General features: G+C 67.5%; 104 protein-coding genes, 1 tRNA gene and 1 other RNA gene (2 of these 106 cut by a window edge). 60 read left to right on the forward strand and 46 right to left on the reverse strand.

Going from position 1 to position 113,060, the window contains the following annotated elements:
* Positions 1–507 carry the final stretch of a phosphoribosylformylglycinamidine cyclo-ligase gene (gene purM / locus KM176_RS07130; protein WP_160892836.1) on the forward strand. The gene continues 534 nt to the left of window position 1, outside the view, so the window shows 507 of its 1,041 coding nt (coding positions 535–1,041); its start codon lies beyond the left edge, outside the window; it ends in the stop codon at positions 505–507.
* A gap of 9 nt (positions 508–516) precedes the next feature.
* On the forward strand, positions 517–1,095 hold the full coding sequence (gene purN, locus KM176_RS07135; RefSeq protein WP_160892838.1) for a phosphoribosylglycinamide formyltransferase: 579 nt from the start codon (positions 517–519) through the stop codon (positions 1,093–1,095).
* A gap of 78 nt (positions 1,096–1,173) precedes the next feature.
* Here the strand turns inward: purN and KM176_RS07140 are convergent, their stop codons facing one another.
* Complete coding sequence (locus KM176_RS07140) at positions 1,174–1,350, reverse strand: hypothetical protein (protein ID WP_160892840.1); 177 nt, start codon at positions 1,348–1,350, stop codon at positions 1,174–1,176.
* Positions 1,351–1,583: 233 nt separating this feature from the next.
* On the opposite strand from KM176_RS07140, the gene rnd reads away from it, so the two are divergent.
* Positions 1,584–2,750, forward strand: coding sequence for a ribonuclease D (rnd, locus tag KM176_RS07145; protein WP_160892842.1), 1,167 nt, complete (start codon positions 1,584–1,586; stop codon positions 2,748–2,750).
* Positions 2,751–2,794: 44 nt separating this feature from the next.
* Here rnd and KM176_RS07150 read toward each other — a convergent pair whose 3' ends face one another.
* A complete protein-coding gene (locus KM176_RS07150) occupies positions 2,795–3,265 on the reverse strand; it encodes a hypothetical protein (RefSeq protein ID WP_160892844.1) in 471 nt (156 codons plus the stop codon).
* A gap of 157 nt (positions 3,266–3,422) precedes the next feature.
* Between KM176_RS07150 and KM176_RS07155 the strand changes: the two genes are divergently transcribed.
* Positions 3,423–3,827 carry a SufE family protein gene (locus KM176_RS07155; RefSeq protein WP_160892846.1) on the forward strand — a complete coding sequence of 135 codons (405 nt, stop codon included), beginning with the start codon at positions 3,423–3,425 and terminating at the stop codon, positions 3,825–3,827.
* Between the two features lie 70 nt (positions 3,828–3,897).
* Here the strand turns inward: KM176_RS07155 and KM176_RS07160 are convergent, their stop codons facing one another.
* The 4 genes from KM176_RS07160 to KM176_RS07175 all read right to left on the reverse strand — a co-directional run bounded on the left by KM176_RS07160 (position 3,898) and on the right by KM176_RS07175 (position 5,995).
* Positions 3,898–4,401, reverse strand: coding sequence for a hypothetical protein (locus KM176_RS07160; RefSeq protein WP_160892848.1), 504 nt, complete (start codon positions 4,399–4,401; stop codon positions 3,898–3,900).
* A complete protein-coding gene (locus KM176_RS07165; RefSeq protein ID WP_202397753.1) occupies positions 4,398–5,039 on the reverse strand; it encodes a DUF1638 domain-containing protein in 642 nt (213 codons plus the stop codon). The genes KM176_RS07160 and KM176_RS07165 overlap by 4 nt, the downstream gene beginning before the upstream one ends.
* Positions 5,036–5,197 carry a hypothetical protein gene (locus KM176_RS07170; protein ID WP_160892850.1) on the reverse strand — a complete coding sequence of 54 codons (162 nt, stop codon included), beginning with the start codon at positions 5,195–5,197 and terminating at the stop codon, positions 5,036–5,038. Before KM176_RS07170 ends, KM176_RS07165 begins: the two co-directional genes overlap by 4 nt.
* A gap of 102 nt (positions 5,198–5,299) precedes the next feature.
* Entirely contained in the window at positions 5,300–5,995 is a 696-nt protein-coding gene (locus tag KM176_RS07175) for a corrinoid protein (RefSeq protein WP_160892852.1), read from the reverse strand.
* Positions 5,996–6,172: 177 nt separating this feature from the next.
* Between KM176_RS07175 and KM176_RS07180 the strand changes: the two genes are divergently transcribed.
* Complete coding sequence (locus tag KM176_RS07180) at positions 6,173–7,273, forward strand: PA0069 family radical SAM protein (protein WP_236045211.1); 1,101 nt, start codon at positions 6,173–6,175, stop codon at positions 7,271–7,273.
* 154 nt (positions 7,274–7,427) lie between these two features.
* On the opposite strand, the gene bmt is transcribed toward KM176_RS07180, so the two are convergent.
* The 3 genes from bmt to KM176_RS07195 all read right to left on the reverse strand — a co-directional run bounded on the left by bmt (position 7,428) and on the right by KM176_RS07195 (position 10,845).
* Entirely contained in the window at positions 7,428–8,444 is a 1,017-nt protein-coding gene (gene bmt, locus KM176_RS07185) for a betaine--homocysteine S-methyltransferase (RefSeq protein ID WP_160892854.1), read from the reverse strand.
* Positions 8,445–8,507: 63 nt separating this feature from the next.
* Positions 8,508–10,361, reverse strand: coding sequence for a phosphatidylglycerol lysyltransferase domain-containing protein (locus KM176_RS07190; protein WP_160892856.1), 1,854 nt, complete (start codon positions 10,359–10,361; stop codon positions 8,508–8,510).
* 157 nt (positions 10,362–10,518) lie between these two features.
* Entirely contained in the window at positions 10,519–10,845 is a 327-nt protein-coding gene (locus KM176_RS07195; protein ID WP_160892858.1) for an ATPase inhibitor subunit zeta, read from the reverse strand.
* A 274-nt stretch (positions 10,846–11,119) separates the two neighbouring features.
* Here KM176_RS07195 and purC point away from each other — a divergent pair, with 274 nt between their 5' ends.
* The 5 genes from purC (at position 11,120) to KM176_RS07220 (ending at position 16,316) form a co-directional block, all read left to right on the forward strand.
* Positions 11,120–11,878 carry a phosphoribosylaminoimidazolesuccinocarboxamide synthase gene (gene purC / locus KM176_RS07200; protein ID WP_160892860.1) on the forward strand — a complete coding sequence of 253 codons (759 nt, stop codon included), beginning with the start codon at positions 11,120–11,122 and terminating at the stop codon, positions 11,876–11,878.
* Between the two features lie 13 nt (positions 11,879–11,891).
* The gene (gene purS / locus KM176_RS07205) at positions 11,892–12,122 is read left to right on the forward strand and encodes a phosphoribosylformylglycinamidine synthase subunit PurS (protein ID WP_160892862.1); all 231 of its coding nucleotides are present in this window, start codon (positions 11,892–11,894) and stop codon (positions 12,120–12,122) included.
* A gap of 314 nt (positions 12,123–12,436) precedes the next feature.
* A complete protein-coding gene (purQ, locus tag KM176_RS07210) occupies positions 12,437–13,105 on the forward strand; it encodes a phosphoribosylformylglycinamidine synthase subunit PurQ (protein WP_160892864.1) in 669 nt (222 codons plus the stop codon).
* Positions 13,106–13,205: 100 nt separating this feature from the next.
* Positions 13,206–14,960, forward strand: a complete 1,755-nt coding sequence (locus tag KM176_RS07215) for a sensor histidine kinase (protein ID WP_160892866.1) — start codon at positions 13,206–13,208, stop codon at positions 14,958–14,960.
* Between the two features lie 18 nt (positions 14,961–14,978).
* The gene (locus KM176_RS07220) at positions 14,979–16,316 is read left to right on the forward strand and encodes a sigma-54-dependent transcriptional regulator (protein ID WP_160892868.1); all 1,338 of its coding nucleotides are present in this window, start codon (positions 14,979–14,981) and stop codon (positions 16,314–16,316) included.
* A 61-nt stretch (positions 16,317–16,377) separates the two neighbouring features.
* Here KM176_RS07220 and KM176_RS07225 read toward each other — a convergent pair whose 3' ends face one another.
* Positions 16,378–17,466: an esterase-like activity of phytase family protein gene (locus KM176_RS07225; RefSeq protein ID WP_160892870.1), complete on the reverse strand. Its 1,089-nt coding sequence runs from the start codon at positions 17,464–17,466 to the stop codon at positions 16,378–16,380.
* 609 nt (positions 17,467–18,075) lie between these two features.
* On the opposite strand from KM176_RS07225, the gene KM176_RS07230 reads away from it, so the two are divergent.
* The gene (locus KM176_RS07230; RefSeq protein ID WP_160892872.1) at positions 18,076–20,682 is read left to right on the forward strand and encodes an Rne/Rng family ribonuclease; all 2,607 of its coding nucleotides are present in this window, start codon (positions 18,076–18,078) and stop codon (positions 20,680–20,682) included.
* A gap of 50 nt (positions 20,683–20,732) precedes the next feature.
* Here KM176_RS07230 and KM176_RS07235 read toward each other — a convergent pair whose 3' ends face one another.
* Positions 20,733–20,951, reverse strand: a complete 219-nt coding sequence (locus tag KM176_RS07235) for a sulfurtransferase TusA family protein (RefSeq protein ID WP_160892874.1) — start codon at positions 20,949–20,951, stop codon at positions 20,733–20,735.
* A 289-nt stretch (positions 20,952–21,240) separates the two neighbouring features.
* Here KM176_RS07235 and KM176_RS07240 point away from each other — a divergent pair, with 289 nt between their 5' ends.
* The 5 genes from KM176_RS07240 to KM176_RS07260 are packed head-to-tail and all read left to right on the forward strand — an operon-like array spanning position 21,241 to position 26,302.
* On the forward strand, positions 21,241–21,990 hold the full coding sequence (locus KM176_RS07240) for a cytochrome c biogenesis CcdA family protein (RefSeq protein ID WP_160892876.1): 750 nt from the start codon (positions 21,241–21,243) through the stop codon (positions 21,988–21,990).
* A 50-nt stretch (positions 21,991–22,040) separates the two neighbouring features.
* Positions 22,041–23,327, forward strand: a complete 1,287-nt coding sequence (locus KM176_RS07245) for a hypothetical protein (RefSeq protein ID WP_236045212.1) — start codon at positions 22,041–22,043, stop codon at positions 23,325–23,327.
* Positions 23,324–24,742 (forward strand): cytochrome P450, encoded by a 1,419-nt coding sequence (locus KM176_RS07250; protein WP_311136140.1) that lies wholly within the window; start codon positions 23,324–23,326, stop codon positions 24,740–24,742. The genes KM176_RS07245 and KM176_RS07250 overlap by 4 nt, the downstream gene beginning before the upstream one ends.
* Before the next feature lie 25 nt (positions 24,743–24,767).
* Positions 24,768–25,043 carry a hypothetical protein gene (locus KM176_RS07255; RefSeq protein ID WP_160892878.1) on the forward strand — a complete coding sequence of 92 codons (276 nt, stop codon included), beginning with the start codon at positions 24,768–24,770 and terminating at the stop codon, positions 25,041–25,043.
* A 50-nt stretch (positions 25,044–25,093) separates the two neighbouring features.
* Positions 25,094–26,302: a DUF2254 domain-containing protein gene (locus KM176_RS07260; RefSeq protein ID WP_160892880.1), complete on the forward strand. Its 1,209-nt coding sequence runs from the start codon at positions 25,094–25,096 to the stop codon at positions 26,300–26,302.
* A 142-nt stretch (positions 26,303–26,444) separates the two neighbouring features.
* On the opposite strand, the gene KM176_RS07265 is transcribed toward KM176_RS07260, so the two are convergent.
* The 4 genes from KM176_RS07265 to KM176_RS07280 form a co-directional block, all read right to left on the reverse strand.
* A complete protein-coding gene (locus KM176_RS07265; RefSeq protein ID WP_160892882.1) occupies positions 26,445–27,773 on the reverse strand; it encodes an HlyC/CorC family transporter in 1,329 nt (442 codons plus the stop codon).
* Positions 27,774–27,900: 127 nt separating this feature from the next.
* Positions 27,901–28,878 (reverse strand): site-specific tyrosine recombinase XerD, encoded by a 978-nt coding sequence (locus KM176_RS07270; RefSeq protein ID WP_160892884.1) that lies wholly within the window; start codon positions 28,876–28,878, stop codon positions 27,901–27,903.
* Positions 28,879–28,881: 3 nt separating this feature from the next.
* Positions 28,882–30,465, reverse strand: coding sequence for a hypothetical protein (locus KM176_RS07275; protein ID WP_160892886.1), 1,584 nt, complete (start codon positions 30,463–30,465; stop codon positions 28,882–28,884).
* 31 nt (positions 30,466–30,496) lie between these two features.
* On the reverse strand, positions 30,497–30,646 hold the full coding sequence (locus KM176_RS07280) for a hypothetical protein (protein WP_202397754.1): 150 nt from the start codon (positions 30,644–30,646) through the stop codon (positions 30,497–30,499).
* 121 nt (positions 30,647–30,767) lie between these two features.
* Here KM176_RS07280 and KM176_RS07285 point away from each other — a divergent pair, with 121 nt between their 5' ends.
* The 12 genes from KM176_RS07285 to KM176_RS07340 all read left to right on the forward strand — a co-directional run bounded on the left by KM176_RS07285 (position 30,768) and on the right by KM176_RS07340 (position 44,452).
* Positions 30,768–31,316, forward strand: coding sequence for a shikimate kinase (locus KM176_RS07285; RefSeq protein ID WP_160892888.1), 549 nt, complete (start codon positions 30,768–30,770; stop codon positions 31,314–31,316).
* The gene (aroB, locus tag KM176_RS07290; protein WP_202397755.1) at positions 31,313–32,428 is read left to right on the forward strand and encodes a 3-dehydroquinate synthase; all 1,116 of its coding nucleotides are present in this window, start codon (positions 31,313–31,315) and stop codon (positions 32,426–32,428) included. Before KM176_RS07285 ends, aroB begins: the two co-directional genes overlap by 4 nt.
* A gap of 82 nt (positions 32,429–32,510) precedes the next feature.
* A complete protein-coding gene (locus KM176_RS07295) occupies positions 32,511–33,023 on the forward strand; it encodes a DinB family protein (RefSeq protein ID WP_160892890.1) in 513 nt (170 codons plus the stop codon).
* Between the two features lie 143 nt (positions 33,024–33,166).
* Positions 33,167–33,586 carry a universal stress protein gene (locus KM176_RS07300; RefSeq protein WP_160892892.1) on the forward strand — a complete coding sequence of 140 codons (420 nt, stop codon included), beginning with the start codon at positions 33,167–33,169 and terminating at the stop codon, positions 33,584–33,586.
* A gap of 73 nt (positions 33,587–33,659) precedes the next feature.
* Entirely contained in the window at positions 33,660–35,297 is a 1,638-nt protein-coding gene (locus KM176_RS07305; protein ID WP_160892894.1) for a BCCT family transporter, read from the forward strand.
* 126 nt (positions 35,298–35,423) lie between these two features.
* The gene (locus tag KM176_RS07310) at positions 35,424–36,860 is read left to right on the forward strand and encodes a cryptochrome/photolyase family protein (protein WP_160892896.1); all 1,437 of its coding nucleotides are present in this window, start codon (positions 35,424–35,426) and stop codon (positions 36,858–36,860) included.
* Positions 36,861–37,036: 176 nt separating this feature from the next.
* The gene (locus KM176_RS07315; protein WP_160892898.1) at positions 37,037–38,161 is read left to right on the forward strand and encodes an NUDIX domain-containing protein; all 1,125 of its coding nucleotides are present in this window, start codon (positions 37,037–37,039) and stop codon (positions 38,159–38,161) included.
* Between the two features lie 56 nt (positions 38,162–38,217).
* Complete coding sequence (locus tag KM176_RS07320; RefSeq protein WP_160892900.1) at positions 38,218–39,249, forward strand: cysteine synthase A; 1,032 nt, start codon at positions 38,218–38,220, stop codon at positions 39,247–39,249.
* A 2-nt stretch (positions 39,250–39,251) separates the two neighbouring features.
* Complete coding sequence (locus KM176_RS07325; protein ID WP_160892902.1) at positions 39,252–41,894, forward strand: DUF3772 domain-containing protein; 2,643 nt, start codon at positions 39,252–39,254, stop codon at positions 41,892–41,894.
* A 112-nt stretch (positions 41,895–42,006) separates the two neighbouring features.
* A tRNA-Ser gene (locus tag KM176_RS07330) sits at positions 42,007–42,096 on the forward strand.
* Positions 42,097–42,230: 134 nt separating this feature from the next.
* A complete protein-coding gene (pdxR, locus tag KM176_RS07335; protein WP_160892904.1) occupies positions 42,231–43,709 on the forward strand; it encodes a MocR-like pyridoxine biosynthesis transcription factor PdxR in 1,479 nt (492 codons plus the stop codon).
* Positions 43,706–44,452 (forward strand): alpha/beta fold hydrolase, encoded by a 747-nt coding sequence (locus KM176_RS07340; RefSeq protein ID WP_160892906.1) that lies wholly within the window; start codon positions 43,706–43,708, stop codon positions 44,450–44,452. The genes pdxR and KM176_RS07340 overlap by 4 nt, the downstream gene beginning before the upstream one ends.
* Here the strand turns inward: KM176_RS07340 and KM176_RS07345 are convergent.
* Entirely contained in the window at positions 44,449–45,684 is a 1,236-nt protein-coding gene (locus KM176_RS07345) for an NAD(P)/FAD-dependent oxidoreductase (RefSeq protein ID WP_160892908.1), read from the reverse strand. The genes KM176_RS07340 and KM176_RS07345 overlap by 4 nt on opposite strands.
* Positions 45,685–45,984: 300 nt before the next feature.
* Between KM176_RS07345 and KM176_RS07350 the strand changes: the two genes are divergently transcribed.
* Positions 45,985–48,396: a plasma-membrane proton-efflux P-type ATPase gene (locus KM176_RS07350; RefSeq protein ID WP_160892910.1), complete on the forward strand. Its 2,412-nt coding sequence runs from the start codon at positions 45,985–45,987 to the stop codon at positions 48,394–48,396.
* A gap of 18 nt (positions 48,397–48,414) precedes the next feature.
* Here the strand turns inward: KM176_RS07350 and KM176_RS07355 are convergent, their stop codons facing one another.
* Positions 48,415–48,702, reverse strand: coding sequence for a DUF1330 domain-containing protein (locus tag KM176_RS07355; protein ID WP_160892912.1), 288 nt, complete (start codon positions 48,700–48,702; stop codon positions 48,415–48,417).
* Positions 48,699–49,391 (reverse strand): GntR family transcriptional regulator, encoded by a 693-nt coding sequence (locus KM176_RS07360; RefSeq protein ID WP_160892914.1) that lies wholly within the window; start codon positions 49,389–49,391, stop codon positions 48,699–48,701. The genes KM176_RS07355 and KM176_RS07360 overlap by 4 nt, the downstream gene beginning before the upstream one ends.
* Before the next feature lie 101 nt (positions 49,392–49,492).
* On the opposite strand from KM176_RS07360, the gene KM176_RS07365 reads away from it, so the two are divergent.
* From KM176_RS07365 to KM176_RS07405, 9 genes are all read left to right on the forward strand, one after another.
* Positions 49,493–50,095, forward strand: a complete 603-nt coding sequence (locus KM176_RS07365; protein WP_160892916.1) for an amino acid synthesis family protein — start codon at positions 49,493–49,495, stop codon at positions 50,093–50,095.
* Complete coding sequence (locus tag KM176_RS07370; RefSeq protein WP_160892918.1) at positions 50,067–50,867, forward strand: alpha/beta fold hydrolase; 801 nt, start codon at positions 50,067–50,069, stop codon at positions 50,865–50,867. Before KM176_RS07365 ends, KM176_RS07370 begins: the two co-directional genes overlap by 29 nt.
* Positions 50,868–50,918: 51 nt before the next feature.
* A complete protein-coding gene (locus tag KM176_RS07375; protein ID WP_160892920.1) occupies positions 50,919–51,956 on the forward strand; it encodes an LLM class flavin-dependent oxidoreductase in 1,038 nt (345 codons plus the stop codon).
* Positions 51,957–51,965: 9 nt separating this feature from the next.
* On the forward strand, positions 51,966–53,432 hold the full coding sequence (locus KM176_RS07380) for an aldehyde dehydrogenase (protein WP_160892922.1): 1,467 nt from the start codon (positions 51,966–51,968) through the stop codon (positions 53,430–53,432).
* A 187-nt stretch (positions 53,433–53,619) separates the two neighbouring features.
* The gene (locus KM176_RS07385) at positions 53,620–54,255 is read left to right on the forward strand and encodes a nucleoside/nucleotide kinase family protein (protein ID WP_160892924.1); all 636 of its coding nucleotides are present in this window, start codon (positions 53,620–53,622) and stop codon (positions 54,253–54,255) included.
* Positions 54,256–54,349: 94 nt separating this feature from the next.
* Positions 54,350–54,655 (forward strand): ATP-dependent Clp protease adapter ClpS, encoded by a 306-nt coding sequence (gene clpS, locus KM176_RS07390; RefSeq protein ID WP_160892926.1) that lies wholly within the window; start codon positions 54,350–54,352, stop codon positions 54,653–54,655.
* A 48-nt stretch (positions 54,656–54,703) separates the two neighbouring features.
* Positions 54,704–55,744, forward strand: coding sequence for a pyridoxal-phosphate dependent enzyme (locus tag KM176_RS07395; RefSeq protein ID WP_160892928.1), 1,041 nt, complete (start codon positions 54,704–54,706; stop codon positions 55,742–55,744).
* Positions 55,741–56,901 carry a M24 family metallopeptidase gene (locus KM176_RS07400; protein ID WP_160892930.1) on the forward strand — a complete coding sequence of 387 codons (1,161 nt, stop codon included), beginning with the start codon at positions 55,741–55,743 and terminating at the stop codon, positions 56,899–56,901. Before KM176_RS07395 ends, KM176_RS07400 begins: the two co-directional genes overlap by 4 nt.
* On the forward strand, positions 56,898–57,644 hold the full coding sequence (locus tag KM176_RS07405) for a maleate cis-trans isomerase family protein (protein ID WP_160892932.1): 747 nt from the start codon (positions 56,898–56,900) through the stop codon (positions 57,642–57,644). Before KM176_RS07400 ends, KM176_RS07405 begins: the two co-directional genes overlap by 4 nt.
* Here the strand turns inward: KM176_RS07405 and KM176_RS07410 are convergent.
* Both KM176_RS07410 and KM176_RS07415 read right to left on the reverse strand, forming a co-directional pair.
* Positions 57,641–59,860, reverse strand: a complete 2,220-nt coding sequence (locus KM176_RS07410; RefSeq protein WP_215558766.1) for a hybrid sensor histidine kinase/response regulator — start codon at positions 59,858–59,860, stop codon at positions 57,641–57,643. The genes KM176_RS07405 and KM176_RS07410 overlap by 4 nt on opposite strands.
* A gap of 73 nt (positions 59,861–59,933) precedes the next feature.
* The gene (locus KM176_RS07415; RefSeq protein ID WP_160892936.1) at positions 59,934–60,446 is read right to left on the reverse strand and encodes a molybdopterin-dependent oxidoreductase; all 513 of its coding nucleotides are present in this window, start codon (positions 60,444–60,446) and stop codon (positions 59,934–59,936) included.
* A 260-nt stretch (positions 60,447–60,706) separates the two neighbouring features.
* Here KM176_RS07415 and KM176_RS07420 point away from each other — a divergent pair, with 260 nt between their 5' ends.
* The 5 genes from KM176_RS07420 to KM176_RS07440 all read left to right on the forward strand — a co-directional run bounded on the left by KM176_RS07420 (position 60,707) and on the right by KM176_RS07440 (position 69,644).
* Positions 60,707–63,754: a methyl-accepting chemotaxis protein gene (locus tag KM176_RS07420; protein WP_160892938.1), complete on the forward strand. Its 3,048-nt coding sequence runs from the start codon at positions 60,707–60,709 to the stop codon at positions 63,752–63,754.
* Positions 63,755–63,801: 47 nt separating this feature from the next.
* A complete protein-coding gene (gene cheB / locus KM176_RS07425) occupies positions 63,802–64,830 on the forward strand; it encodes a chemotaxis-specific protein-glutamate methyltransferase CheB (protein ID WP_311136141.1) in 1,029 nt (342 codons plus the stop codon).
* A 14-nt stretch (positions 64,831–64,844) separates the two neighbouring features.
* On the forward strand, positions 64,845–65,375 hold the full coding sequence (locus KM176_RS25280) for a chemotaxis protein CheD (RefSeq protein ID WP_160892942.1): 531 nt from the start codon (positions 64,845–64,847) through the stop codon (positions 65,373–65,375).
* Positions 65,376–65,711: 336 nt separating this feature from the next.
* Entirely contained in the window at positions 65,712–67,076 is a 1,365-nt protein-coding gene (locus tag KM176_RS07435; protein WP_236045214.1) for a TrkH family potassium uptake protein, read from the forward strand.
* Positions 67,077–67,670: 594 nt separating this feature from the next.
* A complete protein-coding gene (locus KM176_RS07440; protein ID WP_160892946.1) occupies positions 67,671–69,644 on the forward strand; it encodes a Hint domain-containing protein in 1,974 nt (657 codons plus the stop codon).
* A 53-nt stretch (positions 69,645–69,697) separates the two neighbouring features.
* Here KM176_RS07440 and KM176_RS07445 read toward each other — a convergent pair whose 3' ends face one another.
* The 9 genes from KM176_RS07445 to tyrS form a co-directional block, all read right to left on the reverse strand.
* Positions 69,698–70,303 (reverse strand): nucleotidyltransferase family protein, encoded by a 606-nt coding sequence (locus KM176_RS07445; RefSeq protein ID WP_160892948.1) that lies wholly within the window; start codon positions 70,301–70,303, stop codon positions 69,698–69,700.
* On the reverse strand, positions 70,300–70,527 hold the full coding sequence (locus tag KM176_RS07450) for a ribbon-helix-helix domain-containing protein (protein ID WP_160892950.1): 228 nt from the start codon (positions 70,525–70,527) through the stop codon (positions 70,300–70,302). The genes KM176_RS07445 and KM176_RS07450 overlap by 4 nt, the downstream gene beginning before the upstream one ends.
* Positions 70,524–70,712, reverse strand: a complete 189-nt coding sequence (locus KM176_RS07455; RefSeq protein WP_160892952.1) for a DUF4169 family protein — start codon at positions 70,710–70,712, stop codon at positions 70,524–70,526. The genes KM176_RS07450 and KM176_RS07455 overlap by 4 nt, the downstream gene beginning before the upstream one ends.
* 136 nt (positions 70,713–70,848) lie before the next feature.
* Entirely contained in the window at positions 70,849–72,243 is a 1,395-nt protein-coding gene (gene fumC, locus KM176_RS07460; protein ID WP_160892954.1) for a class II fumarate hydratase, read from the reverse strand.
* Positions 72,244–73,108: 865 nt separating this feature from the next.
* Positions 73,109–73,612, reverse strand: coding sequence for an SspB family protein (locus KM176_RS07465; protein ID WP_160892991.1), 504 nt, complete (start codon positions 73,610–73,612; stop codon positions 73,109–73,111).
* Positions 73,613–73,709: 97 nt separating this feature from the next.
* Positions 73,710–74,819 (reverse strand): THUMP domain-containing class I SAM-dependent RNA methyltransferase, encoded by a 1,110-nt coding sequence (locus KM176_RS07470; protein ID WP_160892993.1) that lies wholly within the window; start codon positions 74,817–74,819, stop codon positions 73,710–73,712.
* A 172-nt stretch (positions 74,820–74,991) separates the two neighbouring features.
* Positions 74,992–75,341, reverse strand: a transfer-messenger RNA (tmRNA) gene (gene ssrA, locus KM176_RS07475).
* A 118-nt stretch (positions 75,342–75,459) separates the two neighbouring features.
* Entirely contained in the window at positions 75,460–75,828 is a 369-nt protein-coding gene (locus KM176_RS07480) for a SpoIIAA family protein (protein WP_160892995.1), read from the reverse strand.
* Between the two features lie 97 nt (positions 75,829–75,925).
* Complete coding sequence (gene tyrS / locus KM176_RS07485) at positions 75,926–77,179, reverse strand: tyrosine--tRNA ligase (protein ID WP_215558768.1); 1,254 nt, start codon at positions 77,177–77,179, stop codon at positions 75,926–75,928.
* Between the two features lie 65 nt (positions 77,180–77,244).
* On the opposite strand from tyrS, the gene KM176_RS07490 reads away from it, so the two are divergent.
* The 4 genes from KM176_RS07490 to pgi all read left to right on the forward strand — a co-directional run bounded on the left by KM176_RS07490 (position 77,245) and on the right by pgi (position 82,301).
* On the forward strand, positions 77,245–78,369 hold the full coding sequence (locus tag KM176_RS07490; RefSeq protein WP_202397768.1) for an anhydro-N-acetylmuramic acid kinase: 1,125 nt from the start codon (positions 77,245–77,247) through the stop codon (positions 78,367–78,369).
* A gap of 135 nt (positions 78,370–78,504) precedes the next feature.
* Positions 78,505–79,962, forward strand: a complete 1,458-nt coding sequence (gene zwf / locus KM176_RS07495; protein ID WP_160892999.1) for a glucose-6-phosphate dehydrogenase — start codon at positions 78,505–78,507, stop codon at positions 79,960–79,962.
* The gene (gene pgl / locus KM176_RS07500; protein ID WP_160893001.1) at positions 79,959–80,630 is read left to right on the forward strand and encodes a 6-phosphogluconolactonase; all 672 of its coding nucleotides are present in this window, start codon (positions 79,959–79,961) and stop codon (positions 80,628–80,630) included. The genes zwf and pgl overlap by 4 nt, the downstream gene beginning before the upstream one ends.
* A gap of 69 nt (positions 80,631–80,699) precedes the next feature.
* On the forward strand, positions 80,700–82,301 hold the full coding sequence (gene pgi / locus KM176_RS07505) for a glucose-6-phosphate isomerase (protein ID WP_160893003.1): 1,602 nt from the start codon (positions 80,700–80,702) through the stop codon (positions 82,299–82,301).
* 51 nt (positions 82,302–82,352) lie between these two features.
* Here the strand turns inward: pgi and KM176_RS07510 are convergent, their stop codons facing one another.
* On the reverse strand, positions 82,353–82,772 hold the full coding sequence (locus tag KM176_RS07510) for a cupin domain-containing protein (protein ID WP_160893005.1): 420 nt from the start codon (positions 82,770–82,772) through the stop codon (positions 82,353–82,355).
* Positions 82,773–83,062: 290 nt separating this feature from the next.
* Between KM176_RS07510 and KM176_RS07515 the strand changes: the two genes are divergently transcribed.
* Positions 83,063–83,341, forward strand: coding sequence for a DUF2798 domain-containing protein (locus tag KM176_RS07515; RefSeq protein ID WP_160893007.1), 279 nt, complete (start codon positions 83,063–83,065; stop codon positions 83,339–83,341).
* 116 nt (positions 83,342–83,457) lie between these two features.
* Here the strand turns inward: KM176_RS07515 and eno are convergent, their stop codons facing one another.
* Both eno and KM176_RS07525 read right to left on the reverse strand, forming a co-directional pair.
* Positions 83,458–84,732 (reverse strand): phosphopyruvate hydratase, encoded by a 1,275-nt coding sequence (gene eno, locus KM176_RS07520; protein WP_160893009.1) that lies wholly within the window; start codon positions 84,730–84,732, stop codon positions 83,458–83,460.
* Positions 84,733–84,992: 260 nt separating this feature from the next.
* Positions 84,993–85,934 (reverse strand): AEC family transporter, encoded by a 942-nt coding sequence (locus KM176_RS07525; protein ID WP_160893011.1) that lies wholly within the window; start codon positions 85,932–85,934, stop codon positions 84,993–84,995.
* Positions 85,935–86,033: 99 nt separating this feature from the next.
* Here KM176_RS07525 and KM176_RS07530 point away from each other — a divergent pair, with 99 nt between their 5' ends.
* Entirely contained in the window at positions 86,034–86,924 is an 891-nt protein-coding gene (locus KM176_RS07530; protein ID WP_160893013.1) for a LysR family transcriptional regulator, read from the forward strand.
* A gap of 86 nt (positions 86,925–87,010) precedes the next feature.
* Here KM176_RS07530 and KM176_RS07535 read toward each other — a convergent pair whose 3' ends face one another.
* A complete protein-coding gene (locus tag KM176_RS07535) occupies positions 87,011–87,712 on the reverse strand; it encodes a putative quinol monooxygenase (protein WP_160893015.1) in 702 nt (233 codons plus the stop codon).
* Positions 87,713–87,896: 184 nt separating this feature from the next.
* On the opposite strand from KM176_RS07535, the gene KM176_RS07540 reads away from it, so the two are divergent.
* Positions 87,897–88,835 (forward strand): LysR family transcriptional regulator, encoded by a 939-nt coding sequence (locus tag KM176_RS07540; protein ID WP_160893017.1) that lies wholly within the window; start codon positions 87,897–87,899, stop codon positions 88,833–88,835.
* Here the strand turns inward: KM176_RS07540 and feoB are convergent.
* The 5 genes from feoB to KM176_RS07565 all read right to left on the reverse strand — a co-directional run bounded on the left by feoB (position 88,808) and on the right by KM176_RS07565 (position 96,860).
* Entirely contained in the window at positions 88,808–90,688 is a 1,881-nt protein-coding gene (feoB, locus tag KM176_RS07545; protein WP_236045215.1) for a ferrous iron transporter B, read from the reverse strand. The genes KM176_RS07540 and feoB overlap by 28 nt on opposite strands.
* Before the next feature lie 4 nt (positions 90,689–90,692).
* Positions 90,693–90,974, reverse strand: a complete 282-nt coding sequence (locus tag KM176_RS07550; RefSeq protein ID WP_160893019.1) for a FeoA family protein — start codon at positions 90,972–90,974, stop codon at positions 90,693–90,695.
* 219 nt (positions 90,975–91,193) lie between these two features.
* Positions 91,194–93,491: an arginine/lysine/ornithine decarboxylase gene (locus KM176_RS07555; RefSeq protein WP_160893020.1), complete on the reverse strand. Its 2,298-nt coding sequence runs from the start codon at positions 93,489–93,491 to the stop codon at positions 91,194–91,196.
* Positions 93,492–93,661: 170 nt separating this feature from the next.
* Entirely contained in the window at positions 93,662–96,253 is a 2,592-nt protein-coding gene (gene mprF, locus KM176_RS07560; RefSeq protein ID WP_236045216.1) for a bifunctional lysylphosphatidylglycerol flippase/synthetase MprF, read from the reverse strand.
* Positions 96,254–96,365: 112 nt separating this feature from the next.
* Positions 96,366–96,860, reverse strand: coding sequence for a cytochrome b (locus tag KM176_RS07565; RefSeq protein WP_160893024.1), 495 nt, complete (start codon positions 96,858–96,860; stop codon positions 96,366–96,368).
* Positions 96,861–97,092: 232 nt separating this feature from the next.
* Here KM176_RS07565 and KM176_RS07570 point away from each other — a divergent pair, with 232 nt between their 5' ends.
* On the forward strand, positions 97,093–97,305 hold the full coding sequence (locus KM176_RS07570; RefSeq protein ID WP_160893026.1) for a DUF1127 domain-containing protein: 213 nt from the start codon (positions 97,093–97,095) through the stop codon (positions 97,303–97,305).
* 225 nt (positions 97,306–97,530) lie between these two features.
* Here the strand turns inward: KM176_RS07570 and rpoH are convergent, their stop codons facing one another.
* Together rpoH and KM176_RS07580 are read right to left on the reverse strand one after the other, a co-directional pair.
* On the reverse strand, positions 97,531–98,427 hold the full coding sequence (gene rpoH, locus KM176_RS07575; protein ID WP_160893028.1) for an RNA polymerase sigma factor RpoH: 897 nt from the start codon (positions 98,425–98,427) through the stop codon (positions 97,531–97,533).
* A 272-nt stretch (positions 98,428–98,699) separates the two neighbouring features.
* Positions 98,700–99,740 (reverse strand): RluA family pseudouridine synthase, encoded by a 1,041-nt coding sequence (locus tag KM176_RS07580; protein ID WP_160893030.1) that lies wholly within the window; start codon positions 99,738–99,740, stop codon positions 98,700–98,702.
* Between KM176_RS07580 and KM176_RS07585 the strand changes: the two genes are divergently transcribed.
* A complete protein-coding gene (locus tag KM176_RS07585) occupies positions 99,739–100,059 on the forward strand; it encodes a DUF6476 family protein (protein ID WP_160893032.1) in 321 nt (106 codons plus the stop codon). The two genes, KM176_RS07580 and KM176_RS07585, sit on opposite strands and share 2 nt — an antisense overlap.
* Before the next feature lie 57 nt (positions 100,060–100,116).
* Positions 100,117–100,911, forward strand: coding sequence for a pyrroline-5-carboxylate reductase family protein (locus KM176_RS07590; RefSeq protein WP_160893034.1), 795 nt, complete (start codon positions 100,117–100,119; stop codon positions 100,909–100,911).
* A gap of 33 nt (positions 100,912–100,944) precedes the next feature.
* Here the strand turns inward: KM176_RS07590 and KM176_RS07595 are convergent, their stop codons facing one another.
* Entirely contained in the window at positions 100,945–101,169 is a 225-nt protein-coding gene (locus tag KM176_RS07595; protein WP_160893036.1) for a hypothetical protein, read from the reverse strand.
* Positions 101,170–103,020, reverse strand: coding sequence for a M3 family oligoendopeptidase (locus tag KM176_RS07600; RefSeq protein WP_160893038.1), 1,851 nt, complete (start codon positions 103,018–103,020; stop codon positions 101,170–101,172).
* A gap of 149 nt (positions 103,021–103,169) precedes the next feature.
* Between KM176_RS07600 and KM176_RS07605 the strand changes: the two genes are divergently transcribed.
* Complete coding sequence (locus KM176_RS07605; RefSeq protein ID WP_160893039.1) at positions 103,170–103,997, forward strand: fumarylacetoacetate hydrolase family protein; 828 nt, start codon at positions 103,170–103,172, stop codon at positions 103,995–103,997.
* On the opposite strand, the gene KM176_RS07610 is transcribed toward KM176_RS07605, so the two are convergent.
* Both KM176_RS07610 and KM176_RS07615 read right to left on the reverse strand, forming a co-directional pair.
* Positions 103,988–104,950, reverse strand: a complete 963-nt coding sequence (locus KM176_RS07610) for an alpha/beta hydrolase (protein WP_160893040.1) — start codon at positions 104,948–104,950, stop codon at positions 103,988–103,990. The genes KM176_RS07605 and KM176_RS07610 overlap by 10 nt on opposite strands.
* 8 nt (positions 104,951–104,958) lie before the next feature.
* Complete coding sequence (locus KM176_RS07615) at positions 104,959–105,258, reverse strand: SCP2 sterol-binding domain-containing protein (protein ID WP_160893041.1); 300 nt, start codon at positions 105,256–105,258, stop codon at positions 104,959–104,961.
* A gap of 67 nt (positions 105,259–105,325) precedes the next feature.
* Between KM176_RS07615 and KM176_RS07620 the strand changes: the two genes are divergently transcribed.
* From KM176_RS07620 to KM176_RS07640, 5 genes are all read left to right on the forward strand, one after another.
* Positions 105,326–105,886 (forward strand): tetratricopeptide repeat protein, encoded by a 561-nt coding sequence (locus KM176_RS07620; protein WP_375372119.1) that lies wholly within the window; start codon positions 105,326–105,328, stop codon positions 105,884–105,886.
* Between the two features lie 30 nt (positions 105,887–105,916).
* A complete protein-coding gene (locus KM176_RS07625) occupies positions 105,917–108,775 on the forward strand; it encodes a helicase-related protein (protein ID WP_160893043.1) in 2,859 nt (952 codons plus the stop codon).
* Between the two features lie 26 nt (positions 108,776–108,801).
* Complete coding sequence (locus KM176_RS07630; protein WP_160893301.1) at positions 108,802–109,164, forward strand: RNA-binding S4 domain-containing protein; 363 nt, start codon at positions 108,802–108,804, stop codon at positions 109,162–109,164.
* Between the two features lie 49 nt (positions 109,165–109,213).
* Entirely contained in the window at positions 109,214–109,552 is a 339-nt protein-coding gene (fdxA, locus tag KM176_RS07635) for a ferredoxin FdxA (protein WP_160893045.1), read from the forward strand.
* Positions 109,553–109,834: 282 nt separating this feature from the next.
* Positions 109,835–110,344, forward strand: coding sequence for a CarD family transcriptional regulator (locus KM176_RS07640; RefSeq protein ID WP_160893047.1), 510 nt, complete (start codon positions 109,835–109,837; stop codon positions 110,342–110,344).
* A gap of 79 nt (positions 110,345–110,423) precedes the next feature.
* On the opposite strand, the gene cobS is transcribed toward KM176_RS07640, so the two are convergent.
* Positions 110,424–111,161 carry an adenosylcobinamide-GDP ribazoletransferase gene (gene cobS / locus KM176_RS07645; RefSeq protein ID WP_311136143.1) on the reverse strand — a complete coding sequence of 246 codons (738 nt, stop codon included), beginning with the start codon at positions 111,159–111,161 and terminating at the stop codon, positions 110,424–110,426.
* A 76-nt stretch (positions 111,162–111,237) separates the two neighbouring features.
* On the opposite strand from cobS, the gene cobT reads away from it, so the two are divergent.
* A complete protein-coding gene (cobT, locus tag KM176_RS07650; protein ID WP_160893051.1) occupies positions 111,238–112,248 on the forward strand; it encodes a nicotinate-nucleotide--dimethylbenzimidazole phosphoribosyltransferase in 1,011 nt (336 codons plus the stop codon).
* 99 nt (positions 112,249–112,347) lie between these two features.
* On the opposite strand, the gene KM176_RS07655 is transcribed toward cobT, so the two are convergent.
* Positions 112,348–113,060, reverse strand: partial view of a monovalent cation:proton antiporter-2 (CPA2) family protein gene (locus KM176_RS07655; RefSeq protein ID WP_160893053.1) — the end only. Its footprint extends 1,153 nt past the window's final position; only the last 713 of its 1,866 coding nucleotides appear in the window; its start codon lies beyond the right edge, outside the window; its stop codon occupies positions 112,348–112,350.

Raw genomic sequence — 113,060 nt, forward strand, 5'->3', positions numbered from 1 at the left:
GGCGACGTGCTGCTGGGCCTGGCCTCTGACGGGGTGCATTCCAACGGCTACTCGCTGGTGCGCAAGATCGTCGAGCTTTCGGGCCTCGGCTGGGATGCGGCCTGCCCCTGGGGTGAAGGCTCGCTGGGCGAGCTGCTGCTGACCCCGACCCGTCTTTACGTGAAGAACAGCCTCGCAGCGGTGCGGGCCGGCGGCGTCCATGCCCTGGCCCATATCACCGGCGGCGGCCTGACCGAGAACCTGCCCCGCGTGCTTGATGGCCTGGGCGCAGAGATCGACTTTGCCTCCTGGGAAAAGCCCGGCGTCTTCAAGTGGCTGCAATCCGTTGGCGGCATCGCCGAGCGCGAGATGCTGAAGACCTTCAACTACGGCATCGGCATGGTGCTGGTGGTCGATCCCGCCCGCGCCGAAGCGCTGGAAGCGCTGCTCTCGGAGGCCGGCGAGACCGTCTGCCGTCTGGGCACGGTGACCGAGGCTGCCGGCATCACCTACACCAACCTCGACTGAGGCGGTCCGGTGAACACGCAGAAAAAAGTCGCCATCCTGCTGTCGGGTGGCGGATCCAACATGGTCAAGCTGGTCGAGTCCATGGGGCCCGATCATCCGGCGCGGCCCGTGCTGGTGATGTCGAACGACCCGCAGGCGGGCGGTCTGCAGAAGGCCGCCGCCCTGGGGGTGGCCACCGATGCCGTCGATCACCGTCCCTTCGGCAAGGATCGCGCCGCCTTCGAGGCGGCGCTGATCGAAAAGCTGGATGCGGTGCAGCCCGACATCATCTGCCTGGCCGGTTTCATGCGCATCCTGACCGAGGGCTTCATCCGCCATTACGAGGGCCGGATGCTGAACATCCACCCATCGCTGCTGCCCAAGTACAAGGGCCTGCACACCCATGCCCGCGCCCTTGAGGCCGGTGACACGGAAGCGGGCTGCTCGGTGCACGAGGTGACGGCGGAGCTGGATGACGGTCCGATCCTGGGCCAGGCCCGGGTCGCGATCCTGCCCGGCGACACGCCCGAGACCCTTGCCGCCCGGGTTCTGGTGGAAGAGCACAAGCTTTACCCCGCAATGCTGCGGGAATTCGCCACCCGGGGCTGACCCCAGCCGGGGCACGGAATGGAAAAGGGCCCGCCGGGAGAGAACCGGCGGGCCCTTTTGCCTTTCGGCGCGGGTGGTTCAGCGCAGGGCTTCGATATTGCCCGCATTGCCGCGCCAGCCGATTTGCGGCGTGGTGCTGTCCTGCGGGAACAGGGCAGAGCCCAGCAGCAGGACGGCGAGGGCGGCGGCGGCCACGACGGCGCCAAGCGGCAGACGATGCGGCACGCTGTAGGTCAGGGCGATCTGAGTCGACATTGGCAGTCCTTTCAGGGTGGGCCCCCGAAAGCGTCGGGGGGGGGCTGGGATTGCCCAAGCAGATAACGCGACTTCGCTTCTAACGGAAATGAATGATTGATCGGTTTTGCATCACGAATTCTGATGGCGTGTGATCTCGGCGCCGGTGCCGGCCTTGGGAGGAGCAGGGCGGCTTTTCAATCCCCCTCCGATGCAATATGCCTGACCAATAACCCGAGGCGGCAGACCGACGAATGATCACGATCACGACTACCGAAGAACTTGCGGCATTCTGCGAGACGGCGAAGACGAAGCCCTACGTCACCGTCGACACCGAGTTTTTGCGCGAACGCACCTATTATTCGCAGCTCTGCCTCGTGCAGCTTGCGCTTCCCGGCATCAGCGAGGACGAGGGCGGCGCCGTTCTGGTCGATCCGCTGGCCGAGGGGCTGTCGCTGGAACCCCTCTACGCGCTGTTCCGCGATACCAACGTGGTGAAGGTCTTCCATGCTGCGCGCCAGGATCTTGAGATCTTCTACGTCGATGCCGGGCTGATCCCGACGCCGCTGTTTGACACCCAGGTCGCGGCCATGGTCTGCGGTTTCGGCGAACAGGTCGGCTACGAGACGCTGGTGCGCAAGATCGCGCGCGAGAACCTCGACAAGTCCTCGCGCTTCACCGATTGGTCGCGCCGTCCGCTGACCGAGGCCCAGAAGCGCTATGCGCTGGCCGACGTGACGCATCTGCGCAAGATTTACGAATTCCTCTCGGCCGAACTGAAGAAGGCCGGGCGCGAGGCCTGGGTGGCCGAGGAAATGGGCATCCTCACCAACCCCGAAACCTATATTTCCCGCCCCGAGGACGCCTGGGAGCGCGTGCGCACCCGCACCAACTCGGGCCGGTTCCTTGGCATCCTGCGCGAGCTGGCGCAGTTCCGCGAGGCCTATGCCCAGGACAAGAACGTGCCGCGCAACCGGATCTGCAAGGATGACGCCCTGGTCGAGCTGGCCTCGACCAAGCCGACCTCGATCGCCGATCTGGGCCGGTCGCGGCTGCTGCTGCGCGAAGCCCGCAAGGGCGAGATCGCCGATGGTCTGCTGGCGGCGATCAAGGCGGGGATGGACTGCCCCGATGCCCAGCTCCCGAAGCCCGACAAGGCAAAGGAAAAGCTGCAGGTCAACCCGGCCCTGGCGGATCTGCTGCGGGTGCTGCTGAAGGCGAAATCCGATGGGGCGGGCGTTGCGCCCAAGCTGATCGCGGCCACCTCCGAGCTGGACGCCCTGGCGGCGGGCGAACGCGACGTGCCGGCGCTGCATGGCTGGCGCCGCGATGTCTTCGGCGAAGACGCGCTGCGGCTCTGCGATGGCCGGATCGGCCTGGCGACCAAGGGCCAGCGCGTCATCACCTTCGAACTGGACTGATCGAAACGGGCGCCGACCGGGAAACCGACGGCGCCCCTTCGCCGTTACGGGCGGATCGACACGCTGTTGTCAGAGCCGCGCACCTCGACGCTGCTCAGTGTCGCCAGATCCTCGTCATTTATCCGCACGGCGGCAACGATCTTGCGCGATGCCGCGCTGCCCACCGGGTAGCTGCCCTTGCGCGGCGGCTGCGGCAGGTAGCCCACCAGGGCGAAATGCCGGGTGGGACCGGTCGGGTCCATTCCATCGAGCGATTTCAGCGAAACGTCGAAGACACCCTGGATCGGCGCCGTGGCGGTCACTTCGATCACCGTGCCGCCGGGCAGGCGGCGCGAGACCACCGAATCGATATGGGCCACCGTGGGCCGGTCATCCGGCGCCGCCAGGGTCGCGCCCTCGGGCATCAGGGACTTGCTTCCCACCGCCGAGGGGTCCACCGGCTCGGCGGGGCCGCGGTGACCGCAGGCCGACAGGGCCGTGGTGGCAATCAGGAGCAGGGCGAGCGTCTTGCGCATGGGGAAGCCTTTCCGGAAAATCGCATTTTGCCTACCGCATCCGCCCCGCGAAGAAAAGCCGCACCGATGCGCACCGGAGGCGCTCCGCCGGTCGGGCAGGGCTGGACCTTCCGGGCGCGGGGGCATACCTCTCGGCCAGAGGCAAGAGAGGCATATCATGGCGCAGGACGCATTCGAGGACATCGTCGCGGATTTCGATTTCCTGGAGGACTGGGAAGACCGCTATCGCTACGTGATCGACCTGGGCAAGGCGATGGATCCGCTGCCCGAGGCGCTGAAGGTGCCCGCCACCAAGGTCGATGGCTGCGCCAGCCAGGTCTGGCTGCATCCGCGCCCCGAGAAGGGCACCTTCTATTTCGACGGTGAAAGCGATGCGATGATCGTGCGCGGCCTGATCGCGGTGCTGCGCGCGCTCTACAACGGCACGCCGATGGCGGATCTGCCCAAGGTCGATGCCAAGGCCGAGCTCTCGCGCCTCAGCCTGGAAGACAACCTGTCCTCGCAACGCTCGAACGGGCTGCGCGCGATGATCGAGCGGATCCGCGAACAGGCCCCCGCCTGACGCCCCCGCCTTCATCTTTCCTTAAATATGCCCGCCGGAGGCAGCCGCCCCAAGGGGGCGGCTTTCCTCCTCAGCCGCGCTGCGGCACGTAGCGGCGCAGCGAGCGCACGAAGGCGTCGATTGCCGCCTCGGCCCGGCTTTCCGGGAAGGCGCTGACGATCTCCGCCTCCAGCGGCGCCGAGAGCTTTCCCAGATGCGCCACCCGGATCGCCTCGTCGCTCTCGGAGAGCGGCAGGGCGCCGGCGGCCTGCAACAGCTCGATCCGGGCATGGATCGCGCGCATGCCGGCGAAGGCCATGATCATCGGGCGCGCCAGTTTCGGCGTCTCCTGCCAGCTGCCGCCCCGGAACACCTCCTGGGTGACGCGCTGTCCCGCGCCCAGGCAATCATAGTCGACGCAGCCCTGGAAACCCTTCTCCCCCAGCTCCTTGTGGATCGAGCAGCCGTGCCCCTCCAGCATCGGACAGGGCAGGCCCGCGGGCTTGTCGATGGCGAAGCGCTCGCCCTTGTCCAGAGCCAGCGCCATGCAGCACAGCGCCGCGCATTGGCTGCAATCGGCCTTGAGATCGATCATCGGCCCGCCTCCCGTTCCATTTCCACCGCCAGGTCGCCATAGCCGGTGACCCGTCGTTCAAAGCGCAGCCCCAGCCGTGCCGCCGCCGCGCGCGCCTTCGCGGTCAGGGCCTCATCCTCGGTCTGGGCCAGGTAGACCAGCCGGTCGTAATGGCCGAAATACATCTCCAGCAGCTGCGGATGCCGGTCCAGGCCCAGGGGTTCCCAGACGAAGGCATCGAACTGCCGGGCCAGGAAATCGGTCAGGTAGAAGGCGGTCAGCTCTTCGCGGGCGGCAAAGGCCTCAACCCCTTCGAAGAAGGCGTAGCAATGCGGCCCCTTCAGCAGGGTGACGCCCAGCCGGTCGCATTCGGCCTGCAGCAGGCCGCCGGTTCCACAGTCCGCGTAAAGCACGAAGATCCGGTCGTAATACCCTTGATTTTCCGTGATTTTCGCAGTGACCTCTGGGGTGATCTTCTGCGGAGTGTTGTGCAGGATCGCCGGCAGGCAGACCAGGTCCATGTGGTCCCAGCCGTGAAGCCTTTGCAGCGCCAGCACCTCTCGGGCCAGGGCGCCGCAGGCGATCAGCAGCAGCCTTTGCGGCGCCGCCTGCCGCAGGTCGGCGCCCTCCCTTGTCAGGGTGGCGTCGCTGGGGATCATAGGCGCGGGCCGGCCTTGAAGCGCGCGACCAGCGCCAGCGCGATGAAGACGGCCGGAACCCAGAGCCCCTTGTTGCCAAGCGCGGTCAGCGCCCAGATCGTCAGGCCACCTGCGATGCCTGCGGACAGCAGCACGACGAAGAAGACACGAAATGGCATGGATACCCTCCTGAAGCTGATCGCCAGATAGGACGGACCGGCCAAAAGCGCAACGGGCGCCTGGGCGCCCCCTGCCGCAGATCCCTGCGGATCGGACCCGGATCAGGCCTGATTGTGCTTGCGCGCCACGAAGCTTTTTGCGGTTTCCACCGCCACGGCGGCATCCCGGCAATAGGCATCGGCGCCGATGGCGCGACCGAATTCCTCGTTCAGGGGGGCGCCGCCGACCAGCACGATGTAGTCGTCCCGGATGCCCTGTTCCTTCAGCGTGTCGATCACGACTTTCATGTAGGGCATCGTCGTGGTCAGCAGGGCGGACATGCCGAGGATGTCGGCATTCTGTTCCTTGAGCGCGGCGATGTACTCCTCTGCAGGGTTGTTGATGCCAAGATCGACGATTTCGAAACCGGCGCCCTCCATCATCATCGCGACCAGGTTCTTGCCGATGTCGTGGATGTCGCCCTTCACCGTGCCGATCACCATGCGACCGATGGTCGGCGCACCGGTCTCGGCCAGCAGGGGTTTCAGGATCGCCATGCCGGCCTTCATTGCGCCGGCGGCCAGAAGCACTTCGGGGACGAACAGGATGCCGTCGCGGAAATCGTTGCCGACGATGGTCATGCCGCCGACCAGCGGCTTGGTCAGAACGTCGTAGGGGGCCCATCCGCGCGACAGCAGGATGTTGACGCCTTCCTCGATCTCTTCCTTCATGCCGTCATAGAGGTCGTCGATCATCTGGTCGACCAGCTCGTCGTCGTCGAGTTCGGAAAGGATGATTTCGTCTTCGTCGTCGGACATGGGTCTTCCCGTCTCTGTCTGCGCGCAGCCTGGCTTTCAGGATGGGCCGCCGCCACGGGCGGGACTGTCCGGAAAGCGACACCTCTTGCGGTAGTTTCGACCTGTAGAAGGGCGCCGCCAAGGGGGTAGGGAAAAAGAGTCATAGAGATCATGGGACAAGTCGCCTATGTTCGCCCTATGTTCCAGATCGAGTCGCCCGCCATGTCCCATCCCGTCGAGAAAGAGCGCCGCAAGGGCCGTGCTGCCGCCAGCAATGAGACCGGCCGCTTCGAACTTCACGCCCGCGAGCCGGTGGATGATGGCTGGGATCTGGCCGAGGAGCTGCAGGTGCTGCGCACCGAGCTGCGCGAGGAACAGGCCCGCAGCCTGATCACCTACAACCGTTCGCCGGATCTGCCCTTCGACCGCTCGATCAACCCCTACCGCGGCTGCGAGCACGGCTGCATCTACTGTTTCGCCCGGCCCTCCCATGCCTATCTGGGCATGTCGCCGGGCCTGGATTTCGAGACCCGGATCATCTCGCGCCCCAATGCCGCCGAGGTCCTTGCGCAGGAGCTGGGCCGACGCGGCTATGCGGTGGCGCCGCTGGCCATCGGCACCAATACCGACCCCTACCAGCCGGTCGAGGGACGCTGCGGGATCATGCGCGACTGTCTCGAGGTGCTGTGGGAACATCGCCATCCCGTCGCCATCGTCACCAAGGGCACCGGCATCCTGCGCGATATCGATCTGTTGCGGCAGATGGCCAAGCTGGGGCTGGTGCGGGTCGGGGTTTCGGTCACCTCGCTGGATCCGGAGGTGTCGCGCAGGATGGAGCCGCGGGTGCCCGCGCCGGCGAAGCGCCTGCAGGTGATCGCGGCGCTGGCCCGGGAGGGGATCCCGGTGCGCGTCATGGTGTCGCCGGTGGTGCCGGGGCTGACCGATGCGGAAGTGGAGGCGATCTTGGCGGCGGCACGGGAGGCCGGCGCGACCTCGGCCAGCTGGATCATGCTGCGCCTTCCGCGCGAGGTTTCACCGCTGTTCCAGGACTGGCTGGCCGAACATTACCCGGACCGCGCCGCGCGGGTGATGACCCGACTGCGAGAGATGCATGGCGGCAAGGAATACGACGCCAACTGGCACCGGCGGATGCGCGGCGAGGGGCCCTATGCGGCGATGATCGCGCAGCGTTTCCGCACCGCGGCGCGGCGGCTGGGACTGGACCTGCCGCAACCGGCGCTGCGCTGCGACCTGTTCAAGGTGCCGGTGCGCCCGGGCGAGCAACTGTCGCTGTTCTGAGGGCCGCCTGCGCCGGATCGCCCGGCGGGCGGCGCTGCCGCATGGGCCTTGCTTGGGGACGCCCGTATTTGGGGAAAGATGAAACCGGGAGCTGTCATGGCAAACGCCCTGCCGGTGGACAGGGCGTTTGCATATTTTTGGAAAGATGAAGGGCTTAGCCGCGGCGGCGGCGGTTGCGCCGGGCCGGGCCGCTCTCTGCCGCGTCGCCGGTGCCGTCGGAGGCCGAGGAGAAACCGCCGAGCTTCTCGGCGATCTGCTCGAGGGTGGGGCGCGGGCCACGGGGCCGGGTCGAGAGCGCTTCGTGCATCTTTTCCAGGTGCTCGGGCATGGTCCCGCAGCAGCCACCGATGATGGTGGCGCCGCAGTCGCGGGCCATGACGGCATAGTTGGCCATCAGCTCGGGCGTGCCGTTGTAGTGGATGTGGCCATCCTCGTATTTCGGGATGCCGGCATTGCCCTTGGCGATGACCGGACGCTCGACGCCCATGGCGGAAAAGCCCAGGACCGTGCGCAGCAGGTCGGAGGCGCCGACGCCGCAGTTGGCGCCATAGGCGATCGGCGGATTTTCCAGCTTTTCGACCATCTTGACCATCGCTTCGGAGGTCAGCCCCATCATGGTGCGACCGGCGGTGTCGAAGGACATGGTGCCGCACCAGGGCATGTCGGCCAGTCGGAAGGCCTCGGCGGCGGCGCGGTATTCCTCGGCGGCGGAGATGGTTTCCAGCCAGAGCACATCGGCACCACCCGCCTTCAGCCCCTCGGCCTGCTGGTGGAAAATTTCGACGGCGGTGGCATGGGAAAGCGGGCCCATCGGTTCCATGATTTCCCCGGTGGGGCCGACGGAGCCGGCGACGATCACCGGGCGCCCGGCCTTGTCGGCCACTTCACGGCCAAGCTCGGCGGAGATGCGCGACAGGTCCCCGGCGCGATGCGCCGCGTCGTGCAGTTTCAGCCGCGAGGCATTGCCGCCGAAGGAGTTGGTCAGGAAGATGTCGGAGCCGGCATCGACGGCGGACTGGTAGAGCCGGAGGATCCGGTCGGGATGCTGCTCGTTCCAGAATTCCGGCGCGTCCCCCGAGCTCAGGCCCATGTTGAAGAGATTGGTGCCGGTGGCCCCGTCGGCCATCAGCCAGTCACGGGACTCCAGAAGGCGGGTGAGCGCGTTGGTCATCGGGGGCTCCTTGCAATCAGCAGTGCGGTCCGGGTGCCACCGGGCGGCAGTCCTGCTCCCGTCTTACGATGCCTCGTCGCCGGTTGAAAGGGGATCTCCGGCGCCGGCGGGCCGGCGCATGGCCAGGGCCAGATCGACGGCAGCCAGGACCAGTGCCGCCGGGCTGGGGGCGGCCATGTAGAGCGGCTGGCGGCGCGGGGCGAAGGAATCCTTGAAGCGGCAAAGGCCATCGCCGCCGGAGCTGCGGGCGATGCGGGCACGCAGCCGCGCAAGACGGGGGTGTTCGCGGACTTCGCGGGCCGGCATGGCGGCCAGCGACAGCGGCACCCCTTCCGCAGCGGCGTCGTGGATGGCGGCCACCACCAGCGCGTGCATGGTGCCGTCGGGAAGATCCGGCCCGTGCCGCATCAGGTCGAGGCAATATTCCCGGGTGTTGGCGTGGAAGGTGACAAAGGCCACGAGCTGGCTGTCCTGCTCGGCGCAATAGACCCGTTGGCGGGCAACGTAGGAGGGGGCGAAACGCCCGGTGGAGAGGCCGCGCGCCAGGCCGTGGCTGTCCTTCCAGGCACTGTCGAGCCGGGCCATGTCGGCCAGCGGCAGGTCGAGCGGGCGGCGGATGCGGATGCCGGCCTTTTCGGCGTGGCGCAGCTTGCGGCGCAGCTGGCGGTGGCGAGGAGTGTCGATCTGGAAGCCGGCGGCGTCGATCACGGCCTCGTCGGCGACGCGGGCCAGTTTCCAGCCGGCGCGGCGGGCCAGGATCGCCTGACGGGGACTGCACTTGTAGACCACGGCCAGGCGGTTGCTGGCACGGGCCGCCCGGTGCAGCCGGGGCAGCAGCGTGTCGAGCGGCCCGGTCAGCGGATCGAAGAGCAGGGTCAGGGTCTGTGGCGTGTCGATGCAGAGCGCGCCATTGCGGGTCTCGCCCAGCAGGCGGGCGCCGTTCTGCCGGGCAACCCCGCTTTCCGAGCGCGGCGCGTGCAGCAGCAGCAGTTCGGGGACCCGGCGGGGGACATGGGCCCGGGCATCGGTGGCGCGTTCGCGCGGGCGCAGAAGCTGCGGGGCGGCGGCCAGGGCGGGCAGGGCATAGTAGACCAGGCGAAAGGCCAGGACGGCGGCTAGAAGCTCGGGCTCGGGCAGGGCGGGCAGCAGTGCCAGCAGCGTCAGCTCGAACGGGCCGACGCCGCCGGGGGTGCCGCCGAAAAGGCCGGCGCCAAGGGCCAGCAGGAAGACCGGCAGGAAGGTGGGGAAGGGCGGCGGGGCGGGCAGCAGCGCATACATCGCCGCACCGGCGGCGGCGGTGTCGAGGGCGGCGAAGAGGCTGATCGCCGCCATGGCATGGAGCGAGGGCAGGCGGAAACGCCAGCGTGCCAGCCGCAGCTCCGGCAGGAAGAGGGCCAGGGCCGGCAGCAGGAAGACCCCGGCCAGCGCCGACAGCAGCATCCAGCCCGGCAGCAGGTGCGGCGCCAGAACCAGGCAGGCCAGCGCCGTGATCAGCGCCCAGGAGATCAGGAAGGAGACCGAGACCGCAGCCGTGACCTGGGCCGCGCGCAGCGGTCCCAGCACCGGCAGAAGCCGCCAGCGCACCAGGGCGCCGGTCAGCACGCCAAGGCCCAGAAGCTGCGCCAGCGCGATGGCCGAGGCGCCCGACACCTGGGCCTCCAGCGGGCCGATGCCGGTGCGCAGGTGGCGGTGGATCACCGCGTCGTAGCGCCCGAGCGCCCAGAAGCTGATCGCGGTGGCGGCGATCGCCGCCAGCCACTGGCCCGGTCGGACCGCGCGGAACGCCTCCCAGATCAGGGCGGGGTCGAGACCCGACAGCCGCCCCGTCAGCAGCCACAGGCAAAGCCCCCCGATCCCCAGCGGCAGGGCATAGCGCAGCCAGGCCTTTGCCGGCCCCTTGCGTCCAGCGATGGCCATCGTCATCCCGGCTCCCTTCCCCTTCAGGTGTGACGCTTCAGGGGTAGGCGGGCTTCCTTGCCGGTTGCTTAAGCCCGGGGCGGGAAAGTTCCTCGGTTTGAAGACACTTCCCGCTTGTCCGGCGCGGCGGATGGGCCGGCGCCGGGATCAGGGGGGATCAGTGGGCGTGCGGCGGGGCCTCCGGCGCCCCCTCGGCGGCATGGGCGAGGTCGAGAAGGTGCTGGTAATGGCTCTCGATCTCGGTCCGGGTGACGTGGCCGGCCAGCAGCCGCACCACCGCCTCGGGCACCGGAAGATGTCCCTCCAGGTCGGCCTGCAGCAGCCGCTGGGCGGTGATCTCGGCGGCGCCGTCCTGCTGGCCCAGCGACTGTGCGGCCCAGACCGCCAGGGCGCGCTTGGCCCGGGACAGGACGCGGAACTCGGTCTCAGCGGCGCCGGCCCAGCGGGCCTCTGCGGCGCGCTCGCGGTCATCGAACGTGGTCATGGATCAGTCCTCCTCTCTGGACCGGCCTCCTCCGCCGGCCCCCGGAGCGCGATGCTCCGGAACATATTCAGTATAGCGCATTTCCGGTGGCTGCGGGTAGTGCCCCGTTGCGGGCCTTCGCGGCGTCGCCAGGACCCGGAAAAACGGGCCGTCGCCTTGTTTTCAAGGCCTGTGCCCCGGGCGGGCCGCAGCGCCGCTTGCGGCAGGACACGGCTTGGACTAAGAGGGCGCAACCAGAAGACTCTCCCCCAAAGTCAACAGAGGCCCCAAGCCAATGGCGCGACGCAAGAAAATCTATGAAGGCAAGGCCAAGATCCTGTACGAAGGCCCGGAGCCCGGCACCATCGTCCAGTATTTCAAGGACGACGCCACCGCGTTCAACGCGCAGAAGAAGGCCACCATCGAAGGCAAGGGCGTGCTGAACAACCGCCTGAGCGAGTTCTTCATGACCGGCCTCAACAACATCGGCGTGCCGACGCACTTCATCCGTAGGCTGAACATGCGCGAGCAGCTCTGCCGCTCCTGCGAGATCATTCCGCTGGAGATCATCGTACGCAACTTCGCCGCAGGCTCGCTGTCCAAGCGCCTGGGCGTCGAGGAAGGCGCGCAGCTGCCCCGTCCGATCGTCGAATACTGCTACAAGGACGATGCGCTCGGTGATCCGCTGGTGTCGGAAGAGCACATCGCCGCCTTCGGCTGGGCCAGCCAGCAGGACATGGACGACATCGTCCACCTGGCGCTGCGGGTGAACGACTTCCTGTCCGGCGTCATGATGGCCGTCGGCATCAAGCTGGTGGACTTCAAGATCGAGATCGGCCGCGTCTACGAGGGCGACTTCCAGCGCCTTGTCGTTGCCGACGAGATCAGCCCCGACAGCTGCCGCCTCTGGGACATCGAGACCGGCGCGCACCTGGACAAGGACGTGTTCCGCCGCGACCTGGGCAGCCTGACCGATGCCTATACCGAAGTGGCCCGCCGCCTTGGCGTGATCCCCCAGACCACCGGCGTCTCCAAGCCTACCCTGATCAATTGAGGAGAGACCTGAAATGAAAGCCCGCGTCCATGTCATGCTGAAGAACGGTGTGCTCGACCCGCAGGGAGAGGCGGTGCGCCACGCGCTCGGAAGTCTCGGTTTCGCAGGCGTCGAGGGCGTCCGCCAGGGCAAGGTGATCGAGCTGGACCTGGCCGAGGGCACCTCGGAGGACACCGTGAAGGAGATGTGCGAGAAGCTGCTCGCCAACACGGTGATCGAAAGCTACTCGGTCGAGATGGTCTGAGGCGTTTCGCCCGGGGCCTGCCGGTTCCGGACCACGAGATCAGAACCCCCGCGGGCCCCGGCCTGCGGGGGTTTTTCTTTGGGAAACCGGCGCGGGCGCGCCGGTGCCTCCGGCGGCCGTATTTTGCGGAAAGATGAAGGCGGGCGCGGGCGGCAGGACGCCTCCGGCGGGCATATTTGGGGAAAGATGAAAGGGGCGGGGCCAGGAATTGCGACGGCAGGGTGCAATTCGTGCGGGCGGTGCTTGATCCGGGGGGCGCGCGCGCGTATCAGCAGGGCGAAATTCCCCGCCACGCCAGATGCCGGAGCCCCGCCATGAAAGCCGCCGTCCTCGTCTTCCCCGGGTCCAACTGCGACCGTGACCTCAAGACCGCCTTCGAGAAGGCCGGCGCCGAGGTCACCATGGTCTGGCACAAGGATCATGAGCTGCCCCAGGGCATCGACATCGTCGGCGTGCCCGGCGGCTTTTCCTATGGTGACTATCTGCGCTGCGGCGCGATTGCCGCCAACTCGCCGATCTGCGCCTCGCTGAAGGCCCATGTGGAGCGCGGCGGCTATGCCCTGGGTGTCTGCAACGGTTTCCAGATCCTGACCGAGACGCGCATCCTGCCGGGCGCGCTGCTGCGCAATGCGGGTCTGAAATACATCTGCAAGCATGTGCCGCTGAAGGTCGAGACTTCGGACAGCATCTTCACCCGCGCCTACAATGCCGGCTCCAGCCTGTCGATCCCGATCGCGCACCATGACGGCAACTACCAGGCCGATGCGGAGCTGCTGGCGGAACTGCGCGGCGAGGACCGCATCGCCTTCACCTACGAAGAGAACCCCAACGGTTCGGCCGGGGATATCGCCGGCGTGCTGAGCGCCAACCGCCGCGTGCTGGGCATGATGCCGCACCCGGAGCGCGCCGCCGATGCCGGCCATGGCGGCACCGATGGCACCGCGATGTTCACCGGGCTGATGGACGCGCTGGTCAGCGCCTGAGCGAGCCGGGGCGGCGCTTCTTCGCCCATGGCGTGCCGCCTGCTGTCCGCCCGGTCAGCACGCGCTTGAGCAGGCATCGCGCCCGGCGTAATCTGGCGCAATGTTTGCGAGGCGATCTTCGAGGCCCCTGAGGGGGCGCACTGTCAGCTGGCGGGCGCGGATCGCGCTCGCCTTCTTCGTTGCCATGGTCATTGTCGTGGTCACGGTGACCAACGGCCTGCTGATGGATCGCTTCACCGCGAATACCCGCACCCGGGCCGAGCTGCGGCTGGCGCTGTTTGGTGCCAACCTGGTGAGCGAGCTGCGCCGCAATTCCATCGTGCCGCAGCTGCTGGCCCGCGATCCGGAGCTGATCGGGGCGCTGAATTCAGCCGATTACAGCCGTTCGACCCAGCGTCTGATGTCCTTCGTGGACGAGATCGGCGCGGCCAGCCTGATGCTGCTGGACAAGGACGGGCGCGCGGTTGCCAGCACCGACCGCAACCGGCTGGGCGAGAACCACCGCCAGGACAGTTTCTTTGTCGATGCGCAGCGTTCCAACGACACGGTGTTTTCGCTGCTGAAGGGCGACAGCCCCGGTTTCACCTTCACCTATTCGCGCCGGATCGAGGACCACGGGGTTCTGCTGGGGGTGATCGTCGTCACCGTCGACCTGCAGAAGTTCGAACGCTCCTGGTCGGGGATCTCGGATGCGCTGCTGGTGATGGACAGCGAGGGCCGTATCATCCTGTCGACCGAGCCGATCTGGCGCGGCCTTCAGGAGGACGAGGCGGTCAGCCGCGAACCGCCCAGCTCCGCGATCCAGCGGGCGCTGCTGGCGACTGCCGACTGGGCGCCTTCGGTCGATGGCTATCTGGGCGGTGAGGCCGTCATGCGGGTCTCCAGCCGGATCCCGTTCCGGGGCTGGCAGGTCGCCAGTTACACCAGTTACGCCAGTGTTCGCGAAAAAGTGAATGGCGTGCTGGCGCTGGAGATCATGGGCTTTGCCATCCTGCTGGCGCTGGCCTTCTACGCGCTCAGCCGCAAGACCATGCTGCGGCTGGCCTTCACCCAGGAGGAGTCCGCGGACCTGCGGGCGCTGAACGAAAGGCTGCAACGCGAGATCGCCGAGCGCGAGCGGATGAAACGCTCGCTTCACGTGGTGGAGCAGAGCCTGGCCCAGAGCCAGAAGCTGGCCGCCCTGGGCGAGATGTCGGCGGCTGTCAGCCATGAGCTGAACCAGCCGCTCGCCGCCATGAAGACCTACCTGGCTGGCGCCCAGCTGCTGCTGCGCCGCAACCGCCCCGAAGAGGCGCTGGCCAGCTTCCAGAGGATCGACGACCTGATCGGGCGGATGGGCAAGATTACCCGTCAGCTCAAGAGCTTCGCCAGCAAGGGCGGGGATCAGCTGACCCCGGTGAACATGGGCGACGCGCTGGCCTCGGCGCTGGCAATGATGGAGCCGCAGCTGCGTCAGCGCCGCGTCCGCATCACCCGGGCGCTGCCCGAAAAGGCGGTGATGGTGATGGCCGACCAGGTGCGGCTGGAGCAGGTGATGATCAACCTGCTGCGCAATGCGCTGGATGCCACGGCGGCAGTGGAGAATGCGCAGGTCGACATTATATTGTCTGCCGGAGAGACCGCGACATTGACGGTGCGCGACAACGGCACCGGCATTCAGGACCTCGATGAACTGTTTGAGCCCTTCTACACAACCAAGCCGCCGGGCGATGGCACGGGGCTGGGGCTGGCGATCTCCTCGGGGATCGTGGGTGACCTTGGGGGACGACTGACCGCACGGAACGCGGAAGGGGGTGGGGCTGTTTTCGAAGTACAGCTTCCTATCTTGTCCGAAGACATAGAAGCCGCAGAATAATCAGAAGCGGAGACGCAGATGCAAAAAGCCATGAAGATCGCGATCGTCGATGACGAGCAGGACATGCGCCAATCGATCAGCCAGTGGCTGGCCCTGTCGGGTTACGACACCGAGACCTTCCCGAGCGCCGAAGAGGCGCTGAAGAAGCTCGGGCCCGATTATCCGGGCATCGTGATCTCGGACATCAAGATGCCGGGCATGGATGGCATGGCCTTCCTGAAGAAACTGATGGGGACCGACAGCGCCCTTCCGGTGATCATGATCACCGGCCACGGCGACGTGCCGATGGCGGTGGAAGCGATGCGCCTTGGTGCCTTCGACTTCCTTGAAAAGCCGTTCAACCCCGACAAGATGACCCAGCTTGCCAAGAAGGCCGCCAATGCGCGCCGTCTGGTGATGGACAATCGTCAGCTGCGCAAGGAACTGTCGGACGGCGGCCAGATCATGAAGAAGTTGATCGGCACCTCTCCGGCGATGGAACGCCTGCGCGAGGACATTCTGGACCTGGGCCAGGCCGACGGCCATGTGCTGATCGACGGCGAAACCGGTACCGGCAAGACGCTGGTGGCCCATGCGCTGCACGCGGTGGGCGCGCGCGCCGGCAAGCGCTTCGTTCTGATCTCCTGCGCGGCCTTCGAGGAAGACGCGCTGTCCAAGCGCCTGTTCGGCCCGATGATGCCCGAGGATTCGCGCCTGCCCGCGATCGAGGAAGCCCGCGGCGGCACCCTGGTTCTGGAAGACGTCGAGGCGCTCTCGGATCAGCTTCAGGCCCGCCTGCTGAGCGCGATCAACGAGCAGGGCACGCCCGGGGAAACCCGGATCGTGGCGATCTCAAACCTGCAGGAGCAGAACCGCACCTGCGAGGACGTGCTGCGCCCGGACCTGTTCTACCGTCTGGCCGCGCTGCGCATCACCGTGCCGCCGCTGCGCCAGCGCGGCGAGGACATCCTGACCCTCTTCACCCGCTTCAGCGAGCAGTTCAGCGATGAATACGGCTGCGACAGCCCGCAGGTTTCGGCGCAGGAGGCCGCCCAGCTGCTGCAGGCGCCCTGGCCGGGCAACGTGCGTCAGCTGATCAACGTCGCCGAACGCGCCGTGCTGCAATCGCGTCGCGGCTCGGGCACCATCGCCTCCCTGCTGATGAGCGAGAACGAGGAGATGCAGCCGGTGATGACCACCGAGGGCAAGCCGCTGAAGGAATACGTGGAAGCCTTCGAGCGGATGCTGATCGACAATACGATGCGTCGCCACAAGGGCTCCATCGCCAGCGTCATGGAAGAGCTGTGCCTGCCGCGCCGGACCCTGAACGAGAAGATGGCGAAATACGGCCTGCAACGGGCCGATTACCTGGTCTGAGCGCAGGGCCTTGCGAAAAAGCAAACGGGGATGGTCCAGCCATCCCCGTTTTTCTTTGGCCTCAGCTGTGGGGCAGGTCCACGGCGAACCAGGCGAACTGGTTCACCTCATGCGAAGAGAAGTTGTTGTCGGCTTCCAGGATCAGGCTCTGCTTGCCGTCGATGACGGGGCCGAACTCGATGGCTTCCAGATTGTCGACGGGCACCTTGAAGGGATTGTGATCCTTGTCGAGCTGGAACCACAGGGTCTTCTGGACGGGGGTGTCCTTGGCCAGGTCCAGCTTGTCCTGACCCGAGACATCGGTGGCCCCATCAAGGCTGACCAGATAGGCACGGATGTTGTCGCCGACACCCTTGGTCCAGCTGCGCTCCAGCACCACGTAGCGGCCGTCGGGCAGGGCGGCCATGGCGCTGATGCCGTTGTCGGCCCAGTCTCCGGCTTTCGGCGGCGCGGCGGGGATCTTGTCGACCTCGTAGAGGTACTGGGCGCCGGGTTTCAGCGTCTCAAGGTCGAAGGTCAGCAGGCGGGCGGGGCTGCCGGCCTCCAGCGTTGCCTTCGGGCCGTCCTGCTGCAGCGCGTTCTCGGTCGCGGCGACCAGCATCTTGCCGTCGCCGCTCAGGGTCAGCCCCTCGTGGCCGAGGTTCTCGTAGACGCCGTGGTGCCCCGAGGCATCGGGCAGGAAGGCGGCGGGCAGGTCCAGCTTGTGGCTGTCGGTGCCGTCCATCTTGGCGACGTAGATCGCCGGGGCGTTCTCCTCGTCGCGCTCCGAGCTCCAGAACATGCGGTCATGGGCGGGATCCAGCGCGATGCCCTCGGGGTCGGCGCCCTTCTGGTCGAAATGCGCGCCGCCCGGCGCCATCAGCTCGTGCATGGACTTGATGTCCAGGCCCTTGAACTTGCCGTCCGCCAGCGTCAGCCCCAGCGTATAGAAGCGCACCGGGCCGAATTCCCCCTTGTCGTCCGAGATCGCGACGAAAGTGCCCGTTTTGGCATCATAGGACAGATCCGAAAGCCCGCCGAGGCCGACGCCGCCGATGGACAGCCCCGAGGTCAGCTCGAAATCATCCATGAACTGCGGCGCGGGCAGATCCTGGGCCATCAGGGCAGAGGGGGCTGCGGCCAGCAGCAGAAGGGGAAGAAGGTGTTTCATCGGCAATCCTTGTGATGAAAAGATGTGTTTCGCCGCCTTCGCGCGGCGATGTCACGATCGAATGACAGCGCCGTGACGTTCGCAAGACGTAGTTGTTTACCCGCCCGAAGTGCCTCTGCCGGGGTTGCGCGCGGCGGCCCCCGGCGGCGAGGCAGACAGAAATATCGCCGTTCCTCCTGCGGTTGTGACATTTTCCGCATTGTCATAAGGGCATGATGCACCTTATGTTCATGAAACGACTTTAGGGCTCTCACCCTGAACGAGAGAGTTTCCTGGCTCCGGGCGCACGGGTCTCCCGACCCCGGCTCCAGATAATGTGAACCCGACCGGGTTTAGAACTTGCCGCATGGCCCGAGGGCCGGACCGGCAGACAGTTGGCGCGGCGCCAGGTGCCGGTGGGCGGACCCGAGGACGGGACGCCCCGGTGATCTGGTCCGTGTCGGAGAAGAAACGCGATGTGGTGTGCGTGGACAGAGGCAAACGGAACGGGCGGCGAAAGCCGGACCCGCCGTATTGCCGCACCCGCCGGCCAGATCGCCCCTGACAGACGCCTTGCGACCGGGCCGCTCCTGATGGAGGCGGCCCTGTCGTCATGCGCAATTGGATCCAATGGCAAAGAAAATGCTTATCGATGCCACCCACGCGGAAGAAACCCGCGTCGTGGTGGTGGACGGCAACAAGGTCGAAGAGTTCGACTTTGAATCCGAAAACAAGCGCCAGCTTGCTGGCAACATCTACCTGGCAAAGGTAACGCGGGTCGAACCCTCGCTGCAGGCCGCCTTCGTGGATTACGGCGGGAACCGTCACGGTTTCCTGGCCTTCTCGGAGATTCATCCCGATTACTACCAGATCCCCGTCGCCGACCGTGAGGCGCTGATGGAGGAAGAGCGCGCCTATGCCGAGGCAATGAAGGCGCGCGACGAGGAAGAAGAGAAGAAGCCCCGCCGGTCGCGTTCGCGTCCCGCCCAGGCCTCTTCCACCGACAGCAGCGATGCCACCGCCAGCCGCGAAATCAGCGGGATGGAGACCATCGACCTCGAAGAGGAACCTACCGACGAGACCGCCGAAGAGGGCCGCTCGCCGATGGAAACCGTGCGCGACACGCCGGTCGAGGAACCTTCCGAGGACGAGGCAAGCGCCGAGGCAGAGGACAGCGCGGACGAGGATGAGGGTGAGGAAGACGGCGCTCGCCGGTCCTCGCGCCGTCGCCGCACGCGTTCGCGCCGTGGCAAGCAGGACGCCGAAGAGGCCGACAGCGATCCCGCCGACGAGATCGAGAGCGTCGCCGATGACGACGACCACGAGGATATCCGCCCGCCGCGCAAGCCGCGGCCCAAGCGCTACAAGATCCAGGAAGTCATCAAGGTCCGCCAGATCCTTCTGGTCCAGGTCGTCAAGGAAGAGCGCGGCAACAAGGGCGCGGCGCTGACCACCTACCTGTCGCTGGCCGGCCGCTACTGCGTGCTGATGCCGAACACCGCCCGTGGCGGCGGCATCTCCCGCAAGATCACCAACGCGGTGGATCGCAAGAAACTCAAGGAGATCGCGACCGAACTTGATGTGCCGTCCGGGGCCGGGCTGATCGTCCGCACCGCCGGTGCCAAGCGCACCAAGTCGGAGATCAAGCGCGATTACGAATATCTCCAGCGGCTCTGGGAACAGATCCGCGAGCTGACCCTGCGCTCGGTTGCGCCGGCGAAGATCTACGAGGAAGGCGATCTCATCAAGCGCTCGATCCGCGATCTCTACTCGCGCGAGATCGACGAGGTTCTGGTGGAAGGCGAACGCGGCTACCGCAACGCCAAGGACTTCATGAAGATGATCATGCCGTCCCACGCCAAGAACGTGAAGCACTACGCCGAGCAGATGCCGCTGTTCGCCCGCTATCAGGTCGAAAGCTACCTGGGCGGCATGTTCAACCCGGTGGTGCAGCTGAAATCCGGTGGCTACATCGTGATCGGCGTGACCGAGGCGCTGGTGGCGATCGACGTGAACTCCGGCCGGGCCACCAAGGAAGGCTCGATCGAGGAAACCGCGACCAAGACCAACCTGGAGGCCGCCGAGGAGGTGGCCCGCCAGCTGCGTCTGCGCGACCTTGCCGGCCTGATCGTCATCGACTTCATCGACATGGACGAGCGCAAGAACAACGCTGCCGTCGAGAAGAAGCTGAAGGACAAGCTGAAGACCGACCGCGCCCGCATCCAGGTCGGCCGCATCTCGGGCTTCGGCCTGCTGGAGATGTCGCGCCAGCGCCTGCGCCCCGGCATGATCGAGGCGACGACCCAGCCCTGTGCCCATTGCCACGGCACCGGCCTGATCCGCTCGGACGACAACATGGCGCTGAACGTGCTGCGCCAGATCGAGGAAGAGGGCACCCGCCGCCGCTCTCGCGAGGTTCTGGTGAAATGCCCGGTGGGCATCGCCAACTACCTGATGAACCAGAAGCGCGAACACGTGGCCCAGATCGAGGCGCGCTACGGCATGGCCGTCCGCATTGAGGGGCATCCGTCGCTGATCTCTCCGGATTTCGAGATGGAGAAGTTCAAGACGGCGACCCGCACCGTGGTCGAACAGGCCCCGGTGGTCTCGGTCGATGCCTCGCTGATGGATTCGATCGACGAGGCTGCCGAGGCCGCCGAAGCCGCAGAGGCGGAGGCGCTGGAAGCCGAACAGCTGGCCGAGGAAGCTGCCGAGGCGCAGGCCCAGGCCCAGGCCGAGGCGGAAGCCCAGGCGCAGGAGAGCGTGACCGAGGCCGAACCCGCCGCAGGCGAGGAACAGCCCAAGAAGAAGCGCCGTCGGCGTCGGCGTCGCCGGAAGGGCGGCAAGAACGATGGCGCCTCGGGCGATGACAGCCTGTCGGGCTCGGGCGATGACGTGATCCCCGCCGAGGAGAGCCAGGCGCCGGTCGCCCAGACCGCGCCGGAGCCTGTCGAGGCCGCCGCCGAGGCAGAGGCACCGGTGGCCGAGCCGACCCCGGAACCGGTCCTTGCAGAGGCCCCGGAAGAGGCGCCCGTCGCCGAGGAAGCCGAAGCGGTGGAGGTCCAGCCGGAGCCCGAAGCCGAGACCCGGCAGCCGGAACCGGCCCCCGAACCCGCGCCGCAGGCTGAACCGGCCCCGGCGCCCGCACCGCAGCCGGAAGCGCCCGCGGCGGAACCGGCCCTGGTGACGCCCGAGGAAGAGGCGAAGCCGAAGAAGACCGGCTGGTGGTCGGTCTGATCGGAAGCTGAATGCGGCAGGGGGCGTCCTTCGGGGCGCCCCCTTGCCGTTCAGCCGCGCCGGATCACGAAGCGCAGGGCCCCGTCGCGGGGCTGCTGCTCCAGCAGGTCATGGCCCGCCTCGGCGCAGAAATGCGGCATGTCGATGGCTGCCATCGGATCATCTGCCAGCACCACCAGCGCCTCGCCGGTCTGCATCCCCAGAAGCCGCTTGCGCGCCTTCAGCACGGGCAGGGGGCACAGCAGCCCGCGCGCATCCAGTTCCTGCATTCCGACCCTTTCATTTTCTTGTTCCAAATACCTCGGGGGAGTCGCCGCAGGCGACGGGGGCAGAGCCCCCTTCCGACCGGCCATCGCCCCCCGGACCGCCATAGCGCAGATCCCCCCGCGTCGCATCCTTTTGACGCCCGGACCGCCATGACCGGACCGCCACACCCGGGTTGTCATGCCCACGCCCACGCGACACCCGCACGCCCCACGCCGACACGCCCCGATACTGACACGCCCATGTGAGACGGTTCCAGGTGACGCGCCGCCGCCGCCGCGCTATGGCAGGATCATGTTCGGAATCGAAATCATGGACGCGGCCCTTCTGCCCGCGATGATCGTGGCGGCCCTGGCCGGAGTGATCTCCTTCCTCAGCCCCTGCGTGCTGCCCATCGTGCCGCCTTATCTGGCCTACATGTCGGGCGTGTCGCTGCAGGACATGGGGCAGCGCGGCGCCCGGGGCCGGGCGCTGCTGCCGGCGCTGTTCTTCGTGCTGGGCCTGTCGACGGTCTTCCTGTTCCTGGGCTTCGCGGCCTCGGCGGTGGGCTCGGTCTTCCTGCAGCACCAGGGCCTCTTCAACAGCATCGCGGGCATCGTCGTAATGATCTTCGGGGCGCATTTCGTCGGCATCTACCGCATCGCCTTCCTGGACCGCGAGGCCCGCCTGGATGCCGGCGATCGCGGCGGCAGCGCCTTCGGGGCCTATGTGCTGGGGCTGGCCTTCGCCTTCGGCTGGACGCCCTGCATCGGGCCGCAGCTGGGCGCCATCCTGTCGCTGGCCGCGCAGGAGGCCTCGCTGCCGCGCGGCACGCTGCTGCTGGCAACCTATGCGGCGGGCCTGGGCATTCCCTTCCTGCTGGTGGCGGCCTTCCTGCCGCGCCTGACCGGGCTGATGGGCTGGATGAAACGCCACATGGCGCAGATCGAACGCACCATGGGCCTGCTGCTCTGGACCATCGGCCTGCTGATGCTGACCGGCGGCTTCTCGCGCTTCTCCTACTGGCTGCTTGAAACCATGCCGGGCCTCGCCAAACTGGGGTAAGGCCTTACTTCGGACCGATTTCCGGATTACACTACCCCGGGGAGAGGAGCATGAGCAGTACACACTCTGAGCAGGGGTCCGGCGCGGAGCCCTCCGCAGACGTGGCCGGGACCGGGAGGGTCCGCCGGCGCCACGTTTTTTACCTGCCGGGTTACGACCCGGTGCATCCGCGCCGCTACCGCGAACTCTACCGCCGCGAATCCGCGATTCAGGGCGCGGTCTCGGGCTACGAGATCGCCCTGAGGGCCCGGACCGGGCAGGGCCCCTACGGCTGGCATGTCACCGCCAACTTCGGCGAGGCCACCGTCGAGACCGAGATGGAGGTCCTGCCCTGGACCGATATCGTGCGCGACTCCATGGGGCGCAGCATCGCCTCGACCTACCTGCAGCTGGCCCGCACCGCGTTCAGCTATGTCGGCACCGGTGCGCTTGGCCGGCTGGTGCGGCTGCGCCGGGGGCCGGTGCTGGCGGCGCTCTATCCGGTGGGCTTCCTGCTGCTGCAACTCGCCCTCGCGGTGCTGGCGGCGGTGCTGCTGGGCCGGCTCTTCAACTGGGCGGCCGAGGGGGCGCGGCTGCCGCTGGTCGATCCCTGGATCGGCCTTCTGGTGGGGCTGGCGGTGATCCCGCTCGTGCTGGACTGGTTCCGCCGCCACGACGCCCGCTTCTATGCCTATTACCTGATGCATGACTATGCCTATGCGGCGCGCAATGCGGGCGCCGTCCCGCCCGAGCTGGCCGGGCGCATCACCCGTTTCCGCAGCCGCATCGCCGAAGTTCTGCGCGCCGGCGAGGTGGACGAGGTGCTGGTGGTCGGCCATTCCTCGGGGGCGCATCTGGCTGTCCAGATCCTGGCCGAGCTGCTGCGCGAGGAAGCGCTGCCAAGGACCCGTCCGGCGCTGGCGCTGCTGACCCTGGGCCAGGTGGTCCCCATGGTTTCCTTCCTGCCGGGGGCCTGGCGGCTGCGCGCCGACCTTGCCGATCTCTCGGCCCGGCCCGAACTGTTCTGGCTCGATGTCTCGGCGCCCGGCGATGGCTGCTGCTTCGCGCTTTGCGATCCGGTGGCGGTCAGCGGCGTCGCGCCGCCTGGACAGCTCTGGCCGCGGGTGATCTCGGCCGCGTTCAGCCGGACGTTGTCGCCCGACCGCCGCCAGGAGCTGCGCTGGCGCTTCTTCCGCCTGCATTTCCAGTATCTCTGCGCCTTCGACCGGCCCGGCGATTACGACTATTTTCGCATCACCGCCGGGCCCCGCACGCTGGAGGAGGCCTATCGCGACCGCCCGCCATCGCCGGGGCGGATCAGCACCCCTGTCAACCGCCACCGGAGCCTCGTACCGTGAGCGCGCCTTCCGGTCTGCCGCCGAAACCTCCGTCTCGGCCCGACCGGATCTCGCTATGGGCGCGCGCGCGGCTGTTTCGCGAAAATGTCCTCGCCGCCCAGCCCGAGCGCCTCTACGGCGCCTGGATGGCCGAGTTTCGCACGCCCTTCTTCCGCTCCTTCCTGATCAACCAACCCGAGCTGCTGACCCTTGTGCTGAAGGCGCGACCGGAGGATTTTCCCAAGGCCGACCGCCTGTCGGAGGGGCTGGCGCCGCTGCTGGGGCAATCGGTCTTCCAGACCAACGGGGCGCTCTGGGCGCGTCAGCGGCGGATCATCGACCCGGCCTTCGCCGGTGGGCGGCTGAAGGATACCGTGCCGGCAATGCAGGCCGCCGCCCGCGCCTCGGTCGCGCGGCTGGCGGCGCAGCAGGGCCCCGTGGACATCGAGGCCGAAACCAGCCATTTCGCCGCCGACGTGATCTTCCGCACGCTGTTCTCCCTGCCGATCGAGGATGGGACGGCGCAGCGCACCTTCCAGCTGTTCCGGGCCTACCAGCGTGCCCAGCCGATCCTGACCGCCGGAGCCCTGATCCCGCGACCGCGCTGGCTGCGCCGCCGCCCGCCCGCCGAGGCCCGTCACCTGGCCGCCGAGATCCGCGCCCTGATCCGCCAGCTGACCGAGACCCGGATGGCCGAGATCCGCGCCGGCACCGCCCCCGACGATCTGGCCACCAAGATCATGACGACGGTCGATCCGCAGACCGGTCAGGGCTTCGGGATCGAGGAAATGGTCGACCAGGTGGCGATCTTCTTCCTTGCGGGTCACGAGACCTCGGCCTCGGCGCTGTCCTGGGCGCTCTACCTGCTGGCCGTTCACCCGGACTGGCAGGCCCGTGCCGCCGCCGAGGCGCGCGCCGGTGTGCCGGGCCTGGCCGGGCTGGGCCACCGCCGGCTGATCCGCGACATCTTCCGCGAGACGCTGCGCCTCTATCCGCCGCTGCCCATGGTGCTGCGGGAGGCGCGCTGCCCGGTGCATCTGCGCGGCCGCCGGGTGCCGCGCGGCGCCCAGGTGGTGATCAGCCCCTGGCACCTGCACCGCCACAGGCTGCTCTGGGACAATCCCGACGGCTTCGATCCCGCCCGCTGGCAGAGCGCCAACGGACAGCGGGGCCTGCGCGACGCCTTCCTGCCGTTCCTCGCCGGGCCAAGGGTGTGCCTCGGGGCCGGATTCGCGATGATCGAGGGGCAGCTCTTCCTCTGCGAGGTGCTCTCGGCGCTGGAACTCGCGCCGGTGCCGGGCCGGGTGCCGGTGCCGGTGTCGCATCTGACGCTGCGCAGCGGGCAGGGGATCTGGCTGCAATTGCGCCCGCGCGGGCTCGACGACGATGTCGCGGCCCCGGGTGATTGCCACCCCCCGGGTTCCAGCGTTAACTGATCTTAACGCTGCCCCCGGAGACTGCATGATCCGAGCCCCGAGACAGGCCCTGTCCCATATCCTTCTGATCGCCATCCTCGCGCTGTCGGCCGCCGCCGTACAGGCCGGCCCCCTGTTGCCGCAGAGCCGGGCTCCGGGGGATCCGGTGGCCCTGCGCCAGCTGCTCGTCGAGGCCGGGCGGCAGGGGGCTGTCTCCGCCGCCTGCTGCCGGGTCTGTCATACCGGCCAGGCCTGCGGTAACGCCTGCATTTCGCGCAGCAAGAGCTGTCACAAGGGGCAGGGCTGCGCCTGCGACGGCTAGGCCGGGCCCGGTCCTGTGCGGGTCTGGTTTTGTTAACGATCGGAAATTTCATGTTGCCCTCCCTTTTCAGAAAGCTTCACGACGTCTCGCGCCGGCTGGTGGTGCGGGTCCTGCTGATCGCCGGCCTGGCGATCCTGGCGGTGATCCTGGCGCGGCTTGGCGGCCGGCTGATCCCGCCGGGCCTGACCGGCCTCGTCGGCCCGGAGGCGGTGGACAAGATCCTCTCGATCATCGCCAACTCCATGCTGACGGTCACCACCTTCTCGCTGACGATCATGGCGGCGGTGCACCGCTACGTCTCGGGGCAATGGACCCCGCGCGCCCATCAGGCGCTGCTGCAGGACACGGTGACCCAGACCGTGCTGGCGACCTTCGTGGGCGCCTATCTCTATGCGCTCCTGGCGATCATCCTGCGCGAGACCGGCGGCTTCGACGGCCCCTCTCTGCTGGTGCTCTACTGCACGACGCTGGTGGTCGTGGCGATGATCGTGATCGCGATCATCCGCTGGATCTCCCACATGGAGCAGCTGGGCTCGCTCATCGAAACCTCTTCCCGGATCGAGGAACGCACCACCAAGGCCTTCCAGCTGCGCGCCGCCTGGCCCTCCCTGGGGGCGCGACCGCTCATCTTCCGCGAGATCCCGAAGGCGACGCATCAGGTCGCGGCCTGCCGCAGCGGCTATGTCTGCCAGATCTACCAGGATCGCCTCCAGCAGGCGGCGCAGGACGTCGGCGCCCATGTCTGGCTGCTGCATCCCGTGGGCGCCTTCGTGCATCGCGGCCAGGCCCTGGCCCGCACCGAGAGCGAGGATCCGGAGCTGCTGCGCGCCCTGGCCGCCGCCATCCAGATCGGCCCGTTGCGCAATTACGACCAGGATCCGGAGTTCGGCTTCATCTGCCTGCGCGAGATCGCGGTGCGGGCGCTCTCGCCGGGCATCAACGATCCGGGCACGGCGGAAAACATCCTGCGCCGCATCGCCCGGGTTCTGATGGGCATCGATTCCCCCGCCGATGGCGAGGGGCAGCGGGTGCTGCACGACCGGCTCTACATTCCCGCCCTCGACACCCGCCGCCTGACCGAGGACATCCTGGTGCCGATCCTCAAGGACGGCGCCGCGCGCCCCGAGCTGGCGGCCCCTTTCGAGGAAACGCTGCTGGCGCTCTCGGCCCATGTCGATCCCGGCATCTCGCAATCGGCCCGCGACCTGCGCGTCCGCCTGCACCGCTCCCTGGCGGAAGATGCCCGCCACGGGCTGTAACCGCAAGGCGTCTGCGCCCCATTCCGCAGCCGGGCCTCCCCGTCATCTGGCCAGAAATATCCCGGGGGAGGCTTCCGCAGGAAGCCGGGGGCAGCGCCCCCTCCTTCCCAGACCCCAGACCCCAGACCAAACGTCCCGCCGCTCAGGCGGCCAGGGGCCGGATCTTCAGCCGGGTGATGCGGTTGTCCTTGCGCGCCGCGACCTCGAAGCGGAAGCCGTGGAACGAGAAGACCTGGCCGGCGGTCGGGATCATCTGCGCCTCGTGGATGACGAGGCCGGCGATGGTATTGGCCTCCTCGTCGGGCAGCGACCATTCCATCGCGCGGTTCAGGTCGCGGATCGTCATCGCGCCGTCGACCAGGTACTGGCCGTCCTCGGTGCGCCGCACGATCTGTTCGGCCGCGGCCGGGTCGAACTCGTCGGCGATCTCGCCGACGATCTCCTCCAGGATGTCCTCCAGCGTGATCAGCCCCTGGAGCGAGCCGTATTCGTCCACCACCAGCGCGAAATGGGTGCGCAGGCGCAGGAACTGGCGCATCTGTTCGTCCAGCGCCGTCGTTTCGGGGATGAAGTAGGGCTTCATCATCACGTCGGCGATCTGGAAATCCTTCAGCACCTCCTCGTCGGTGCCGCCGGCAGCGGCGCCTTCGGTGGCCAGCCGGTAGGTGGCGCGGAACAGGTCCTTGGCATGGAGGATGCCGATGATGTTCTCGGGCTCGTCCTGGTAGACCGGCAGCCGCGTGTGGTTCGACCGCAGGCACTGGCCCAGGATTTCCTGCGCCGGATCGGCGATGTTGATCGTCTCGATCCGCGAGCGGTGCAGCATGATCTCTTCCACCGTGCGATCGCTCAGGTCCAGCGCGCCCAGGATCCGGTCGCGGTCTTCCTTCTCGACCACGCCCTCGGAATGGCCCAGCTGCAGCGCACCGGCGATTTCCTCGCGCACCGCAAGGACCTGGCTGTCGGCATCGGTCTTCACCCCGAAGAGGCGCAGCACCAGGCGCACGATCAACCGCACCAGGGCCACGAAGGGCGTGGCGATGCGGATGATGAAGGCGATCGGGGCCGAGACCCGCGCCGCCGCCGCTTCCGCGTTGGAGATCGCGTAGGTCTTCGGCAGCACCTCCGAGAAGACCAGCACAAGGATGGTCATCACCAGCGTCGCCAGCGCCACGCCGCCGTCCCCCAGGACCCGCGTGAACAGCGAGGTCGTCAGCGACGTTGCCAGGATATTGACCAGGTTGTTGCCCAGCAGCACCGAGCCGATCAGCCGTTCGCTGTCTTCGGTGATTTCCAGCGCACGCTCTGCGCCGCGATTGCCCTTGTCGGCCTGGCTGCGCAGTTTCCCGCGCGAGGCTGCCGTCAGCGCCGTTTCAGAGCCCGAGAAGAAGGCCGAGAAGACCAGCAGCAGGACGATGGCGCCGGCCGTGATCCAGAAAGCTCCGTCCAGTGCGCCTGTGGTTCCGTCCATCTTGTCCCTCGCAGATCTGCATTCCTGCAAGGGGTTATGGGGCCGCCCGCGCGGCGGTTCAAGGGGCGGAAGGCGTCGTCCCGCCAGGGTCGCGCCGATTGCGCCGGCGCCTCCGCAAACGCCCGCATCAGTCGCGGGCGCTGTCTTCCTCGGCGGGCGCGGGCAGGGCGGCCCGGCTCAGCGGATGGTGCTCCTCGACCAGGGATTGCAGCCGGGCCTCCAGGACGTGGGTGTAGATCTCGGTGGTGGCCAGGTCGGCATGGCCCAGCAGGGTCTGGATGGCGCGCAGATCGGCGCCGTTCTCCAGCAGGTGGGTCGCGAAGGCATGGCGCAGCCGGTGCGGCGTGACCTTTTCCGGAGAGATCCCGGCGGTCACGGCGATCTCCTTGATCAGCGTGTAGAAGCGGATCCGGGTCAGGTGGCCTTCGCGCCCGCGCGAGGGGAACAGGAAACGCGATGGCGTGCCGCCGGAAAGGCGCACCTCTTCCTCGTGGGCATCGCGCAGTTCCAGCCACAGATCCAGCGCCGTGCGCGCGGGTCCCGACAGCGGCACCAGCCGTTCCTTGCCGCTCTTGCCGCGAATGAGCAGCATCTCGGGGTGGCCGCGCGCGGCGGCGGCGGGCAGGGAGACCAGTTCGCTCACCCGCATTCCGGTGGCGTAGAGCAGCTCCAGCAGGCAGGTGTTGCGGCAGCGGTCCTCCTCGCGGCGGCCATGCTGGCGGGCGGCCTCCAGAAGGGCGTCGACCTCTGCCGGGGTCAGGATCTTCGGCAGGGAGCGCGCCTTGCCCGGGCTGCGGATCTGGATCGCCGGATTGTCGCTGCGCCAGCCTTCGTCGAAGGCGAAACGGTACAGCTGCTTGACCGCCGAGAGGCGCCGCGCCCGGGTGGCGCGTTTCAGCCCTTCGGCATCGCAATGCACAAGGTAGGCCTCGATATCGTCACGGCTGGCGGCGGGCCAGTCCAGGCCCCGGGCGGCCAGCCAGCCCCGCAGGTCCTTCAGGTCGCGGCCATAGGCCAGCAGGGTGTTGCGCGCGGCGCCGCTTTCGGCGGCCAGCGCGTCCAGGAAGGCGGGTAGCCAGCGGTCTGGGTTGGGCTGCTCGGTCATGGCTCAGACATGGTCATCAAGAAGGATCAGTTGCAGCGCGGCCTGGCGGGCGGTGTCCTCCAGGCCGACGGCGCGGAAGGTGGCCAGCGCCGGCACGACGGAAGGCAGGTCCCCGGCGCGGGCCGAAAGGTACAGCTCCATCGCGCCCAGGATCGCCTCGCCCAGGCGGCCCTGGCGGATCTGGTCCATCAGCGCCTCGGGGGGGCGGGTGTCCTCGGCGAAGCCTTCGGTGATCAGGCGGGCGGCCTCGCTGGGCGGGGCCACCGTGTCGGGCTTGCCCTGGGCCAGCGCCAGCAGGAAGCGATCGGTGTCGTCATGGGCGGTCAGCCCGGCGGCGGCCTGTTCAAAGCCCGGTGCCAGCAGGGCGGCGCGCGTGGCGATGCGCCCGGCCGGCCCGGCATCGTGAGAATAGGCGGCCAGCTGGGCGCCGTAGATCCGGGCGAAGGGCACCCGCAGCTGCGCGTCGCCCATCGCGTCCCAGGCGCCGGGCAGGGTGTTCAGCACCTTGGCGTCGGTGCCGCCCCCGGGGGCCTTGCCAAGCGCGGTGTCGAAGGCCTGAAGCGCCGCGACCCGGTCCCAGATCCCGCCCGAGGCCGAAGGCTGCCCGCTGGTATAGATCCCGAGCAGGGCGTTTTCCGGCAGCGCGCCGGTGCGGGCCAGCCGTTCGGCGGCGTCAAGTTCGGCCTTCCAGCCGGAGATGCCGCGCAGATCCGAGACCGCGTAGGCCCGGGGCAGGCCGGCAGTGGCCATGGGTTCGCCGATCGCCTCGGACAGGCGGAACATCAGCGGAGAAATCCGCGCCGGGGGCGGCAGGGCCACGGCGGTATCGTCCGAATCGACATCCAGGAACCGGCTCAGCAGATGCGCCTCGGCGGGCGGCAGGTTGCCAAGGGCTGTGGCCGAGTCGAGCAGCAGCGCGGCGGTGTCCCAGTCATTGTCCCGCGCCAGGCAGAAGATCCGCGATCCCTGGTCGGGCGCGAGCCCGGGATCGGTGGCGATGCTCTGGCAGGGCGTGGCCTCGGTGCCGTTCAGCAGCGACAGCTCGAACCAGCGCTGGAACAGCGCCGGATCGGTCTTGGGGCCGGCACGTTCGATCAGCGCCAGCGCCGGCTCCACCGCGCCCAGGTCGCGCAGCTTGTCGATCCGGGCGCGCAGCAGCGGGTCGCCGCCTTCGCTCGGGGTCTCACCGGGCGGATCGACCTCGGCCAGAAGCAGGGTATAGAGCAGCGACTGCATCGCCGGGCTGCTGGTCACATCAAGCCGGGCCAGACGCTGGGCGATGTCGCGCGCGGTCGAACCCTGCCAGAGCGAAGCCGGCAGCCCGGTGACGGAGGTCGGCAGCAGGCCCACCGCATCGGCCTCGACGCCGCCCAGCGGCGCGCTCGAGACCGGCGGCGTCAGCGCGCTCTGGCTGACGGGGGGCTCATTGTGCTGCAGCCCGCTGTCGGGCACGACGATGCCGGCCGCGCTGAGCGCGCTCAGCCAGTCGATGGCGGTGATCGGATTGCCGGCGCCCTGATCGCGCCCGACGGCCTGCGGCGCCTGGGCCGAAGCCCCCTGCGCCGCGGCCAGTCCAAGGCCGATCATCACTGCGAGCTGATGCGGTTTCAGGGCCCTGTCACTCCGCCTTCAAGGTCACGGGCGTGTGCACTTCCTGTGCGGGCGGTGCAAAGTTCACCCCAAGCCACGGCCCCACATAGGCATAGGCCACAAGGGCGATTCCTGCCAGAATTGCCAGATAAAGGAGCCATTTCAGCACACGCAACATGTAGTTCCCGCCTCGTTCGCTAGTGTTTTGACCACTTTATAACTGGCATTTTCGGTGAGATCACGTCATTCAGACCCAAATTCACGGAAATGGCAAAGCGGCGCGTCATGCCGCGGGGGCAATGGGCTGGGTGCTTAAGAAGACGATCGTAATGGTTGGGATGATGGGAGCGGGCAAAACCTCGGTGGGGAAGGCCGTGGCTGCCCAGCTGGGGGTGGCGTTCCGGGATTCCGATGCCGAAATCGAAGCTGCAGCGAACATGTCGGTGGCGGATATCTTCGCCCGGGACGGCGAGCCGTTCTTCCGCGAACGGGAGACCCGGGTGATCCGCCGGCTGCTGGAAGAAGAGCCCTGCGTGCTCTCGACCGGGGGCGGGGCCTTCCTGTCGGCAAGAAACCGCCAGATGATCACCGACAAGGGGGTCTCGGTCTGGCTGAACGCGGATCTTGAGGTGCTCTGGAACCGGGTGCGTCACCGCGACACCCGCCCGCTGCTGCGCACCGCCAATCCCTTCGCCACGCTGTCCGGGCTTTTTGAGGCCCGGGTGCCGATCTATGCGCAGGCCGACCTCTCGGTGATCTCCGAGGCGGGCTGCTCGGTGAACGACATGGGCGCGCGGGTGGTCCGCGCGCTTGAGACGCGCCCCGACGTGCTGGAGGTCGTGGCATGATCCGCGAAACCCTTCGGGTCGAACTTGGCGCGCGTGGCTACGACATCGTGATCGGCCCGGGACTGCTGGCCGAGGCGGGGCGCCACATCGCGCCGCTGCTGCGCCGCAAGCGCGTCGCCGTGCTGACCGATGAAACGGTCGCCGCCCTGCATCTTGAGGCCCTGCGCGAAGGCCTTGCCGCCGAGGGGATCGAGATGGTCTCGCTCGCGCTGCCGGCGGGCGAAAGCACCAAGGGCTGGCCGCAGTTCACCCGTGCCGTGGAATGGTTGCTGGACCAGAAGGTCGAACGGTCCGACGTGGTGGTGGCGCTTGGCGGCGGGGTGATCGGCGATCTGGCGGGCTTTGCCGCCTCGGTGCTGCGCCGGGGCGTGCGTTTCGTGCAGATCCCGACCTCGCTTCTGGCGCAGGTCGACAGTTCGGTCGGCGGCAAGACCGGCATCAATACGCGCCATGGCAAGAACCTGGTCGGCGCTTTCCACCAGCCGGCGCTGGTGCTGGCGGATACATCGGTTCTGGGATCCCTCGCGCCGCGCGATTTCCTGGCCGGTTACGGCGAGGTGGTGAAATACGGCCTTCTCGGCGATGCCGCCTTCTTCGACTGGCTGGAGGCCAACGGGCCGAAGCTGGCCTCGGGCGACATGGCGGTGCGCGTCGCGGCGGTGAAACGCTCCTGCGAGATGAAGGCCGAGATCGTCGCCCGCGACGAGACCGAGCAGGGCGACCGTGCGCTGCTGAACCTTGGCCATACCTTCGGCCATGCGCTCGAGGCCGCAACGGGCTATTCCGCGCGGCTGCTGCATGGCGAGGGGGTGGCGATCGGCTGTGCCCTCGCGTTCGAGCTGTCGGCGAAGCTGGGGCTGTGCGCCCAGGAGGATCCCAGCCGGGTGCGGGCGCATCTGCGCGACATGGGCATGAAGGTCGATCTGAAGGACATCGAGGGCGATCTGCCCGATGCCGACGGGCTGCTGGCGCTGATGGCGCAGGACAAGAAGGTCCAGGACGGCAAGCTGCGCTTCATCCTGGCGCGCGGCATCGGCCAGGCCTTCGTGACTGCGGATGTGCCGCACGCGCTGGTGCACAACGTGCTGGCAGAGGCGCTTCGCGAACGCTGAATAACTTAGCGTGCCGCTTGCGTTTCCGGGCGCAAGCGTCTGCACTTGCATTCTCTTTTGACCAAGGATGATGCGGGGAACGATGATCACGCCGGCCTATTGCCTGACCATGGCGCGCTACAATGCCTGGCAGAACGGATGCCTGCGACGGGCGCTCTCGGGTCTTTCGCCTGCGGCGCTGACCGAAGACCGGGGGGCCTTCTTCGGCTCCCTTCTGGCCACCGCCAATCACCTGATCTGGGCCGATGCGCTCTGGCTGTCGCGCCTGACCGGCACGCCCGTGCCCGAGGGCGGCGGGCCGCGTGGCCTGACCCTTTGCCCGACCTTCGCCACCTGGTCCGCGGAACGCTTCCGGCTGGACGGGCAGCTGCTGCTCTGGGCCGAGAAGGTGCCCGCCCTGGCGCTTACCGGTTCGCTGGAGTGGACCGCGTCCACCGGAGAGCGCCATGTGCGGCCGCTGGGACAGGTGCTGATGCATCTCTTCAACCACCAGATCCATCACCGGGGCCAGATCCATGCCATGCTGACCGCCGCCGGTATCCCGACCGAGGATACCGATCTGCTGTTTCTGCCCGAGCAGGGGCCATGGCTGTGAAATCGTGAAAAGCGACATGGAAATGTCGCTTTCGTAGTGATTTTCTTCGCAAATCGCCTTGGAATTGAACTCGTCTGACTTACCCTTCCTGAAAGGCCGGTCAACGGCCCTGCCAGCCGGTCGGCAACAGGAAGGAGACAGCGATGTTCAGCAAGATCATGGTTCCGGTCGATCTGACCCATGCCGCGCGCCTGACCCGGGCGCTGGACTGTGCCAGCCAGCTGGGGCAGAGCTTTGGTGCGGAGCTGGTCTATGTCGGCGTCACGACGGCGCTGCCGGGCCCGATTGCCCATAACCCGGCCGAATATGCCGAGAAGCTGAAGGCCTTCGCCGCGGAACAGGGCGCGGCCAGCGGCCTGAAGACCAGCGCCCATGCGGTCTTCGATCATGACACGGCCATCGACATCGACCACGCCCTGCTGCGCGCCGTGGAGGAGACCGGCTGCGACCTGGTCGTGATGGCCAGCCACATCCCCAACCTGACCGATTACATCTGGCCCTCGAACGGTGGCCGGGTGGCAAGCCATGCCAAGGTGTCGGTTCTGGTGGTCCGGGGCATGTGACGGGAGGAGTTCGTTCATCACATGAGAAAAGTGATGTAAATAATTGAAATAGTACAGAAAGGTAAAACGTCAGATGAGTTCAACCGAGGAACAGGGCATCCCCGCTCCGGAGGGTGCCGCCGAGGTGATCGAGACCGATTACGAGATCGGCCAGGATAATATCGACGGCCAGCTCGGTCCTTTCGGTTTCGACATCCACAATCCCGTTTTCCTGGTGTCGGGCCTGGCCATCGTGGCCTTCGTCTTCTACACCCTCGCGCTGCCCGACCAGTCGGGCGCGCTGTTCAAGTGGCTGTTTGACAGCGTGACCAAGGGCTTCGACTGGTTCTTCCTGGGCGCGGCCAACATCTTCGTCATCTTCTGCCTTGTGCTGATCGTGACGCCGCTGGGCAAGGTGCGCCTGGGCGGCGCCGAGGCGACGCCGGATTACGGCTACGTGGGCTGGTTCGCCATGCTCTTCGCCGCCGGCATGGGCATTGGACTGATGTTCTACGGCGTCTCCGAACCGATGAGCCATTTCTCCTCCTCGCTGGGCGGGGTGCAGATGGGCGACAATGGCCAGCGCACCGACTGGGCGCCGCTGGGCGGCGCGGGCGGCGATGAACAGGCCGCGATCCGCCTCGGGATGGCGGCGACGATCTTCCACTGGGCGCTGCACCCCTGGGCGATCTATGCCGTGGTGGCCCTGGCGCTGGCGCTGTTCAGCTACAACAAGGGTCTGCCGCTGACCGTGCGCTCGGCCTTCTACCCGATCCTGGGCGAACGCGTCTGGGGCTGGCCGGGTCACGTGATCGACATCCTGGCGGTCTTCGCGACGCTCTTCGGCCTCGCGACCTCGCTCGGTTTCGGCGCCACCCAGGCCAATGCCGGCCTCGGAGAACTGTTCGGCGTGCCGGTGAACGACACGGTCGAAGTGCTGCTGATCACCTTCATCACCGCGATCGCGCTGTTCTCGGTGCTGCGCGGCCTTGATGGCGGGGTCAAGCTGCTGTCCGAGATCAACATGGGCCTGGCCTTCGTGCTGCTGGTCTTCACCCTTCTGGCCGGTCACACCCTGGCGATCCTGACGGGCTTCTGGGACTATCTGCTGGCCTATCTGCAGTATCTGCCGCAGCTCTCGAACCCGGTCGGGCGCACGGACACCAACTTCGTCCAGGGCTGGACCAGCTTCTACTGGGCCTGGTGGATCTCCTGGTCGCCCTTCGTCGGCATGTTCATCGCGCGGGTCTCGCGCGGGCGCACGGTGCGCGAATTCGTCACCTGCGTTCTGCTGATCCCCTCGCTGGTCTGCGTGCTGTGGATGTCGGTCTTCGGCGGCGTGGCGATCCAGCAGGTCGTGCAGGATGGCTACACGGCGGCCAAGGATGCAGATCTGCCGATCCAGCTGTTCAAGATGCTCGACCATCTGCCGCTGGCCTCCATTACCTCGCTGGTGGGGATCGTGCTGGTGATCGTGTTCTTCGTCACTTCGTCGGACTCGGGCTCTCTGGTGATCGACACGATCACCGCGGGCGGCAAGGTCGATGCGCCGGTGCCGCAGCGTGTCTTCTGGTGCGTCTTCGAAGGGGCGGTGGCCATCGTTCTGCTGCTCTCGGCGGGCGGGCTCTCCAGCCTGCAATCCATGGTGATCTCCACCGGGTTGCCCTTCACCGTCGTGCTGCTGGTGATGTGCTGGTCGATCTTCAAGGGCCTGCTGAGCGAGCACAGGTAGACCCGGCCAGGGCCGGATCCCGGGCCCCGTCCGCAGCTGCGGGCGGGGCCTTTTCCTTTCGCGGGACCGCGTTATGTGATCCGCGGCACCGTGGCCCGCGTAGCCCCGGAAAGAAGGAAGACGACGATGACGACACCGACGCTGCTGTGGCTGCGCCGAGACCTGCGGCTGAGCGACCATGCCGCGCTGGAAGCCGCGGTGGCCCGTGGCGGGCCGGTGATCCCGGTCTACATCCGCGACCACCTGACCGACGCGCTCGGGGCGGCCCCGAAGCAGCGCCTCGACATGGCGCTGGAGGTCTTCGCCGAAACCCTGGAGGCCAAGGGCAGCCGGCTGATCCTGCGCGCCGGTCCCGCCCGCGAGGTGCTGGAGGATCTGGTGCGCGAAACCGGCGCCGGGGCGGTCTACTGGCAGCGCCTGCATGATCCGCAAGCGGTGGAGCGCGACACCCGGGTGAAATCGGCGCTGAAGGACGCCGGCCTCGAGGTCCGCAGCTTCCCCGGTCAGCTTCTCTTCGAACCCTGGGGCGTGGCGACCGGGCAGGGTGGCTACTACCGGGTCTTCACGCCCTACTGGCGGGCGGTGAAGGATCGCGCCGTCCCCGAACCTCTGGCCGCGCCCGCCGACCTGCCGGCCCCCGCGCGCTGGCCCGGCAGCGACCGGCGCGCCGACTGGGCGCTCTCGGCGCCGATGCGGCGCGGTGCTGCGGTTCTGCGCGCCCATGTCGCCGCCGGAGAGGCGGCGGCGCTGACCCGCCTCGCCACCTTCGCCCGCGACCGCATCGCCCGCTACGCCGAGGACCGCGACCTCCCGGCCGAGGATGCCACCTCCGACATGTCGCAGTATCTCACCACCGGAGAGATCTCGCCCCGCCGCTGCTGGCATGCCGGCCTGCGGGCCCGCGCGGCAGGCAAGCCCGGCGCCGAAACCTTTCTGAAGGAACTCGCCTGGCGCGAATTCGCCGCCCATCTGGCCTGGCATTCGCCCGAACTGCTCAGCGACAACTGGCGCCCCGAATGGCGCGATTTCCCCTGGGATGCGAACCCCGAGCGCCCCGAGGTGCTGGCCTGGAAACAGGGCCGCACCGGCATCCCCTTCGTCGATGCCGCCATGCGGGAGCTTTACGTGACCGGCCGGATGCACAACCGTGCCCGGATGATCGTCGCCTCCTACCTGACGAAGAACCTGCTGGCCCACTGGAAGATCGGCTGCGACTGGTTCGCCGATACGCTGGTCGACTGGGATCCCGCCTCCAATGCCATGGGCTGGCAATGGGTCGCGGGCTCCGGCCCCGATGCCGCGCCCTATTTCCGTGTCTTCAACCCCGAGACCCAGGCCGAAAAGTTCGACCCCGACAGGATCTACCGCCGCCGCTGGCTGGCAGAAGGGCAGGCACAGCCCCCCGACACCGCGCTGGCCTTCTACCAGGCCATTCCGCGCTCCTGGCAGCTTGCCCCCTCCGATCCCCCCCCGACACCGCGCGAAGATCCCAAACGCGGCCGCCAGCGCGCGCTCGATGCCTACCAGACGTTCCGTGCCGCCCGGGAAGAGGCCGCCGACTGAGCCCGGCGCTTGCAGCCCCGCGCGGCCCCGGCCTAGACAGGAGCCACATTCTTCCCGCGGCGCCGCGCATCCCCCAGGGCGCGGCTCCTTCATCTGGCCAGAAATATCCCGGGGGAGGCGGCCGCAGGCCGGCGGGGGCAGCGCCCCCAACCCCTCCCGGGCCAAGGACCACATTCATGTCGCAGAACATTTTCATCTACGGAACCCTGCTCCACGTCCCGCTGCTCGGCATTGTCGCGGGCTATGCCCCCCCCTCCGAAAACGCGCTTCTCGAAGGCTACCGCGTGGCGCCCTCGGGGCGGCCCAACTGGCCGGTGCTGGTCCAGGATCCGGGGCGCGCCACCCGCGGCCTGCTGTTGCGCGATCTTTCGGAGGATGTCGTCGACCGCATGGTGCATTACCTCGGCGCCTACGGCTACAGGCTGGTGCCCTGCACGGTGCAGGCCAGGGGCCTGCCGGTCGCCGCCCGCCGCTTCACCCCCGAGGCCGCCTCCCGCGTCGATCCCGGCGAATGGGACCTGACCGGCTGGATCGGCGGCCCGGCCCGCGCCGATATCCATGCCGCGCGCGAGGTCATGGCGCTCTGGGGCCGGTTCTCGGGCGAGGATCTGAAGTTCCGCCTCGGCCAGATCGAGGCCCGCGCCCATGCCCGCGTCCGGGCCGAGGATCACCCCGCGCCCCATCGCATCGCCACCGGCCCCGCCGCGCCGCAGGTCTCGGTGCTGTCGCGGCGCGATGATCATGCCGGCTATTTCTTCACCCGCAGCTACGAGCTGACCCACGCGACCTTCGCCGGCGGCCCCTCCGAGGTGATCCGCCGAGAGACCTTCCTGGCCCCCGATGCCGGCATCGTGCTGCTTTACGATCCCACCCGCGACCGGGTGCTTCTGGTCGAGCAGTTCCGCATGGGCCCCTTTGCGCGCGGCGAGGCGCTGCCCTGGATGCTGGAACCCGTCGCCGGCCGCGTCGATCCCGGCGAAACCCCGGAGGACTGCGTGCGCCGCGAGGCCCGAGAGGAGGCGGGCGTCGAGGTCCGCGCGCTGTTCCACATCGGCTCGTGCTATCCGACGCCGGGCTGCTCAAGCGAATATTACCACGTCTATCTGGGCACCTGCGATCTGCCCGATGCCGGTCAGGGGCAGGGCGGCCTGGACGAGGAGGCCGAGGATATCCGGACGCATGTCCTCTCCTACGAGGCTGCGATGGAACTGCTGACCAGCGGAGAGGCCCAGGCCGCACCGCTCTTCCTGACCTTGATGTGGCTACAGGCCAAGCGTTCCGAGTTGCGGGGCGCGGCTTGATGCCGGGCGTTGCGCCGGATACATCAGAGCCATCCGATTTCACGAAGGAAACCACCATGTTCGTTGCCAAGGACCTGGCCGAGGCGGTCGGCCACACGCCGCTGATCAAGCTGAAGCGTGTCAGCGAGGAAACCGGCTGCACCATCCTCGGCAAGGCTGAATTCCTGAACCCGGGTCAGTCGGTCAAGGACCGCGCCGCGCTCTACATCATCAAGGACGCGATTGCCCGCGGAGAGCTGGAGCCCGGCGGCACCATCGTCGAGGGCACCGCCGGCAACACCGGCATCGGCCTGGCCCTGGTCGGCGCCTCGATGGGCTTCAAGACGGTCATCGTCATCCCCGAGACCCAGAGCCAGGAAAAGAAGGACATGCTGCGCCTGGCCGGCGCCCACCTGATCCAGGTGCCCGCCGTGCCCTACCGCAACCCCAACAACTACGTGCATTACTCGGGCCGTCTGGCCGAGGAGCTGAAGAAGTCCGAACCCCATGGCGCGATCTGGGCGAACCAGTTCGACAACGTGGCGAACCGGCTGGCGCACGAGGAAACCACCGGCCCCGAGATCTGGGAACAGACCGGCGGCAAGGTCGACGGTTTCGTCGCCTCGGTGGGCTCGGGCGGCACGCTGGCGGGCACGGCGGCGGCGCTGCAGCCCAAGGGCGTGAAGATCGGCCTGGCCGATCCGCTGGGCGCCTCGCTCTATTCCTACTACACGACCGGCGAACTGGCGGCCGAGGGCTCTTCGATCACCGAGGGAATCGGGCAGGGGCGCATCACCGCCAACCTCCAGGGCTTCCGCCCCGACTTCGCCTACCAGATCCCGGACGCGGAAGCGCTGCCCTACGTCTTCAACCTGCTGGCGGAAGAAGGCCTCTGCCTCGGCGGATCTTCGGCGATTAACGTGGCCGGGGCGGTCCGGCTTGCACGCGACCTTGGCCCGGGCCATACCATCGTCACCGTGCTGTGCGACTATGGCACGCGTTACCAGTCCAAGCTCTTCAACCCCGACTTCCTGAAGGAGAAAGGGCTGCCCACTCCGCCCTGGATGAACGAGGCACCCCGCTCCATTCCCGGAGTCTTCACCGAGTAGACATGACGATACTGACACGCCGGTTCCTGCTTCGCCTCTGCCTGATCCTCACTTTGGTGACCGTGATACAGGGGGCCTGGCCGGGGCCGGCGGTCGCGCAGAACGGCTCTGCGCTGGACAGCACCCTGTCCTCGATCCTGCCCGGAAACGAGGAAGAGGGGGACCAGAAGGCCGCCGATGGCGACAAGGCGGCCTCCGACAGCAAGACCAAGACCGAGACGAAATCCTCCGACAGCGCCCAGTCCAGGACCCCGCCGGCGGTGCCCAGCCATTCCGAACAGGGGCTGACCAAGGCGGATTACGAGACCTGGAATACCATTGCCTCGCGGGCCGAGCAGTCGATCCAGGACAACCGCGCCTCCGAAACCGCCTACGAGCAGCTGCGCAGCCAGCTGGTGACCTGGCGGGACCAGTTCCAGAAAGAGGAATCCGCCAACTCCACCGCGATCAGCACGGTGCAGGCGCAGCTTGATGCGCTTGGGCCGGCGCCGGCCGATGGCCAGGAAGAGAACGAGGTCGATGCCAAGCAGCGCGACGACCTGCAATCGCGCCTGGCCGAGCTTCAGGCCCCCGCCAAGCAGGCGACGCTGGCCTACAGCCGGGCCGATGCGCTGATCAAGTCGGTGGACGTGATCCTGCGCGATCGCCAGACCCAGGCGCTGATCACGCTGGGGACGTCGCCTCTGGATCTGACGAAATGGCCCGGCGCCTTCGATGCGGCGCTGACCTTCTTCCGCAACGTCGCTGCCGATTCCATCGATGCCTGGCACAATGGCAGCCAGCGCTCCGTGTTCCGGCAGAACCTGCCGCTGGTGATCGGCCTGCTGGGGCTGGCGCTGATCCTTCTGGCGCGGGGCCGCGACTGGATCGAGCGGCTGGCGCTGAAGGTGCTGGGCACCGAACGCAGCGCCTCGCGCTGGCTGATCAGCTTCATCGTCTCGCTGGGGCAGATCATCCTGCCGGTGGGGGGGATCGTGGCGCTATATACGGCGGCGGTCATCTCGGGGCTGATGAGCTCTCGGGTGCAGGCGCTGGCGCAGACGGTGCCCTTCATCGGGCTGCTGCTGTTCACCGCCCGCTGGGTGGGGGGCTACATCTTCCCGGTCGCCGACGGCAGCAACGCCCCGCTGGAGCTGACCATCGGCCAGCGCCGCGAGGGGCGCGTCTATGCCAATGTGCTGGGCGCGCTGATGGCGCTTTATATCCTGATCAGCCGCGTCGCCGATTTCGAAGGCTGGGACCAGTCGACCCTGGTGGTGCTGGTGTTCCCGATCCTCGTGGTGATCGCGCTCTTCCTGCTGCGCCTGTCGCGCTTCCTGATCGCCCATGCGGCGACCGTGCAGAGCGAGGGCGGAGAGATCGGTTTCCGGGCCCAGCTGGTCATGGTGCTGGGCCGCACCGTCTTCATCGTTGCCATCGTGGCGCCGATCCTTTGTGCCATCGGCTATTTCCAGGCCGCGCGCACGCTGATCTTCCCGACGCTTCTGTCGCTCGAGATGATCGGCTTCCTGGTGATCCTGCATCGCCTGACAGAAGAGGTCTACGTGCTGCTGACGGGCAACCGCTCGGGCGTGGCCGAGGCGCTGCTTCCGGTGCTGGTGAACCTGGTGCTGGGCCTGCTGTCGGTGCCGGTCTTCGCGCTGATCTGGGGCGCCCGGATCACCGACCTGACCGAGATGTGGAGCCGTTTCGTCGCCGGTTTCACGATCGGCGACACCCATATCTCACCGGCGGATTTCCTGACCTTCGTGGTGATCTTCGCGGCCGGCTACGCGGTGACGCGGATGCTTCAGAAGGCCATGAAGACGACGATCCTGCCCAAGACCAAGCTGGATATCGGTGGACGCAACGCCGCCGTCTCGGGCATCGGCTACATCGGCATCTTCCTGGCGGCGCTGCTGGCGATCACGCTGGCGGGCATCGACCTGTCCTCTCTGGCGATCGTCGCCGGTGCGCTCTCGGTCGGGGTCGGTTTCGGCCTTCAGACCATCGTGCAGAACTTCGTCTCCGGCATCATCCTGCTGATCGAGCGCCCGATTTCCGAGGGCGACTGGATCGAGGTCGGCGGCAAGCAGGGCTTCGTGCGGGCGATCTCGGTGCGCTCGACCCGGATCGAGACCTTCGACCGTACCGATGTCATCGTGCCAAATGCCGATCTGATCTCGGGTCAGGTGACGAACTGGACGCGGGGCAACCTGATCGGTCGGCTGATCGTCACGGTGGGGGTCGCCTATGGCTCGGACACGCGCCGGGTGCAGAAGATCCTCCAGGAAGTCGCCGAGGCGCAGCCGCTGGTGCTGCTGAACCCGCCGCCGGGCGTGGTCTTCCAGGGATTCGGGGCCGATTCGCTGGATTTCGAGATTCGGATGATCTTGCGCGACGTCACCCAGATGCTGGGCGTGAAAACCGAAATCAATCACCAGATCGCCGCCCGTTTCGCCCAGGAGGGGATCGAGATTCCCTTCGCGCAGCGCGACATCTGGCTGCGCAACCCCGAAGCGCTGCATCCGCAGCCCTCCAGCACGCCCGCCGTGCCGCGCGGGGTGGAGCAGGGACCGACGCTGGCGGATGGTCCGGCGCCCTCTCACATGCGCGATGACGGTGACGCCGGGGGTGACGGGGAAGGTGACGGCGGGGATCGCTGAGAGACTGTCTTCTGCTGTCGCAAGGTCATGCGGAGGGGACTGAAAAAAGGTGCAAAAAAACCGTTTCACCCCCTTGCGCACCCCCCGCAACCGCGGCTAGAAGCAGCCCCACGGAGAGGTGGCCGAGTGGTCGAAGGCGCACGCCTGGAAAGTGTGTAGGCGGGAAACCGTCTCCAGGGTTCGAATCCCTGTCTCTCCGCCACCATCACGGTGGCTCCGGCAAAGGCTCCCTTAGGGGAGCCTTTTCGCATTTTGGGGCAGACACTTGCGGGCGGGCTTTCACCTGCTGCACGAGGCGGCTAGCATGGGGCCAGAAGCCGCGCCCGATAGGTCCAGATGCCCATTCCCGCCGAAACCTTCTTTCTCAGCGGTGACCGAGAGGCCACGTTGCAGCAGCAGATCCAGCAGGTCATCGCCGAGGCGATCCTGTCGGGCCGTTGCCTGGCCGGAGAGAAGATGCCCTCGACCCGCCATCTGGCGCAGCATCTGGGGGTGGCGCGGATCACCGTGACCAATGCCTATACGGATCTGGTCGCCGACGAATATCTGGTGGCGCGGGGGCGGTCGGGTTTCTACGTGTCTGACAGCGCTCCGCAGCGCCCGGTGCTGACGCCCGAGGCCCGCGCCGGGGTGGTGCCGCTGGACTGGTCGCGCAAGCTGGGGCAGCGGTTTTCCGATGCCATGCCGGTGCTGCGCCCGGCGAACTGGTCCGACTACCGCTATCCGTTCATCTACGGGCAGACCGATCCGAAGCTGTTCGATCATGCCAACTGGCGCGCCTGCGCGATCCGGGCGGTGGGGCGCAAGGATTTCGACAGCCTTGCCACCGATCACTACGAACGCGACGATGCCATGCTGGTAGAGTTCCTGCTGCGCCAGATCCTGCCGCGGCGGGGCATTTCCGCGCGCCCCGAAGAGATCCTGATCACCATGGGCGCGCAACATGCGCTGTGGATGACTGCGCAGATCCTGCTGACGCAGCGGCGTACCGCCGTGCTGGAGGATCCCTGCTATCCCGGTATGCGCCATATCCTGAACCAGTCGCGCTGCCAGATCCGCAATGTTGCCGTCGATGGCTGGGGCCTGCCGCCCGATGCCATCCCGCCCGAGGCCGACGTGGTCTTCACCACCCCCTCGCACCATTGCCCGACCAATGTCACCATGCCGCTGGCGCGCCGCCGCGACCTGCTGGCGCGGGCCGAACGCGACGGTTTCGTCATCGTCGAGGATGACTATGAATTCGAGATGTCCTTCCTCAAGCCGCCGTCGCCGGCGCTGAAGTCGCTCGACCGGGCAGGGTCGGTTGTCTACATGGGCTCCTTCTCCAAGTCGATCTTTCCGGGGCTGCGCATCGGCTATCTGGTGGCGCCCGAACCCTTCATCACCGAGGCCCGCGCCCTGCGCTCCATGGTGCTGCGCCATCCGCCGGGGCACATGCAGCGCACCACGGCCTATTTCCTGTCGCTGGGCCATTTCGACGCCCAGATCGCCCGCATGGCGCGCAGCTATCGCCAGCGCCGCGCGGTGATGGAGCAGGCGCTGCGCGACCACGGGCTGCTGGATGCGGCGGCAGAGGAGACCTTTGGCGGCTCCTCTTTCTGGATGCGCGCGCCCGAGGGGGTGGACATGGGGCAGGTGGCGCTGAAACTGCGGCAAAGCTCGGTTCTGATTGAACCCGGAGAGGCCTTCTTTGCCGGTGGCGCGGAGGCGAAGCGGCATTACCGGCTGGCCTATTCCTCGATCCCGGCAGCGCGGATCGAGGAGGGTGTGGCGCTGATCGCCCGCGCCATCGCCGAGGCGCAGGAGGAGGCATGAGACCCGAGCGGCTGATCCTTCTGCATGGCGCCTGGGCGGGCGGCTGGGTCTGGGACGGGCTGGTGCCGGCGCTGGCCGCACGTGGACGCAAGGCCGTCGCTGCCGAGCTTCCGGGCAATGGCCATCACCCGATCCCGCCCGAAGCGGTGCAGCCGGAAGACTATCTGGAGACGCTGAAAGCGCTGATCGGGGAGGCTCCCGGCCCGGTGGCGATCCTGGGCCATTCGGGGGGCGGAATGCTGGTCAGCGCTGCCCTTGCCGCTTTCCCGAAGCGGATTTCGCAGGCGATCTGGCTGGCCGGGATGCTGCTGCCCGAGGGCCGCAGCTTTGACGATCTTCAGGAGGAAATCCTGGGGCCGGGCAAGCGCTTCGGGATCACCCCTCATGTGGTGCACGAGGCCGGCGGACGACTTAGCCGGGTGCCGCCCGATCAGGCGGTGCGGCATTTCTTCCAGGATGCCCCGCCGGAGGTTGCCACCCGCGCCGCCGCCCGGCTAAGCGCCCAGCCCGCCGCCGGGCACCGGCTGTCGCTGCCGCGCGGCCCGGGGTTCCAGGCCGCTTTCGACGCGGTGCCGAAGCTGTATATCCTGGCACAGCGCGACCGTTCCGTCCTGCCGGAGGCGCAGCGCCGGATGAGCACGGGCCATGCCAACCTGACCCGGATCGAGATCGACAGCGATCACGTGCCCCAGCTCTCGCGGCCCGAGGCGCTGGCGGATCTGCTGGATCGCTGGCTGCCCTAGTAGCGACGCGCCGCCGGAGAGATCGCCTCCAGCAGCGGCGAGGTGCGGTGCTCGATCGCTTCCAGCAGCAGGGCCGAGGTCGTGGGGCCAAGGGTAAAGCCCTGATGACCATGGCCGAAATGGAACCACATGCCGGGATGGCGGGGGGCGGCGCCGACCACGGGCAGCATGTCGGGCATACAGGGCCGCGTGCCGTGCCACTGGGTCTCGGGCTTGCGGGCGCCGATGGCGAACAACCGGCGGGCGCCTTCGACCCCGCGCTCCAGCTGGCGCGGATCCTGCGGCGCGTTCAGATCGACCAGCGCGGCGCCGGTGGCCACCCGCAGACCGGCCCGCATCGGCGAAAGCACCACGCCATAGGCATTGTCCATGACTGGCGTGCGGGGCTGGGCCGGGGCCTCGAAATGACCATGGTAGCCGCGCTTGAAGACCATCGGGATGTGGTAGCCGAAGCGTTTCAGCAGCTCGGGCGACCAGGGGCCAAGCGCGACCACCACCTGCGCGGCGCTGACGGGCCCTTCGGTGGTGGTCACGTGCCAGCCCGATCCCTCCTGTGCCAGGGTCAGTGCATCGCCGGCCATGATCCGCCCGCCGCGGGCCTCGAACAGGGTCGCGTAGGCGGCGGTCAGCCCGCCGGGATCGGCGCAGGTCCAGCTTTGCTGCCAGTGCACCGCACCGGCGGGGGGCCTTAGCAGCGCGGGTTCCTCGGCCAGGTAGGCATTGCCGTCCAGGACCCGGCCCAGCCGCCCGTAACTGCTTGTGATGCGTTCGAAATCCTTCGCGGCGGCCTCGAACCGGCGGGGGCTGTGATAGACCACGTGATAGCCATCCCGCGCGATCAGGTTGGCAGAGCCGGAGGCGGCGATGAGCGGCGCGTGATCCTCGGCGGCGCGCAGGGTCAGGGCGGCGTAATGCACCGACAGCGCCCGATGACGCCGCCGTCCCGAGGTCACGTAATAGCCCAGCAGCGCGCCGGCCTGACGGAGCACGGCGGTCGGGCTCCAGACCACGTCGTTGGAGCGTCCGCTGACGTATCCCAGCAGCGTGCGCAGGTCATGGGGCAGGGCGTAGGGCTCGGCGGCCTCGACCTGGATGAAGCCGGCATTGCCAAAGCTTGTCTCGCGCCCGGGGTCGCGACGGTCGATCAGTGTCACCGCGTGCCCCTGCGACTGCAGCGCCAGTGCCGTGCTGACCCCGACCATGCCGGCCCCGAGGACCAGGAATTCCGCCATTCTGCCACCTCCCCGGTACCAATCTTGACCTTGCGGCAAGGGTAGGCTCGGGGCCCGCCCGCTGGCAAGCGGCCGTTGCGCCGCAGCGCCCCCGGCCCTGCGCTCGGGCCCGGATCCACGCCACGGCCCCGCACAACTGCGTGAGATCGCCCCATTCCGCTGACCGGACTTGACTCCGATCAAATCCTGCCGAGGCTGATGATCATAATTGTGACGAAATACTTGCCATTCCCGACAGCCCCCGACCGGACGCCAGTTCCCGGGGTGGCCTGCCCCCCGTGGGCGCGGAAGGAGGACTTCATGACACATGCAGAAGCTTTGCCCGAAACAGCGACCGGAGCGCCCGATACGGCGCTGAACACCGACATGACTCAGGGTCTGAGCGCCGCCGAGGCCGCCGAGCGGCTGAAGCAATACGGCCCCAACGCGCTGGAGGAAAAGCACGAGACGCTGCTGGACCGGCTGAAGCATTTCTTCTGGGGGCCGATCCCCTGGATGATCGAGATCGCCGCGATCCTGTCGGCGGTGCTGGGAGACTGGCCGGATTTCGCGATCATCCTGGCGATGCTGCTGATCAATGCTGCCGTCGACTGGTGGCAGGAGCGCAAGGCGGGGGATGCGATCGCCTCGCTCAAGGCGCAGCTGGCGCTGTCGGCACGGGTGCTGCGGGATGGCGCCTGGACGGACGTTCCGGCGGCAGAGCTGGTGCCCGGCGACGTGGTGCACCTGAAGCTGGGCGATATCACCCCCGCCGATGTGCGGCTGGTCTCGGGCAGCTACCTGACGGCGGATGAATCGGCGCTGACCGGGGAATCCCTGCCGGCCGAGAAGAAGCCCGGCGACACCGCCTATTCCGGCGCCACCATCCGCATGGGAGAGATGGGCGGCGTGGTCAGCGCCACCGGTATGCAGACCTTCTTCGGCAAGACCGCCCGCATGGTCGAGAATGCCGAGACGAAGTCGCATTTCCAGAAGGCCGTGCTGGGGATCGGCAACTTCCTGATCCTGGTGACCATTGCCCTTGTGGCGGTGATCCTGGTGACGGCTGTGATCCGGGGCACGCCGTTCTGGGACACGCTGCAATTCGCGCTGATCCTGACCGTCGCGGCGATCCCGGTGGCGCTGCCCACGGTGCTGTCGGTGACCATGGCCGTGGGCGCCGAGAAGCTGGCCAAGCTGAAGGCCATCGTCTCGCGGCTGGTCTCGATCGAGGAGCTGGCGGGGGTCGATGTGGCCTGCGTCGACAAGACCGGCACGCTGACGATGAACCAGCTGACCCTGGCAGAGCTGAAGCCCGAGGCCGGCGTCGAGGAGGCCGCGCTGCTGCGCGCTGCCCGCATGGCCTGCAATGCCGAGGATCCCGATGCCATCGACAGCGCGATTCTGGCCGATGCCCCGCCCGAGACGGGGACGCTGCTGGAGTTCACGCCCTTCGATCCGGTCTCCAAGCGGGCGTCGGCGCGGATGCGGCTTGAGGAGGGCGAGGTCAGCTTTTCCAAGGGCGCGCCGCAGGTGATCCTGGACCTCTGCGCGCTGCCCGAAGCCGAGCGGACCCGGATCGAGCAGGCCGTGGATGCGCTGGCCGCCGATGGCTACCGCGCGCTTGGCGCGGCGGAACAGAAGGCCGGAGGTGCCTGGACCTTCCTCGGGCTGATCCCGATCTTCGACCCCCCGCGCGAAGATGCCGCCGAGACGATCGCGACCCTGCGCAGGATGGGGCTGCGCATCAAGATGATCACCGGCGACCACGAGGCGATTGCCCGTCAGATTGCCGGGCGTCTGGGGCTTGGCGCCGATATCGGCTCGGCGGGGCGGATGTTTGATGGCACTGAGGCGCAGGTGGCCGAACGCATCGACGCCGCCGATGGGGTGGCCCGCGTCCTGCCCGAGCACAAGTTCGCCATCGTCAAGGCGTTGCAGGGCAAGGGCCATATCGTTGCCATGACCGGCGACGGGGTGAACGATGCCCCGGCGCTGAAGCAGGCCGATGCGGGGATCGCGGTTTCCGGGGCCACCGATGCGGCCCGCGCCGCCGCCGATGTCGTGCTGACCGGCACCGGCCTGTCGGTCATTGCCGCAGCGGTCGAGGAATCGCGCCGCATCTTCGAGCGGATGCTCTCTTACGCCACCTTCCGGATTTCCGAGACGATCCGGGTGCTGATCTTCACCACGCTCTCGATCCTGGTCTTCAACTTCTACCCGGTCACCGCGGTGATGATCGTGCTGCTGGCGCTGCTGAACGACTTCCCGATCATGATGATCGCCTATGACAACACCCGCGTCGCGGATCGTCCGGTGCGCTGGCAGATGAAACGGGTGCTGACACTGGCCACCTGTCTGGGCCTGACCGGCGTGCTGGAGACCTTCCTGCTGTTCTGGTTCGCTGATGCGGTGCTGAAACTGCCGCGCGACACGATCCAGTCGATCATCTTCCTGAAGCTGCTGGTAGCGGGGCATTTCACCCTCTACATCACCCGCTCCGAGAAATGGGTCTGGACGCGTCCCTGGCCCTCTCTGCGGCTGTTCCTGACCACCGAGACGACGCAGGTGCTGGGCACGCTGTTTGCGGTCTACGGCGTGCTGATCGCGCCCATCGGCTGGGGCTGGGCCCTGGCGGTCTGGGCCTATGCGCTGTGCTGGCTGGTGATCGAGAACTTCGTCGCCATCGCGGTACGCCGCTGGCTGGCCCGAGGCGACGGCCAGACGGCCTGATTTGGGGGGGCGTCGCGGTTAGGCGACGCCCTCGACCAGGCTGACATGGGCGATGCAGGCGCCATCGCGCGCGTCGCGTGCGGCGCGGTATTCGGGACTGTCGTAGCAGGCCCGCGCCGTCTCCATGCTGGGGAAGGCGATCACCACCTGGCGGTCGTGCGCGGTGCCCTCAAGGGTTTGGCTGGCGCCACCCCGGGCCAGGAACTGCGCCCCGTATTTCGCGAAGGCCGCCGGGGCCAGCGCCATGTAGCCGCTGTAGCGCTCCGGGTCGGTCACGGTGACATGGGCAATCCAGTAGACGGTCATTGTTCGCTCTCCGCGCGCAGCAGGCGCTCGGCAATCGCCGAGGCCTCGTCGATATGGGCCGAGACCGCCGCCGCCGCCGCCTCGGCATCGTTTTCAAGGATCGCCTCGCAGATCGAGGTCATATGCGCAAAGCCTGAGCGGTGGCGGTCGGTGGTCGAAAGCGTCATCGCGCGCAGGCGGCTGATGCGTCCGTTCAGGCGGCGCACCACCTCCCAGGCGATGTCGTGGCCGGCGGCGCCGAAGATCGCCTGGTAGAATTCCGTCGTGGCATGGGTCAGCACGCCGGGCTGGGGATCGGCATAGGCGACCTCCAGTTGCATCAGGGCGGTGCGCAGCTTCAGCTTCACCGCCGCATCGGCCCGGCGCGCGCAGTCGCGGGCGGCATCCGCTTCCAGCAGGCGGCGGATGTTGTAGATCTGGCGCGCCTGGTCGGGGTCCAGCCGCGCCACGATCGGGCCGCGATTGGGCTGGATCTCGACCAGCCCCTCGGCCTCGAGGTAGCGCAGGGTCTCGCGGATGACGGTGCGCGACACGCCCATCTGGTCGCAGAGCGTGCGCTCCACCAGGCGGTCGCCGGATTTGAAATGCCCGTCGAGAATCGCCTTGCGCAGACGGTCCACCGCGATCTCGCGCAGGGTCTGGGGCGGCTGGTCGATCTTCAGGGACAGGGGGGATGTGCTGCTTTCCATGGCATCACGTTAGCCGGTTGCAGCGGATCTGCCAATTGGGAATTGACTGATGGTCTTGTGGTATACCAACGTACAGGCATATCAACATGCGAGGGAGACTCATGCCCGCGATCATCCGCAAGACCCTGCTTCACAAGGAAACCACCTTTATCGAGGGCGGCAAGGCCGCACCCGTGCCGCTGGAGCTTGTCGCCGCCGTGGCGGTGATCAAGAACCCCTGGTACGGGCTGGGTTTCGTCGAGGATCTGCGGCCTGCCATCGCCGATGTGGCCCCGGGCCTGGGCGAGCTGCTGACCGCGATGATCATCGATACCTGCGGCGGCGGTGACAAGGTCGAGGGCTACGGCAAGTCCGCCATCGTCGGCCTGGGCGGAGAGGTGGAACATGCCTCGGCGCTGATCCACACGCTGCGCTTTGGCAACCATTACCGCCAGGCGGTAGGGGCGAAATCCTACCTGTCCTTCTGCAACACCCGGGGCGGGGCCAATGCGCCGCTGCTGATCCCGCTGATGGACAAGAACGATGGCGGCCGCCGCTCTCACTACCTGACCATCCAGCTGGCGATCCCCGATGCCCCCGCCGAGGACGAGATCGTCGTGGCCCTTGGCGCCTCCAACGCCGGGCGTCCGCATCATCGCATCGGCGACCGGTACCAGGATCTGAAGGACATGGGTCATGACGTCGACAACCCTGCGGCTGTCTGACGGGCGCGCTGCGGCGATCCTGGAAGAGGGGCAGGGCGATGTCCTGCTCCTGATCCACGGGGTCGGGTTGCAGAAGGCGGCCTGGGCGGCGCAGATCGCCGCCCTGTCGCCCCGGATGCGGGTCGTTGCGGTGGACATGCCCGGCCATGGCGGCAGCGATCCCTTGCCCGAAGGCAGCCTGCTGCCCGATTTCGTTGCCTGGGCGGCGCGGGTGATCGAGGCGCTGGATTGTGGTCCGGTCAGCCTGGCGGGGCATTCCATGGGCGCTTTGATCGCCGCTGGCACTGCCATCGAACGCCCCGATCTGGTGACGCGCCTCGCTGTGCTGAACGGCGTCTTCCGCCGCTCTGAGGCCGCCCGCGCCGCCGTCATCGCCCGCGCCGACGAGATGGCGCAGGGCGAAAAGGACATCGACGGCCCGATTGCCCGCTGGTTCGATGCCTCTCCCGCCGACCAGGCCCATGCGGCGCTGGCGCGCGGCTGGCTGACCCAGGTCGATCCCGCCGCCTATGCCACGGTCTACGGCGCCTTCGCGCGCGGCGATGCCACCTATGCCGACCGCTGGGCGCAGCTGTCCTGCCCGGTGCTGGTGCTGACGGCGGATGGCGATCCGAACTCCACCCCCGCCATGGCCCGCGCCATGGCCGAGGCCGCGCCGCGCGCGGAACTTAAGATCATCGAGGGGCACCGCCACATGGTGCCGATGACCGCGCCCGATGAGGTCAGCGCGGCGATCCTGTGCTGGCACGGGCTGGATCTGGTCACCCGCTGACCGCCGGGGCGCATGGCCCCAATTGCAGATCCCGTCCGAAGGACACCGCCCATGAAATTCTCACTCTTCATCCACCTTGAACGCCTGAACGCCGAACAGCCCCAGCAGCAGCTTTACGAGGAATACCTCGCGCTGTGCGAGATCGCCGATCGCGGCGGAATGCACGCCATCTGGACCGGCGAACATCACGGCATGAACTTCACCATCGCGCCCAACCCCTTCCTGCAACTGGTGGATCTGGCGCGGCGCACGAAGAACGTGCGGCTGGGCACCGGCACCGTGGTCGCGCCCTTCTGGCATCCGATCCGCCTGGCCGGCGAGGCCGCGATGACCGACATCCTGACCGGGGGCCGGCTGGAACTTGGCATCGCACGCGGCGCCTATTCCTATGAATACGAACGCATGGTGCCCGGCATGGATGCCGTCACCGCCGGCGAGCGTCTGCGCGAGATGGTGCCCGCGGTGGAGGCGCTCTGGAAGGGCGATTATGCCCATGAGGGCACCTACTGGCAGTTCCCCGCGACCACCTCGGCGCCCCAGCCCCTGCAACCGGAGGGGCCGCCGATCTGGATCGCCGCCCGCGAACCCGCCAGCCACGACTTCGCGGTCAGGAACGGCTGGAACGTGCAGGTGACGCCGCTGGCCGCGCCGGACTCCCAGGTCGACACGCTGATCGGCAATTTCAACGCCGCCTGCGCCGCCCATCCCGAGGTGAAGCGCCCCCGGATCATGCTGCTGCGCCACACCTACGTGGCCGACAGCGCCGCCGATGCCGACCTTGGCGCCGAAGAGATCAACGTCTTCTACAACTACTTCGGTGCCTGGTTCAAAAACCAGCGCCCCGTCACCCAGGGCCTGATCGAGACCCTGAGCGACGAGGAGATCGCCGCCAACCCGATGTTCTCGGCCGAGGGGATGCGGCAGAACTGCGTCGTCGGCGAGGCCCCCGAGGTGATCGCCCGCCTCAAGGCCTACGAGGCGCAGGGCTTTGACGAATATTCCTTCTGGATCGACACCGGCATGAGCTTCGAACGCAAGAAGGCCTCCCTTACCCGCTTCATCGAAGAGGTCATGCCCGCCTTCGCCTGAGAGGACCGAATGGAACAGTTCCAACACTATATCGACGGCTGCTTCGAGCCGGGCTCGGCCCGTTTCGAAAGCACCGATCCCGCCACCGGCGCCGTCTGGGCCGAGATGCCCGAGGCCCGTGCGCCGGACGTCAACCGCGCGGTCGAGGCGGCTGCGCGTGCGCTGAAGGCCCCGGCCTGGCGCGCCCTGACCGCCACCGCACGCGGCAAGCTGCTGATGCGGCTGGCCGATCTGGTCGAACGCGATGCCCGGCGGCTGGCGCTGCTGGAGACCCGCGACACCGGCAAGATCATCCGCGAGACCTCGGCCCAGATCGCCTATGTGGCGGATTACTACCGCTATTACGCGGGCCTTGCCGACAAGATAGAAGGCGCCAGCCTTCCGATCGACAAGCCCGACATGGAGGTCACGCTGCGCCGCGAACCCCTGGGTGTGGTGGCGGCAGTGGTGCCCTGGAACAGCCAGCTGTTCCTCTCGGCGGTCAAGCTGGGCCCGGCGCTGGCGGCGGGCTGCACCGTGGTCCTGAAAGCCTCGGAAGAAGGCCCGGCGCCGCTTCTGGCCTTCGCGGAACTGGTGCACGAGGCGGGCTTCCCGCCCGGCGTGGTCAATGTGATCACAGGCTTTGGCGCGGACTGCGGTGCCGTGCTGACGACCCATCCCAAGGTTGCCCGCGTGGCCTTCACCGGCGGCCCCGAGACCGCCCGCCAGATCGTGCGCAACAGCGCCGAGAACCTCGCCGTGACCTCGCTTGAGCTGGGCGGCAAGTCGCCCTTCATCGTCTTCGCGGATGCCGATCTCGACAGTGCGGCCAATGCCCAGGTGGCGGGGATCTTCGCGGCGACGGGGCAAAGCTGCACCGCCGGCTCGCGGCTGCTGGTGCAGGCCAGTGTCGCCGATGAATTCGCCTGCCGCCTGCGCGAGAAGGCCGAGGCGATCCGCATCGGCGCCCCCGATGAGATGGAGACCGAAGTCGGGCCGCTCTGCACCCTGCGCCAGCGCGAGAAGATCCAGGCGGTGGTCGATGCCTCGGTCGGGCAGGGCGCTCGGTTGCTGACCGGCGGCGTGATCCCCGAGGGTCCGGGCCGCTACTATCCGCCGACGATCCTCGATTGCCGCAAGGCGCCGAAGGCGCCGGTGATCTGCCAGGAGCTGTTCGGCCCGGTCCTCGCCCTCCAGACCTTCGAGACCGAGGCCGAGGCGCTGGAACTGGCCAATGGCACGGATTACGCCTTTGCCGCCGGGGTCTTCACGACGAACCTCACGCGGGCGCACCGGATGATGCGCGACCTCGACGCGGGGATCGTCTGGGTGAACACCTATCGCGCGGTCTCTCCCATCGCGCCCTTCGGCGGTTCCGGCCTCTCGGGGCATGGCCGCGAGGGCGGGCTGGCCGCCGCGCTGGAGTACACCAAGGTCAAGACGGTCTGGATGCGGCTGTCGGACGACCCGATTCCCGATCCCTTCGTGATGCGCTGACCGCCGGGGCGATCCGGTCCGCCGCCGGCTTCGGGCCGAAGGCGGGCCGGAAAGGCCGATCTTTTCCGGTCCGCCCCTGATCCCGCCCTTGCATTCGACGTTGGCGTTATTGCATGGCAGGACCCATCCGGTCATCCTGTGCAACGCGGTGTTGCAGTATGGGTGATGCCGCGGATGGGGGAAAGAAATGGGTGACCTTGCAGTAGACACCTCGGCGGTTCTGGCCTTGCTGGCGGCGGTGCCGCGGGCGGGACAGCGGGTGATCCTGGCCATTGCCGGGCCGCCCGGTGCCGGCAAGTCGACATTGGCCAGTGCCGTGGTGCGTGCTTTGGACGCGGTGCAGCCGGGGCAGGCGGCCCTGCTGCCGATGGATGGATTCCACCTTGAGAATGAAGAGCTTGACGCCCGCGGCCTGCGCGCCGTCAAGGGCGCACCGCAGACCTTCGACGCCCAGGGCTATCTGGATCTGATCGCCCGGGTGCGTGCCGATGACGGCCCGCTTGAATATCCGCTGTTCGACCGGGCCGCCGATTGCAGCCGCCCCGGTGCCGGACGGCTGGAGGCCCGCACCCGCATCGTGGTGACCGAGGGCAACTACCTGCTGTGCAGCGCCGCGCCCTGGGAAAAGCTGCGGGATCAATTCGATGCCCGCGTGCTGCTCTCTCCGCCGCTGGAAGAGCTGGAACGCCGCCTGACGCAACGCTGGCTGGACCACGGGCTGAGCCGGGAGAGCGCGCGGGCACGGGCGCTTGGCAATGACATTCCCAACGCCCGTTTCGTCCTCGGGCACAGCGCGGGGGCCGATCTGGTGCTGTCGCTTTAGGCAGGCCGGTGCCGCTGCGGGGCCGGGGGCTGGCCGGGGCGGGGGCTTTTCTGGCACAATGGGGCGGAACAGACCCGCCAAGGAGGGACAGGCCATGGCTCCGTCCATTCCCCAGCTCAAGACCCGGACCCGCACCCGGGCCGAGCGGCCCCGGCTCTACAAGGTGATCCTGCTGAACGACGACTTCACGCCGCGCGACTTCGTGGTGACGGTGCTGAAGGCGATCTTCCGCATGACCGAGGGCGAGGCCCTGGGCGTCATGATGACGGCCCATCAGCGCGGCGCCTGCGTGGTCGCCGTCTTCACCCGCGAGATTGCCGAGGAAAAATGCCTGCGCGCCAATGACGAAGGGCGCCGGGCCGGCCATCCGCTTGCCTTCACCACCGAACGCGAGGAGTAGGGTGCGCGGCGGTTGACGCGGGGGCGCCTGTCGTGCCCCTCTGGCGTCATGCAGATCATGATCAATCCCCATCGCGGACATGGCCTGGACGATCCCGCCCTGGCCGAGATCCCGTTTCCCGCGCAGGATGCCGGCCCGCCGCGCGCCCTGATGGCCCGCTGCCCCCGTGCCGGCGCCACCCCCCTGGTCGAACTGCCCGGGCTGGCCCGCCAGGCCGGAGTTGCGGGGCTTTACGTCAAGGATGAACGGGCCCGCATGGGGCTGGGCAGTTTCAAGGCGCTTGGCGCCGCCTATGTGGTGGCCTGCGATGCTGCCGAGGGGCCGGTGACGGGGCGCAGCTATGTCACCGCCAGCGCGGGTAATCACGGGCTTTCGCTGGCCGCCGGTGCCGCGGCCTTCGGGGCCAGGGCGGTGATCTACCTCTCCGCAACCGTGCCCGAGGGCTTTGCCGCCCGTCTGGCCGCCGAGGGCGCCGAGGTGCGCCGCGCCGGGACCACCTATGAGGACAGCATGGCCGCTGCCGCCGAAGCCGCCCGGACCGAGGGGCTGGAGCTGGTCTCGGACAGTTCCTGGCCCGGCTACGTGACGCGGCCGCATCGGCTGATGGAGGGGTATCTGGTGCTGGCGGCCGAGGCCGTGGCGCAGATGCCGGTGCCCCCCAGCCATGTCTTCCTGCAGGCCGGGGTCGGCGGGCTGGCCGCCGCCGCCGCGGCCCATATGCGCGCCGCCTGGGGCGATGCGCCGGTGATCACCGTGGTCGAACCCGAAGCCGCGCCGGCGCTGGTCGCTTCGGTCCGGGCAGGCCGGGCGGTGACGACAAAGGGGCCGGTGTCGATCATGGGGCGGCTCGATTGCAAGGTGCCCTCGCTGATCGCGCTGAAGGGCCTGGCGCGGGATGCCGATGCCTTCCTGACGCTGACCGAGGCCGAGGCGGCCGAGGCGAGCGAACGGGTGGCGCGGGCCGGTCTGCCCTCGACGCCTTCGGGGGTGGCGGGGCTGGCCGGGCTGTTGGCGGCGGGACCGGCGGTCCCGGGCCTTGATGCCGCGGCGCGGGTGCTTTGCATCCTGTCGGAACAGGCCGATCCATGATCCCCGGCGGCTTCCCCGAGGCCGAGCACCGCGCCCGGCTGGCCGCCTGCCAGCGCGCCATGGCCGAGGCGGGCCTTGAGGCGCTCCTGCTGACGACCGAGCCCGAGCTGCGCTATCTCTCGGGGTTCCTCACCCGGTTCTGGGAAAGTCCGACGCGGCCCTGGTTCCTGGTGGTGCCCGTCTCGGGCGACCCGGTGGCGGTGATCCCGTCCATCGGGGTGGCGCTGATGGCGCGCGGCTGGATCCGCGATATCCGCAGCTGGCGCTCTCCGGATTACCGCGATGACGGCATCGGCCTGCTGGCCGAGACGCTGAGAGAGTGCACCGGCCCCCGCGCAGCCATCGGGCTGCCCAGCGGGCCCGAGACGCATCTGCGGATGCCGATGGACAGTTACCACCGGCTGGCGACGTCGCTGGGCGCGCGCAGGCTGACCGGGGATGGCGGCCTGCTGCGCCGCCTGCGGATGGTGAAATCCGGGGCCGAGATCGAGCGTATCGCCACCGCCTGCGCCATCGCCGGACGCGCCTTTGCCGAGGTTCCCGCGCTGGTCCGCCCGGGTCTGTCCCTGGCCGAGGTGTTCCGCCGCTTCCAGATCGAGGGGCTGCGGCAGGGGGCGGACTGGGTGCCCTATCTGGCGGGCGCGGCGGCGCCGGGGGGCTATGCCGACGTGATCTCTCCGGCGACGGAAGCGCCCCTGCGGGCGGGCGATGTGCTGATGCTGGACACCGGGCTGGTTCACGCCGGCTATTTCTGCGACTTCGACCGCAACTTCAGCCTTGGCTCGCCTGCGCCGGAGGTCGCCCGCGCCCATGCCCGGCTGGTCGAGGCGACGCGCGCGGGGGCCGAGGCGGCGCGCCCCGGGGCCACGGTCGCCGACCTGTTCCATGCCATGGACCGGATCGTCACGGGGGGCGCCGGGGGCTCGGATGCCGGTCGGCTGGGTCATGGGCTGGGCATGCAGCTGACCGAGGCGCCCTCGTTGATCCCGGAGGATCACACGGTACTGGAGCCCGGCATGGTGCTGACGCTGGAGCCCGGCATCGCGCTGCCCGGCGGCAAGCTGATGGTGCATGAGGAGGATATCGTGATCACCGAAACCGGCATGTGCTGGCTGACCTCGCCCGCCGCCCCCGAGATCGTGCAGATCCCGGCATGAGCGCGCTGACCTTCACCCTGACTGCGCCGCCGCCCGCGCCGCTGGGGCTGATCGTGCTGCAATCCGACCAGACCATCGAGGCCGATTTCCGCCGCCTGTTGCCCGCGCGCGCCGAGCTGCTGGTCAGCCGTGTGCCTTCGGGCCTGGAGGTCACCCCCAAGAGCCTGGCGGCGATGGAGGGTGGGTTGGCCGGGGCGGCGGGGCTATTCCCGCGCGCTCTGCCGCTTTCCGTCGTGGGCTATGGCTGCACGTCGGGCGCGGCCCAGATCGGATCGGCGGCGGTGGCAGCCCAGATCACCCGGGGCGTCGCGACGGCGGCGGTGACCAACCCGGTTGCGGCGCTGATCGCGGCCTGTCGCCATATGGGCCTGCGCCGGCTGGGTCTGCTCTCTCCCTATGTGGCCGCGGTCTCGGGGCGGTTGCGTGCGGTGCTGTCAGAGGCCGGGATCGACACGCCGGTCTTCGGTTCCTTCGAGGTGGCGGAAGAGGCGCGGGTGGCGCGGATCGATGCGGCCTCGATTTCTGCGGCGGCTCTGGCGCTGGCCGAAAGCGCGGCGCTGGATGCGCTGTTCCTGTCCTGCACCAACCTGCGCACCCTTGATGTGATCCCGCCGCTGGAGGCGCGGCTGGGCCTGCCGGTGCTGGCCTCGAACCCGGTGCTTGCCTGGGACATGCTGCGCCTGGCGGGCCTGCCGCCCGGCCCCGGGGCCAAGGGGCGGCTGTTTGCGGCGCCGCAGCCCTAGCCGGCCTCGTTGCGGCGGCCCTGGCGGCGTCCGGATTGCGGGCCGTCGCAGGCGGCCTCGGCCAGAAGGCGGCGCAGGACCTGGGCGCGGATCGGCTTGGCGATGACATCATCCATCCCGGCGGCGCGCAGGCTTTCGGCAATGTCGCCGCCGACATGGGCGGTCAGCGCGACGATCCGGCTGTCCGCCGAGGCGCCGGGACCGCTGCGGATCGCCCGCGTCGCCTCGTAGCCGTCCATCACCGGCATCGACACGTCCATCAGGATCACGTCGAAGCGCTGCGCCGCGCTGGCGGCCACCCCCTGCGCGCCATCCTCGGCCTCGGTCACATGGTGGCCGTCGCGTTCCAGCATCCGGCGGGCGACGAAGCGGTTGGTGGGGTTGTCCTCCACCAGCAGGATGTCGAGGGCACGTTGCGCCACCGGCAGATCCTCGCGCCGGTCCGGACGGGCCGGGGCGGCGGCAGGCAGGGGCAGTTCCAGCGTGAAGAGGCTGCCAACCTCCGGTCGGCTGGAGACAGAGATCCGCCCGCCCATCGCCAGGGTCAGCTGCCGCGCGATACCCAGGCCCAGACCGGTGCCCTGGATCTGCCGGTGCACCGCCCCGTCCAGCCGCACGAAATCGTCGAAGATCCGTTCGCGCTCCTCGGCGCTCATGCCGATGCCGGTGTCGCGGACCCGGAAGACCATCTGCGTTTCCTCGCGGGCGAGGGTGACCTCGATCTCGCCGCCCTCGGTGAACTTGACCGCGTTGGAGACCAGGTTCAGCAGCACCTGGCGCAGCCGCGTGGCATCCCCGGTGACCCAGCCTGCCTGGGTCAGGCCACTGCGGAACAGCCGGTTGCCGGCCTTCATCGCGCGCGGCTTCTCGCTGGTCAGGATGTCGTCGATCAGCGCGTCCAGGTTGAAGGGGGCGCGGTGGATGGTGACATCCCCGCCCTCGATCTGGGTGATGTCGAGCACGTCGTTGACCAGTTGCAGAAGCGTCTCGGCCGAATTGCGCACCACCCCGAGATAGGCCGTGCAGTCGCTGCTGTCGGGGGCTTCCTGCACCAGGTCGAGCGTGCCGAGGATGCCATTCAGGGGGGTGCGCATCTCGTGGCTGATCACGCCGAGGAACCGCGCCTTGGCCCGTTCGCCCGCCAGCGCCTGATCGCGGGAGGCCTTCAGCTGGGCCTCGATGGCGACCTGGTGGGAGATGTCGCGGATCACGCAGACAAGCACCGGCCCGTCGTTGTCGGTGGCGGTCATCGACAGCTCGATCGGGAAGCGGCCGCCGTCGACGCGGTAGCCCGACAGCCGGTAGCCGGTATGGGCACCGCCGGCGCAGGCCTCGAACAGGTCGGCGCCGCGCACGGGTTCCAGGGCATCCTCGCGACGCAGGAAGTCCCCGGCGGCGACCTCGCGGATCTGCGCTTCGGAAAAGCCGAACATCAGCTGTGCCGCCCGGTTGGCACTGCGCAAATGGCCGTCCGGATCCAGCACGACGATGGCATCGCGCGAGGTGCGGAAGATGGTTTCCAGCCGCGCGGCAGCCTCGCGCCCCTGGTCCAGGCGGCGCCGTGCGATCAGCGCCAGCTGCCGGAACAGGACCACCATGGCGCAGAGCACGGTGATCAGTCCCAGGGTTGCCAGCGCCAGGCCGCGCAGCACCTGGAAGACACCTTCGCGGGCGCGGTCGGACTGGGCCACCATGACCTGGTTGGCGATGGACAGGATGCGCCGGATCTCCTGCCGGCTTCCGGTCAGCGTGCCGTGCAGGTCCGGCAGCGCGCGGGCCAGCCGGGTGTCGGCGCCGTCGATCAGAGGCACCATGCCATAGACCCGCGCCCGGATCGCGTCGAAACTGACGGTGACGGACGGGTCGCCGAGCGCCTGCAGGTAGGCGCGGCCCCGGCTCAGGGTCTCGAACCGGCTGTAGAGAATGTCGTAGCGCGTCCTGACCTCGGCCAGATGGGCCGGGTCGGGGGGCTGCGGCGTCGGCGCCAGGGCCAGCTGCGCCTCCATGATGGCGGTTTCGAACTTCAGGAACTCGACCTCGAGCTGGGTCAGGGTCCACTGGATGTTGTCCTGCCGGGACGAACCGAGCTCGGTCAGCTTTTCGCGGACATCGGTCAGCAGGTAGAGGATGACGCCGAGGCAGAGTGCGAGGATCAGACCCAGTACGCCCAGCCGCACCACGCCGGTATCGAGGCCGCTGCCGCTTGGCGCGCGCAAGGGGCCCGGAGCGGTCACGGGCGGGGGCGCTCGGCAGGCCCGACGGAGCGGAAGCTGGCCGACGACACCGGGTCTACTCGGTCACGGACAGGCGTTCGAGCTGCCAGATGGAATTGGAATAGATGACCTCCGTCTGGAAATCCGGCGAGGAATCATAGGGGTAGACCATCCAGAGCGGCCCCTTGCTGCGCAGGCTCATGGGGGCGCCGTTGCGGCTGTAGGCCAGGATCGCCCCGTCGGGACGGAAGGTCTGCACGGGGATGGTGATGGTGTAGTCATTGGCAGCCGTCAGGTGCACGGCGCCGCGGGTGATGCCCAGATGCGCCAGCAGCGTGGTCATGCGCACGCCGCGAAAGGTCTGCGGCCCCTCGGTCCAGATCGTCGAGGTGGTGAATTCCGTAGCCTCCAGCGCGTTCAGCGCGGCGCGATCCAGCCGGGTCACGCCGGCAGGCGTGGTCACGGTCAGCAGCACCGCGTCCTGGGGCGGGGCCTCGGTCGCGGCGTGGGCGGCGGGGGGGATCCCGGAAAGGCCGCAAAGCAGGGAAGCCGGCAGAAGCGCGGCCAGAAGCAGGGCGGTTCGGAACATGCGGGGCCTCTTTGCTGGGAACGGGCCGGCCCGTGCGGGGCCGGTTGGCGACCAGTGCTAAGCGCCAGATCTTAATGTTCCCTGTAGCTGCGGGCGGCGGCGACGCGTCGGGAAATTTCGGCAAATTCACGGCATCGCCTCCGAAGCCGGCCGGACCGGATTAAACCAATCTTCACGGCTGGGCTTCCATACCTCTGACGGGTCGCGGCCAGGGTCCCGTGCCCGGACGACGTTTCACGGTGCTATCACAAGGACACGAGATGGGCCTTTCCAGGATTCGTATTGCCTACCGGCTTCCGGCCGCCTTCCTGCTGATCGTCGCCCTGGCTCTGGGGGTACTTGCAGCGGTGTCCTACCGCTCGGCCCGGGCCACGCTTCTGGTCACCGGGGAAGAGCAGCTGAACGGCGTCGCCCGCGCCCGGGTGGGCGAGCTGGAGACCTGGGGCGCCTCGGTCGAAACCGACCTGCAGATGCAGGCCCGCAGCCCGCTGTTGTCGAACGCGCTGCAATCCTTCAGCGCCGCCTGGCAGGTGCTGGGCCCCGACGCGTCTGTCCGGCTGCGGCAGCTTTTCATCGAGGGGCCGGGGCTTGCGCCGTTCCAGCGCCAGGAGCTGTCCGATCCCGGCGACGGCTCGGTCTATGCGCGGGTGCATGAACGCTTTCACGACCATTTCCGCGCGCTGATGCGGCGCGGCGACTACCGCGACATCTATCTGTTCGATTCCAAGGGAAACATGGTCTATTCCGTGGCCAAGCAGGACGATTTCGCCCGCACGACAGAGGCCGGGAAGGGCGATGTCTTCCTCTCTGGCGTGGGCGAGATGCTGAATTCCGGCAAGGAGGGCCAGAGCCGGTTCATCGACTTCCAGGAATACGGCACCCTTGGAGAGATGTCGGCCTTCGTGCTGGCGCCGGTCATGGCCTTCGACGGCTCGGTTCTGGGCGTGGTGGCCTTCCGGATGAACCTGATGACGGTGACGGCGAAGGTGGGCAGCACCGGCGGGCTGGGGGCTTCGGGGCAGGTCTTCGTGATCGGCAGCGACGGTCGCGCCCGGTCCGAGGCCGAGGGCTGGAAGGGCGGCGCCCTGTCCGAGAGCTCGCCCCTGGCGCCCGCCCTGCAGGGCGAGTCCGGCGTGACCATGGAGGATCTGCCGGAAAGCGCGTTGAGCGGGCTGATGACGGCCTTCGCCCCGGCGCGGGTCTTCGGCAGCACCTGGATCGTCATCGTGTCGGAAAAGACCGATGAGCTGCTGCTGGCGGTGGCACGGTTCAGCCGGATGATGATGCTCTACGGCGCGATCACCCTGGTAGGGGCGGCAGCTGTGGGCCTGCTGATCGCGCTTGGCGTCACCCTGCCGCTGCGCGCGGTGGCCCGCAGCATCGAGAATGTCCGGGAGGAGATCTATGATGCACCGGTCCCCCATGTGGCGCGACGGGACGAGATCGGAGAGATCGGCCGTTCGATCGAGGCGCTGCGCGCCCGGCTGAGCGATGCCGCCGCCCTGACCCACGAGATGTCCTTCAAGAGCGCGGCGCTGGAATCGACCTCGGCGGCGCTGATGATCACGGATTCGGATTTCACCATCACCTACATGAACGAGGCGGTGCGCCGGATGATGCGCAACCAGGTGCAGGAATTCCGCAAGATATCCAAGAGCTTCGATGCCGATGGCCTGATCGGGGTCAATATGGACATCTTCCATGCCAAGCCGGCGCAGATCCGCGCCCTGGTGCAGGAGCCGGGCAAACTGCCGTTCCGTACCGATATCCGGGTCGGCGCTGCGCGAATCCAGATCGAGCTGAACGCGGTCTACGGGCCCGATGGCGATTTCGCAGGTCTCGTGGTGGAATGGGTCGACGTGACAGAGGAGCGCCGCAAGACGGCGGTGCTGTCGGCCATCGAGAAGGGCCAGATCATGGCCGATTTCGACATGACCGGGCGTTTCACCCGCGCAAACAACAATTTCGTGGTGCTGGCGGCCAGCTCGGCCGAGGCGCTGAGCGATCTGGATCTGTCGGACCTGGCGATATTCGAAGGCGACCTGCCCAGCGGCGAGGGAATGCTGGATACGTTGCGGCGGGGTGACCCGGTGCAGGGGCGCTTCCGGATCCGACGCCGCGACGGCGGCGAGGCGTTGGTCGAGGGGGGGCTCTACCCGGTTTTCGACCGTCGCGGAGAGACCACCGGCGCATCGCTGATCGGCTCGGATGTCACCGCCGCCCAGGCCGAGCTGCGCTCTGCCGAAGCCCGCCAGCACGCGATGCAGGAGGCGCAGCGCAGCGTGGTCGAGGCGCTGAGCGTTGGTATGCGCGACATCTCGCGCGGCGATCTGACCTCGCGGCTGACCGCGGCCTTCGCACCGGAATACGAACAGCTGCGCAGCGATTTCAACGATGCGCTGGAGAACCTGACCCAGGCGATGCGCAATGTTGCCAGCCAGACCAGCGCCATGCATCACGAGACCTCGGAGATCGTGAAGGCCGCGGACGAGATGTCGGTGCGCACCGAGCGCCAGGCGATGACCCTGCAGGAGACGGCGTCTTCGCTGGACGAGCTGACCACCAATATCACCCAGACGGCAAATGGTGCCGCCCGGGCCAACGAGGTGGTGACCGAGGCCCGGGCGCGGGCCGAGGAAAGCGGTGGCGTCGTCGACGAGGCCGAACGTGCCATGGCCGAGATCGCCGCCTCTTCCCAGGAAATCGTCAAGGTTATCAGCGTCATTGATGATATTTCCTTCCAGACCAACCTGCTGGCCCTGAACGCCGGGGTCGAGGCGGCACGCGCCGGAGAGGCCGGGCGCGGCTTTGCCGTGGTGGCGACGGAAGTGCGGGCGCTGGCACAGCGCTGCGCCAATGCGGCCGCCGAGATCAACCAGCTGATCACCGTGTCGGGGCAGCATGTGTCGCGCGGGGTGGAGCTGGTCGGGGTCACCGGCGAGACGCTGAAGAAGATTGTCGCTTCGATCTCGGAGATTTCCGATTACATCGCCGAAATCGCCCAGGCCGGCAAGGAACAGTCGGTGGGGCTGGGGCAGGTGAACTCGGCGGTGAATCAGATCGATCACGTGACCCAGCAGAACGCCGCGATGTTCGAAGAAACGACCTCGGCCAGCCATGCTCTGGCGCAGCGGGCCAATAGCCTGTCGGAAACCATCGGGCATTTCCGGATCGGTGACGCACCGGCGCCGGCCGCGCGCGGTCCGAAGACCGCCCGCAAGCCGGCGCGCCGCAACTCCGAAACGCGGGGCAACCTGGCGCTGGCCCGGGATAAGGCCCCGGAAGCTTCGGGCTGGGAAGATTTCTGATGGCGCCGCCGGACAGGGGGGCGGAGGCCCGGCGACCGTTGGTACGCGTGCTGATCGTCGATGATCAGCACACGGTCCAGAATTTGCTGCGCTACGGGCTGAACAAGGTCGAGGGGATCGAGGTCGTGGGCGTGGCCGATGATCCCTACATGGCGCGCGAGCTGATCAAGCAGTTGGAACCGGACGTGCTGACCCTGGATGTCGAGATGCCGCGCATGAGCGGGCTGGAATTCCTGGAACGGCTGATGCGGTTGCGCCCGATGCCGGTGGTGATGTTTTCCTCACTAACGCAGACCGGCAGCGAACATGCGATCCGGGCGCTGTCGCTGGGGGCGGTAGATGTGCTGCCCAAGCCGATGGGCGGCATCGACGATGCGCTGCTTGACCAGCTGGCGCGCCGGGTGCGGGCGGCGGCCCGGTTCCGGCGCGGCAGTCCGCGCGGGACGGCGCCGCCCACCGGCCTCAGCCCGTCGAGCCCGGCACAGATGCGGCGCTGGAACGGCCGCTCGGTGCTGATCGGCGCTTCTACCGGGGGCGTTGCCGCGGTGGAGACGGTTTTGCGGGCAATGCCGCTGGACTGCCCGCCCATCGTGATCTCGCAGCACATGCCGCCCAGCTTCCTGGTGAGCTTTGCAAAGCGGCTGGACGATGTGCTGCCGCAGAAGGTGCAGCTGGCGGGGGACGGGCTGGAGCTGAAGCAGGGGCAGATCTACCTGTCGCCCGGGGGCGAGGCGCATACCGGCATCCGTCGCAGCGGGCGCCAGCTTCGGACCGCGGCGATTTTCGCGCCGAAACGCAACGGACATATCCCTTCGGTAGACGAATTGTTCATGTCGGCGCGCGATTACGCTGAGACGGTGACCGCCGTGCTGCTGACTGGAATCGGCAAGGATGGGGCGGAGGGAATGCGGATGCTGAAACAGAACGGGGCCTATTGCATTGGTCAGGACGAAGCGACGAGCGTGGTCTACGGCATGCCCCGGGCGGCGGCCGAGCTGGGAATTCTCGATGCGCAGCTGCCCTTGGGCGAGATCGCAAAGGCAATCTGTAGCAGTTGCGATGCCGCGCATGGCTGAAGACGGAGAGTGATGTGAAACGGGCGACCGGCCGGGGGCCGAACATCAATATCACCCAGGATGAATTCGCGGTGTCTGATCGTCATGACGGCGTGATCACCACGATCCTTGGATCCTGCGTGGCCACCTGTATCTGGGATCCGATCGTGAAGGTCGGCGGCATGAACCATATCCTGGTGGCGCGATCCCATACCGCGCTCGGCATCAACGACTTTGCCGGGATCAACGCGATGGAGCTTCTGATCAACGCGCTGGTGCGTATGGGGGCCGACCGGGGCCGGCTGAATGCCAAGGTGTTCGGCGGCGCGGCCATGATCAACGGCCTGTCCGACATCGGCCATGCCAATGCCAGCTTCGTGCTGGAATTCCTGGAACGGGAGGGGATCCCGCTGATCGGCAAGAGCATTGGCGGCGGCTCGGCCCGCCAGATCCGGTTCTTCCCGAGCGATGGTCGCGCCATGCAGCGCACCGTGGCCGCCCCGCCGGACCTGGAGGTCAAGCGCAAGCCCGTGCAGGAGGAACGCAACGGCGTCGAACTGTTCTGATGCGAACGGCGTGCGGGCTTGCACACCGCGCCTTCCGAGACGATGCAACATGGGGCTGGCAACCGCAGGGGGTAAATTTCCCGTGAGGCGGAATTGCCCGCGCCACGGTGCAAGCCCGGCGCGGACCCTTGTGTCCGCAGGCCGGTGTCTGCCTGGAGGACGGGCGGGCCCAGGGGCGGGCCCGGAGGCGGACGGCCCTGCGCCGCGGGCCGGGTGCCTTCACCATCGACTTTCCACGGGCACACATTTTATACCGGCAGAGTTCAGATGGGGGCTTGCCGGGTGAGTTTCGTTGTTCACGTCATTGGTCTGTTGCTCGCCCTCTTCGGGGGGCTGATGTTCGCCGATGCGGCGCTGTTTCCGGAAACCGCCCGGATTTTCCTGACCGGCGGGGTGCTGGTGGTGCTGATCGGGGCGTCGCTGGCGCTGTCGACCTCGGCCCGGCTGCACGAACTGAACCGCCTGCATGCCTTCCTGCTGACCGCCGGCATGTGGATTGCCGCCGCCACCGCCGGGGCCGTGCCGCTCTGGCTGTGGAAGCTCAGCCCCGCCGACGCTTTCTTCGAAGCGATGTCGGGGATCACCACCACCGGCTCCACGGTGATGACGGGCCTTGATACCACTGCCCATGGCATCCTGTTCTGGCGCGCGCTTCTGCAATGGATCGGCGGCATCGGCTTCGTGGTCACGGGCCTGGCGCTGCTGCCGATCCTGCGGGTGGGGGGCATGCAGCTGTTCCGCACCGAAAGCAGCGAGCTGGGCGAGAAGGAGATGACCAGCACCGCGCGCTTCGCCATGGCCAGCTTTCTGGTCTACACCGGGCTGACGGTGCTGTGCCTTCTGACCTACCTGATCGGCGGCATGACCTTTTTCGAGGCGATCTGCCACGCCATGGCGACACTCTCGACCGGGGGGTATTCGACCTCCGACAGCTCTTTCGGACATTTCCAGAGCGGCTTCCTGCAATGGTCGGCGACGCTGTTCATGCTGGCCGGATCGCTGCCCTTCGCCTGGTACATCCGGGTGCTGCGCCGGGGCGATACCGCCAGCGAACAGGTTCGGATGCTGGTGCTGAGCCTGACCATCGCGACGCTGCTGCTGACCTTCTGGCGGGTCGCCACCGCTGGCGCCCCGATCTTCGAGACCCTGCGTCTGACCGCCTTCAACGTGGTCTCGGTGGTTTCGACCACCGGTTTTGCGACCACGGATTACACGACCTGGGGCTCGACGGCGGTGGTGGCCTTCTTCCTGCTGACGGTGGTCGGCGGCTGCACCGGCTCGACCTCGGGGGGGGCCAAGGTGATGCGCTGGATCATCCTGGGCCGGGCGCTGCGGGTGAAACTTCGGATGATCCGCGATCCGCATGGCGTCTTCGCCCTGCGCTACGAGGGACGCGCGGTGGAGCCGGATGTTCTGAGCGGGGTGATCAGCTTCTTCGTGCTCTACGCCGCCACGGTCTTCGGCCTCGCGGTGATCCTGGCCTTCCACGGGCTCGACATGGAAACGGCGGTCAGCGGCGCGCTGACGGCGGTGGCGAACGTCGGCCCCGGCATCGGCAGCCAGATCGGCCCGTCAAGCACCTTCGCCGACCTCTCCGACCCGGTGAAATGGGAGCTGTCCTTCGGCATGTACGCGGGCCGGCTGGAGATGATGACGGTTTTCGTCCTGTTCACCCGCACCTACTGGCGCGAGATCGCCTGACCGCTGATTCGGCCCGAATCCCCGGGGCGGGCAGGGCGGCCATGCAGGCGCTGCAAGCGCGGCCATGTTTCTGACACCTTTTGCGGCGCAGCGGGGGCAGATGGCCCAGGAGGGGCCGGAATTCGCACTCGTTGGTTAATTGTGCGCCGCCCAGAAACCCGGATCTTCATGGTTTGGTAAGATTTGGGGCGCTATCCGGAAATGACGTGGCGTTCCGGGGCCTGTGTGACGCGGATCCGGAAACAATGCCCCCCGAAAATTCCCGGTTTTCCTGAAAATTTGCCCGGTTTTCCCGATCTCGGACGGGCCTCGGACCTTGGTCGCAGATTGCCCGAACGGCAGGACGCGGTAGAACGAGGATGATCCGAATACGGGTCATATGGGCCGGTGGGGCGGCCCGACACATCGTCAGGCATCCGGTGATGCGCGGGAGGTGATCCCGCGGCCGGCACGGGCAATGTGCCGGTGTCGACAGCATCCTGTCCTTTGACGCGCGAGGGCTCTGCCCTGGCGCGGGGCAGCGTTGCGCGTCGGCCCGGCCCGGAGCGCGCCCGACGGGACGGACGAGGGGCCGCGGGGCGGCCGGAAGGGACGATGAAGATGACGACGCGCTATCACGACGACAGCCATTGCGGCGACGGCCAGGGTTCGGCCTCTGCGGGGGATGGCTATGTTCAGGGCACTGCCGGGGCGGACCTGATCACCACGGCCTATACGGGTGATCCTCAGGGCGACCGGATCGATGCCGGGGACGCGCGGCTACCCGGCGAGACCGGCAATGACGACATCGTCCTGGCGGGCCGGGGCGATGACACGGTGCAAGCGGGCGCGGGCAATGACGACCTCTATGGCGGCTCCGGCGATGATGTGCTGTCCGGCCAGGCGGGGATGGACCGGCTCTGGGGCGAGAGCGGCAGCGATACGCTCTCGGGCGGGTCGGGCGATGATACCCTGTCGGGGGGCGCGGGCAACGACGTGCTCTTTGGCGATACCGGGGGCAGCGCCACGACCCGGGAAAGCTTTGCATGGGACCGGCTGGCCGATCCGGACTGCGGCGGCGGCGCCATCGATGCGGGCGACCGGATCACCGGGACACAGGTACAGGACACCGGCCAGGTCACCGTCACCCTGACCCAGAGCGGCCGCGGCACGCCGACCAGCTTCTATACCGACCAGACCCAGGACGTGGCGGGGATCGCCGGGGATGGTGCGGCCATCGACAGGACTTCGGGCCTGGCCTCGGTGGTGGACAGCGCCGGAGAGACCGCCTCCTACAGCTTCGACTTCTCGCAGGAAGTGTCGGAGGTCTCCTTCCGCATCAACGACATCGACTTCGGCTCCAAGGTGGTGGTGCGCGCCTATGATGCCGAGGGCAACGCGGTCGAAGTCCATGCCGAGGCCGGCTGCCTGGTGCAGACCCAGGACCTTGACGGGGTCGGCGGCACCGAGACGCTGATCAGCGGCACGCCCGGCTGGGGCAGCAGCCCGAGCGACGGCAATTATTCCGCGCTGATCACCGTTGATGGTCCGATCACCCGGCTGGAAATCGACCATGTCCAGACCGGCTGGTCGGCGGGTGGCATCACCGTGACCGATATCTATTACGATACCGCGGGCGATGCCGGGGCGCTCAGCGCCACCACGGCGGCGGATGGCGATGACGTGATCGCGGGCGGATCGGGCGACGACACGATCTTTGGCGAGGGCGGCAATGACACGCTGTCGGGCGAGGCCGGCGCGGACCAGGTGCACGGCGGCGCCGGGCGCGACGTGCTGGTCGGTGCCAGCGTGGGCGATCTTCTGGATGGCGGATCCTCAGGCGATGACTGGGACGTGCTGGATCTTCAGGGCGTGGCCTCCGACGGGGGCCACCTGAAGGTGGTGCGCGATGGCGACAACCCCGAGGATGGCGTGATCTACTTCTACGCTGCTGACAACAGCCTGGAGGGCACCGCCTGCTTCGAGGATATCGAGCTGATCGTGCCCTGTTTCACCCCCGGCACCCTGATTGCCACCCCGCGCGGAGAGATGCGGGTCGAGGACCTGAAGGAAGGCGATCGGGTGATCACCCGCGACAACGGCATCCAGCCGCTGCGCTGGATCGGCCGGCGGCACCTGTCGGCGGAGGAACTTGCCGCCCATCCGCAGCTGCAGCCGGTGCGCATCCGGCGCGGCGCCCTGGGCCATGGCCTGCCAGAGCGCGACATGCTGGTCAGCCCGAACCACCGGATGTTGATCAGCAGCGACCGCGCCGCGCTCTATTTCGAGGACCGAGAGGTTCTGGTGGCCGCCAAGCACCTGGTCGCGATGACGGGTGTGGAGCGCGCCGAGGTGACTGAGGTGACCTATCTGCATTTCATGTTCGACGATCACGAGGTGGTGCTCTCGGACGGCGCCTGGTCGGAAAGCTTCCAGCCCGGTCCGCAGGTCATGGGCAGCCTTTTGGCCGGCCAGCGGGAAGAGATCCTGACTCTGTTCCCGGAGCTTGCCGGGCGCGACGGGCAGGAGGCCTATGCCGCCGCCCGTCGCAGCCTGCGCGGTCACGAGGCCCGGCTGCTGATGATCTGAGCGAAAGAGGATCGCGGCGTCGCCTGCCGGCGTCCGTGATGCGGCTGGCCCTGTCAGCCGCCCCGGCCTGGTGCGCTTCCGTCCCCTCCCTCGGCGCGCCAGGCCGACCAGTCTTCCGGGGTGTCGAGATCGGTCAGCGCATGGCGCCCCGGCAGGGCCACCGGCACGACCCGCGCGGCATGGGCCCGCAGCACCGGTCGGGCGCCCTGGTCGCCGCTCAGGCGCGAAAGCTCGGGAAACAGCTCGGCCGGAAACAGCACGGGGTGGCCCGGGGTGGCGCCGCTGGCGCCGCGCCGGATCTGCCGCCCGTCAAAGCCCGCCGCGACCCTGCGCAGGTCGCCCGCGGTCAGCTCGGGCATGTCGGCGGGCAGGATCATCACCGCCTCCGCCGGGCCCAGGGCCGCCACGCCTGCGCGGATCGAAGCCGCCATGCCTTCCCCTGCCTCGGGCACCGGCACGACCGTCACCGGCAAGCCTTCCAGCGCCCGGCGCCGGGGATGGTCAAGCGCGGGCAGGGTCACGATCACCGGCGCCAGCTCCAGCGCCCGCAGCGCCATGAGGCGCAGCAGGGGCTGGCCCGCGACCGGTTCCAGCAGCTTGTCGCCCCCCCGCATCCGGGAAGACGCCCCCGCCGCCAGCAGCAGCACCACCAGACTCATCGCCCGGCCTCGCGCTTCAGCGCCTCCAGAACATGCAGGCGGATCGCGGTTGCAAGCCCGGTCTCCAGGTCGCGGCCCTCGTCGATCTGCGCGGCCAGCTCGTTGATCGCCAGGTCACCGGCCTCGGCAATGCGCCGGAATTCCTTCCAGAAAGGCTCCTCGAGGGACACGCTGGTGCGATGCCCCCGCAGGGTCAGGGAGCGCTTGACGGGCCGGCTGCTCATGCCTCCGGGTCGCGCTCCAGCCGGTGCCCGTCGAGGCGCCTTTCTGCCTGGCGCTCCTCGGCCTCGGCCTTTTGGCGTTCGGCCTTGCTGCGTCCGAACTTCGCCGCATTGGCATCGCCCTGCGCGCGCTTCTCGGCGCGGGCCTTCTGCTTGCGGAACTGGTTGAGGTTGGTGACGCTGCTCATGGCCGCACCATGCCACGCGCCGCAATCCCCGTCCAGCCAGCGCGAAGGGGTGGCCCCTTGCGGAACCGCCCCCTTTCATCTTTCCCCAAATATGCAAACACCCGGCCAGCAAGGGGCCGGACATCCGCCGCAGGGATCAGTCCTTCGGACCGATCATGTCCTCGGGGCGCACGACGCGGTCGAAGGTCTCTTCGTCCACGAAGCCCAGGCCGATGGCCTCTTCCTTCAGCGTGGTGCCGTTCTTGTGCGCCGTCTTGGCGACTTTGGTGGCGTTGTCATAGCCGATGGTGGGGGCCAGCGCCGTCACCAGCATCAGGCTTTCCTTCATCAGTTTGTCGATGCGCGGCAGGTTGGCTTTGGTGCCCACGACCATGTTGTCGGTGAACGCGCTGGCCGAGTCGCCCAGCAGCTGCATGGATTGCAGCACGTTGTAGGACATCATCGGGTTGTAGACGTTCAGCTCGAAGTGCCCCTGCGAACCGGCAAAGCCGATGGCCGCGTCATTGCCCATGACATGGGCGCAGACCATGGTCAGCGCTTCGGCCTGCGTCGGGTTCACCTTGCCCGGCATGATCGAGGAGCCCGGCTCGTTCTCCGGCAGGATCAGCTCGCCCAGACCCGAGCGCGGGCCCGAGCCCAGCAGGCGCATGTCGTTGGCGATCTTGAACAGCGAAGCGGCAACGGTCTTCAGCGCGCCCGAGAACATGACCATCGCATCATGGGCGGCCAGCGCTTCGAACTTGTTGGGCGCGGTGACGAAGGGCAGGCCGGTGATCTCGGCCATGTTCTTCGCGACCATCTCGCCCCAACCCTTCTTGGTGTTGAGCCCGGTGCCCACGGCGGTGCCGCCCTGCGCCAGTTCGTAGATGTCGCCCAGGGCGGATTTCACGCGCTCGATGCCCTTGCGGACCTGATGCGCATAGCCGCCGAATTCCTGGCCCAGGGTCAGCGGGGTCGCATCCTGGGTGTGGGTCCGGCCGATCTTGATGATGTCCTTGAACTCTTCGGATTTGGCTTCCAGCGCCGCCGCCAGCTTTTCAAGGCCGGGGATCAGCACGTCGCGCGCCTGCATGGCGATGCCCACGTGCATGGCGGTCGGGAAGGTGTCGTTCGAGGACTGACCCATGTTGCAGTGGTCGTTCGGGTGCACCGGCTTCTTGGAGGCCAGCTCACCGCCCAGCATCTCGATCGCGCGGTTCGAGATCACCTCGTTGGCGTTCATGTTCGACTGCGTGCCCGAACCGGTCTGCCAGACCACCAGCGGGAAGTTGTCGTCGAACTTGCCCTCGATGACCTCGGTCGCGGCGGCCATGATCGCATCGGCGATCTCGGGCGACATGTTGCCCAGATCCTTGTTGGCCATGGCGCAGGCCTTCTTGATGACGCCGAGCGCGCGGATGATCGGAACCGGCTGCGTCTCCCACCCGATGGGGAAGTTCATGATGGAGCGCTGCGTCTGCGCGCCCCAGTACTTGTCTGCGGGAACTTCCAGCGGGCCGAAGCTGTCGGTTTCGGTGCGGGTCTCAGTCATTCTCTGCTCTCCCTTGGGATGGACGCAGGAGGTTTGCCCCGAATTTACGGGGGGTTCAATGCCGTTCGCGCCAACAGAAGCGCTTGTGCAACGCAGAGAGGAGAGGGAGAGGGCCCACACTGCCTTTGCGTCAGGCGTCGCGCCGATGCGGATCCGCTGGGACATGGCCCGCACATGGCCCGCAGGAGGTCGCGGACAGGCGCGCGCAGGGGCGCCGAAGGGCCGGCGGGCCAGATGGCATTTGACCGGGACATCATCGGCACAGCGCTGCACGCGCTGTGCCGACCCGCCGCTCCCGGGAATTGCCCGGGCACCAAGGAGCCCAGCCAGAGGCGCGCCATCCACGCTCTGCCGGTCCCGGCCCCGGTCACAGCCCGGGGCCACGCGTCACCCCGGACCTTCGCCCGGAAAAACGCCGTGCCGATTCCGGGTTGCCCCTGGGCCGGTCCATTGAAATTTCCAACCGCTCACCGCTCACCGCTCACCGCTCACCGCTCACCGCTCACCGCTCACCGCTCACCGCTCACCGAAGCCCAGACTGGCCCCGACCTGGCCCATTCCTTGCCTTACCTTGCCTTGCCTGGACTAGGACGTGACCTGGCCGAGGCCTTGCCCCGCCCGTGCCGGCGCGCCTGCAGGGCCAGGCCAGAACGGGGCCGGATCCGGATCGGCCCGGCGCCGCCTTGCCTTTGCAAAACGGCTCAGGACGATTTTCAAAGGCCGAACCGCTTTGCAAACCGACGCTTTGCACTTTGCTTTTCCCCGCCGCGCCCGCATGGAAACGAAAAGGCCCCGGTCGAAACCGGGGCCTTTCACAAAAGGGGAAGCGCCGCCGTCGCGGTGCGCGGCCCCGCTCAGGCGGGTATTACTTCCGGAAGGAATCGAGCCGCACAACCTCTGCATCGCCGGATTTCTTCTCAGACGGGGTGCTGTCCTTCTTGCTGCCGTCGCGCAGCGGGCGGGGCGTGTCGGGCGGCGTCGGATCGTCGTCCTCGTCTTCGAAGTCGTCGTCCTGCTCCTGGGTCTCGAAGCGCAGGCCGAATTCCACGGAGGGATCGACGAAGGTCTGGATCGCATCGAAGGGGATGTACATCCGCTCCGGGCTGTCGCCGAAGTTCAGCGTCACGGCAAAGCCGTTGTCATCGACATCCAGATCCTCGAACCAGTGCTGCATGACCACGGTCATCTCGCTGGGATAGCGTTCCTTCAGCCAGTCCGCCAGTTCGGTTTCCGGATGGGTGGTGTCGAAGGTGATGAAGAAATGATGGCTACCCGGCAGGCCATTCTCGGAAACGTCGGTCAGCACGTCCTGGATCAGGCCGCGCATCGCCCGATGCATGAGATTGCCGTAGTCAATGGTGCGTTGCATGGCTTCTTCCGCAGTTCTTTAGGGGGAGAATAGGGGATTCGGGACAAAACGAAAGGTGGGGCGCAAAGTTTCTCGTGCCCGGCTCTCCGGTTCGGGCTCAGGGCAGCGGTGCGGTCCGGAACAGCGTGACGCTCAGCCCGCCATGGGCGACGGAGGCGCCGCTGGGCAGGAAGGGAAGCGCGGTGGCCTTGGCCAGCCCCGCATCCGAGGTCACGATACCGACCTGCCAGCCCCGGAACCGCTCGCTCAGCGTCTTGCCGAGGGCGCCATAAAGCGAGAACAGCAGCTTGCGATTGCCGATCCGGGCGCCGTAGGGCGGGTTCACGATGACCAGACCGGCCGGCCCCTCGGGGCGCTGCAGTTCCGATACGCCGTGGCGCTCGAAATGGACAATGTCGCCCAGTCCCGCGGCTTCGGCATTCTGCCGGGCATTGCGGATCGCCCCGTCATCCCGATCCGAGCCCCGGAATGCCGGAAGGCGCTCCGGCGCGCGTCCCCGCGCCGCGGCCCTCATCTCAGCCCATGCGCCGGCGTCGAAGGAGCGGAACTGCTCAAAGGCGAAGGAGCGGTCGCGTCCCGGGGCCAGCCCGCAGGCGATCTCGGCCGCTTCCAGTACGAAGGTGCCCGAGCCGCACATCGGATCCAGAACCGGCACGTCCCCGCGATAGCCCATCTGGCGCAGGAACATCGCCGCAAGGGTCTCTCGCATCGGGGCCTTGCCGACGGCGGGCTTGTGGCCGCGCTTGTGCAATGCTTCACCCGAGGTATCGACCGAGAAGGTGACGATATTGTCCTCGATGCGAACCTTCAGAGTCAGCCCGTCCTCGGCCAGCGGGATGCCGGCGGCACTCAGCGCGCCCTCGATGCGCTGACGCGCCGCGCCGGCATGATAAATCTTGGACTTTTTCGTGGTGACATCGACCTTCACCGGCAGCTCCGGCGCAAAGACCGAAGCCCAGTCGAACTTCCGCGCCCGCTTGTCGAGCTGCGCAAGGTGCACTGCCGGGAAGGACCCGATCCGGGCCAGTACGCGGCCCGCGCCGCGCAGGTGCAGGTTGGCCTTCCAGACCTCGGGCCAGCCGCCCTGGAAGCTGACGCCCCCTGGCGTGGTCACCGGATCGGCAAACCCCGTTTCCAGCGCCTCTTGCCGAAGCACCTCTTCCAGCCCTGGGGCCGTTTGCAGAAAGATCTCGAATGTCGCGTTCATCCCGGCTGGATAGCCGCCTTCCGCCGCCAAGGCGAGGCCCTGATTGCGCATTTTCTTGTTTCAAATACCTCGGGGATGAATTGGCCGAAGGCCAAGAAGGGGCAGAGCCCCTTACCCGCCGCGCAGCTGCGTCACGCATTCCGTATGGGAACGATCAGTAGTGGAGGGGAGAAGTGCAGGTTTCTGTTGCCAGGTACCTGCGAACCCCGCCTTACGCCGCTAAGCGCAAGGACTTAGATTTCGGTATTCCGGACTGCTTACGCAGCCAGGGCAACCGGAGCACGATTGTTGTTGGCAATTGTACTATGTGAACCGATAACGGTGGTATCTCACCGGGACAAAGCAACATCTTTACACGTTCGTCGATCCTGTTTCGGCCCCATGATCCCCCAACAAGGGATGTTTGGTGGAGCCGCCGGGTACCGCCCCCGGGTCCGATCCGCTTATTACATGCGCGTTTATGCCCATAGTTCCCGAGGGAACATCTTGGATATAGGGGGAGTTGGCGGGGATTTGAAGGGGCAATCTGTCGAAGTTTGAAGGCATCGCGGCGTCAACAGGGACGAAGGGGCGCTGCCCCTCTTGAGCCCGTGCCGGGCTCAATTCACCCCGAGGTATTTGGAACAAGAAAATGTAGGGGTCAGGTGGGGGCTGCCAGCCAGGTGCGGGCCTCGGTGAGGGCCGCTTCGGGGAAGACGCGGGTCGGGGCCGGTATCATCCAGGCGAAGGCGGTGACCGCGGCGTGGAGCAGGGCGTTGTCGGTCACGACGGCCAGTCGGGCGATGTCGTGCAGGTGATGCAGTCCGAGACGGGTGTCCTGCCACATGGCGCCCGGGGAGAAGCCCTCGAAGGCCGGCGAGAAGTGGTAGAGCATCGGGATCGGGCCTCGGGCCGCAATGGCGGCCTCGAGCGCGGGAACAAGGTTTTCCGCGTAGTCGGCAGCGGTGACCATGCCGCTGGCCGTGGCTTCGAAGAGGCCGCTCTCGGGGGAAAGGCTTGTGGTGATCATCGGGACCTCCGGCTGCTGTGGGACCAGCCTAACGCGGAATGTCCGCGATGTCTCCGGGGTCTTGGATCGCCGGCGCCTGGGGCGCCGGCGATCAGGATCAGTTCGCCAGCTTGATCAGCGCGTGGCGCTTCTTGCCGGCCGAGAGCTTGACCGGGGAAGCCAGCGCCGCGCGATCCAGCATCAGCCCCGCGTCGGTCAGCGGTGCATCATCGATGCGCGCGCCGTTGTCGGCGATCAGGCGCTTGGCCTCCTTGCCGGTCTTGGCAAGGCCCGAACGTACGATCAGCTGGGCGACGGAAATGCCGTCGCCGACCTCTTCCGGGGTCAGCTCCAGCGTCGGCAGGTCATCGCCCACGCCGCCCTTCTCGAAGACCTCGCGGGCGGTGGCCTGGGCGGCGGCCGCGGCCTCGGCGCCGTGCAGCAGGGCCGTCACCTCGTTCGCCAGGATGATCTTGCCCTCGTTGATCTCGGAGCCACCGAGGGCGCCCAGACGATCGCATTCCTCGACCGAAAGCTCGGTATAGAGCTTCAGGAAGCGGCCGACGTCGGCATCGGTGGTGTTGCGCCAGAACTGCCAGAACTCGTAGGGGCTCAGCATCTTGTCGTTCAGCCAGGTGGCGCCGTTCGCCGACTTGCCCATCTTGCGCCCGTCCGAGGTGGTCAGCAGCGGTGTGGTCAGGCCGTAGATTTCATTGTCCAGCACCCGGCGGGTCAGGTCGATGCCGTTGATGATGTTGCCCCACTGGTCCGACCCGCCCATCTGGAGGACGCAGCCGTAGCGGCGGTTCAGCTCCAGGAAGTCGTAGGCCTGCAGGATCATGTAGTTGAATTCGAGGAAGGACAGGGATTGTTCCCGGTCGAGGCGCGATTTCACCGACTCAAAGGACAGCATCCGGTTGACGCTGAAATGGCGACCGATGTCGCGCAGGAACTCAAGGTAGTTCAGGCTGTCCAGCCATTCGGCGTTGTTCAGCATCAGCGCATCGGTCGCACCGTCGCCATATGTCAGGTACTTGGCAAAGACATTGCCCATCCCGGCGATGTTGGCGTCGATCTGCTCGGGGCTCAGCAGGGGGCGTTCGTCCGAACGGAACGAGGGATCGCCCACCTTGGTGGTGCCCCCGCCCATCAGGGTGATCGGCTTGCCGCCCAGCTTTTGCAGCCAGCGCAGCACCATGATGTTCATCAGGTGGCCGACATGCAGCGAGGCCGCCGTCGCGTCATAGCCGATATAGGCGGGCACGACCCCCTTCACGAGCGCCTCGTCGAGGCCCTGGTAATCCGTGCAGTCGGCGACGTATCCGCGTTCCTGCATCACGTTCAGGAATTCCGACTTGGGGGTATAGGTCATGGCACTTGTCCCGGGTTTGAGTGTTGGGGCACTCTATAGGTGCGAGGCAAGGAAAGGAAAAGACCATGTCGCAAGTGCTGCGCGCCGAAGGGCCCCTGCGTGCCCTGGGGGCCATGTCGGGCACCTCTCTGGACGGGGTCGATGCGGCGGTGATCGACACCGACGGGCAGGACATCCTTGGCTTCGGGCGCTCCGGCTATCGCGCCTATGGCGAGGCCGAGCAGGCGCTGCTGCGCGCGGGTTTCGGCTGCTGGCCCGGAGAGGAGCCCGAGGGCGCGCAGGCGGCGCTGCACGCGGCCCATGCGGCGCTGCTGGCCGACTTTCCCGAGGCCGAGGTGGTGGGCTTTCACGGCCAGACCCTGGCCCATGATCCCCATGGCCGGGGCACCTTCCAGCTGGGCGACGGAGAGGTCCTGGCCGAAATGCTGGCGCGTCCGGTGGTCTGGGATTTCCGCAGCGCCGATGTGGCAGCGGGGGGCGAGGGGGCGCCGCTTGCGCCCTTCTTCCACCATGCCTGCGCGCGCTGGATCGGTGCGCGCCAGCCGGTGGCCTTCCTCAACCTCGGCGGGGTCGGCAACCTAACCTGGGTCGATCCGACCATTGCCGCGCCCGAGGCCGAGGGTGCGCTTCTGTCCTTCGACACCGGGCCCGCCAATGCGCCGCTCAACGACCTGATGCAGGCACGGCGCGGGCAGGAGGTGGACCGGGATGGTGCCCTGGCTGGGCAGGGAAAGGTGGACGAGGCGGTCGTGCAGACCTTCCTGTCGCATCCCTATTTCGACCGCCCGGCGCCGAAATCGCTGGATCGCAATGAATTCGGGGACACCACGGCGCTGGTGGGGCATCTGGACGATGCCGATGCGGCGGCCACGCTGACGGCGCTCTGTGCGGCCTCGGTCGCGGCGGGGCTGCGCCGGATGCCTCAGCGGCCCGCGCGGCTTCTGGTCACCGGAGGTGGTCGGCTGAACCCGGTGCTCATGGCGATGATCGGGGCGCGCTGCGACTGCGAAGCGGTCGCAGTCGAGCATGTCGGCCTCGATGGCGACATGCTCGAGGCCCAGGCCTTTGCCTATCTGGCGGTGCGGGTGCTGCGCGGGCTGCCCACCTCCTGTGCAGGGACCACCGGGGTTGCCCATCCGGTCAGCGGTGGCCGGATCAGCCCTGCGGACCCTCTGCGGCGCCGGGCGTGACTGGAAGGACTCAGGTGCAAGTTACCGCTAACGGGCGGCATTGTGGTGGCGGGATCATCTGTTATGGTGCCGCCAAACCGCCGCGCCGCAGCAGGCCCGCGGCGGATGAAGGACAGATGCGAAAAGGGAGCTTTCATGGTTTCGCGCGTGATTCCGGTCGAATCCTTCGACCTCGTGATTTTCGGGGGTACCGGCGATCTGGCCCGGCGCAAGATCCTGCCGGCCCTGTTCCGCCGCTTCTGTGCGGGGCAGATGGATCAGCAGTCCCGGATCATCGGGGCGGCCCGCTCCGAACATGACAGCGCCGAGTTCCGCGACTTCGTCGCCCAGGCCATCGGCGAATTCAACACCGGCCACAGCTACACCCAGGAAGAGCTTTCGGGCTTCGTCGAACGCATCGACTACGTGCAGATCGACGCGCTCGGCACCGACGGCTGGGAAGAACTGGCCCGGCTGACCAGCTCGGAGCGCACCCGCGCCTTCTACTTCTCGGTCGCACCGGCGCTTTTCGGGGCGCTGGCGGAACGGCTGCACAAGTATGGCCTCTCCGATGACGCGACCCGCATCGTTGTCGAAAAGCCCTTTGGCCGCGATGAGGCCTCGGCCCGCGCCCTCAATGCCGTGCTGGCAGAGCATTTCGAGGAAAGCCAGATCTACCGGATCGACCATTACCTGGGCAAGGAAACCGTCCAGAACCTGATGGCCGTGCGCTTTGGCAACATGCTGTTCGAACCGCTCTGGAACGCGCAATACGTCGATCACATCCAGATCACCGTCGCCGAAACCGTGGGCGTCGGTGGACGCGGCGAATATTACGACAAATCCGGTGCCATGCGGGACATGGTCCAGAACCACCTGATGCAGCTGCTCTGCCTCATCGCGATGGAGCCGCCGGCCAAGTTCGACCATGACGCGGTGCGCGACGAGAAGCTGAAGGTGATCCGCGCCCTCGATATTCCTTCGGTCGAGGACATCGTGCGCGGCCAGTATGCCGCCACCGAGGATGGCGAGCCGAGCTACCTTCAGGATGTGAACGATCCCGCCTCGACCACTGAAAGCTTCATTGCCATGAAGGTGCGGATCTCCAACTGGCGGTGGGCCGGCACGCCGATCTACCTGCGCACCGGCAAGAAGCTGAAGGCGCGCACCTCCGAGATCGCCGTGGTCTTCAAGGAGACGCCGCATTCGATCTTCGGCCCGGAATCCGGACGGCACCGCAACATCCTGACGATCCGTCTTCAGCCGAACGAGGGGATGGACCTGGGTGTCACCATCAAGGAGCCCGGCCCCGGCGGCATGCGCCTTGTGGATGTGCCGCTCGACATGACCTTTGCCGATGCGCTTGGCCCCGACGCCGACGATGTGCCCGACGCCTACGAGCGGCTGATCATGGATGTGATCCGCGGCAACCAGACGCTGTTCATGCGCGGCGATGAGGTCGAGGCCGCCTGGGCCTGGGCCGATCCGATCATCGAGGCCTGGGAGAAGAACGGCGTGAAGCCCGTGCCCTACGATGCCTATTCCACCGGCCCCGAGGATGCGCTGATGCTGATGCACCGCGATGGCCGCCGCTGGCGGGAGATCAAGGTATGAAATTCCAGGAATATCCCGACCGCGACCTGCTGGCGCTGAACCTCGCGGACACGCTGGCCTCCGAGCTGGGCGCGGCGCTGCGCCACGAGGACCGGGTGACCTTCTGCGTCCCCGGCGGCACCACCCCGGGGCCGATCTTCGACGCGCTGACCGCCGTGCAGCTGGACTGGGACCGCGTCGATGTTGTGCTGAACGATGAACGCTGGGTGCCCGAAAGCTCTCCGCGTTCGAACACGGCGCTGCTGCGCCAGCGGTTGCTGACCGGACATGCGGCGGCGGCGACGCTGCTGCCGCTGCGTCAGGATGTCGAAACGCCTGAAGAAGGGCTCGCGCCGCTCTCGGACGCGCTGAAGCCGCATATGCCCATCGATGTGCTGCTGCTGGGGATGGGGGCGGACATGCACACCGCCAGCCTCTTCCCCGGTGCCGATCGTCTGGGAGAGGCGCTTTCCGATGAGGCCCCGGTGCTGCTGCCGATGCGTGCCGATGGCGCCGGAGAGCCCCGGATCACCATCACCGCGCCCTGGTTGAAGGGCGCGCTGTCGACCCATATCGTGATCATGGGCGCCGAGAAGCGCGCGGCGCTGGAAGCGGCCCGCAAGCTGGCCCCGGAAGAGGCGCCGGTGTCGGTGCTGCTGTCCCAGGCGACGGTCCACTGGGCCGAATGATCGGTCCCGGAAGTTAAAGAACTGCGTGAAGTTTTGCGCGTAACATATTGATAAATGGATTTTATCTAGATGTGGGAAAAGCTCTCCTCCCTGGCGGACGCGTATGGCGACCGTTCCATCCTGTCTCTGTTCGAGGCCGGGGACCGTTTCGCGGATTGCTCTGTCAGCCATGACGGGCTGTTGTTCGACTATTCCAAGACCAACATCTGCGGCGACGTGAAGGCGGCGCTTCTGGCGCTCTGCGAGGCCGCCGATGTGGCTGGTCGCCGCGCAGCGATGTTCGAGGGCCAGAAGATCAACGACACCGAGGGGCGCGCCGTGCTGCACACCGCGCTGCGCAACCTCGGCGGCGCGCCGGTCTATGTGGATGGCCAGGATGTCATGCCCGAGGTCGAGCGCACCTACCGCCGCATGGAGGCCTTTGCCACCGATGTGCGCGAAGGTCGCTTCCAGGGGGCCGGCGGCAAGATCACCGATGTGATCAACATCGGCATCGGCGGCTCTGACCTGGGGCCGGCCATGGTCGAGATCGCGCTGAAACCCTATGTCGACGGGCCGCGCTGCCATTTCGTCTCCAACGTCGATGGCGCCCATATCGCCGACACGCTGAAGGGGCTGGATCCGACGACGACGCTGGTCATCGTCGCCTCCAAGACCTTCACCACCATCGAGACCATGACCAACGCGGAAACCGCGCGCAAATGGATGGCCGAAAAGGTGAAGAACACCGGCGCGCAGTTCGCCGCGCTCAGCTCCAACACCGAAAAGACCGGCGAATGGGGCATCGCCCCCGAACGCGTCTTCGGCTTCGAGGACTGGGTGGGCGGCCGCTATTCCATGTGGGGGCCGATCGGCCTGTCGGTGATGCTCGCGGTGGGTCCGGAAGATTTCCGCGCCTTCCTGGCTGGGGCCGCCGCCATGGACAAACACTTCCGCGAGGCGCCCTTTGCCGAGAACCTGCCGGTGCTTCTGGCCCTTGTCGGGATCTGGCACAACCAGGGTCTGGGCTATGCGACCCGCGCCGTGCTGCCCTATGAACAGCGCCTGGCCCGTCTGCCCGCCTACCTCCAGCAGATGGAGATGGAGAGCAACGGCAAGCGCGTCTCGATGGATGGCGCCGAGCTGACGGTGAATTCCGGCCCCGTCGTCTGGGGCGAGCCCGGCACCAACGGTCAGCACGCCTTCTACCAGCTGATCCACCAGGGCACCCGCGTCGTGCCCTGCGAATTCATGGTCGGCGTCGTGGGGCACGAGCCCGATCTGGCGCATCAGCACGACCTGCTGGTTGCCAACTGCCTGGCCCAATCGGAGGCGCTGCTGCGGGGCCGCGACCTGTCCGAGGCGACCGCGATCATGGCGGCCAAGGGTCTTGAGGGGGCAGAGCTGGCGCGTCAGGCCGCGCACCGGGTCTTCCCGGGCAACCGCCCCTCGACGACGCTGGTCTATCCCAAGCTCACGCCTTTCGTGCTGGGCCAGATCGTGGCGATGTACGAACACCGGGTCTTCGTCGAAGGCGCGATCCTCGGCATCAACTCCTACGACCAGTGGGGCGTGGAGCTGGGCAAGGAACTGGCGCTGAAGCTGTCGCCGATCCTGGCGGGCGAAGAAGGCACCGAGGGCAAGGACGGCTCCACCGCCGGTCTGATCGCCGCGATCCGCGCCGGCAAGTAAGCAAACTGCAAATTGCAAAGAGGCCCGGAGCCACGCTCCGGGCCTTTCGAGTTACGGGATGTCGAAGCCGGGCGCGGCCAGCTCGAACCCGGCGAAATCGAAGGCCGGAGAGACGGTGCAACCGACCAGCGTCCAGCCGCCAAGCGGCCGTGCCGCCTGCCAGTGCCCGGCGGGCACGATCCCCTGGGGGCGCTGCCCGACCGCCAGATCCGGGCCCAGCGTCAGGGCCTGCGCCGGACCGGCTTCGGTCTCGGCGATGCGCAGCTCCAGCGGGGCGCCGGAATAGTGGTGCCAGATTTCGGCGGCATCGACCCGGTGCCAGTGGCTGACCTCGGTCTCTTTCAGCAGGAAGTAGATGCAGGTCCCGGCGGCGCGGTCGGCATCGCCGCCGCCGATCCAGGTCTGGCGGAAATGCCCGCCCTCCGGATGGGGGGCAAGGTCCAGCAGAGCGATGATGTCATCGGCGGTCATTGGGCGGTCCTTTCAGATGCGTCACCGCAGGGTTTCCCGCCGAACCGGCAAAGGCAAGACCGGAAGGCCGGGTTGCATGGGGTGCAGGGCCGGACCGCTTGACGGGACCCGGCGTCATCCGCTACCTCCTGCGCAGCCGAAAAGCGCAGGACCGGTCAGGTTATCCCGGTCACCGTGCCCCGCACGGGAGTTAGTCGAGTTTTCGAACCCACGGCAGACCCCAACCCGGGGTGCCCGTGGCCCTTTTCGCAAGGATCCGAACGGCACCCTTTTCCAAGTCGGAGCCCGCCATGTCCAAGATCCAGTCCAAGACCCCCAACCCGAAATCCATCGTCATCGTCGCGCAGGTCTTCATCTCCTGCTTCATGGCCTTGCTGATGACCTTCTGCATGTCCATCGTGCTGCCCGGCACGATCCACGAATCCGGCTGGTTCGCCACCTGGATGCAGCGCTGGCTGACAGCCTGGCCGCTGGCCTTCCTGTTCTCGCTGGGCGTGGGGCCGCTGGCCTTCAAGCTGTCGACGCTGGTCAACGGCACGCTGGCCCGTCTTTCCGCGCAACGCGGCTGATTTCATCTTTCCGGCAAATATGCCCGCCGGAGGCATGGTGCCGAAGGCGCCATTCTTCAAAGGAAAACGCCCCGGGATCTCTCCCGGGGCGTTTCGTTTCCATCAGCGAAGAGCGATCACTTCAGGATCGAACGGCCCGCGTATTCTGCGGTTTCGCCCAGCATTTCCTCGATGCGGATCAGCTGGTTGTACTTGGCCAGCCGGTCCGAGCGCGCCAGCGAGCCGGTCTTGATCTGGCCGCAGTTGGTCGCCACGGCGAGGTCGGCGATGGTCGCGTCCTCGGTCTCGCCCGAGCGGTGCGACATCACGTTGGTGTAGCGCGCCCGGTGGGCCATATCGACGGCCTTCAGCGTCTCGGTCAGCGAACCGATCTGGTTCACCTTCACCAGCATGGAGTTTGCCACGCCCTGTTCGATGCCCATCGAAAGGCGCGCCGGGTTGGTCACGAACAGGTCGTCGCCCACCAGCTGCACCTTGTCGCCCAGTTCAGCGGTCAGCAGCGCCCAGCCTTCCCAGTCATCCTCGGCGCAGCCGTCCTCGATCGAGATGATCGGATAGGCGTCGCAGAGCTTCTTCAGGTAGGCGACGTTCTCGGCCGAGGTGAGCGAGAGGCCTTCGCCCTTCATCTCGTACTTGCCGTCCTTGAAGTATTCGGTCGAGGCGCAGTCGAGCGCGAGGTAGATGTCCTCGCCCGGAGTGTAGCCGGCCTTTTCGATGGACTTCAGGATGAAGTCGAGCGCTTCGGTGGTCGAGCCCAGCTCGGGGGCAAAGCCGCCCTCGTCGCCGAGGCCGGTGGACATGCCGGCCGCCGAGAGCTCTTTCTTCAGGGTGTGGAACACCTCGGAACCCATGCGGACCGCTTCCTTGATGTTGGAAGCCGCCACCGGCATGATCATGAATTCCTGGATGTCGATCGGGTTGTCGGCGTGCTCGCCGCCGTTGATGATGTTCATCATCGGCACCGGCAGGACGCGGGCCGAGGTGCCGCCGACGTAGCGGTAAAGCGGCTGGCCGGTGAATTCGGCGGCGGCCTTCGCCACGGCGAGCGAGACGCCGAGGATGGCGTTGGCGCCCAGGCGGCCCTTGTTCTCGGTGCCGTCGAGTTCGATCATGGCGAGGTCGATACCGACCTGGTCGGTCGCGTCCATGCCGACGATGGCCTCGGCCAGCTCGCCGTTGACGGCGGCGACGGCTTCCAGGACGCCCTTGCCCATGTAGCGGGCCTTGTCGCCATCGCGGCGCTCGACGGCCTCGTGCACGCCGGTCGAGGCGCCCGAGGGCACGGCCGCGCGGCCCATGGTGCCATCCTCGAGAATGACGTCGACCTCAACGGTCGGGTTGCCACGGCTGTCGAGGATCTCGCGGGCGTGAATGTCGATAATCGTGCTCATAGTGGCGCCGTCCCTTTCGGTGAAAATGCCTTTTGGGGAAGTCTTAAGAGCAAGGTCGCCCCGAGGGAAGGGGGCGGGGGCAACTGTTTGCGATAAACGATGAATTCCTGACGCCCGGGCAGGCTGCCGGGGCGTTGGTAGGGATCGGGTGGGGCATGGGCGGGATGCGGGATGGAGCAGGGGAAGGGGCGCTGCCCCTCTGGCGCGGGAAACCCGCGCCATTCACCCCGGGATATTTCCGGCCAGATGACAGGGAGACCTCAGGCCGGCCAGAGCGCCATGAGGACCGGCAGGGTGAGAAGCGACAGCAGGGTCGAGAGCAGCACGACACGGCCCGTTAGCAGGGCTTCGCGCTCGTAGAACTCGGCCAGCATGAAGGGGCCGGTGCCGGTGGGCAGGGCGGCAAGCAGCACCGCCGTCAGGGCGAGGTCATGGGGCAGGTGCAGCAGCGGCACTGCGATCAGCCAGGTCAGCAAGGGCTGGCCAATCAGCTTGAGGCCGATCAGCAGGGATTGCACGCCGACGCCGGCGCGGGGGCGGCGCCCGGCATTCTGGGCCAGGAACAGCCCGAGCGCGATCAGCGCGCAGGGCGAGGCGGCGCCGCCCAGAAGCTTGAGGAAACTGTCGGCGGGTTTCGGCAGCGGCAGACCGGTCACCAGGAAGATGGCGCCCAGCACCGGGGCGATCAGCAGTGGATTCTTGACCAGGCTGAGGGCGGTGCGGCGCAGGATGTCGCGGCGGCGTCCCTCGGCCTGAAGGCCGCTCTCGATCAGGATGATGGCGATGGCGAAGAGGATGCAGACGGTGATGATGGTGGCGACCAGCGCGCCGGGCATCCCCGCCGGGCCGATGATCGCCAGCACCAGCGGGAAGCCCATGAAGCCGGTATTGGCATAGCCCGCGTTCAGCCCGTCGATGGCGGCATCGGCAAGGTGGCTGCCCTGGCGCAGGCGCAGCGCCAGGGTGGCGGCATAGATCAGCGCGCAGCCGCCGGTGAAGGCCAGGATGAAGCCCGGGTGCCAGATCTGCGCCGGCTGGGCCTTGGCCATGATGTCGAAGAGCAGCGCGGGCAGCGCGAGGGTGATGACCAGGCGGTTGATTTCCCGGGTGGCATTGGGGCCGAGGGCGCCGCTGCGCCGGGCGATGTAGCCGGTCAGGATCAGTGCGAAGATCGGCAGGACATTGGCGAGGTTGGCGAGCATGGCGAAGCCTTGGGCTGGGAGAGACCGCTTTCCTCTAGGCCTGTCGATCCATACACTCCAATGCATCTTTGATGGGGCAATGATGCTGAGAGGGTATCGATGGACACGCGGCAGATGCGCTATTTCGTGGCTCTGGCCGAGACGCTGCATTTCGGCCATGCGGCGGCGCGGATGAACATGACCCAGCCGCCCTTCAGCCGGCAGATCGCCGCGCTGGAGCGGGATCTTGGGGTGCAGCTGGTCGAACGTTCATCCCGGCAGGTGGTGCTGACCCCCGCCGGAGAGCGCTTTCTGAAGGATTCCCGCGCCGTTCTGGCCGGGTTCGACAGCGCCTGCCGGGAGGCGCGGCTGGTCGCCGAGGGGCTCCACGGAGAGCTGCGCTTCGGCTTCATGATGCATGCGGCGCACAGCATCGTGCCGCGGCTGGTCTCTCGCTACGTGGCGTTGCGCCCCGAGGTGCGCCTGACCCTGGTCGAGACGACACCGGCGGAGATCGCCCAGCGGCTGCTGGCCGGAGAGCTGGATGCGGGGCTGAGTTTCGGCGCGCGGGCCTTGCCGCAGCTCGACAGCCTGCCGGTGTTCACCGACCGGCTGTGCCTGGTGGTGCCGAAGGGGCATGCGCTGGCGGGGTGCCGCGTGGTTCAGGCGCAGGATCTGACGGGGTTGGCGGTGATCGCGGCGCCGGCGCGGGTGTCGCCGACCTTGCGCGGTGCGGTGGAGGGCTGGTTCGCGGCGCAGGGCCTGCTGCCCGACATCCGCTTTGAACCGCAGTTGCAGACCACCATCCTGCGGCTGGTCGCGGCGGGGCTGGGGGTGGCGCTGGTGCCGGCATCGATCGTGGGAGAGGAGGCTTCGGTACGGGCGGTGCCGCTGGAGGCGGCGCCGGAGCTGCCCATCGTGCTGTCCAGCCCGGCGGGATCGCACAACCGCGCGCTGGAGCCGCTGCGCGAGATGATCCGTGATGGCAGCTGGCGTGACGTCCCTGCCTGATCAGTCCCGCGAAGCCCGCAGGACGCGGGCTTCGCGGTGACGACACGGACAACCCCCGGGATGGAAGGGGCGCCGCATCGTTTGGCTTACTCCTTGAAGGAGAGCTCGGAGAGGACCCAGCGGGTGTCCATCGGGTTGGCGACCAGCATGCCGTCGCCCAGGGCCTTGTCGAGCTCGGCGGAATAGTCGGCCTTCAGGTGCTTTTCGTGCTGGGCGGCGCTGGCCCAGTGCTCGACCACGACGAAGTCGTTCGGCTTGTCGGCGACCTGATAGATGTTGTAGCCCATGTTGCCATCGGCGGCGCGCGCCTTGGGCACGGCCTTTTCGAAGGCCTTCAGGAAGGCGTCGTGATGGGCGTCGTCGGTCTTCAGCATGACGACGATGTTGCGCGGGCTGACCTCGTCCTCGGGGACGGGCAGGGCGGGGATCTCGGGCACTTCCTTCAGCCAGATCTGCTGCGGATCGGCGCTGACCGAATCCCCGACGATTTTCTCGACGGCCTTCAGGTGGGGTTCCTGCATATGGGCGTCGATGGCGGCCTGATTCTTCCAGCGCTCGACCAGGAAGATGCCGGGGGTGCCGTCCTCGGCCTCGAAGGCCTCGAAGGAGATGTTGCCCGCTTCCGCGCGCGAGGCTTCGACGTTCTTGGCCATCACATCGAGGAAGCTGTCATGGGCGGCTTCGGTCACCGGCAGGATCACGAAGGCCTGCACGGTATCGCGGGTATCGGCGAAGGCGGCAGTGGACAGGCCGATCGAAGCGGCGGTGGCGAACAGGGTAGATCTCATGGAGCCTCCTTGAGGTGCTTTCTGTTTTGCCGTGGCTTCCGGCGTCGGCTGCGAGGGCGCAATGCCTCCGGCTGCCAATGGCTGCGGCTTCAAGAGCATGAAATGTAGTATTTCTTTCTTGTCTTTAAGTGGTACGAGGTCACATCTTTGCAGAGACATTATCTCCCAATCATTGAGGGTGCCCATGGCGCGTCTGGATCACATCACCGACCTTCGGGTTTTCGAGGCCCTGGCGCGTCTGGGCAGCCTGACGGCGGCGGCCAGTGACCTGGGGATTTCGTTGGCGGTGGCTTCGAAGCGGTTGCAGCGGCTGGAGGCGGTGCTGGGGGTGCGGCTGGCGGATCGCACGACCCGGGCGGCGCGGCTGACCCAGGACGGGCACCGGATGCTGGCGCATTGCCGCCAGACCCTGAACGCGGTTGACCGGGTGGAAGATTCGGTGCTGCACGGGGCCGAGGGGGTGGTGCGGATCTCGGCGGCGGTGGCCTTTGCGCAGCGCCAGATCGCGCCGCTGCTGCCCGGGTTCCTGGATGCCTATCCCGACATCCGGATCGAGCTGGCGGCGACCAACCGCATGGCCGATCTGGTGGGCGAAGGGATCGACCTGGCGTTTCGCCAATGCGTGCCGCTGCCAGAGGATCCGACGGTGCGCGGGCGCTTGCCCGACGGGCATGTGCTGGTCGCGGCCCCGGCCTATCTGGAGCGCGCGGGCATCCCCGAAACCCCCGAGGACCTGAGCAGCCACCGCCTGCTGACGGTGGGCCTGCCGGCGCCGCGCAGCCTGACGCTGAACGATGGCGCAACCACGGCACAGATCCGCATCCATGACGCCCTGACGGGCACGGACGGAGAGATTTCCCATGCCGCCGCCCTGGCCGGCGGAGGCATCGCGCTGAAGTCGGTCTGGGATGTGGCACAGGATCTGGCGGCGGGGCGGCTGGTCCATGTGCTGCCCGGCTGGAGCGGCGAGCGCCGTCAGGTCCATATCGTCGTGCCGATGCGCGAGTTCCAGTCCCGCCGCGTCACTCTGGTGCTGAACTACCTGCGCGGCGCGCTGGAGCGTGCGGCGGCGGCGGCCTTTCCGCCCCCCGACGCTCAGCCCGTCAGGGCCGAGACCAGGTGATAGGCGAGGAAGCTGAAGACATAGGCCAGCGCGAACATGTAGCCGACCGAGACCCACATCCAGCGGCGCGAGGCGGTCTCGCGGCGGATGACGGCGATGGTCGACAGGCATTGCGGCGCGAAGATGTACCACACGATGAGCGAGACGCCGGTGGCCAGCGGCCATTGCGCGGCCAGTGCGGTGCCCAGGGCGCCGTCACCGCCCGAAACCGCATAGACCGTCGAAAGGCCCGCAACGGCGACTTCGCGGGCGGCCATGCCGGGCACCAGAGCCACGCAGATCTGCCAGGTGAATCCGATGGGCGACAGGATCGGGGCCAGCAGGTGGCCGATCATCGCCGCGAAGGAATAGTTGATCGCCGGTTCGGTGGCATCGGCGGGCGCGTAGGGGAAGGTCGAAAGGACCCAGACGACAAGGCTCGCGTAGAAGATGATCGTGCCGGCGCGGCGCAGGAAGGCGCGGGCGCGCTGCCACAGGCCCAGCACGACACCGCGCAGCTGCGGCACCTTGTAATCGGGCAGGTCCAGCATCAGCGGCGCGGCAATCTCTCTCCGGCGGAACAGCAGGCGGCTTGCAAAGGCCACCAGCAGGGCGCTGACGACGCCGGCGGCGAAAAGGGCGAACATCACCAGCCCCTGAAGGCCGATGCCGAAGCCGATGCTGCGGGCGGGCACGAAGGCGCCGATCAGCAGCGTATAGACCGGGATGCGCGCCGAACAGGTCATCAGCGGCGCGATCAGGATCGTCATCAGGCGGTCCCTCTCGTCGTCGATGACGCGGGCGGACATGATGCCGGGGATGGCGCAGGCAAAGCTTGAGAGCAGCGGGATGAAGGCGCGCCCGTGCAGCCCCGCGTGGCCCATGATCCGGTCCATCAGGAAGGCGGCCCGCGCCATGTAGCCCAGATCCTCGAGGATCAGGATGAAGGCGAACAGGATCAGGATCTGCGGCAGGAAGACGATGACGCTGCCGACGCCGGCAATGGCGCCATCGACGATGAGACCGCGCAGCAGCCCCTCGGGCAGTGCGGCGGAAACCGCGCCCGATACCGCATCGACCAGCGCGCTCAGCCCGTCCATCAGCGGCGCGGCCCCGGCAAAGACCGCCTGGAACATCAGGAACATCAGCACCAGCAGGATCACCGGCCCGGCGAAGGGGTTCAGCACCACCGCGTCCACCTTCTCGGAGAAGCTGCGGCGATGTTCGGGCAGGGTGACGGCGGCGGCGATCACCCGGTCGGCCTCGCGCAGGGCCTGACGCAGCTGGTGCGCCGAGGGCGCGGCCCAGCGGGTCGGCTGGCGGGCCGGCAGGCCTGCGGCGATCAGCCCGTCGATCCGGCCCCAGAGCGCGCCCATCCCGGCGCGGCGCACCGCGGTCGAGGCAACCACCGGCTGGCCAAGCTCGCTGGCGATGCGATCAAGGTCGATGTCGATGCCGCGATGGCGGGCAATGTCGATCATGTTGACGACGACCAGCAGCGGCAGGCCCACATCGGCCAGTTCGCGCGCCAGGCGCAGGCCGGGGCGCATCTGGGTGGCATCCACCACCACCATCAGCAGGTCGAAGGGTTCGGCATCGACACGGGTGCCCAGGATGACATCGCGGGTCACCGCCTCGTCCGGAGAGCGCGCGCGCAGGCTGTAGGTGCCCGGCAGGTCGGTGATGCGCAGGCTGGCGCCGCCCGGGGTGGTGGCCATGCCGATCTTGCGCTCGACCGTGACGCCGGAATAGTTGCCGACCCGCTGGTTGGCGCCGGTCAGCGCGTTGAAGAGAGAGGTCTTGCCGCAGTTGGGCGCACCCACCAGGGCGATCCGGGTGACCCGGTCGCCGGCGTCTGCCGTCATGTCGTTCATCGGATCAGTCCGTCAGGATCGCCATGGCGTCCCGGCGGCGCATTGCCACCGTGGCCTGTCCGACGCGCACGGCGATCGGATCACGTCCGAAGGGACCTTCGTGGATCACGGAAACCTCGACGCCCTCGATGAAGCCCATCTCGATCAGGCGGCGCTCCATTTCCTCGGGGGCCAGACGGCCGGTGCCGGCAATGGGGAGGATGCAGACGACGCGCCCCCGGTATCCCTTGCGTGCCTCGCCGAGCGAGACCGAACGGTCGATGGCTTCAAGCTGTCTCAGTTCCATGGCTTATCCTCGGGAGGGTCGCTGTAAAACTGATAGATTCACTCGGGATAGGTTTGCAACCTTGTTCCAGATCAAATCGGTAAGATTTTCGGGAGATGTGACCACCCTGCGCAGCAATTCCCGGAGTCTTCAAGGAAAAAAGCCCCGCAAGGGCCTGATTTCAGGGCTTTGCGGGGCTTTGGAGGGGCGTGCTGGGGGTCGGGGCCCCCATGGGAAGACTCAGCTGGCGACGCAGTCCGCAAAGTACTGGATCGTGCCGTCCGCGTCGGTTTCCTGCACGAGGCCGTGGATGTCGGTCTCGAATCCGGGGCACTTGCGGGCGAATTCGCGGTTGAACTTCAGGTATTCGACGATCTTCTGGTTGAAGACCTCGCCCGGGATCAGCAGGGGGATGCCCGGCGGATAGGGGGTCACGAGGCTGGTGGTGATGCGGCCTTCCAGATCGTCGATGGCGACGCGTTCGGTGGTGCGCCGCGCGATATGGGCGAAGGCATCGGCGGGTTTCATCGCCGGGGTCAGATCGCTCAGGTACATCTCGGTCGAGAGCACCGCCACGTCGTATTTCGCATAGAGCGCATGGACGTGATCACAAAGGTCCTTCAGCCCCATCTGCTCGTAGCGGGGATGTTTCTGGCAGAATTCGGGCATGATGCGCCACATCGGCGCGTTCTTGGCGAAATCGTCCTTGAACTGCTGGAGCGAGGTCAGCAGCGTGTTCCAGCGGCCCTTGGTGATGCCGATGGTGAACATGATGAAGAACGAATAGAGCCCGGTCTTTTCAACGACAACGCCATGTTCGGCCAGGTACTTGGTGACGATCGAGGCGGGAATGCCCCAGTCCTCGAAACGGCCATCCAGATTCAGGCCGGGGGTGATGATCGTGGCTTTGATCGGGTCCAGCATGTTGAAGCCCGGCGCCATGTCGCCGAAGCCGTGCCAGCTGTCGTCCCCGGTGCTCTCGACGCCCTCGGCATCGGTCTTCTTCAGCACCCAGTCCTTGGCCTTGCCCATGCCGTCTTCGCTGTTGCGGTGGAACTCTTCCGGGCCCCAGACGGTGAACCACCAGTCATCGGCACCGTATTCGTCATCGACCTTGCGCATGGCACGGCGGAATTCCAGCGCCTCGACAATGCTTTCCTCGACCAGCGCGGTGCCGCCCGGGGGCTCCATCATCGCCGCCGCCACATCGCAGGAGGCGATGATCGAATATTGCGGGCTGGTGGAGGTGTGCATCAGGTAGGATTCGTTGAACAGCGGTCGGTCCAGCTTGGTCTCCTCGGCATCCTGCACCAGCACGTGGCTGGCCTGGGAAATGCCCGCCAGCAGCTTGTGGATCGACTGGGTGGCGTAGGTCACCGATTTCTTGGTGCGCCCGCGCTTGCGGCCCATGGCGTGATACTGGCCATAGAAGGGGTGGAAGGCGGCGTGGGGCAGCCAGGCCTCGTCGAAGTGCAGGTTCTCGATCTCGCCGTCCAGCAGCTCCTTGATCACCTCGGTGTTGTAGAGGACGCCGTCATAGGTCGACTGGGTGATCGTCATGATCCGCGGCTTGACCTGATCGGCATCGACGCCTTCCAGCAGCGGGTTGTTGCGGATCTTGGCGCGGATCGACTCCATGTCGAATTCCGAGCGCTGGATCGGCCCGATGATGCCCCAGTGGTTGCGGGTGGGCTTCAGGAAGACCGGGATCGCGCCGGTCATGATGATCGAATGCAGGATCGACTTGTGGCAGTTGCGGTCCACCACGACGATATCGCCGGGCGCAACGGTATGGTGCCAGACCATCTTGTTGGAGGTCGAGGTGCCGTTGGTCACGAAGAAGCAGTGATCGGCGTTGAAGATACGCGCCGCATTGCGTTCCGAGGCCCCGATGGCGCCGTTGTGGTCCAGCAGCTGGCCGAGTTCCTCGACCGCGTTGCAGACATCGGCGCGCAGCATGTTTTCCCCGTAAAACTGGTGATACATCTGGCCGATCGGCGATTTCAGGAAGGCGACGCCGCCGGAATGGCCCGGGCAGTGCCAGGAATACGACCCGTCCTCGGCATAATCCAGCAGCGCCTTGAAGAAGGGCGGCTGGATCGATTCCAGATATCCCTTGGCCTCGCGGATGATGTGCTTGGCGACGAATTCCGGCGTATCCTCGAACATGTGGATGAAGCCGTGCAGTTCACGCAGGATGTCGTTCGGGATATGGCGCGAGGTCTTGGTTTCGCCATAGAGGTAGATCGGCACGTCGGCGTTCTTCCAGCGCACTTCCTCGATGAACTTGCGCAGGTTCATCACCGCCGGGTCCAGGTCGGGGCCGGGGGTGAACTCTTCGTCGTCGATGGAAAGCAGGAAGGCCGAGGCGCGGCTTTGCTGTTGCGCGAATTGCGACAGGTCCCCGTAGCTCGTGACGCCGAGGATTTCGAAGCCCTCGTCCTCGATGGCCTGGGCCAGGGCGCGGATGCCGAAGCCCGAGGAATTCTCGGAACGGAAATCCTCGTCGATGATCACGATGGGGAAGCGGAACTTCATGAGGCAGTCCTCTCTGGGAAGAAGGGTCCGGCAGGGGTCTTGGCGCCGGAGGGTGCCATAGTGCTCCGGGCCGGCGGCCCGGGGTGTTCGGTTTGTTCTTTATCCTGTCCGCCGGACAGTCAACACCCGGTATAAGGGCAGGCGCGCCTGTGCCGGACGCGCCCTGCCACCTAGCGCGGGGACTTGCGTTCGCCACCGCGCCCGAAGCCGCCGCCAATCAGCGCCACGAGGTCGGTGGCCACGGCCACCAGATTGGCGCGCGGCGGCAGGGCCACGAAGACGGGCTCCCAGTCGGGATCGAACTTCTGCTTGAAGCTGCGCAGCCCCTCGAAATTGTAGAACTGGCGGCCATGGCGGTAGACGAAGGCACCCAGCTGCGTGGACAGCGGCGCGCCCCGGCGCGCCTCAAGCCCCGAAAGCGGCGCATTGCCCAGGCTGAACTCGGCAAAGCCCTCGGCGCGGTAATGCAGCAGAAGCTCGGTGAAGAGGAATTCCATCACCCCCTGGGGCGTGTCGTCGACATGGCGCATCAGGTCCAGCGTGGCGCGCGCCTTCGCCTCGGTCTGCCAGATGTTGGCGAAGGCGATGATGCGGTCGTCGTGGCGGATCAGCGCGATCGGGGTGCGGTTCAGGTAGGCGGGATCGAAGCTGCCGACGGAAAAGCCCTTCTCGGCCCCCGCCTTGGAGGCCAGCCAGGCATCGGAAATCTCCCGCAGCCGGGTCAGCAGCTCGGGCGCATGGGGCGGCGTGACCACTTCGAAGGACAGCCCGTCGCGCTTGGCGCGGTTGTAGGTGGTGCGCAGGCGCTTGCGGTGGCTGCCCTCAAGCGAGAAGCCCGGCAGCTTCACCACCGCTTCCTCGCCCAGCTTGTGCAGCGCCAGGCCCATCTGGATCCACAGCGCCGCCGAGGCCGCGCCGACCGCGTAGAAGACCGGACGGCCATTGGCGGCATAGGCGGCATCATGGAAGGCCCAGGCCAGGGTCGCGGTTTCCGAGGCCGGGCCGACGGGTTCGTGCAGCGCCACCCAGCTGCGGCCATGAACGCGGTACATGACGAAGCTGTTGCCGGTTTCGGAGAAGAATAACGCCTTGTCGCCGGTCAGGGCCACGCAGGCCTCGGGGTCGGGCTGGGTGGCGATGATGGCGGCGGCGCGCTCCAGCTCTTCCGCCGGGGCGGGGCCGGTGCGCAGGCGGGCCGGGCGCAGCGCGTAGCGCAGCAGCAGCACCGCCATGACCACCAGCGCGACCAGCTCGGCGCGCAGGGCGCGCGGCGCGCTCTTGTCAGAGGCGAACTGCCACCACAGGTCGGAATCGTAGGGGGTCGCCTTGTGGGCGAAGAACAGCACTGCCAGCAGCGCCAGCGCCAGGCAGAGCATCAGCAGGAACCAGCGCAGGCTCAGCACGTTGCGGGTCAACCGGGTGGCGCGGTAGAACTCTCCCTTGGTGGGGCCCAGCACCGCCAGGGCCAGCACCAGGATCGCGGCGCGGTCATAGTCCAGCCCGTTGGCAAGGCTGGCGGCAATGCCCCCGGCCAGCACGGCGACCGACAGCCACCAGGCGCCCTCGACCCGTCGCAGCAGGCCATGGGCAATCACCAGCAGGCTGGCACCAAGCGCCGAGGACACCAGCGCGCCACTTTCCACGAAGGCCAGCGGCAGCAGCAGCTCCAGGTCCTCGGCGGCGCGGCTGGTGGGCGGGATCAGCGTTGCCGCCATCATCATCGCCCCCGAGACGAAGACCATCGCCGCCATGGCGATCGGGACAACCGCGCTCATGGCGCGGAACAGCGGCTGCAGCAGGGCCAGGCGCTCCGGGGGCATCCGGCGGCTGGCCATGCGCAGCTCTCCCAGGGCCAGGATGACCAGCGCCAGCGCGAAGGGGGCAAGGTAGTAGATCAGCCGATACAGCAGCAACCCCGCCGCCGCCTGGCCGGCCGGAACCGAGGCCGGCAGGGCGGCGATGATCACCGTTTCGAAGACGCCGACACCGCCGGGCACGTGGCTGACCACGCCGGCCATCACGGCGGCGGCGAAGACCGCGAGGAAGGTTGCAAAGCCCAGGTCATGGGCCGGCAGCAGCAGGTAGAGCGCGGTGGCCGAGCACAGCGTTTCGGCCAGGGTGAAGAGGAACTGCCCGGCCATCAGGGAGGGCGAGGGCGCGCGCAGGCAGAAGCCGCGGACCCGGAACTCCGAACGTCGGGTCGAGACGAAGGCCAGCACGATGAAGCAGGCGGCCAGCAGCGCCAGGGCGGCGATGCGGATGGTGCTGCCGGGCAGCGCCAGCAGAGAGCCGAGCGCATGGGGGTGCCAGGCCAGCGCGCCGACCCCGATCATCGTGGCGCCTAGCCCGAAGGCCACCGAGCCGAAGACCGAGATCCCGGCGATGTCCTGCGCCGAAAGCCCGAGCGCGGAATAGACCCGGTAGCGCACCGCGCCGCCGGTCACCGGGCCGACGCCCACGGTATTGCCGATCGCATATCCCAGGAAGCCGCCGGTCGCGACCACCGGGAAGGGCAGCGATTTGCGGATGTAGCGCAGGGCCGACCAGTCGTAGCCGATCAGCGCCGAGAACCCCCCGAAGGTGCACAGCAGGGCCAGTCCGACGATCTCGGACGGGGTATGGCGGACAAGGCCCATCACCTCGCGCAGGCTGACCTCGGCCAGAAGATGGTAGAGCGCGTAGGCACCCGCTGCGAAGAGGGCGGCTGTGATCACGTATGGCAGGAGCGGAACGAGGCGCTCCCGAAGCACGGGCAGGGTCAAAAGGCGGTTTCCGTCATTTCCTCGGGCCGGCTTCTGCCGGTGCCTTCCGGAATGCCACGTGTGGGGGGCGGCAATCAATGGCTTTGAGTGCCGCGCCCCGGCGTCGCCGCGCCTAGCGGGGGACGAACATCCGGCGCAGCACCCCGTCGCGGAGCACGAAATGGTGCCCGAGCGCGGCCAGCGCATGCAGCCCGGCCAGGATCATCAGGGCATTGGCAAACAGTGCATGGGCGTCACCGGCAGGTTCGATCCCGACGAACCAGGCCACGAGCCCCGCGATCGGCACCAGCAGCAACAGGAGGTAGAGACTCCGGTGCGCCCATTCGGCGATCTGCTGCGCGCGCCCCTGTCCTGCGGCATCGGGCGCACCGCTCGCGTAGCGCAGCCCCAGCCGGGCGACCACGGCCAGCAGAACGGCGATGCCCACGGCCACATGGATCTGCGGATCAAGGCCCGGATCGGTCGCCGGCCTGCCCTCCAGCCGGAGATGCAGCGCCCGGCCCATGCCTTCGCTGTAGAGGTAGTTGAACAGGACAAGCGCGGCGGTTGCCCAGTGCAGCACGATCTGCAGCGGGCCGTAGCCGGTGGCGTCTGCGGTGGCGGTCATGGCTTGGTCTCTCCCTGGCTCCGCAGGCAGGATGCCGCGCGATCGCGAGTCCGGCAAGCACACTTGCCGCGCTGCGGCATCTTGTGCGGCATCGCAGAAACCAGCGGGGCGGACATCCATGCTCTGGGCGCATGGCGGGACTACCCAAACGGGGTTAGCGCTATGCGTGTGCTGCCGCTATCTAGGGGTCAACGGCACACAGAGCCACACACCAAGAAAGGGAGCCCAGATCATGGCCGCTATCACCACGAACATCCAATCCGCTCCGCTGAACTTCGGTCGCGGCATCCTGAGCTTCTTCGGCAGCATCGGTCGCGCCATGCAGGCCTCGCGCATCAATGCCGAGCTGAACTGCCTGTCCGACCGCGAGCTGGCCGACCTGGGCATGAAGCGGGAAGACATCCGCACCCGCGTCGCCGAAGTGCTGGGCGTCGAGGCGCAGTAAGCGACTGTGTGATCCCATGCCGGCGCCTTCGGGCCCGGGGGACGAAAAAAGGCGGACCCGTCGGGTCCGCCTTTTTCTTTGTCCGGGAGGGGAAGGCCGGGGCATCGGGAAGGGGTGCGTGTCCCGTCCGGCCGGTGGGAGGGGGCGCTGCCCCCGCCGGCGCGTGCCGCGCCGTCTCCCCCGGGATATTTCTGGCCAGATGATGGGGAGCCGGTTCGGCGCAGATCAGATGCGGCGCAGCATGCCCTTGGCCTGGGCCAGTTCGCGCATGCGGTTCTGCAGCTTCTCGAAGGCGCGCACCTCGATCTGGCGGATGCGTTCGCGCGAGACGCCGTAGGAGGAGCTGAGGTCCTCGAGGGTCACGGTGTCCTCGGTCAGGCGGCGCTGCGTGAGGATGTCGCGCTCGCGCTCGTTCAGCACGTCCATCGCCTCGACCAGAAGTTCGCGGCGGGCGTCCAGCTCATCGCGTTCCTCGTAGTCGCCGGCCTGGTTGGCGTCCTCGTCTTCCAGCCAGTCCTGCCATTGCATGGCGGAGTCGCCCTCGGAGCCGACGGTGGCGTTCAGCGAGGCATCGCCCCCCGACATGCGCCGGTTCATCGAGGTCACTTCCTCTTCGGTCACGCCCAGGTCATTGGCGATCTGCTTGACGTGTTCGGGGCGCAGGTCGCCCTCTTCCAGCGCGCCGATCCGGGCCTTGGCCTTGCGCAGGTTGAAGAACAGCTTCTTCTGCGCCGAGGTGGTGCCCAATTTCACCAGGCTCCAGGAGCGCAGGATGTATTCCTGGATCGAGGCGCGGATCCACCACATCGCATAGGTCGCGAGGCGGAAGCCCTTTTCCGGGTCGAAGCGTTTCACCGCCTGCATCAGGCCCACGTTGGCCTCCGAGATCACCTCGGCCTGGGGCAGGCCGTAGCCGCGGTAGCCCATGGCGATCTTGGCAGCCAGCCTGAGGTGGGAGGTGACCAGCTTGTGCGCCGACTGGGTATCCTGATCCTCCACCCAACGCTTGGCCAGCATGTATTCCTCTTCCGGCTCAAGCATCGGGAACTTGCGGATCTCCTGCATGTAGCGGTTCAGACCCCCTTCCGGGGTCGGAGCCGGCAGCGTGTTGTAATTGCTCAAGTCCACATCCTTCCACTGACCTGGCGCCCTTTATGTGAAGGCGCTTAACATCCAGATAGACATCGCCTTGCGGGCCTTCAACACCCGCGCTGCAATATCTTACGGAAGCTTAACGTTTTTCCGACGATAAATTTCCATGTGTTTCAGGATTTCACGCCGGTTTGTCATGTTGGGAAGTATGCCTTGCGGTGGCGCGACCGCAAGGCGAAGAGACTATGCAAATACGCACATGAGATTGCGTGCGCATGTTTCGCTGCGTTTCTGCGCAGGGATCAGCCCTGGCTGTGCGTGGTCGCGAGAGTGTCGAGAAGGCTCTGCATGTCTTCGGGCAGCGGGGCTTCGAAGGTCATCCGTTCGCCGGTGGCGGGGTGATCGAAGCCCAGGGTGGCCGCATGCAGCGCCTGGCGCGGGAAGGCATCGACGGCGGCGGCAACGGCTGCGCCCAGCCCCGTGGGAGAGGCCTTGCGGCGCCCGCCGTAGACCGGATCGCCCAGCAGCGCATGGCCGGCATGGGCCATGTGGACGCGGATCTGGTGGGTGCGCCCGGTCTCGAGCCGGCATTCCAGCAGCGCGACCGAGGGCGGGTTGCCGAAGCCTTCCAGCGTGCGGGCGCGGGTGGTGGCGTGGCGGCCATGGTCGAAGAACACCGCCTGCTTCTGGCGGTCATGGCGGTGGCGGTCGAGCATGGTGGTGATCTTCAGCACGCCGCCGGCTTCGAAGGAGGCGCCCTTGACGCCGCGCAGCCGGGGATCGCCGGGATCGGGCACGCCGTGGCAAAGCGCGAGATAGGCGCGCTCGGCGCTGTGCTTTTCGAACTGGGCGGCGAGGCCGTGATGGGCACGGTCGGATTTCGCCACGACCAGCAGGCCCGAGGTCTCCTTGTCGATGCGGTGCACGATGCCGGGCCGCTTCTCTCCGCCAATGCCCGAGAGCGTGTCGCCGCAATGCGCCAGCAGGGCATTCACCAGCGTGCCCGAGGGCGAGCCGGGCGCGGGATGCACGACCATGCCGGCGGGCTTGTTCAGCACGATCAGGTCGTCATCCTCGTACACGATGTCGAGAGGGATTTTCTCGGCCACGGTTTCGACCTCGGCGGCGACGGGCACGGTGATCGCGATCACGTCGCCTTCGGCCACCTTTTCCTTGGGATTGGTCAGGGGCGTGCCGTCGCGGCTGACCTGGCCCTCGGCGATCAGGCGCGCGAGGCGGGTCCGCGACAGGGACGCCTCCTCTGGAACATCGCGGGAAAGCGCCTTATCAAGACGGGACGGCGGGTTGGCCGCGATCAGGACGTGAAGGATAGTGCTGCTCATGGCGCAGGAAGAGACCTCCGAATATCAGGAACCGGCGAACCTGCGGCTGTTGCGCCGCCTCGTCACGCTGCTGATGGTGGTGATGATTATCGGCGTCGTAAGCATTGTCGGCCTGGTTGTCATCCGCTTTTCCGCCACGCCCGAGCCGCTGATGCCCGACAGCCTGACCCTGCCCGCAGGCGCCACCGCCGAGGCGGTGACCGTCGGCACCGGCTGGGTGGCCGTCGTGACGAAGATGAAGGACGGCAAGGAACGCATCCTGGTCTTCGATGCCACCACCGGCTCCCTGCGCCAGAGCGTCGATCTGACCTCGGACTGAGGGGTTGGCCTTCCGGTGCCGTCCCGCCTAGGGTGGGAGGCAACAAGGGAGACCGTCATGACATCGCATTTCACCTTCGGCATCATCGGCGGCACCGGCATGTTGGGGGCCGCCATTGCCACGGGCATCCTGTCCTCGGGCGTGGTGCGCCCGGACCGGTTCTGGGTCTCGAACTCCAGCGGCACCGCGCCCGAACTGGACCGTTTCGGCACCGTGCAGGCCACCTCCGACAATGCGGAACTGGCCCGGGCCTGCGACGTGATCCTGCTCTGCGTGCCGCCCGCCGCCGCCGGAAAGATCGCCATCTCGGCGCCGGACAAGCTGGTGATCTCGGTCATGGCGGGGCTGTCGCTGGAGCGGATCGCGGCGCTGAGCGGCGCGGCCCGGGGGGTGCGCGCCATGTCGAGCCCGGCGGCCCGCCAGCGGCTGGCGTTTTCGCCCTGGACCTGTTCAGAGGCGGTGACGGCTTCGGACCGGGCGCGGGTCGAGGCGCTGCTGGGCGCCTGCGGCGTGGCGAGCGAGGTGCCGGAGGAATCCCAGGTGGAGCTTTACACGGCGCTGACCGGCCCGGTGCCGGGTTTCGTGGCCTACATGGCCGACAGCATGACCCGATACGCGATCGGTCACGGGGTCGATCCCCGGGTCGCGGACCGCGCGACGCGGCAATTGTTCCTGGCTGCCGGGCAGATGATGGCCCGGGGCGACAGCCCCGCCGCCCAGGTGCGCGAGATGGTGGATTATGCCGGAACCACCGCCGCCGGGCTGGTGGCACTGCAGGAGGGCGGCTTTGATGCGGCCCTGGCCGAGGGGCTTGATGCAGCGGTTGAGAAGACGCGTAAAATCGCTGAATAACAAATTCTTATTGGGATATGTTAAGGTTTCGCCTCAGCGATGCCTCTGGCGCATCCAATGCCACATCGGCCGGGTGTCCAGGGCGGCGATTGCCACGCCCAGCGGCAGCATCCAGAAGCCCAGCACCGGCAGGAACCCCAGCAACCCGCCGCAGATCAGCAGCAGCCCCAGCGGCAGGCGGAACCCCGGGGGAACCGACCTGCGCACCAGGACAAGGCCGCGCCGCAGACGTGATTTCAGGCTGCGGCGCGGTGGCATTCAGTCTTCCATCGCCTCAAGCTCGTCGATGAAGCCCTCGATCATCGACAGGCCCTTGTCCCAGAACGCGGGGTCCGAGGCATCGAGGCCGAAGGGTTCCAGAAGCGCCTTGTGGTGCTTGGAGCCGCCCGCCTTGAGCATCTCGAAATACTTGTCCTGGAAGCCCTCGGGCTGGTCCTCGTAGACGGCGTAAAGCGCGTTCACCAGGCCGTCGCCGAAGGCATAGGCATAGACGTAGAAGGGCGAGTGCACGAAGTGCGGGATATAGGCCCAGTAGGTCTCGTAGCCCTCCATGAACTCGAACGCTGGGCCCAGGCTTTCGCCCTGAACGGACATCCAGATGGCGTTGATGTCATCGGGCGTCAGCTCTCCGCCGCGGCGCGCCTCGTGCAGCTTGCATTCGAAGTCGTAGAAGGCGATCTGGCGCACGACCGTGTTGATCATGTCCTCGACCTTGCCGGCCAGCAGCGTCTTCTTCTGCTCCTTGGTCTCGGCCTTGGAGAGCATGGCGCGGAAGGTCAGCATCTCGCCGAAGACCGAGGCCGTTTCGGCCAGCGTCAGGGGCGTGGAGGCCAGCATTTCGCCCTGACCGGCGGCCAGCACCTGGTGGACGCCATGGCCCAGCTCGTGCGCCAGGGTCATCACGTCGCGCGGTTTGCCGAGGTAGTTCAGCATCACGTAGGGGTGCACGTCGGTCACGGTCGGATGCGCGAAGGCGCCGGGGGCCTTGCCGGGCTTCACGCCCGCATCGATCCAGCCCTTGTCGAAGAAGGGTTGCGCGATCTCGGCCATGCGGGGGCTGAAGCCGGCATAGGCGGTCAGAACCGTTTCCTTCGCCTCGTCCCAGCCGACGGTCTTGGGCGCTTCGGTCGGCAGCGGCGCGTTGCGGTCCCAAACCTGCATCTTGTCGAGGCCGAGCCACTTGCGCTTCAGCTCGTAATAGCGGTGCGACAGGCGGGGATAGGCAGCGACCACGGCATTGCGCAGCGCCTCGACCACCTCGGGTTCGACGTGGTTCGACAGGTGGCGCGCGGTCTGGGCGGTGGGCATGCCGCGCCAGCGGTCGATGACCTCTTTCTCCTTCGCGGTGGTGTTGTGCACCCGGGCGAAGGTGCGCAGGTTGGCGGCCAGAACGCGGGCCAGTTCGCGGGCGGCGGCCTCGCGCTTGGGGCGCTCATGATCGGTCAGCAGCGTCAGCGTGCCTTCGATGTTCAGCTCTTCGCCCATCACGGTGAAGCTGAGGCCGGCGATCGTCTCGTCGAACAGCTTTTCCCAGGCATCGCCCACGACGCCGAGATCGTGCAGGAACTTCTCCAGCTCATCGGAAAGCTGGTAGTCCTTCATGGCGCGGATACGGTCGAAGACGGGCTTGTAACGCGCCAGCTCTGCATCCTGGGAAAACAGTTTATCCAGATAGTCTTCCGGCAGCCTGTTGATCTCAAGCGTGAAGAAGACCAGCGGCGTGGTGAAGGTGGTGATCCGGTCCTGCATGTCGGACAGGAACTTCACCCGCTCGCCTTCGGTCGAAAGCTGGTAGTAGCGCAGCCCGGCGAAGGACATGATGCGTCCGGCCACCGCGCTGATACGCTCGTTGCGCTTCACGCAGTCAAGGAAGGCGGGCGCGTCGAGCGTGCCGAGCTTGCCTTCGAAATCTTCCGCGAAGCTGCGGCAGGCGGTTTCCAGCCAGTCGAGATCGCGCTTCAGTTCCGGCGCATCGGCCGAGGTGTACAGGTCCGAAAGATCCCATTCCGGCAGGTTGCCGAAGGGTGCCGCATCGCCACCGGTTTCGGTGGCATTGGCGTCCAGCATCCGGATCGGGTGGATCGGGGCGGCAAGGGGCAGGCGTGTCATTCGTCCTCCTGGAATAGCGAACCGATACCAGAGATAGGCCGCATCCCCCTCCGCAGCAAGCCGCCGGAGGAATGCGATCCGGTGCGGGGTGCTTGCCAAAGCCGCTTTCCTGTCAGAGGCTTCGCGCGACCAAGGAAGGAGATCCTCAAATGCGTTACCTGCGTTACGGGCCGCGCGGCCTTGAAAAGCCCGGGCTTCTGGACGGCGAGGGCCGCATCCGCGACCTGTCGGGGCTGGTGCGGGACATCGGCGGCGTGACCCTGTCGCAGCTGCCCGCGCCCGATCCCGCGACCCTGCCGCTGGTCGAGGGCACGCCGCGCCTGGGGGTGCCGGTGGCGGGGGTGGGCAAGATTGTCTGCGTCGGGCTGAACTATTCCGATCACGCCGCCGAAACCGGCATGGCCGAGCCCGAGGAGCCGATCCTGTTCATGAAGGCCACCAGTGCGCTTTGCGGGCCCGACGACACCGTGCGCCTGCCGCGCGGCGCCACCAAGGGCGACTGGGAGGTCGAGCTGGGCATCGTCATCGGCAAGCGGGCGCAATATGTCAGCGAGGAAGACGCGCTGTCCCATGTCGCGGGCTATACCATCGTCAACGATGTCTCCGAACGCGCCTTCCAGATCGAGCGCGGCGGCACCTGGACCAAGGGCAAGAGCTGCGACACCTTCGCGCCGGTCGGCCCCTGGCTGGTCACCCCGGAAGAGGTCGGTGATCCGCAGGATCTGCGGCTGTCGCTGGATCTGAACGGGGTACGGATGCAGTCGGGCACCACGGCGAAGATGATCTTCGGGGCGGCGCAGGTGATTTCCTACATCAGCCAGATGATGACCCTGCATCCCGGCGACATCATCGCGACCGGCACGCCGCCTGGGGTCGGCATGGGGCTGACGCCGCCGCGCTACCTGCGCGAGGGCGACGTGATGGAGCTGGCGATCGAGAAGCTGGGCCGCCAGCGCCAGCAGGTCGTTCAGGACTGAGCGTCAAACAGCGCCGCGCAGCGGTCGAAGGCGCGGGTCCGGATCTCCGGGCCCTCCATCATCACCTCGTGATAGGCGTCGGGCACCATCACCAGCTCTCCCTTCGGCCAGCGGGCCATGCGGGCGGTGATGCGCTCGGCGCTGACGATGGATTCCTCTTCGCCCAGGAAGGTGACGCAGGGCAGGTCCGGCGAGGGCATCTTTGCCAGCGCGAAGGTTTCCCGCAGCCCGGCCAGAAGCCAGCCCATCGAAGGGCCGCCGATCAGCGCCTCGGGGTGGTTCTGCGCATAGCGGCGCATGTAGTCGAACATGTCGCGATCATGGGTCAGCTGGTTGGCCTCGAAGCTTTCCCAGAGGACATAGGTCTCCGCCTTCGTACCGGGCGCGCGGCTTTCGCGGTGGCCGATCTGCCCGGCCAGCCACGAGATGCCCCAGGCCAGCGGTTCCATCGCCGCCGACAGGCGGATGCCCCACATCGGCGCGGTGAAGGCGCAGGCCTTCACGGGCAGCCCGTCATGCAGGGCACGCAGCCCGATGGCCCCGCCCATGGAATGCGCCACCAGGAACAGCGGTTCGGTGACGCCCAGGGCGGGCAGGGCGCCCAGCAGCGCCTGCACGTCGCGCTGGTAATCCGCGAAATGACCGACATGGCCCAGGGCGGGATCGCCCGCCACCCGCTGCGAAAGCCCCTGTCCGCGCCAGTCCAGCGTCACGCAGGCATAACCGCGCGCCGCCAGATCCGCCGCCGCCCGGCCGTATTTCTCGGCATATTCGGTGCGGCCGGTGAAGATCAGCACGGTGCCCTTCGCACCGGCAAGCGGCCAGTGCACCAGCCGCAGCTTGATTCCGTCGCTGGCCAGCACCCAATGGGCGCGCGCGCCCACGGGGCCTTCGGCATCGGCGGCGAAATAGGGGGCCTCTGGCAGGCCCGGAAGCAGGGAGGCGTCGGTCATGGCGGATCTCAGGAGGACAGCACGCCGCCCAGCTTCATCGCCAGCGGCATGGAGCCGTCAAGCTTCAGCTTGCCGGTCATGAAGGCGGTGGTGGGGCTCAGGTCGCCGGCCAGCAGATCCTCGAAGACCTCCTGCTCGGCGCTCAGCGTCACCTCGGCCTCCTCGTCCTCGGCGGCGGCGCGGGCGCCGGCTGCATCGACGATGATCGCGCCCTCGCCCAGGATCACGAATTTCGCCACGCCGTCGAAGGCCTTGCCCCCGATCTTGCGGTTCAGGGCATCGACAGCGGCCGGGATCACTTTGCTCATGGCGGCTTCCTTCAAATTTACGAAATGGGGCTATGCAGGCCCCGTGCAGCAGCTAGAGTAGGGAATTATGGTGGCTCTGAACATATACCGCAAAGCGTTCGTCGCGGGGCTTTTCGCCACGTCACTTCTGCTGGCCGGCGGGGCCGGGGCCGAGGGGCGCGAAGAGGCGCTTCTGAAAGCCCTCAAGACCGCCGATGCGGGCGATGCCGCCCAGATCGAGCGCGAGCTGGAGCTGATCTGGTCGCGCTCCGGATCCCCCAGCATGGACCTGCTTTTGCGGCGCGGAGAGGATGCGATCGAAGCGGGCGACATGACTGCCGCCATCGGTCATCTTTCCGCACTGGTGGACCATGCGCCCGATTTCGCCGAAGCCTACCGGATGCGGGCCCAGGCCTTCTACCAGGAAGGCGAACTGGGCCTTGCGATGCAGGACCTTGCCAGGTGCGTGTCACTGAACCCCTATAATTACGAAGCCGCTTTCGGTATCGCCATGATCCTGGAGCAGACGGGCCGAGTCGACGCGGCCTATCGCGGGTTTCTCTCGGTGCTTCAGGTCTACCCCGGCCACGAAGGCGCGCGGGAAGGCCTGGACCGGGTGAAGACGCAAGTCTCGGAACGGGATATCTGAGGGGCGAAGACCCCTCCGGGAAAGGCAGGCATGTCCGGGCAAGGACGGATCACGGCGGTTCTGGGGCCGACGAACACCGGCAAGACGCATTACGCGATCGAACGCATGCTGGGGCACAGGACGGGGGTGATCGGCCTGCCGCTGCGCCTTCTGGCGCGCGAGGTCTACGACAAGATCGTCGCCATCCGCGGCCCCTCGGTGGTGGCGCTGGTGACCGGAGAGGAACGCATCGTGCCGCCGCGCACCCAGTACTGGGTCTGCACGGTCGAGGCGATGCCCGAAGGCATGGGCTGCGATTTCCTCGCCATTGATGAAATCCAGCTCTGCGCCGATCCCGAGCGCGGCCATGTCTTCACCGACCGGTTGCTGCGGGCGCGCGGGCGCAATGAGACCCTGTTCCTGGGCGCCGAGACCATGCGCGGCGTGATTGCCGATCTGGTGCCGGGGGCGGGGTTCATGAAGCGCGAGCGGATGTCGCAGCTGACCTATGCGGGATCGCGCAAGATTTCGCGGATGCCGGCGCGCTCGGCCGTGGTCGGGTTCTCGGTCGACAACATCTATGCCATGGCCGAGCTGATCCGCCGCCAGAAGGGCGGCGCGGCGGTGGTCATGGGGGCGCTCAGTCCGCGGACCCGCAATGCCCAGGTCGAGCTTTATCAGAATGGTGACGTGGATTACCTGGTGGCGACCGATGCCATCGGGATGGGTCTGAACCTCGATGTGAATCACGTGGCGTTTTCGGCGCTGATGAAGTTCGACGGACGGCGGATGCGCGAATTGGCGCCGAACGAGCTGGCGCAGATCGCGGGCCGGGCCGGGCGCGGCATGTCGGATGGCACCTTTGGCGTGACGGGTGAGGCGCATTCCCTCGACGAGGAGGTGGTGGAGGCCATCACCGAGCATCGCTTCGCGCCGATCCGCAAGCTGCAGTGGCGCAACCCGCGTCTGAACTTCGGCTCGATCGAGGCGCTGATCCGGTCGCTGGAAGAGCCGCCGAAAGATGAGCGACTGTTGCGCGCGCGCGACGCCGACGACCTGATTGCGCTGAAGAACATGGCACGCGATGCCGAAGTTTGTGCACGCGCCACCCAGGCCGACGGGGTGCGGCTGCTTTGGGACGTGGCGCGCATTCCCGATTTCCGCGGCATCAGCCAGAATGAACATGCGACGCTTCTGGCGCGGATTTTCGACTTCCTGCACGAGCGCGGCACGGTCCCGAACGAGTGGTTTGCCAAGCAGGTGAACCGCATCGACCGGGTCGATGGGGACATCGATGCGCTCTCGAAACGGCTGTCTTTCATCCGGACCTGGACTTACGTTGCGCAGCGCAAGGGCTGGGTCGATGACGAAAGTCATTGGCGTGGCGAGACAAGGGCGGTAGAAGACCGCTTGTCGGATGCGCTTCATGCGCGTCTGACCCAAAGATTTGTGGATCGGCGTACCAGCGTACTGTTGCGGCGGCTCAAGCAGAAGGAGGCCCTCTTGGCCGAAGTGAGTGATACTGGCGAAGTGACCGTCGAGGGTGAATTCGTGGGACGTCTGGAGGGCTTCCGGTTCCGCCAGGACAAGGATGCGCAGGGGCAGGAGGCGAAGACGATCCGTCAGGCCAGCCTGCAGGCCCTGGTGCCGCATTTCAACCTCCGTGCGGACCGTTTCTACAACGCGCCCGATACCGAGATCGACTTCACCGAGCAGGGTGGCCTGATGTGGGGCACCGAGGCGGTGGGCAAGCTGATTGCGGGCTCCGAGCCGATGAAGCCCGAAGTGGTGGCCTTCGTCGACGAGGAAGCCGGCGCCGATGTGGCGCAGAAGGTGCAGCGTCGCCTGCAGCACTTCATCGACCGCAAGGTCGCGGCGCTGTTCGAGCCGCTGCTGAACCTTGGTCGTGACGAGGCGCTTTCGGGCCTGGCGCGCGGCTTTGCGTTCCGCATGGTCGAGAACCTGGGGATCATCCCGCGCGGCGAGGTGGCCGACGAGGTCAAGCAGCTGGACCAGGAGTCCCGTGGCGCACTGCGCAAGCACGGTGTGCGCTTTGGCCAGTACACGATCTTCCAGCCGCTTCTGCTGAAGCCCGCGCCGACCCGTCTGCGCCTGGTGCTGTGGTCGCTGTCGAAGGACCTGCAGGAATTCCCCGAGGCCCCGCCGCCGGGTCTGGTCACCGTGCCGGCCTCGCGCGATCTGCCGCAGGGCTATTTCGCCATGGCCGGTTACCGTGCTGCCGGCGAACGCGCGATCCGCATCGACATGCTGGAACGCCTGGCCGACATGCTGCGTCCCGAGGATTCGAAGGGCGGCTTCGAAGCCAAGGCCGACATGCTCTCGATCACGGGCATGACGCTGGAGCAGTTCGCGGACCTGATGCAGGGCCTGGGCTACAAGGCCGACAAGGGTGAGCGCGAGAAGGTCAAGGCGGAGGCCGTGGTGGCCCCGGACGCGGCCATCGAGGCCGCGCCCGAGGCGGCGACCGGGGAAACCCCGGCCGCTGACGCCCCCGCGGAACCGGTGGCGCCGGAGGCCGTTGAGGCCGACGCGGCCGCCGAGGCTCCGCAAGGGGCCGAGACGGACGCCGCTGCCGAGGACACCGCCCCCGAGATCGAGGTGTTCTACACCTTCACCTGGGGTGGCCGTGCCAACCGTCAGAATGCCCGTGGCGGGCGTCCGCAGGGCCGTGGCGCGCCGCGCGACGGCGCCCAGGGCGAACGTCCCCGTGGCAAGGGCGGCAAGCCCGGCCAGGGTCCCAAGGGCAAGGGCGGCAAGCCGCCGCGCCGCGACGGCGAGCGCAGCACCAAGGCCAAGACCTTCGAGGCCGCACCGCCCAAGAAGAAGGACCGGATCGATCCGGACAATCCCTTCGCGGCAGCCCTGATGGGGCTCAAGGACAAGAGCTGATCTTGTCCGACCCCGCCGCCCCCCGCATGCGCGCGGACAAATGGCTGTGGCAGGCCCGGTTCTTCAAGAGCCGGAGCCTTGCCGCCGCCTGCGCCGGGGGCGGCCACCTGCGGATCAATTCCGCCCATGTTTCCAAACCTTCCGCCAATGTTTCGCCCGGTGATGTGCTGACCTTCTCGCAGGGGCAGGCCATCCGGGTCATCAAGGTGCTGGCCATCGGCACCCGGCGCGGCCCCGCGAGTGAGGCGCAGACCCTCTACGAGGATCTCTCTCCGCCCGAGGTCCGGGAGAAACCCGTTCCGCCGATCGCCCGGATCGAAGGCAATTCTCGTCCCACCAAGCGCGACCGCAGGAAACTCGATCTTGATCGGCGCGAGGCGCTTGAATGATCCCGGGGGCTGGTCTAGTCAGGCCTCCGAGCGAATTCGAGAGTAAGCCATGACCTACGTCGTCACCGAGAACTGTATCGCCTGCAAGTACACCGACTGCGTCGAAGTCTGTCCGGTGGATTGCTTCTATGAAGGCGAGAACACCCTGGTGATCCATCCGGACGAATGCATCGATTGCGGCGTCTGCGAACCGGAATGCCCCGCCGATGCGATCCGCCCGGATACCGAGCCGGACATGGAGAAGTGGGTCGAATTCAACCGCAAATACGCCGAGCTCTGGCCGGTGATCATCACCAAGAAAGAGCCGATGGACGGCTACGAGGAACGCGACGGCGAGACCGGCAAGATGGAGAAGTACTTCTCCGAAGCGCCGGGCGAAGGCGGCTGATCCCCCTCCGGGGCACGCGTTCCACCGCAAGACGGTATCCGGACCCTCTGCCCGGGCGCGATCTGCGGCGCCGGGGCAGGGAGAGTGCAGAAGGCTTCCAAAGCGCCCGATTCTGTGCTATATCTGGTACCCACACATGACAAAACATGCCCCTAAGGGGTCCCGGCGCGTGTCTCGCGACGAGATCCGTTTCTGAAGAGAGTTCCAACACGTTTGGTGCCGTACTCCGGCGCCGGGCGTTTTCGTGCTCTCTGCGACTAGGGTATCTGAGGAAGAACCTGTATGACCAAGTCCAAGTCCCCCGAGTTTCGTCCGAACGAGTTCGTTGTTTACCCGGCCCATGGCGTGGGTCAGATCATGTCGATCGAACAACAGGAAATCGCCGGCATCTCCCTGGAACTCTTCGTGATTTCCTTCGAGAAGGACAAGATGACCCTGCGTGTGCCCACGCATAAGGCGACGGAAGTTGGCATGCGCAGCCTGTCCACCCCCGAAGTGGTGAGCCAGGCCATGAAGACCCTGAAGGGCAAGGCCAAGGTGAAACGTGCCATGTGGTCGCGCCGGGCCCAGGAATACGAACAGAAGATCAACTCGGGCGACCTGATCGCCATCGCCGAAGTGGTGCGCGACCTGCACCGCAGCGATGACCAGCGCGAACAGTCCTACTCCGAGCGTCAGCTTTACGAAGCCGCGCTGGAGCGGCTGACCCGCGAAGTCGCTGCCGTGTCCGGTGCCGACGAAGTCGCGGCTGCAAAGCAGGTGGACGAGGTTCTGGTCGGCCGCGCCGCCTGATCCTTTCCGAGACCGAACAGGGGGCCGTGCCGCAGGGCGCGGCCCTTTTGCTTGGGGCGACTCCCGGCCGGGTCCCGGATCAGCCCGGCATCAGCACCAGCAGCACCGCGACCTCGGCCATCTGCTGACTGGCGCCCAGAACGTCGCCGGTCTGGCCGCCGATCTTCGCCAGTGCCAGCCGCGCGGTCAGGGCCACGGCCAGCGCGGCCCCGATCAGGGCGCTGATCCCCGACAGACCGCAGATCCCGAATAGCACCAGCAATGCCAGCGCGATGGCCAGGCCCGCACCCAGGGCGCCGGGGCGACCGACGGCGCGCGACAATCCGTTCTCCCGCGCCGGGGGCAAGGCCGCCATCACCCCGGCCATCGCCGCCCGCGACACCGTGCCAGCGGCCACCATGGCCGTGATCCCGGCCCATGGCGAGGCGGCGAAAAGCGCGCTCAGCGCCGCCCAGCGGGCGCCCAGCGACAGCACCAGCGCGATCACCCCGAAGGCGCCGATCCGGCTGTCCTTCATGATCTCCAGCCGTCGCTCCGGGGTCTGGCCACCCCAAAGCCCGTCGGCCATGTCGGCCAGCCCGTCCTCGTGCAGCGCGCCTCCCAGCATCACGGCGGCCAGCAGCGCCAGCAGGGCCGCCGCCCCGGGCGCCAGCCCCAGCCCCAGCGTCAGCGCCCCGATCCCCCCGGCAATGGCGCCCAGCACCACGCCGGCCAGTGGCCAGGCCCAGGCCCCGGCGGCGCCGCGCGCCTGGTGGGCCGGCAGGGGCAGGCGGCTCAGCAGGCTCAGCGCCCCCAGCAGGTCATCCCATGCTCTCACGTCAGCCCTCTTTCCTGTTGCTCCGATGCTGGGACGGGTTAGACACACAGGCGCCACCAAATGCAACGGATGGACCATGACCGATACGCTCTCTTCCCTCGATGACCTCCGCCGGGCGCTGGCCGCTGCCCCGGGCGCCGATGCCGCCGCCCGCACCGCCGCCGAGGACCGCAATGCCCAGCTGACCAAGCCGCCTGGCGCGCTCGGCCGTCTGGAAGAGCTGGCGATCTGGTATGCCGGCTGGCGCGGCGATGCCCGCCCGCAGCTGCGAGCCCCCCAGGCGCTGGTCTTCGCCGCCAATCACGGCGTGACGAAACAGGGCATCTCGGCTTTCCCGGCCGAGGTCACCGCCCAGATGGTCGAGAATTTCCGCCATAACGGCGCCGGGATCAACGCGCTCGCCGGCCATGTCGGCTGCGCCATGTCGATCCATCCGATCCAGCTCGACCGGCCCACCGCCGATTTCTCCGAAGGTCCCGCGATGAGCGAGACTGAGCTGCTGGAGGCCCTCAACATCGGCTGGCAGGCGGTCGATCCCGCCGCCGACCTGCTGATCACCGGAGAGATGGGGATCGGCAACACCACCTCCGCCGCCGCGATCTCCCATGCGCTGTTCGGAGGCGAGGCCGCCGACTGGGCCGGGCGCGGCACCGGCCTCGATGACGCCGGCGTGGCGCTGAAAGCCCGTGTCATCGCAAGCGCGGTCGCCCTCAATGCCCCGAAAACCGGCTTCGAGACGCTGCGCTGCCTCGGCGGTCGCGAGGTTGCCGCCATGGCCGGCGCCATCGCCCGGGCACGCACCCTGCGCATCCCGGTGATCCTCGATGGCTACATCTGCAGCGCCGCCGCCGCCTGCCTCGCCGCAGAGGTCCCCGCGGCCCTCGATCACGCCGTCGCCGGCCATGCCAGCGCCGAGGTCGCCCATCCGGCGCTGCTCGCGCGTCTCGGCAAGGCGCCGCTGCTGACACTGGGTCTGCGCCTGGGCGAGGGCACCGGGGCCGCCGTCGCGATCAACCTGCTGGCCGCCGCCCTTGCCGCCCACAACGGCATGGCCACCTTCGCCGAAGCCGGCGTCTCGGAGGGCTGACCGGCTCTCTCATCTGGCCATAAATATCCCCGCCGGAGGCATGGCGCGACCCGTCAGGGCCGCGCCATTTCCTTGTCCCGCCGCCGCCGTGCCGACCCCTCAGGCGGCATCGTCCCGGTCCGTCTTCTGCGCCAGCAGCGCCGCCTCCAGGTCCTTCTGCAATTCCTTCGAACGCGCGATATAGGCGGCGTTCTTCAGCGTCGGCACCTCGGGGTCCCACAGCTCGGCCAGCTCGCGCACCGCCTTGCGGTCGTGATGGAAAAAGATCTTCTCCGCTTCGGCGGCCTCGAACTCGGTCAACCCGATGTTCTCCAGCACGTAGCGCCCGGCGCGCAGCGAACTGTCGAAGGTCTCGCGCACGATGTCGTCGGCACCCGCCTTGTAGAGGCGGAAGACATGGGGCCGGTCATAGGCGCGGGCGATGATATGCAGGTCGGGCCGCTGCGCCCGCGCGTAGGAGACCAGCTGGGTCACGGCCTCGGGGCTGTCCATGGCGGCGACCAGCACCCGGGCCTCCTGCAGGCCGGCGGCGTGCAGGATGTCGGGCCGGGTCGGATCGCCGAAATAGCCCTTGAAGCCGAAGCGTCGCATCAGCTCGATCGTGGTCATGTCGTGGTCCAGAACCACCGTCTCGAAGCCGGAACTCTGGACCATCCGGTTGACGATCTGTCCGAAGCGCCCGATTCCGGCGATGATGACCGGGCCGCGATCCTCGATCGTGTCGGCCTCCCGCGTCTCCGGGCCGCCCTCCGCCATCCGCCGCGACAGCACGTCGTAAAGGATGAAGACCAGCGGCGTCATCAGCATGGTCA

It is taken from the genome of Pseudooceanicola endophyticus, from assembly GCF_018760365.1.
In the GTDB taxonomy this organism is placed as follows: domain Bacteria; phylum Pseudomonadota; class Alphaproteobacteria; order Rhodobacterales; family Rhodobacteraceae; genus Pseudooceanicola; species Pseudooceanicola endophyticus.

Coding starts and splice junctions, on each gene's coding strand:
- feoB (WP_236045215.1), bottom strand. CDS start 90,688: ATGAACGACATGACGGCAGACGCCGGCGACCGGGTCACCCGGATCGCC.
- KM176_RS07320 (WP_160892900.1), top strand. CDS start 38,218: ATGTTCGTTGCCAAGGACCTGGCCGAGGCGGTCGGCCACACGCCGCTG.
- KM176_RS07615 (WP_160893041.1), bottom strand. CDS start 105,258: ATGAGCAAAGTGATCCCGGCCGCTGTCGATGCCCTGAACCGCAAGATC.
- KM176_RS07360 (WP_160892914.1), bottom strand. CDS start 49,391: ATGGAAAGCAGCACATCCCCCCTGTCCCTGAAGATCGACCAGCCGCCC.
- bmt (WP_160892854.1), bottom strand. CDS start 8,444: ATGACCAACGCGCTCACCCGCCTTCTGGAGTCCCGTGACTGGCTGATG.
- KM176_RS07470 (WP_160892993.1), bottom strand. CDS start 74,819: ATGAACGCGACATTCGAGATCTTTCTGCAAACGGCCCCAGGGCTGGAA.
- KM176_RS07420 (WP_160892938.1), top strand. CDS start 60,707: ATGGGCCTTTCCAGGATTCGTATTGCCTACCGGCTTCCGGCCGCCTTC.
- KM176_RS07310 (WP_160892896.1), top strand. CDS start 35,424: ATGACGACACCGACGCTGCTGTGGCTGCGCCGAGACCTGCGGCTGAGC.
- KM176_RS07630 (WP_160893301.1), top strand. CDS start 108,802: ATGCGCGCGGACAAATGGCTGTGGCAGGCCCGGTTCTTCAAGAGCCGG.
- KM176_RS07175 (WP_160892852.1), bottom strand. CDS start 5,995: ATGTCCGACGACGAAGACGAAATCATCCTTTCCGAACTCGACGACGAC.
- KM176_RS07215 (WP_160892866.1), top strand. CDS start 13,206: ATGTTTGCGAGGCGATCTTCGAGGCCCCTGAGGGGGCGCACTGTCAGC.
- pgl (WP_160893001.1), top strand. CDS start 79,959: ATGAAATTCCAGGAATATCCCGACCGCGACCTGCTGGCGCTGAACCTC.
- clpS (WP_160892926.1), top strand. CDS start 54,350: ATGGCTCCGTCCATTCCCCAGCTCAAGACCCGGACCCGCACCCGGGCC.
- aroB (WP_202397755.1), top strand. CDS start 31,313: ATGATCCGCGAAACCCTTCGGGTCGAACTTGGCGCGCGTGGCTACGAC.
- eno (WP_160893009.1), bottom strand. CDS start 84,732: ATGAGCACGATTATCGACATTCACGCCCGCGAGATCCTCGACAGCCGT.
- fdxA (WP_160893045.1), top strand. CDS start 109,214: ATGACCTACGTCGTCACCGAGAACTGTATCGCCTGCAAGTACACCGAC.
- KM176_RS07535 (WP_160893015.1), bottom strand. CDS start 87,712: ATGAGATCTACCCTGTTCGCCACCGCCGCTTCGATCGGCCTGTCCACT.
- purS (WP_160892862.1), top strand. CDS start 11,892: ATGAAAGCCCGCGTCCATGTCATGCTGAAGAACGGTGTGCTCGACCCG.
- KM176_RS07230 (WP_160892872.1), top strand. CDS start 18,076: ATGGCAAAGAAAATGCTTATCGATGCCACCCACGCGGAAGAAACCCGC.
- purQ (WP_160892864.1), top strand. CDS start 12,437: ATGAAAGCCGCCGTCCTCGTCTTCCCCGGGTCCAACTGCGACCGTGAC.
- KM176_RS07585 (WP_160893032.1), top strand. CDS start 99,739: ATGGCGCAGGAAGAGACCTCCGAATATCAGGAACCGGCGAACCTGCGG.
- KM176_RS07265 (WP_160892882.1), bottom strand. CDS start 27,773: ATGGACGGAACCACAGGCGCACTGGACGGAGCTTTCTGGATCACGGCC.
- KM176_RS07445 (WP_160892948.1), bottom strand. CDS start 70,303: ATGAGTCTGGTGGTGCTGCTGCTGGCGGCGGGGGCGTCTTCCCGGATG.
- KM176_RS07540 (WP_160893017.1), top strand. CDS start 87,897: ATGGCGCGTCTGGATCACATCACCGACCTTCGGGTTTTCGAGGCCCTG.
- KM176_RS07480 (WP_160892995.1), bottom strand. CDS start 75,828: ATGATCACCACAAGCCTTTCCCCCGAGAGCGGCCTCTTCGAAGCCACG.
- KM176_RS07525 (WP_160893011.1), bottom strand. CDS start 85,934: ATGCTCGCCAACCTCGCCAATGTCCTGCCGATCTTCGCACTGATCCTG.
- KM176_RS07595 (WP_160893036.1), bottom strand. CDS start 101,169: ATGCCACCGCGCCGCAGCCTGAAATCACGTCTGCGGCGCGGCCTTGTC.
- KM176_RS07275 (WP_160892886.1), bottom strand. CDS start 30,465: ATGATCGGCCTTGGACTGGCCGCGGCGCAGGGGGCTTCGGCCCAGGCG.
- KM176_RS07600 (WP_160893038.1), bottom strand. CDS start 103,020: ATGACACGCCTGCCCCTTGCCGCCCCGATCCACCCGATCCGGATGCTG.
- fumC (WP_160892954.1), bottom strand. CDS start 72,243: ATGACTGAGACCCGCACCGAAACCGACAGCTTCGGCCCGCTGGAAGTT.
- KM176_RS07625 (WP_160893043.1), top strand. CDS start 105,917: ATGTCCGGGCAAGGACGGATCACGGCGGTTCTGGGGCCGACGAACACC.
- KM176_RS07440 (WP_160892946.1), top strand. CDS start 67,671: ATGAAGATGACGACGCGCTATCACGACGACAGCCATTGCGGCGACGGC.
- tyrS (WP_215558768.1), bottom strand. CDS start 77,179: ATGACCTATACCCCCAAGTCGGAATTCCTGAACGTGATGCAGGAACGC.
- KM176_RS07465 (WP_160892991.1), bottom strand. CDS start 73,612: ATGCAACGCACCATTGACTACGGCAATCTCATGCATCGGGCGATGCGC.
- KM176_RS07580 (WP_160893030.1), bottom strand. CDS start 99,740: ATGAGCAGCACTATCCTTCACGTCCTGATCGCGGCCAACCCGCCGTCC.
- KM176_RS07315 (WP_160892898.1), top strand. CDS start 37,037: ATGTCGCAGAACATTTTCATCTACGGAACCCTGCTCCACGTCCCGCTG.
- KM176_RS07370 (WP_160892918.1), top strand. CDS start 50,067: ATGACGTCGACAACCCTGCGGCTGTCTGACGGGCGCGCTGCGGCGATC.
- KM176_RS07530 (WP_160893013.1), top strand. CDS start 86,034: ATGGACACGCGGCAGATGCGCTATTTCGTGGCTCTGGCCGAGACGCTG.
- pgi (WP_160893003.1), top strand. CDS start 80,700: ATGTGGGAAAAGCTCTCCTCCCTGGCGGACGCGTATGGCGACCGTTCC.
- zwf (WP_160892999.1), top strand. CDS start 78,505: ATGGTTTCGCGCGTGATTCCGGTCGAATCCTTCGACCTCGTGATTTTC.
- KM176_RS07405 (WP_160892932.1), top strand. CDS start 56,898: ATGAGCGCGCTGACCTTCACCCTGACTGCGCCGCCGCCCGCGCCGCTG.
- KM176_RS07610 (WP_160893040.1), bottom strand. CDS start 104,950: ATGACCGACGCCTCCCTGCTTCCGGGCCTGCCAGAGGCCCCCTATTTC.
- KM176_RS07300 (WP_160892892.1), top strand. CDS start 33,167: ATGTTCAGCAAGATCATGGTTCCGGTCGATCTGACCCATGCCGCGCGC.
- KM176_RS07340 (WP_160892906.1), top strand. CDS start 43,706: ATGAGACCCGAGCGGCTGATCCTTCTGCATGGCGCCTGGGCGGGCGGC.
- KM176_RS07355 (WP_160892912.1), bottom strand. CDS start 48,702: ATGACCGTCTACTGGATTGCCCATGTCACCGTGACCGACCCGGAGCGC.
- KM176_RS07155 (WP_160892846.1), top strand. CDS start 3,423: ATGGCGCAGGACGCATTCGAGGACATCGTCGCGGATTTCGATTTCCTG.
- KM176_RS07180 (WP_236045211.1), top strand. CDS start 6,173: ATGTTCCAGATCGAGTCGCCCGCCATGTCCCATCCCGTCGAGAAAGAG.
- KM176_RS07450 (WP_160892950.1), bottom strand. CDS start 70,527: ATGAGCAGCCGGCCCGTCAAGCGCTCCCTGACCCTGCGGGGGCATCGC.
- KM176_RS07570 (WP_160893026.1), top strand. CDS start 97,093: ATGGCCGCTATCACCACGAACATCCAATCCGCTCCGCTGAACTTCGGT.
- KM176_RS07605 (WP_160893039.1), top strand. CDS start 103,170: ATGCGTTACCTGCGTTACGGGCCGCGCGGCCTTGAAAAGCCCGGGCTT.
- KM176_RS07305 (WP_160892894.1), top strand. CDS start 33,660: ATGAGTTCAACCGAGGAACAGGGCATCCCCGCTCCGGAGGGTGCCGCC.
- KM176_RS07295 (WP_160892890.1), top strand. CDS start 32,511: ATGATCACGCCGGCCTATTGCCTGACCATGGCGCGCTACAATGCCTGG.
- KM176_RS07270 (WP_160892884.1), bottom strand. CDS start 28,878: ATGACCGAGCAGCCCAACCCAGACCGCTGGCTACCCGCCTTCCTGGAC.
- KM176_RS07590 (WP_160893034.1), top strand. CDS start 100,117: ATGACATCGCATTTCACCTTCGGCATCATCGGCGGCACCGGCATGTTG.
- KM176_RS07375 (WP_160892920.1), top strand. CDS start 50,919: ATGAAATTCTCACTCTTCATCCACCTTGAACGCCTGAACGCCGAACAG.
- KM176_RS07255 (WP_160892878.1), top strand. CDS start 24,768: ATGATCCGAGCCCCGAGACAGGCCCTGTCCCATATCCTTCTGATCGCC.
- KM176_RS07385 (WP_160892924.1), top strand. CDS start 53,620: ATGGGTGACCTTGCAGTAGACACCTCGGCGGTTCTGGCCTTGCTGGCG.
- KM176_RS07395 (WP_160892928.1), top strand. CDS start 54,704: ATGCAGATCATGATCAATCCCCATCGCGGACATGGCCTGGACGATCCC.
- KM176_RS07640 (WP_160893047.1), top strand. CDS start 109,835: ATGACCAAGTCCAAGTCCCCCGAGTTTCGTCCGAACGAGTTCGTTGTT.
- KM176_RS07515 (WP_160893007.1), top strand. CDS start 83,063: ATGTCCAAGATCCAGTCCAAGACCCCCAACCCGAAATCCATCGTCATC.
- KM176_RS07140 (WP_160892840.1), bottom strand. CDS start 1,350: ATGTCGACTCAGATCGCCCTGACCTACAGCGTGCCGCATCGTCTGCCG.
- rnd (WP_160892842.1), top strand. CDS start 1,584: ATGATCACGATCACGACTACCGAAGAACTTGCGGCATTCTGCGAGACG.
- KM176_RS07350 (WP_160892910.1), top strand. CDS start 45,985: ATGACACATGCAGAAGCTTTGCCCGAAACAGCGACCGGAGCGCCCGAT.
- KM176_RS07170 (WP_160892850.1), bottom strand. CDS start 5,197: ATGCCATTTCGTGTCTTCTTCGTCGTGCTGCTGTCCGCAGGCATCGCA.
- KM176_RS07190 (WP_160892856.1), bottom strand. CDS start 10,361: ATGGCCATCGCTGGACGCAAGGGGCCGGCAAAGGCCTGGCTGCGCTAT.
- KM176_RS07455 (WP_160892952.1), bottom strand. CDS start 70,712: ATGAGCAGCGTCACCAACCTCAACCAGTTCCGCAAGCAGAAGGCCCGC.
- purC (WP_160892860.1), top strand. CDS start 11,120: ATGGCGCGACGCAAGAAAATCTATGAAGGCAAGGCCAAGATCCTGTAC.
- KM176_RS07285 (WP_160892888.1), top strand. CDS start 30,768: ATGGGCTGGGTGCTTAAGAAGACGATCGTAATGGTTGGGATGATGGGA.
- KM176_RS07195 (WP_160892858.1), bottom strand. CDS start 10,845: ATGACCACGTTCGATGACCGCGAGCGCGCCGCAGAGGCCCGCTGGGCC.
- KM176_RS07160 (WP_160892848.1), bottom strand. CDS start 4,401: ATGATCGATCTCAAGGCCGATTGCAGCCAATGCGCGGCGCTGTGCTGC.
- KM176_RS07435 (WP_236045214.1), top strand. CDS start 65,712: ATGTTCGCCGATGCGGCGCTGTTTCCGGAAACCGCCCGGATTTTCCTG.
- KM176_RS07620 (WP_375372119.1), top strand. CDS start 105,326: ATGGTGGCTCTGAACATATACCGCAAAGCGTTCGTCGCGGGGCTTTTC.
- KM176_RS07225 (WP_160892870.1), bottom strand. CDS start 17,466: ATGAAACACCTTCTTCCCCTTCTGCTGCTGGCCGCAGCCCCCTCTGCC.
- KM176_RS07280 (WP_202397754.1), bottom strand. CDS start 30,646: ATGTTGCGTGTGCTGAAATGGCTCCTTTATCTGGCAATTCTGGCAGGA.
- KM176_RS07260 (WP_160892880.1), top strand. CDS start 25,094: ATGTTGCCCTCCCTTTTCAGAAAGCTTCACGACGTCTCGCGCCGGCTG.
- KM176_RS07165 (WP_202397753.1), bottom strand. CDS start 5,039: ATGATCCCCAGCGACGCCACCCTGACAAGGGAGGGCGCCGACCTGCGG.
- KM176_RS07510 (WP_160893005.1), bottom strand. CDS start 82,772: ATGACCGCCGATGACATCATCGCTCTGCTGGACCTTGCCCCCCATCCG.
- KM176_RS07150 (WP_160892844.1), bottom strand. CDS start 3,265: ATGCGCAAGACGCTCGCCCTGCTCCTGATTGCCACCACGGCCCTGTCG.
- KM176_RS07380 (WP_160892922.1), top strand. CDS start 51,966: ATGGAACAGTTCCAACACTATATCGACGGCTGCTTCGAGCCGGGCTCG.
- cobT (WP_160893051.1), top strand. CDS start 111,238: ATGACCGATACGCTCTCTTCCCTCGATGACCTCCGCCGGGCGCTGGCC.
- KM176_RS07235 (WP_160892874.1), bottom strand. CDS start 20,951: ATGCAGGAACTGGATGCGCGCGGGCTGCTGTGCCCCCTGCCCGTGCTG.
- KM176_RS07345 (WP_160892908.1), bottom strand. CDS start 45,684: ATGGCGGAATTCCTGGTCCTCGGGGCCGGCATGGTCGGGGTCAGCACG.
- KM176_RS07490 (WP_202397768.1), top strand. CDS start 77,245: ATGTCGCAAGTGCTGCGCGCCGAAGGGCCCCTGCGTGCCCTGGGGGCC.
- KM176_RS07365 (WP_160892916.1), top strand. CDS start 49,493: ATGCCCGCGATCATCCGCAAGACCCTGCTTCACAAGGAAACCACCTTT.
- KM176_RS07565 (WP_160893024.1), bottom strand. CDS start 96,860: ATGACCGCCACCGCAGACGCCACCGGCTACGGCCCGCTGCAGATCGTG.
- KM176_RS07240 (WP_160892876.1), top strand. CDS start 21,241: ATGTTCGGAATCGAAATCATGGACGCGGCCCTTCTGCCCGCGATGATC.
- KM176_RS07555 (WP_160893020.1), bottom strand. CDS start 93,491: ATGAAGTTCCGCTTCCCCATCGTGATCATCGACGAGGATTTCCGTTCC.
- KM176_RS07220 (WP_160892868.1), top strand. CDS start 14,979: ATGCAAAAAGCCATGAAGATCGCGATCGTCGATGACGAGCAGGACATG.
- KM176_RS07415 (WP_160892936.1), bottom strand. CDS start 60,446: ATGTTCCGAACCGCCCTGCTTCTGGCCGCGCTTCTGCCGGCTTCCCTG.
- KM176_RS07325 (WP_160892902.1), top strand. CDS start 39,252: ATGACGATACTGACACGCCGGTTCCTGCTTCGCCTCTGCCTGATCCTC.
- KM176_RS07400 (WP_160892930.1), top strand. CDS start 55,741: ATGATCCCCGGCGGCTTCCCCGAGGCCGAGCACCGCGCCCGGCTGGCC.
- pdxR (WP_160892904.1), top strand. CDS start 42,231: ATGCCCATTCCCGCCGAAACCTTCTTTCTCAGCGGTGACCGAGAGGCC.
- KM176_RS07550 (WP_160893019.1), bottom strand. CDS start 90,974: ATGGAACTGAGACAGCTTGAAGCCATCGACCGTTCGGTCTCGCTCGGC.
- KM176_RS07245 (WP_236045212.1), top strand. CDS start 22,041: ATGAGCAGTACACACTCTGAGCAGGGGTCCGGCGCGGAGCCCTCCGCA.